The following is a 113669-nucleotide window of genomic DNA, read 5'->3' as shown; positions in this document are numbered from 1 at the left end:
ACCCAGGCGACGCTCACGGTGGTTCTTAGCCGGCGGACTGCTCGCGGGCAGCCTGGTCGTCGGGGTGGCCGGGTTCAACGGTGTCGCCGCCACGGCCGGCGACCGGGACTTTCCGGCGCTGGACCTGGCCGGAGTGCTGCGCGGGGACGACGCGAGCTCGGCACCCGGCGGCGCCGCGGGGCGCCCGGGTGAACCGTCCGGTGACGGCGCCGGCCGCCCCGACGGCCGCGAGGGGGACGGCCGCGACGGCGGCGGGCCCGACCGGCAGGGCGATCGCGGTGAGCCGGGCCGACAGCCCGCCGACGGGCCGGGGACCGGGCGGCACGAGGTGGTGTCGGTGCCGTGCGACGGGGCCAAGCTGATCGCCGCGCTCGTCCAGGCCAACGCCGAGGGTGGCGGGTCGCTGCGGCTCGCCGCGAAGTGCACCTACACGCTGAGCCAGGCGTTCCATCAGGCCGACGAGTACGACGGCGGGATCCGCGACGCCCGGGAGGCGGCCGACGCCGCGGAGACCCCGGGAGACGCCGAGGCCCCGAAGCACAAGCCGGAGGACGACAAGGCGGGCCTGCCGGTGATCTACCACGCGATCACCGTCGAGGGCGAGGGCGCCACCATCGCGCGGGACGTCCACGCCGAGGACTTCCGCTTCTTCACCGTGCGGGACGGGGGTGAGCTGACCCTGCGCAACCTCACCCTGCACAACGGGCGGTCCAAGATCGAGGGCGGCGCCGTCCACGTCGTGCACGGCGCGACGGCGGTCCTCGAGCACACCACCGTCACCCACAGCACCTCCCTCTCCGCCGAAGGCGGGGGCGGTGGGGTCTTCAACGACGGCAACATGGTCGTCCGGGACAGCACCTTCGTCGGCAACAGCGCGGCCGGCGCTGCGGGCAAGGGCGGAGGCCTGCTCAACGGAGGCGTGCTCACGCTGCGCGGCTCGCGCTTCCACCAGAACAGCGCCAACGCGTACGGCGGCGGGCTGGGCAACTACCGCGGTGCGGCCGAGGTCGAGACCAGCACCTTCGTGCAGAACAGCGCGGCGCAGGGCGGGGGACTGGCCAGCTTCTCGGCCCGGACCAAGGTCTTCGACACCAAGGTGCTCGGCAACTCCGCACAGGTCGGCGGCGGGCTCGCCAACTCCGACGCGGTGCTGGTGCTGCGCAAGATGACGATCCGGGACAACACCTCGACGGTCAACGGCGGCGGCATCTCCACGGTCAAGGGACTGCTACCGCTCGACGACAGCGTGGTGGCCGGGAACACCACCCACGGAGCCGGCGGCGGTATCTACGCCGACAAGTCCAACCTGCTCGTCCGGGGCAGCGACGTGACCGGCAACGAGGCGGTCGGCGCCGCGTCGAAGGGCGGCGGCATCCACGCCCTCGCCGGGCAGGTCTCCGTCTACACCAGCCGGATCACCTGGAACGCGGCGACGGTGGCGCCGGGTGGCGTCTTCGCCCACCACGCCCGGGCCCGCATCGACGACGAGAGCGTCATCGTCGAGAACGAACCGACCAACTGTGCGGGCAACACGCCAGCGGTGGCCCACTGCTTCCGCTGACGACACCGACCCGTCCACCGGGTCACCCCGGCCGCCCGCGCCCTCCGCGCCGCCGGGCGAGGCGGGTCGCGGGCACGCGATACAGGCAGGGCCTCCGGCCGACCCGTCAACCCAGCCTCCTAGGACGGGTTGAAGGTGGTGCGCCGTGCCACCTCTGCCGTACGTGACCTGCGCCTTGACGCGTACGCGACACGGCCCGCGCCCCTCACGGACGCGGGCCGGGATGCGGCGGGGATGTCCTACTTGGACGGCTGGGGGAGCTCGCAGTCGACCTTCGGGTTCGCCCCGATGTAGTTCAGCGGACCGGCGACGATGGTCACGAGGATGGTGCCGGCCTCCGCGCAGTTGGTGTCGTCGCCGCTGTAGTAGCCGCGCTGGCCGGCGGCGATCGCACCGATGATGAGCCAGATGACGACGATGACTCCGAGTATCGAACTGCCGCGCATCGCATGCCTCCCGAAGGGTTTGTGGTGGGTCGAGGTGCACGCGTTGTACCCAGTCGCGTCGAACGGCTAACGGTGCCACCGATCGGCGGACCGGCTCGGCCGTCCGGACCATCACCGGCGTCCGGGTGGTACCGGGACAGCTCGTCCGGTCGTACGACGTCGTGGTCGTCGGCTATCGGATCGAGGACCGACCTCGGGCGTCACCCGCGGGTGCGGACGTAGAACTGGCTACGGCAACCCGCCGAGGAGGAGCGCCATGGACGTCCGCACCCCGCACCTGCACATCGACCGCCCCGCGGATGTGGCGGCGGCGGCTCGCGCGCTGGCCGACGGCGCGGTCGTGGCGACCGCCTTCGCGAACTTCTACGCGATCGTCGCCCGCCCCGACGCGGACACCGTGCGACGGGTCAACCTGGCCAAGGGTCGGCCGGTGGACCAGGTGGGCAGCGTGAGCGCCGCCGCATACCGCATCCCGGCGCTGTTCGACTGGACGCGGATCTCGCCCCGGCTACCGGAGCGGCGGGTGCGTCAGCTGATGGACGCCCTCTACGCCGCCGGCCCGTTCGGCTTCCGGGGCCCGGCCGCGGACGGGCTGCCGGAGCACCTGACCCAGCACGACCGGGGCATCCGGACCGCGCAGGTCATCGCGCCCGGCACGGTCTGCCCGTCGAATGCCTTCCTCGCGCGGGCGGCCGCGGAGGCCGGCGTGGACCACCTCTACATCACCTCGGCGAACCGGTCGCGGCACCTCACCGGCGCGACGGAGGAGCCGGCGCACTGGAAAGCCGACGCCATTGCCGCCGAGTTCGCCCACCTGCCCGACCTGGTCGTGGTGGCGCACCGCGACGAGGCGGCGGCCCGTACCGCGTACCCGGCCTACCTGCCGACCTCGGTGACCCTGCTGTCGTTCCACCTGCCGGAGGGGGAGTGGGAGGAACCGCCGGTGCTCATCGTGGAACGGCACGGTTCGCTGCACGTCGACGAGGTCCGCAGGGCCGCGGCGCCGCTCGGGCTCCAGGTGCGTCTGGCGGCCGGCGCCCGCCAGCGGTTGCGGATCCGGGAGTACGCGGAGGCGCTGGTGTGACGCCTCGCCCGCTCGGGTGGGGCGGGTTCCCGGGCCCGACGTTGTCGGGACGCGGCGGTCGGGTCAGTGCGGTGGCGCGGGGGCCTCCGGCGGTCGGCCCCAACTGCGGTAGGCGTCGGCGACGGCGACGCCGGCCAGCACCAGCATGGCGAGGAGCCCGGTGAACATCGGGCGGACGTACAGGGTGGCCGGTGCGATGGTGAGCAGGACCAGCAGCCCGCCGAAACGGGAGGGCGACACGCGGCTGAACACCTCGTACTCGAACGCGGCGCGGCCGGCCAGGAACAGCGCCGGGCCGCCGAGGATGACCGCCGTCCACGCCGGCGGGGTGTGCGGCTCCACGTCGTGCAGCATCAGGTCGAAGCCGGCGGCGGTGGTCACCACCCCCGCGACCATCAGCAGATGGGTGTACGGGGCGGTGTTCAGGAACGTGCTGGGCGTCCGGGACGCGGCGATGGCGACGGGGAGCAGCTCCCCGGACTTGTGCACGTAGATCCGCCAGAGCAGCAGGGTGATGCTGAACGCCAACGCGAACGAGGCGATCTTCTCCGTCTCCAGGTCGGTCATGCTGAAGACGGTGCCGATGGTCAGCACGCAGTCGCCGAGCGCGATGATGAAGAACTGCTGGTAGCGCTCGGCGAGATGTTCGGCGTAGACGTTGCGCTGGGCGGTGGGCACCACGCCGAGGCCGGGGACCGGGTAGGCGAGCCGGAAGCCGCCGTAGTCGATGGCCAGGGCCACGGCCCAGCAGAGCAGCCGCGCCTCGTCGTGGACGAACCCGCCGATGATCCAGGGCACCGACGACACGGCGAACCAGATGAAGATCCGCATCGCCCGTCGGCGGGTCTGCGACTCGTGACGCACCAACGGCATCAGGAAGAGCCCCCGGCCGAGGTGGATCGCGACGTACGTGCCGGCGAAGAGCAGCCCGCGTCCCTCGAACGCCTCGGGGATCGCGGTGGTCATCAGCAGGGCGCCGAACATCACCGCGACGACCAGCATCTTGATCTGCGGACGTTCGGGGTCGTACATGTCGGTGACCAGGGTGGTGATGGCCCAGGTCCACCAGATGGCGGCGAGCATGACCAGCCCCTGGCCCGCCGTGTGCCAGTCCAGCCCGATCACCACATTGCGGGAGATGAGGGCGAGCGCGACCACGAAGACGAGGTCGAAGAAGAGTTCGAGCAGGGTCACCCGGCGCGGGGCGTCCGGGTCACGTACCGGCGCGCGCTGCGGCACGGGCTGCTCCTGGCTACCAGGTCGGCTCGGCGGGTGGTGGGTCTTCTCCAGGTCCGACCGTAACGACGCCGGCAGCGGGACGTGCCTGTTCTGCCATTTTCCTGGCCGCCCTGACCGGCTCCGTGCCGCCGTCCGCGGTCACCCGCGTGGCGACACGGAGCCGGGCTGGTCAGGCCGGGTCGGTGCCGCCCGTCGGCAGCGCCGACGTGACGTCGTCCGAGGCGCCGGCGAGCACCTTCGCCTGCTGCGGCCAGGTGGCCAGGCCGGGCGCGGCCCGCAGGCCGGCACCCCGGATGACCTCGCGCAGGCCCGCCTCGTCCAGTTCGGCGAGCTGGCGGTAGGTCCGGACCCCGGCCGCCTGCAGCGCCGCGGCCATCTTCGGGCCGACGCCCTGGATCCGGCGGAAGTCGTCCACCTCGACCGAGGCCGCCGCGACGGGGCGTACCGGCGGGGTGGCGACCGGGGGCCGCGGTGCCGGCGCGGCGACCGCGACCGGCTCCTCGGCCGCGACCGGCTCGACAGGCGCGACCGGTTCAACAGGCGTGGCCGGTTCGTCGTCCGAGACCGGCTTCTCGGCGGCGACCGGCTCGTCCGCCGCGACCGGCTCAACCGGCTCAACCGGCTCGACCGGCGTGACCGGCTCGACCGGCGTGACCGGCTCGACCGGCTTGTCCGCCGCGACCGGCTCAACCGGCTCGACCGGTTCGACCGGCTCGTCAACGGCGGCCGGCTCGGTCCGTTCAATCGGTTCGTCGGCGGCGGCCGGCTCGGTCCGCTCGGCGTCCGGCGCGGGTCGCGGCGCGACCACCGGGGCCGGCTCGGGGCCGTCGGTGAGCGCCATGTCCGCCGGGTCGACACCGGTCGCCGGAACCGGCGCGGCGTCGGTGTCCGTCGCACCCGGCCCGCTGACCGTGTCCACGGGCGGGTCGGCGACCGCGGTCGGTGCCGGATCGACGGTCGCCGGCGCCGGGTCGGCGTCGACGGTTGCGGCGGGCGCCGGAGTGGCCAGCACGGCGGTGCCGGCGACCTCACCGTCCACGCCGGATGGCCCGGTACGCGCGGTTCGCAGACCACGCAGCAGCCAACCGGCCGCCAGACCCAGGACCACGGCCAATATCACTATCAGCGAGTGCCCGAAGGACCACGCCACGGTAGACCTCCCTCTCACCTCGTCGGAAAAGTCGCGACAAAAACTCGCCGCAGCTTCGCATACGCACGACTGGTGCGACAGGCAGGACCGTCGCTGTGGGATAGGCGGTACCGGGGGTGCGCGGGGCGCGACGCACCGTGGTCGGGGAGGGGTGACGACGACGGCCCCGGCGCGCGCGGGCGCCGGGGCCGGACCTGGGGGCTCAGTCCTCCTCGCCCCGGTAGGTGTAGAAGTCGTCGACGAACTTGCGCCGCAGCGGAGGCACGCGGCTGGTGACGCCGAAGTAGCCGCGGGCGCCGAGCAGGGCGAGCCGGCCGACGACGGGTTTGTACATGCGGTCCTCGCCGTTGGTGCCGCTGCGGTTCAGTGAGTCGGCGACGCGGGCGAAGCCGTACGGCACCATCGCCGTCTCGTAGTCCGCGACCGCCTGGAGCAGCGTCTTGTCGCCGGCCGCGGCGAGGCGCAGCTGCCGGCAGAGCAGGGCCGCGTCGCGCAGGGCGGTGTTCGCCCCCACCCCGCGCCCCGGGGTCATGGTGTGGATGGCGTCGCCGAGCAGCGTGACCGTGCTGCTCTTCCACGGCGGCACCGGTTCGGAGGTGCTGACCCGGATGGGCAGCGCGCTGTCCGGGTCGCTGCGGGCGAACAGCTCGCGTAGGTGCGGGTGCCAGTTGCCGGTGAGGTCGAGGGCGACCTGCACCAGGTCCTCGCCGCGGCGCTGCATGACGTCGGGCGGGAACCGGCGGGCGGCGCTCCAGATGATGAGGTTGATGTTGTCGCGGGTCGGGTCCTGGGCGAGGCCGGGCCAGGTGGACAGGATCGCCGCGTCGGCCTCGGCGACGTCGGGTTTCAACCGGCCGTCGGCGTCCCACTTGAACTCCATGACGTGCAGGACGCCCATCATCCCGCCGACCCCGAAGATCAGCGAGATGCCCCGCTGGAGGCGTTCGGGCAGCAGCGAGCGGGTGTGCGCGGTGAGGGGGATGCGGGTGGCGATGTTGATGGTGCCGGCGTCCCGGGTCACCGCCTGCGGCAGGTACTGCCGTCGTACGGCGGAGTGGGTGCCGTCGGCCGCGACCAGCAGGTCGCCGGTGGCGCTGCTGCCGTCGGCGAAGTGCGCGGTGACGCTGCCGTCGTCGCGCTGGTCGTACCGGGTGAAGGTCTTTCCGAAGTGCACCACGTCGTCCATGTCGGTGAGCAGGACGTGGCGCAGGGTCATCCGGGCGACGGAGCGTTCGGTGTCGACCGGGTGGGTGTCGGGGCGCAGCTCGAACGACGCGGTCTGCCGCATCCGCTGGGTGATGACGTTGAACCAGCGGGGGGAGCGGGCGCAGGTGGCGAGGTAGGTGGCGAACAGCCGCGGCGGTAGGCACTCCCGCAGCGCCCGACTGCCGGTCGGGCCGATGCCGACCCGGTAGCCGAGCAGCCCGTCGGTCGAGGTGCGGTACCGCTCGTAGACGGCGACGCTGATCCCGGCCTGGCGCAGCCCGTGCGCCAGGCACAGGCCGCCGGTGCCGGCCCCGATGATCAGGACGTGCGGTGCTCTGGTGGACATGGCGGCCCTCAGCCCGCCGCCCGGGGTGCGGGCGCCGTGGCGGCGTCCCAGCGGTAGAAGCAGCCGGCGATCGCGTCGCGGGGTGAGCGCCAGGTCGGCAGGTAGGGCGAGGTGTGCGCGGAGAGCCGCTCGTTGACCTGCCGGTAGAGCGGGTGGTTGCGCGCCGCGCCGAGGGCCTCCGGGTCGATCTCGGCGGTCTCCATCACGTGGACGAAGACGTCGTGCAGGCAGTACAGGGACCGGTGGGTGACCCCGGTCAGGCCGGGCAGCTCGGTCGCGTCGGACTCGGCGAAGATCTGCGCCACCCGACCTTCCGCGCCGGGGACGATCCTGCTGACGATCAGTAGACGGCTCATCGGACCCCTTCCGCCGGTGGCTCCCCTGCGGGGACCACGGGACTGCTGTGCCGCCCACCGTGCCGGCCGGACTGTCACCTCGCCGTCACGCGTTGCGCCGCGACGGTGACGGCGGGCGGGCCGGTCCACCCGGGGCGCGACCGGGGTGTCCCGGGGCCCGGCGGGGGGTCGCGGTGGTCTCCCGGGTGGCCCGGCGGATCGGGGCGAGGGTCTCGTCGAGCAGGGCGCACATCGCGGGGGAGGGCTCCAGCCGCAGCTCGCGCAGGAGCAGGTCGCGGTAGACGTAGAAGGCGTGCACCGCCTCGAAGGCGTTGCCTTCGGCCAGGTGGATGCGCACCACCAGCCGGTGTGGGGTCTCGCGCAGCGGCTCGGCGGCCATCGCCTCCAGGGCGGCCTCCAGGGCCTCGCCGTGCCGACCCGCCGTCAGGTGCTGCCCGGCCACCTGTTCCAGCATGTGCAGGCGGAGCTGCCGCAGGCGTTCCCGCTCCAGCAGCACCCAGTCGTCGTACCAGCCGGGCAGTAGGTCGTGCCGGCCGGCGGCGAGTGCGCCGGCGGCCGCGCGGGGGTCGACGCCGTCGCGGACCCGGGCGGCCGTGCCGGTCAGCTCGTCGACGTCGAGCCACACCGTCGGGTCGAGCCGGACGGTGTCGGCGGTGACCTCGAGGGGGCAGCAGGGGTCCTGCCGCAGCCGCCACAGGGCGGTACGCAGCGACGACAGCGCCCGCTCCTCCGACACGTCCGGCCACAGCAGCCCGGCGAGCTGGCTGCGGGTGGCGCCGGGACGCAGCCCGATCAGCGCGATCACCCGTTGCAGGCCACGCGGCACCACCACCGGCGCGGTGCCGTGGAGCAACCGGAAGCCGCCGAGCAGGTGCAGGGAGACGTCGACGTCGGGTGTCGACATGAACGGATCAGCGGCCACGGCGGCACCCCCTGTGGAACGCTCGTCCCGACTGTCTGCGGTGTGGCCCCGGCGTTCGTGACACGCGCCGCCGACGACGCGGCACCGCGCCGCGGCCGCCGGGTTGGCCGGTCTGACCGCCACGAAGATTATCAATAGTGGTAACTCTCGGTCAACGGATCGCCGGCCATTGCGATTCCGGGCGGGTAACCATGAAGTGGGCTCTGAACTGCGAATAGTTGCGGATGTAATGATCTTAGGGTCAGTCGATCCATAGCCCGTACACAGCTTGCGTCAACGCAGCGTCACGACGGGTCGTCCCGCATGGACCCGTCCCGGTGACGCCCCCGTGACGGCGGTCGCCGCATCGTGGCCGCAGTCGTCCGGCTCGTCCGGCGCCGTCGTCGGGTGACGTCGGCCGCCGTGGGGGGAGGCCCGTCCATGGATCGATCGCTCATCATCGCGAAGGTGGTCCCGACCGCGGAGACGCAGGTCGCGGAGATCTTCGCGGAATCCGACGCCACGGAGCTGCCACACCTGGCCGGCGTCCGGCACCGGTCGCTCTACCGGCTGCACGACCTGTACGTGCACCTGCTGGAGACCGAGCTGGAGGGGCACACCGCGGTCGAGGCGGCCCGCGCTCACCCGGAGTTCGCCCGGGTCAGCGCCCGACTCGCGCCGTACGTCTCGCCGTACTCGCCGCAGTGGCGCGAGCCGCGCGACGCCCTGGCGCGCTGCTTCTACCGCTTCGACGCCCCCGCGTCGGTCGGGCGGCGGCCGTGACCGCCACCGCGCCGCGCGAGGAGCAGCTCTGGTCCCGCTGCGCGGGGTGCGCCACCCTGCTCTATCGCAAGCGGCTGCGGCGAAACCTGGACGTCTGCCCCGAGTGCGGGGTGCACGCCCGGCTCGGCGCCCCGGACCGGGTGCGGCAGCTCGTGGACCCGGGAACGTTCCGGCCGCTGCCCCACCGACCCGCTGACGTGGACCCCATCGACTTCGTCGACGTGGTGCCGTACCCGCACCGGCTCACCGCGGCCCGCGCCGGCACCGGGCTGGCCGAGGCCGTGCTCTGCGGCACCGCCACCCTCGGCGGTCACCCGGCCGCGCTCGCGGTGATGGACTTCCGCTTCCTGGGCGGGAGCCTCGGCTGCGCGGTCGGCGAGCTGATCACCTGCGCGGCCGAGCGCGCGCTGGACGACCGCGTACCGCTGATCCTCGTCACCGCCTCCGGCGGCGCGCGGATGCAGGAGGGCGTGCTGTCGCTGATGCAGATGGCGACGGTCAGCCAGGCCGTCGCGGCGCTGCGTGAGGCGGGGCTGCTCACCGTCAGCGTGCTCACCGACCCCACCTACGGAGGGGTGGCCGCGTCGTTCGCCACCAACACCGACGTGGTGGTCGCCGAGAGCGGCGCGCGGATGGGTTTCGCCGGCCCCCGGGTGATCCGGCAGGTCACCGGTCGGGCGCTGCCGGACGGCTTCCAGACCGCCGACTTCCTGCTGCGGCACGGCCAGGTCGACATGGTGGTGCCGCGTCGCGCGTTGCGGGGCCGGCTGGTGGCGCTGCTCGCCGCCGCGCGGGCCGCCCGCCCACCCGCCACGCGCCCGCCGGCGCCCCGCCGCCCGGCGGAGCCGCCGACCTCCGACCCGGTCCCGACGGCCACCGGCGACGGTGACCCGTGGGCGACCGTACGCCTGGCGCGGCACCCCGGCCGCCCGACCACTCTCGACTACCTGGAGTCCGCGTTCGACGGCTTCGTCGAGCTGCACGGCGACCGGCTCGGCGGCGACTGCCCCGCCGTCGTCGGTGGCCTCGCCCGCGTCGACGGCCGCCCGGTCATGGTCATCGGCCACCAGAAGGGCCACACCACCGCCGAACTGGTCGCCCGCAACTTCGGCATGGCCAGCCCCGCCGGGCACCGCAAGGCCCTGCGGCTGATGCGCCTCGCCGCGCGGCTCGGCCTGCCGGTGGTGACGCTGGTGGACACGCCGGGCGCCGACCCGGGCGTGGGCGCGGAGGAGCAGGGCCAGGCGGCGGCCATCGCCGAGAACATCCTCGCCCTCACCGTCCTGCCCACGCCGGTGATCGCGGTGGTCACCGGCGAGGGCGGCAGCGGCGGGGCGCTCGCCCTGGCCGTGGCGGACCGGGTGCTCATGCTGGAGCACGCCGTCTACTCCGTGATCAGCCCCGAGGGCTGCGCCGCGATCCTCTGGCCGGACCGGTCGGCGGCGCCGCAGGCGGCCCGGGCGCTGCGGTTGACCGCCCCGGACCTGCGCCGCCTCGGCGTCGTCGACGAGATCGTGCCGGAGCCCGCGGGCGCCGCGCACGTCGACCCGGAGGCGACGGCACGGGCGTTGGGCGACGTGGTCCGGGACAACCTGCTGCCGCTGCTCGACGTGCCGGCCGCGACGCTGGTGCGCCTGCGTCGGCAACGCTTCCGGCGCTTCGGCGCGGCCCGCGCCAGCCTCCGGGCGGGTGCCCGGTGACGCGCGGCCCGGCCCGTCCCGACGTGGCGCCGGCGCCCGCCGAACCGGCGGCCGACGGCGCGGACGGCACCGACGCGGTGCTCGCCGGGCTGCGCCGGCACGCCCGGCACCTGGTCGCCGAGCTGGCCGGGCCGGTCCGCCGGGTGCGGCTGCGCAGCGGCGAGACGGTGCTGGAGGTGGAGTGGCACGGCGCTGTCGCGCTGCCCCCGGCGGCGCCGACCACGGTCGCCGAGCCGCCGGCCGCGCCCCGCCCGGCGCCGCCACCGGCCACCGACGAGCCGGACCCGGACCCGCACGCCACGGTCCGCGCGCCGATCGTCGGCACCTTCTACCGGGCACCGGAGCCGGGCGCCGCCCCGTACGTCGCCGTCGGCGACCTGGTCCGGCCCGGCCAGGTGGTCGGGATCGTCGAGGCGATGAAGCTGATGAACGAGGTGACCGCCGACCGGGGCGGACGGGTCGCCGCCGTGCTGACCGAGGACGGGCAGCCGGTGGAGTACGACCAGCCGCTGCTCGCGCTGGATCCGGCCTGAGGGCGGTGCGGGATGTTCGACAAGGTACTGATCGCCAACCGGGGTGAGATCGCCCTGCGGGTGCTGCGCGCCTGCCGCGAACTCGGGATCCGTACGGCCGTGGTCTACTCCGCCGCGGACGCCGAGTCGGCCGCGGTGCGCCTCGCCGACCAGGCCGTCCGGATCGGGCCGGCGGCCAGCCGCCGCAGCTACCTCAACGCCGCCGCCATCGTCGAGGCGGCCCGCCAGGTCGGTGCCCAGGCGGTGCACCCCGGCTACGGGTTCCTCTCCGAGGACGCGGACTTCGCCGAGATCTGCGCCGAGAACGGGTTGACCTTCATCGGCCCGCCCCCGGAGGTGATGGCCGCGCTGGCCGACAAGTCCTCGGCCCGGGCCCTGATGAGCCGTGCCGGGCTGCCGCTGCCCGCGGGCAGCGTCCAGCCGGTGGCCACCGTGGACGCGGCCGTCGAGGTGGCCGCCGGGATCGGCTACCCGGTGATCGTCAAGGCGGCGGCCGGGGGCGGCGGGCGCGGCATGACCGTCGTGTGGGCCCCGGCCGACCTGCCCCGCGCGTACGCGAAGACCCGCGCCGCCGCCCTGGCCGCCTTCGGCGACGACCGGGTGTACGTCGAGCGGTACCTGACCGACGCCCGGCACGTCGAGGTGCAGGTGCTCTGCGACGCGCACGGCAACGGAGTGCACCTGGGCACCCGGGACTGCTCGGTGCAGCGGCGCCACCAGAAGTTGGTGGAGGAGGCGCCCGCGCCGGCGCTCTCCGCCGCCACCCTGGACACGATCGCCGAGACCGCGCTGCGCGGCGCCCTGGCGGTCGGGTTCACCGGTGCGGGCACCCTGGAGTTCCTGGTCGACGCCGAGGAACGGTTCCACTTCCTGGAGATCAACTGTCGGATCCAGGTGGAGCATCCGGTCACCGAGATGATCACCGGGATCGACCTGGTGCACGAGCAGCTGCACATCGCCGCCGGGGCGCCGCTGCGCTGGCGCCAGGACGAGATCCGTCCGCACGGGGTGGCGGTGGAGTGTCGGGTCAACGTGGAGGACCCGGACCGCGGTTTCGCGCCCACCCCCGGCCGGTTGGAGCGGTTCGTGCCGCCCGGCGGCCCGTTCACCCGGGTGGACACCCACGGCCGCCCCGGCTACGTGGTCGGCCCGCACTACGACTCGCTGTTGGCCAAGGTGGTCGTCTGGGCGCCGGACCGCGAGCTGGCACTCAACCGGCTCGAACGTGCCCTCGACGAGTTCGAGATCGGCGGGCCGGGCGTGCGGACGACGATCCCGTTCGTCCGGCGCGTCCTCGACGACGCCGCGTTCCGCAAGGGCCGCTACACCACCGGCCTGGTCGACCGGCTGCTCGCCGTCGACCTGTCACCCGATCCGGCCGCACCCACCCCGGCCCCACCGGAGCAGGCCGCACCGTCGGCCCCGCCGGGACAGGCCGCACCGGACCAGGCCGCACCGCCCGCCGCGCCGGAGCAGGACGCACCGTCGGCGCCGCCGGGACAGGCCGCCGCACCTCGACCACCGGCCGCGCCGGTGACCGCCACCCGTCCGCCGGCCCCGGCCGGATCGTCCGCATGACCCAGGAGGACCGATGACCGTCACCCGAGGCCACCCGCTGACCACCGAGATCACCGACATCCTCGTGGCCCACTGCGGACTCGACGCCGAGGCCGCCGCCAACGCCCCCGCCGCGTCCCTGGAGGAGCTCGGCCTGGACTCGCTCGCGCTGCTCGAACTCTCCGCGGTCGTCGCCGACCGCTACCGGGTGCAGATACCCGAGCAGGCCGCGCAGCTGAGCATCCCGGCCGTCGCCGACCTCGTCGCCCGCGGCTCCGAACAACCGGGACACACCGAGAACAGCATCGTCATCGACGCGCCGCTGCCACTGGTCTGGGAGATCACCAACGACGTGGCGAACTGGACGGAGCTGTTCACCGAGTACGCCGTGGTGGAGATCCTGCACCGGGAGGGCGACACGGTCCGGTTCCGCCTCACCATGTACCCGGACGAGAACGGGGTGTCGTGGAGCTGGGTCAGCGAGCGCACCGCCGACCCGGCGACCCGGCAGGTGCACGCGCGCCGGGTGGAGACCGGGCCGTTCGAGTACATGCGGATCCACTGGTGGTACGCCGCCGAGGCGGAGGGCACCCGGATGACCTGGGTGCAGGACTTCGCGATGAAGCCGACCGCCCCGGTGGACAACGCCGCCATGACCGATCGGATCAACGCCAACAGCGCCGTGCAGCTCGCTGTCATCAAGGAGCGGATCGAGCGGCGGTTGCGCACCGGCGAGATCGCGGTCGTGGGTGGAGCGGGGGTCGGCGATGAATGAGCGCCTCCTGGGCCTGGTCGCCGCGCGGGACGTGCCGGCGGACCGCCGCCGTGGCGGGGAGCTGCGGGTGCTGCTCGGCCCGCGTACCGTCGGCGCCACCTCCGGCTTCCTCGGCGTGGCCGCCCTCCAGCCGGGGGAACGCATCGCCGAGCACTACCACCCCTACAGCGAGGAGTTCCTCTACGTCGCGCGGGGCGCCATCACGGTGGACCTGGACGACGAGCCGGTGCCGCTGGACGCCGGCGAGGCGCTGTTCGTGCCGCTGAACGTCCGTCACCGGCTGCGCAACACCGGCGACGAGCCGGCCGAGGTCGTCTTCCACCTGGGGCCCCTCGCGCCCCGACCGGAACTCGGCCACGTCGACACGGAGCTGGCCGAGCAGGGGAGCTCGTCATGAGTGGGCGCCGCACGGTGGTGACCGGGATCGGCGTGGTCGCCCCCGGCGGCGTCACCCGGGACCGGTTCTGGAAGTCGATCACCGAGGGGCGGACGGCCACCCGGCGGATCACCTTCTTCGACCCGTCGCCGTTCCGGTCCCGGATCGCCGCCGAGTGCGACTTCGACCCGGTCGCCGCCGGTCTCACCGAGGTCGACCGGCGCCGCTGCGACCGGTACGTGCAGTTCGCCCTCGCCTGCGCCGACGAGGCGGTCGCCGACGCCGGCCTGGCGCTCACCGACGCCGAGCGGGACCGGGCTGGGGTGGTGCTCGGCACCGCGGTGGGCGGCACCATGGCGTTGGAGCAGCAGTACGTCGAGGTCAGCGACTCCGGCCGGCGCTGGCTGGTCGACCCGGCCCGCGGCGGCCCGTACCTCTACCAGGCCCTTGTGCCGAGCAGCCTCGCCGCGGACGTCGCCTGCCGGCACGGGCTGCACGGCCCGGCCCAGGTCGTCTCCACCGGCTGCACCTCCGGCATCGACGCCATCGGCTACGCCCACCAGCTCATCGCCGACGGGGAGGCGGACGTCGTTCTCGCCGGGGCCGCCGACTCGCCGATCTCGCCGGTCACCGTCGCGTCCTTCGACGCGATCAAGGCGACCAGCCCGGACAACGACGACCCCGCGCACGCCTCCCGACCGTTCGACGCCGACCGGCACGGCTTCGTCCTCGCCGAGGGCGCGGCGGTGCTGGTGCTGGAAGAGGCCGGGCACGCCCGCCGGCGGGGCGCGCACGTCTACTGCGAGATCGCCGGGTACGCCAACCACAGCAACGGCTACCACATGACCGGGCTGCGGCCGGACGGGGTGGAGATGGCGCTGGCCATCAGCGCGGCGATGCGGCAGGCCCGGATCGCCCCGGAGGACGTGTCGTACATCAGCGCCCACGGCTCCGGCACCCGGCAGAACGACCGGCACGAGACCGCAGCGTTCAAGCGGGCGCTGGGCGACGCCGCGTACCGGGTGCCGGTCAGCTCCATCAAGTCGATGGTGGGGCACTCGCTGGGCGCGATCGGTTCGATCGAGATGGCGGCCTGCGCGCTGGCGATCGAGTTCGGGGTGGTGCCGCCGACGGCCAACTGGTCCACCCGCGATCCGGAGTGCGACCTGGACTACGTGCCGAACGAGGCGCGGGAGCTGCCGGTCGACACGGCCCTCTCGGTGGGCAGCGGCTTCGGCGGCTTCCAGTCCGCGATGATCTTCCGTCGGCTCGCCGGGGCGGTCGCCGCGTGACCGCGCGGGCGGTGGTCACCGGCATCGGGGTGGTCGCGCCGAGCGGGATCGGCGTCGACGCGCACTGGCGTACGGTGCTGACCGGCACCCGCCGGACGGGCCCGATCACCCTGTTCGACCCGGCCGGCTACCCGACCCGCCTCGCCGGGGAGGTGCCCGGCTTCGACTCCGGCGGATGGGCCCAGAGCCGCCAGCTCGTGCAGACCGACCGGTGGACCCACCTGGGGTTCGCGGCCACCCGGCTGGCGCTGGCCGACGCCGGGCTGCCGGAGCGGGCCACCGACCCGTACGAATACGCGGTCACCCTCGCCAGCTCCTCCGGCGGCAACCTGTTCGGCCAGCGGGAGCTGCAGCGGCTGTGGGGCGGCCCGTCGCGCACGGTCGGGGCGTACCAGTCGATCGCCTGGTTCTACGCCGCCAGCGTCGGGCAGCTCAGCATCCACCACCAGCTGAAGGGCCCGTGCGGGGTGCTGGTCAGCGAGGCGGCCGGCGGCCTGGACAGCCTCGCGCACGCCGTCCGGTCGGTACGCCGGGGCACCCCCGTGGTGATCGCCGGCGGCACCGAGTGCCCGCTGAGCCCGTACGCCCTGGCCTGCCAGCTGCGCTCCGGTCTGCTCAGCGACGTCGCCGACCCGGAGCGGGCCTACCGCCCGTTCGACACCGGGGCCAGCGGCTACCTGCCGGCCGAGGGCGGCGCGGTCTTCGTGGTGGAGGAGCTGGGGCACGCGCTGGCGCGGGGCGCCCGGGTCTACGGCGAGCTGACCGGCTGGGCGGCCACCCACGACGCCGCCCACACCGGTCCGGACAGCGCGGGCGACCCCACCCAGTACGCCCGGGCGATGCGGCTGGCCCTGGAGCGGGCCGGCGTCGGGCCGGACGCGGTCGACGTGGTGCTGCCCGACGCGCTGGGCGTGGCCCGCTACGACCGGAGCGAGGCGACGGCGCTGCGCTCGGTGTTCGGCGACCGACCGCCACCGGTGAGCACCGCCAAGCCGCTGACCGGGCGCGCCCACCAGGGCGGCTCCGCCCTGGACGTGGCGACGGCGCTGCTCGCCTTCCGCCACGACACCCTGCCCGCCTCGGCGGGACCGGACGAGGTGGCCGACGGCTGCGAGCTGGACTTCCTGCGCGAGCACCGGCGGCCGCGCAGCCGGGTGGCGCTGATCTGCGCCCGGGGCTTCGACGGGTTCAACAGCGCGCTGGTGCTGCGCGGGGCGGCACCGTCGAGGGAGGACGACGATGACTGACGGACAGCGGGCGCGGGTGGTGTTCCTGGTTCGGGTGCCGACCGAGCGGACGGCGGCGTTCCTGGCCGCGTACGAGGCGATCCGGCACCTGGTCGCCGGCGGGGTGCCGGGGCATCTGGTGGACCAGGTGTGCCGGTCCTCGGCCGACCCGGAGCAGTGGCTCATCACCAGCGAGTGGGCGACGCTGGCGGACTTCGAGGCGTGGGAGCGCAGCGCGGAGCACCGGGACCTGGTCCGGCCGATGCGGGAGTGCTTCACCGACGCCCGGTCGCTGCGCTTCCACATCCACGCGCAGACCCCGACGCCGGTCTGACCCGCTCAGCCCAGGGCCACCTCGGCCAGGTAGACGCAGGTGCGTCCCTCGTGGCTGGAGTAGTAGCTGACCCACAGCACGTCGTCGTGCCAGACCAGCCCCGGGTAGCTGGTGTCCCCGCCGGAGGGCAGGGCGACCAGTTCGGTCAACTCGCCCCGCTCGGCGTCGAGCGCGCAGATCGCCGTGCGGACCGGGCCGTCGTGCAGCCGTACGCCGGCCAGCAGGCGACCGTCCGGCAGCCGCAGCAGGGCCGGCCCGCCCACCTGGACACCCAGGTCGGTCCAGTGCCAGTCCCGGTACGGCGGGCGGGCCCGGCCCAGTTGCGCGGTGGCCGTGTCCCGGTCCCGGCGCAGCAGGCACAGCGCGGTCCCGTCCGGCTCGAACACCAGGCCCGACTCGTTCGGGTAGCCGTCGCTGAACAGCGTCTCCACCACGGGGTGCAGGTCGAGCCCGTCGCCGCTGCGGTAGAGCCGCAGGAAGCGCGGCTCCCGGGTGGCGTAGCCGAGCCCGTACATCGCGCCGTCGCGCCAACCGGCCCGCCACACCCAGACGTGCGGCTCGCCGACCGGTGTCGGGTCGCCCCAGCGGTGCCCGTCCCGGGAGAGCCAGGTGAGCGTCCGGAACTCCTTGGTGGTCTCGCCGGTCGCGGCGGCGGCGAACAGTTGCAGGCGACCGTCCGGACGGGACACGAAGTGCGGGTCCCGCAGGTCGCTGCCCGCGCGGTGCAGCTGCGCCGCGGAGGTCCAGGAGCGCCCGTCGGGGGAGGCGAGGATGCGGAGCACGCCGTCGCCGGAGACGTGCGTAGTGCCCTCGCGGAAGGCGCAGAACCAGGTGTCGCCGTGCCGCACCAGGTCGGTGAAGGCGCTGTGCGGTGCCGTGTCGCCGATCCGGCGCACCGCCGTGACGTGGGCTGGGGTGGTGCGGCTGGTCGGTGGCGGCGTCATGCGGGGCGGCCTCCTGCGGCGTCCGGTCCGGCGGACAACGCTAGGGGCTTCGGCGTACGCCCGGGCGACCCGGCGGCGAACGGCCGGCGAACAAGCGGGGTGGCCGGCGGGTCCCCTACTCCGTGCCCTGCGCCCGGTGCGCGGCGGCGAGCCGCTTCGGCGCCCGGTCGTACCACGCCTCGACCACCAGCTCGGTCAGCTCGGGCAGCGCGATCCGGTCCAGCCGCACCAGCACCGCCGGGTAGCCGTCGAAGTGGGGCGTGGTGAAGTAGACGTCCGGAGCGTCGGCGAGCAGGGCCTCCTTGGCGCCGAGGTCGGGCACCCGGGCGCCGAGGATCGGCCCGTCCGGCGCATCGTCACCGAGCGCGGCCAGGTCGGCCCTGCGCAGCGGCCGCTCCCAGACGAACGGCTTGTCGCGCACCCGCCAGGCCGGCAGGCCGTCGTACGACCCGCGCTCGGTCGTCTCCGGCAGGCTCGCGACGATCCGACGGACGTCCTCCCAGCTGGCCATCCTCCGAGGGTACGGCCGGACGGGCTCAGCCGGCGGCCCACCGTTCGGCCAGCACCTCGTCGAGGGCGTGTCGCGCTCCGGCCGCCTTGGCCCGGTCCGGGTCGTCCAGGCTGATCAGCGCCTTCCACAGTGCCCACCCGCGCCCTCGGGCCCAGGTCGCCGGGTCGATCGCCAGCGTCTCCCGGAACGCCGCGCGGCTTCTCCCGTGCAGCAGGGTCCACGCGATGACCACGTCGCACGCCGGGTCGCCGACCCCGCAACAGCCGAAGTCGATGACGGCGGCCAGCCGACCGTCGCGGACCAGCAGGTTGCCGACCGCCACGTCACCGTGGAACCAGACCGGCGGGCCGGCCCACGCGGCGGCCAGGGCGGCGGCCCAGATCGCGGTCACCGCGTCGGCCGGGACCCGGTCACCGAGCCGGTCGAGGGCGCGGCGGACGTCCCCGTCGTACGTGGCCAGGGGCGCCCCGCGCCAGGCGCTGTGCGCGGCCGCGGCCGGTCCACCGGTCGGGTCGACGGCCTGCAGCGCGGCGAGGAAGCCGGCGAGGTCGACCGCGAACCCGGTCAGGTCGGCGATCCGGTCCGGGGCCGCGACCTCCCCGTCGATCCAGCGGTGGACCGACCAGGGGAACGGGTAGTCGTCGTCCGGCTCACCCTGGGCGAGGGGAGTGGGCACCGGCAGCGGCAGGTGCGGCGCGAGCACCGGCAGCCACCGCTGCTCCTTGGCGACCTGCGGCGCGTACCCCTCGGCGCTGGGCAGGCGCACGGTCATCGCGTCGCCGAGGTGGAAGGTGCGATTGTCCCAGCCGCCGTGCCGGACGGGTCGGACCGGCAGCCGCGCCCAGCGCGGGAACTGGGCCGCGACGAGCCGACGCACCAGCGCGACGTCGATCCGATCGGCGATCGCGATCTCGTCTCCCACGCGCCCGAGCCTGCTCCGGGTCGCACCGCGCGGGCAATCGGTTTACCGCCGTCAGGGCGATTGACGGCCCGACGGGGCGGCGGCAGACTTCCTGGCTCCGAGCCTGCCCAGGAGGTGCCGCGCAGTGGCCGAGCCGATCGCGACCGACCTGCCGGCCGGTGCGCCGCCGGTGTGCCTGGCCGACTTCGCCGAGCGGGCCCGCGCGGTCCTCCCCGAGCCGGTGTGGGACTACGTCGCCGGGGGCAGCGGCGGCGAGGTCACCCTCACCGCCAACCGGCGCGCCCTCGACCGGGTGGCGGTGCTGCCGCGCGTGCTGCGGGGCGTGGAGGTGCCGGACCTGACGACGCCGCTGCTGGGCCGCCGGTACGCGATGCCGGTGGGTGTGGCCCCGATCGCGTACCAGCGGCTGGTGCATCCCGACGGGGAGTTGGCGTTGGCGGCGGCGGCCGGTGCGGCGGGCGTCCCCTACGTGGCCAGCACGTTGGGCAGCGTGCCGATCGAGCAGGTGGCGGCGACCGGGGCGGAGGTCTGGTTCCAGCTCTACTGGCTGCGGGACCGGGAGCTGGTGCGGGACCTGCTGGCCCGGGTGCGGGACGCGGGCTGTCGAGCGTTGGTGGTCACCGTGGACGTGCCGGTGCTGGGTCGGCGCTTCCGGGACCTGCGCAACGCGTTCCGGCTGCCGCCCGGGGTGACCGCCGCGAACCTGCCCAACGGCCGGCACGACCTGGCCCACGGCGGCAGCCCCGGCGTGTCCCCGGTCCCGGCCCGATCCGGGGCGGACTTCGCCCCGGCGCTGCGCTGGGCCGACCTGGCCTGGCTGCGCGAGCAGATCGACCTGCCCCTGGTGGTGAAGGGTGTGCTCGACCCCCGGGACGCGCGGGACGCGGTGCGGGCCGGCGCGGACGCGGTGGTGGTCTCCAACCACGGCGGCCGGCAGCTCGACGGGGCGCCGGCCAGCGTCACCATGCTGCCGGAGGTGGTGGAGGCCGTCGGTGACCGGTGTGAGGTGTTCCTGGACAGCGGGGTCCGCAGCGGCACCGACGTGCTGCGGGCGTTGGCGCTCGGCGCCACCGGCGTGCTGGTGGGTCGACCGCTGCTCTGGGCTCTCGCCGTGGGCGGCCGGCCCGGCGCCGAGACCGCGCTGGGTCTGCTCGCCGGTGAGCTGCGTGACGCGCTGGCCCTGGCCGGCTGCGCCGACCCGGCCGCCGCCCGGGAGCTGCGTACCGTCCCGGTGGGCTGACGCCGAGCGGTCTCATGAGGTTGACACATCGCGTTCACCGCGTGGCAAAGCGCGACCGCCGCCGTTTCGGTGTCCTGGATGGACGGTCATAATGGGCCCCATGGTTGCCTGGGAGTACGCCTTGCTCGTCCGCCGCTATCAGGGACAGGGCCGCAATTTCCACGTCTCGTTCGTCTGGTACGGGCCCGACGGGTCCCGCACCGACATCACGGCGTACGGGGACACCGCCGTCGCCCACCTCAACCGGGTCGGCCGCGACGGGTGGGAGCTGGTCTCGGCGGCGGAGGACGTGAACAACGTGCAGGGCAGCACCGAGGTGCACCGCTACCACCTCAAGCGTCCCCTGACCCGCCCCTGACCCCCCGCTCCGGCCCCCGGCCCTCGCCGGGCCCGCCGGAAACCGGTGATCAAGAGGTTCGCGTCACGGCACGGCCGGAATCTGACGCGAACCTCTTGATCAACAGGGTTGTGCGGGGTCAGGTCAGGTCGACCATCGGGTAGAGCGGGAAGCCGGTCAGCAGCTCGGCCGCCTGGCGGGCCACCTTGTCGGCGACGGCCGGGTCGAGCACGTACTTGGCCTTCGACGGAGTGCCGTCGGCGTTGGCGCCGGCGCTGGTCTGGCTCAGCACGGTGTGGATCAGCTCGGCGGTCTGGTCCATCTCGGCGGTGCCCAGCCCACGCGTGGTGAGCGCGGGGGTGCCGATGCGGATGCCGGAGGTGTACCACGCGCCGTTCGGGTCCTGCGGCACCGAGTTGCGGTTGGTGACGATGCCCGAGTCCAGCAGCGCCTGCTCGGCCTGCCGGCCGGTCAGCCCGTACGACGTGACGTCGATGATCGCCAGGTGGTTGTCGGTGCCGCCGGTGACCAGGGTGGCGCCCCGGCGCAGCAGCCCCTCGGCCAGCGCCTGCGCGTTGGCGACGATCCGCTGGGCATAGTCGGCGAAGTCCGGGCGGCGCGCCTCGGCCAGCGCCACCGCCTTCGCGGCCATCACGTGCGGCAGCGGGCCGCCGAGCACCATCGGGCAGCCCCGGTCGACCTGCTCGGCCAACTCCGGCTGGCAGAGCACCATGCCGCCACGCGGACCCCGCAGCGACTTGTGGGTGGTCGTGGTGACGATGTGCGCGTGCGGCACCGGGTCGAAGTCGCCGGTGAACACCTTGCCGGCGACCAGCCCGGCGAAGTGCGCCATGTCCACCATGAAGGTGGCGCCGACCGAGTCGGCGATCTCCCGCATGATCCGGAAGTTGACCTTCCGCGGGTACGCGGAGTAGCCGGCCACCAGGATCAGCGGCTTGAACTCCCGCGCCGCCTCGGCGACCTTGTCGTAGTCGATCAGCCCGGTGGCCGGGTCGGTGCCATAGCTGCGCTGGTCGAACATCTTGCCGGAGATGTTCGGACGGAAGCCGTGGGTGAGGTGGCCGCCGGCGTCCAGCGACATGCCGAGCATCCGCTGGTTGCCCAGCTCCCGGCGCAACGCGAACCAGTCCGCCTCGGTGAGGTCGTTGACCTGGCGGGCCTGCGCCTTCTTCAGCGCCGGGGCCTCCACCCGGTCGGCCAGGATCGCCCAGAACGCCACCAGGTTGGCGTCGATGCCGGAGTGCGGCTGCACGTACGCGTGCGGGGCGCCGAACAGCTCACGGGCGTGCTCGGCGGCGAGCGCCTCGACGGTGTCCACGTTCTGGCAGCCGGCGTAGAAGCGCCGACCGACGGTGCCCTCGGCGTACTTGTCACTGAACCAGTTGCCCATCGCCAGCAGCGTGGCGGGGGAGGCGTAGTTCTCGCTGGCGATCAGCTTGAGCGACTCGCGCTGGTCGGCGAGCTCCGCACCGATGGCGTCGGCCACCCGGGGCTCGACGGCGCGGATCACTTCGAGCGCGCTGCGGAAGGCGGTGGATTCGGCGTTCGGCGACGACATGCGAGACCTCCTACTGACGTACGGAAGGCCCAGGCGCTCGGCAGACGTCCTCATGACGGGGCCGCTCCCCGATGGTTCTCCATCCCCACGCGCCAGTCACGGCCCGCTGACGATCCTACCGGTAGCGGACCCCGGCACCCGGGTCGACCTCGACCGCCGGGCCGGGACGGGGTCGGCGGGCCCACCCCGACGCCCACCGAGGGCCCGACAACCGCGAGGGGCCCGGCGATACGCCGGGCCCCTCGCGGTTGGGTGGCGCGGTCAGGCGGTCACCGCGTCCAGGGCCTTCTGGACGGCCTTCGCGTCGGTCGGCTTGCGCGGGGCCTCCGCACGCAGCGCGATCATCCGCTCACCGATCTCCTGGAGCTGCTTGCGGCCGAGCGCGTCCCGCACCTTCGGGAACCACTCCTGCTCCTCCTCCTCGACGTGGTGCAGCACGTTCTCGATCAGCACCGTCGTCTTGGCGTTGAAGTGCTCGTCCTCGGCGTCCATCGCGAACAGCTCCGCGCAGAGCACGTCCGCCACGTGGTGCTCCTCGTACGACTCGAGGATGTCGTCCTCCAGGTCCGGCAGGAGCCGGCGGACCTCCGGGTACATCACCTCGTTCTCCAGGTAGGTGTGCACCGTGAGGGCCTCCACGATCTCGCCCACCAGCTTCTGCCGCCGGCTCGCCGGCCCCTCCTCGGCCTCCTGGAAGGCCTTGAACAGGCGGCGCATCTCCTTGTGGTCCTCTTTCAGCAGGACGATGGCATCGGTCGACACGGGCTGACCTCCTCGGTTGTGGCTCGGGGTGATCGTCTCCCTACCCCGGCGGTGAACAGGGGAAACAGCTGTCCCTCGAAAGAGGAGGGGCCCGGCGCCGACGCGCCGGGCCCCTCCGGGGGTCGTGCCGGGTGCTACTTCACCACGTTGTAGGCGCTCACCATGCCCGCGCCGTAGAACCCGTTACGGGCGCCACCGGCACAGGTGGCGTCGTAGGCGTGCGGTCCGTCGGGGTGCAGCGGCGCCGGGTTGTAGACGCCCTCGGGGCAGGCCTTCGCCACCGCGGTGCTCTGCAGGAACGCGGCCAGTTGGCCGGGGTTCATGCCCGGGTGGGCGGAGAGCGCCAGGGCCGCGACGCCGGTGGCGTGCGGGCCGGACATCGAGGTGCCCTGCTTGTAGCCCCACCCGTTGGTGCGGGTGGTGGTGTTGAAGGTCGTCGACAGGATCTGGTCGGTGGTGGTCCCGCTGACCCCCCGGGTGCGGAACCGGCTGTCGCCGCCCGGGGCCGTCACCTCGACCACACCCTGCCCGTACGAGGAGTAGTAGCTCTTCTCCCCGGTCGGGCCCACCGCCGAGACGGTCAGCACGCCCGGCGCCTCGGCCGGGAGGTCGAGGCAGGCGCTGTTGACCTCGCGCACCTCCGGGGTGCCGTTGTTGGGGCTGCCGGCGTCGACGCTCTTGTGCTGGAGGTCGACGTTGGAGTTGCCGGCGGAGGCCACGTTCAGCACGCCCTTGCTCGCCGAGTAGCGGATGGCCCGCTGCACGGCCTGCCACACCGGACGCTGGCGTGCGTCGTTGCGGCAGTTGAACTCCCACGGGTCGATGTAGTAGCTGTTGTTGGTCAGCTGCATCCCGTGCTCGGCGGCCCAGACGAACCCGCAGACCGCAGCCTCCGGGAAGATGTAGCCCTCGTCGTTGACGACCTTCACGGCGGCGACCTTCACGCCGGGGGCGACGCCGGTGACGCCGACGCCGTTGACGGCGGCGGCGATGGTGCCGGCGACGTGCGTGCCGTGGTCCGAGGTGGTGGGGTTCCAGGCCGCCTCGGTGGTGTCGACGACACCGCCGACGCAGGACGTGCTCTTGTCCTTGGCGATCTGGCCGGCCAGGTCGGGGTGGCTGCTGGAGATGCCGCTGTCCAGCACGCCCACCAGCACGTCGGGGCTGCCTGCGTTGACGGCGTGCGCCTGGGGGACGCCGATCATCGACATGTCCCACTGCTGGGCGAACAGCGGCTCACCCGTCGGGTCGGCCGTGGCGGTCACGGCGTCGGCGGCCGCGACCTCGATGGTCTCACCCTCGTCCAGGGCGCTGCCCAGGCCGGTGGTGGCGGCGACCGAGTCGACCCCGGCACCGGCGACCGCCGTGGCGAACGCCGGATTGGTCGAGCGGACCACGAGGACGCCGATCTGGTCGTAGCGGGCGACCACCGTGCCGTCGGCGGCGGCCACCCGGGCCGCCGCCCGGTCCGTCTTCCCGCCCTGCGGGGCGAGGACGAGGAACGTGGTCTCCGGACCGGCGGCCGAGGCCGCCGGCGCCAGCCCGCCGGTCACGGCGAGGCCGATGCCGAGCGTCAGCGCTGACGCCGCGGCGAGTGTCTTGCGACGGATCACCTTCACACAGACTCCCAGGGCTGTTCCCCGCCGGGCGTGCGCACCCCGAGGGTGCTCCCGGCGGGAGGCGGACGGGGCGCCGCCTCCGCCCGGAACAGCGCGGTCGGTCGATGCCGCGTTACACCCAGCTGCCCTGCCCGGCCGACGAGTGTCAGACCGTGGCGATGGTGTGCGGAATCTCGTCGAGCAGCTCGCGGGCCAGGAACCCGATCCGGCCGTACTGGGGGACCAGCCGCTGGCCGCTCACCGCGTGCGCGAACGCCGCCCAGCAGGCCGCCTGCGCCGGCTGCGCCCCACGGGAGAGCAGCCCGGCGAGCAGACCGCAGCGCACGTCACCACTGCCCGACGTGCCGAGCCCGGCGTCGCCGCTCTCCTCCCGCCAGCTTCCGCCGTCGGGGGAGGCGACGTGCCCGAACAGCGAGACGACGGCGTCGTACCGGTCGGCCAGCTCGGCCGCCTCGGCGTCCAGGTCCTCGCCCACGTCCCGGCCGAGCAGGTGCCGCGCCTCGGTGAGGTTGGGGGTGAGCACCACCGGACGGCCCGCGCCGGCCAGCAGGCCCGGCTCGTGGCTGAGCGCACCCAGCGCGTACGCGTCGAGCACCAGCGCGGTGTCCGACGCCGCCGCGTCGCGTACCACGTGCAGCAGCCGCAGCGTCTCGTCGATGTCGTTGAGCCCCGGACCGACGGCCACCACGTCGGCGGCGGCGACGAGGTCGCAGAGCCGGTCGCCGGAGCGGCCGGCGACCGCGCCGTCGCTGGTCTCGGGCAGCCCCACCACCAGCGCCTCGGGCACCTGGATGCTCAGCGCGGCGGCGGTGGACTCGGCGGCGGCCAGCTGGAGCACCCCGGCCCCGGCGCGCAGCGCGGCGACCCCGGCCAGCAGCACCGCCCCCGGCGTGAAGCGCGACCCGCCGACCACCAGCACGGTGCCCCGAGCCTCCTTGCCGCCCGACGGCACGGGCAGCGCCCAGTCGCGCAGCAGGGCCGGAGTGATCACCTTGGTGTCAGACCGGTTCGGCATGGACCTCGTCCTCCCGGGTCGGCCGGGCACCCTGCCGGTGCAGGTGACCGACGTCGTTGAACACGTCGAGGGTCAGCCGGCCGGCGTCGTCGGCGGACCAGCCGGTGATCGAGCAGTTCGCGATCACGTGCTGCCGGGTGAGGGCCATCAGCTGCTCCTCGGTCAACCCCTCCACCAGGTAGCGGAGCATGAACACGAGCGCGTCGTGGCCGAAGAGCAGCACCCGCTCGCCCTCGTGGTCGCGGCGCAGGTCGCCGAGGAGCGCGCGTAGCCGCAGCGCGACGTCGGTCCAGGCCTCACCGCCGGGCGGCCGGTAGTAGAACTTGCCGAGCCGGGACCGCCGCGCCGCCTCGTCCGGGAAGCGCGCGCGTACCCCGTGCGGCGTCAGCCCGTCCAGGATGCCCAGCTCCCGGTCGCGCAGCCGCTCGTCCCGGCTGACCGGGACGCCGGTGCCGTCGAGGGCCAGCTCGGCGGTGCGCACCGCCCGCAGGTACGGCGAGACCACCGCGACGTCGGGACGTCGATGCGGTGGCAACCCGGCGAGCCACCGCCCGGTGGCTCGGGCTTGCTCCTCCCCGGTGGGGGAGAGGGGCACGTCGGCGTCCCGGTGGGTGAGGCCGATCAACTCGGCGCCGGTGGACTCGGCGTGGGCCGCGGCCACGTTCGCCGTGCTCTCGCCGTGCCGGACGATCCAGAGCGTCGCCAGTTCCGCCATGCGCGAACCCCTACCCGGGCGCCGCGCCGGATAACCGCCGCCCGCGGGCGGCGGCTTCGGCGGCGGGCGGTGCGGGCGTGAAGCCGGAGAGGCCGGGTAAGCGTCGGGTCCACGAGCCGATCAGGGGAGGTACGCCGTGGCGAGCATGACCAAGGAGCAGATGAGCCCGGTCAGGGACAAGAACTACGACCTCATCAGGACGCTGCAGATGTCGTTGGAGCACATCCACCGGATGCAGACGTACATCGACGACGCGGAGCAGCGCGGGGACAGCGAGCTGGCCGACTGGTTCCGCAAGATCCAGGACAACAACCGCAAGGCGGGTGACCAGGGCAAGCAGATGTTGATGGCCCGCATGCAGCAGGAGAAGCGCTGACCGACGAGGTCGTCGGCCGGGCGGACCAGGCGGTCACGCCCGGCCGTCTGGCGTCCGCGCCCGAGGCCCGTACCGACGGCGGACAGTCGTCCCCCTGCGTGGCGGCGGACGGGTGACCCACCCGGCACGGTCGCGCGTCGTACCCTCGGGGGCGTGGCGGGCGCTGCCGAGGAGATCCAGGTCGGGGAGCGGGTGGTCCGCGTCTCCAGCCCCGACAAGCCCTACTTCCCCGAGCGCGGGCTGACCAAGCTCGACGTCGTCCGCTACTTCCTGGCCGTCGGCGACGGCATCCTGCGGGCTCTACGGGACCGGCCGACGATGCTGGAGCGCTGGCCGCGCGGGGTCTTCGAGGGCGCGAAGATCGGCACCCGGCAGGACAACCGGGGTGACGCCTTCTACCAGAAGCGGCTCCCGGCCGGGGCGCCCGACTGGGTGCGCACCGCCCACATCACGTTCCCCAGCGGGCGTACGGCCGACGAGGTCGCGCCCAGCGAGCTGGCGGTGGTGATCTGGGCGGCCAACCTGGGCACCCTGCGCTTCCACCCGTGGCCGGTCTCCGCGGCCGACGTGGAGCGCCCCGACCAGCTGCGCATCGACCTCGACCCGATGCCCGGCGTCGACTTCGCCCAGGTGGTGCCGGTGGCCCACGAGGTGCGCGCCTTCCTGGGCGAGCTGGGCCTGACCGGCTACCCGAAGACCACCGGCGGTCGGGGGCTGCACATCTACCTGTCCATCGAGCCGCGCTGGGGCTTCGGCGACTGCCGTCGGGCGGTGCTGGCACTGGGCCGCGAGATGCAGCGCCGTCTGCCGGACCTGGTCACCACCACCTGGTGGCGCGAGCAGCGGGACCGGCCGGTCTTCGTGGACTACAACCAGATGTCCCGGGACCACACGATGGCCTCGGCGTACTCCATCCGGCCGACGCCGCGCGCGCTGGTCTCCGCGCCGCTGGACTGGGCCGAGCTGGACGCGGCCCGCCCGGAGGACTTCGACGTGCTCTCGATGCCCGCCCGGTTCGCCGAGCGCGGCGACCCGCACGCCGGCCTGGACGAGCGGCGCTTCTCCCTGGAGCCGCTGCTGGAGCTGGCCGACCGGGACGGGCTGGAGGCACCGCCCGAGCGGTGAGCCGTCCCGGGGCCGCGTCACGGCGCGCGGGCCGGGTCACGCCCAGGGGGTGCGGGTGCCGTCGAACTCCTCGAAGACCAGCCACGTGCGGGTCGACAGCACCCCGGGGATGCCCTGGATCCGGCCCAGCACGACGTCCCGCAGGGCCGCGTTGTCCGGGGCCCGGACCAGCGCCAGGACGTCGTGCTCGCCGCCGAGCAGCGCGGCGTGCTCGATGTAGGGGACGCCGGCAAGCTCCGCCGACACCTCCCGCCAGGTGTTCTGCTGGATGGTCAGCGCGATGTACGCCGACGTGCCCAGCCCGGCCGGCTCCGGCGCGACCTGTGCCCGGAACCCGGTGATCACGCCGTCGCGCAGCAGCCGCTCCACCCGGGCGTACGCGTTGGTGCGGGAGATGTGGATCCGCTCGGCGAGGGTGCGCACCGAGGTGCGGCCGTCCCGGACCAGTTCGTCGAGGATCCGCCGGTCGACCTCGTCCAAGGGGCGGACCGTTCGTCCCGTCCCGCCCTCCGGCGTCGCTTCCGGGCCGGTCTCCTGGCTCACTGAAGCCCCTCCTGAGTGCCATTGGTCCCACGTTTACGGTGGATCTTGAGCAAAACATCCGACACGCAGGAGCATAGGGCCACCACACGTCCAGGAGGTCCCCGCCGTGACGACCACACCCCAGGCGGTCCGCAGGGCATCCACGCGCACCCGCCGGTCCGCCGCCACCCCCGCCGACCCGGCGCGTCCGCTGCTGCCCGGCGCGGAGCCGGTGCGCCTGCTCGACCCGAGCGGCACGCCGCTGCCCGCCCGCACCGACTACCCCGAGCCGCCCGCCGACGCCCTGCGCGAGATGTACCGCCGGATGGTTGTCGGCCGCCGGTTCGACGCCCAGTCCACCGCCCTCACCAAGCAGGGCCGGCTGGCCGTCTACCCGTCCGCCCGCGGCCAGGAGGCCTGCCAGGTCGGCGCGATGCTCGCCGTACGCGACAGCGACTGGGTCTTCCCGACCTATCGGGAGTCGATGGCGCTGGTCTCCCGGGGCCTCGACCCGGTCGAGGTGCTGACCCTGCTGCGCGGCGACTGGCACTGCGGGTACGACCCGGCCGCCCGGCACACCGCGCCGCAGTGCACCCCCCTCGCCACCCAGTGCGTGCACGCCGCCGGACTGGCCTACGGCGAGGCGTACCAGGGGCGCGACACCGTGGCGCTGGCCTTCATCGGTGACGGCGCGACCAGCGAGGGCGACTTCCACGAGGGGATCAACTTCGCGGCGGTGTTCAAGGCGCCGGTGGTCTACTTCGTGCAGAACAACCGGTACGCGATCAGCGTGCCGCTGTCCCGGCAGACCGCCGCCCCGTCCCTGGCGTACAAGGGCGTCGGCTACGGCGTACCCAGCGAGCAGGTCGACGGCAACGACCCCGTCGCCGTGCTGGCCGTGCTCACCCGCGCGGTCGAGCACGCCCGGGCCGGTAACGGGCCGTTCCTGGTGGAGGCGCACACCTACCGGATGGAGCCGCACACCAACGCCGACGACGCCACCCGCTACCGCGACGGCTCCGAGGTCGACGCCTGGCGGGACCGGGACCCGATCAGCCGGCTGGAGACCTACCTGCGGACGCGGGGTGAGCTGGACGACGACGCGGTCGCCGCGATCGCGGCGGAGGCCGAGCAGTACGCGGCGGCGCTGCGCGAGCGGATGAACGCCCAACCCACGGTGGATCCGCTCAGCCTCTTCGACCACGTCTACGCGACGCCGACGCCGCAGCTCGTGGAGCAGCGCGAACAGGTCCGCGCCGAGCTGGCAGCGGCCGAGCAGGAGGGGGACGCCTGATGGCCACCACCATGGCGAAGGCGCTCAACACGGCGCTCGCCGACGCGATGGCCGAGGACGATCGGGTCGTCGTCTTCGGTGAGGACGTCGGCGCGCTCGGCGGCGTCTTCCGCATCACCGACGGCCTGCAGGCCCGGTTTGGGGACAAGCGCTGCTTCGACACCCCGCTCGCCGAGGCCGGCATCGTCGGCTTCGCGGTCGGCTTGGCCATGTCCGGGCTGCGGCCGGTGGTCGAGATGCAGTTCGACGCGTTCGCGTACCCGGCGTTCGAGCAGATCGCCTCGCACGTCGCGAAGCTGCGCAACCGCACCCGCGGCGCGCTCAGCGTGCCGATCGTCATTCGGGTCCCCTACGCCGGCGGCATCGGCGGCGTCGAGCACCACTGCGACTCCAGCGAGGCGTACTACGCGCACACCCCCGGCCTGAAGGTCGTCACCCCGGCGACCGTCGCCGACGCGTACTCGCTGCTGCGGGAGGCGATCGCCGACCCGGACCCGGTGGTCTTCATGGAGCCGAAGAAGCTCTACTTCTCCAGCGCCGACGCGGAGCTGCCGGCGCGGGCCGAACCGTTCGGCCGCGCGGTCGTCCGCCGCCCGGGCCGCGACGCCACCCTCGTCGCGTACGGGCCGGCGGTGCCGGTCGCGATGGAGGCCGCCGAGGCCGCCCGCGAGGAGGGCTGGGACCTCGAGGTGGTGGACGTCCGCACCATCGTGCCGTTCGACGACGAGACGATCACCGCCTCGGTGCGCCGGACCGGCCGGTGCGTGGTGATCCAGGAGGCGCCCGGCTTCGCCGGCGTCGGCGCCGAGATCGCCGCCCGGGTGCAGGAACGCTGCTTCCACGCCCTGCACGCCCCGGTGCTGCGGGTCGCCGGGCTGGACATCCCCTACCCGGCGCCGATGCTGGAGCACACGCACCTGCCCGGCGTCGACCGGGTGCTCGACGCGGTCGCCCGGCTCCAGTGGGACGACCAGCCCGACGCCCGGTGGATCGCCACGCCCCAGGGCAGCGCGGCATGAGCGGGCGCAGCGAGCGAATCATGAGGTGCCGGGCGGTCGAGCCTCGTGCCGACGCCGACCGGAGGGAGGTGTCGGCATGAGCGAACAAGTCTTTCTGCTGCCCGACCTCGGTGAGGGGCTCACCGAGGCGGAGATCGTCGAGTGGCGGGTCGCGGTCGGCGACGTGGTGACCGTGGACCAGACCGTGGTCGAGGTCGAGACGGCCAAGGCGGTCGTCGACGTGCCATGCCCGTACGCCGGACGGGTCGTGGCGCTGCACGGCGCGGCCGGCGAGGTGCGCCCGGTCGGCCAGCCGCTGATCACCGTCGCGGCGCTGGACGGCGATGCGGCCTCCGACGGCGGCGGCGCCCCGGAGCCCGCCGGGCACGCCACCTACCGCGAGGAGGAGCGCGCCGGGTCGGGCAACGTGCTGATCGGCTACGGCACCGGGCACGCTCCGGGACGGCGACGCCGCCGTCCCCGGCTCGCGGTGGTCCCCGAGCCGGTCGTCGCGTCCGCGCCGGTGGCCGTCGCCCCGGCGCGCGCGGGCACCCCCGAGTCGGTCGGCCGCAACGGTGCGGCCCCGCTGGTGATCTCGCCGATCGTCCGGCGGCTGGCCCGGGAACACGGCCTGGACCTGGCGACCCTCACCGGCAGCGGCCCCGGCGGCGTCGTCCGGCGGGCGGACGTGGAGGCGGCCGTGGCCACCGCCACCTCGGCCCCGCTGGCCGCCGTGCCGGCGCGGCCGGACGGGCCCGCCCCGACCGGGGAGGACCTGGTCGTGCCGCTGACCGGCATCCGCAAGGCGATCGCGGACAAGCTCTCCCGCAGCCGGCGCGAGATCCCCGAGGTCACCATCTGGGTCGACGTGGACGCCACCGGCCTGCTGGAGACCCGGGCCGTGATCAACGCCGCCCGACCGGAGCAGCCGGTCAGCATCCTGGCCCTGCTCGCCCGGATCTGCCTGTCCGGGCTGCGCCGCTACCCGCAGCTCAACGCGCGGGTGGACACCGAGGGCCAGCGGATCATCCAGTCCGCCGGCGTGCACCTGGGGATCGCCGCGCAGACCGACCGGGGCCTGGTCGTTCCGGTGCTGCGTGACGCGCAGCGGCTCACCACCGCCGACCTCGCCGCCGCCCTGGCCGAGACCACCGCGGCCGCGCGGTCCGGCACCCTGGCGCCGGCCCGGCTCACCGGGGGCACGTTCACGCTGAACAACTACGGCGTGTTCGGCGTCGACGGCTCCACCCCGATCATCAACCACCCGGAGGCGGCGCTGCTCGGGGTGGGCCGGATCGTGGACAAGCCGTGGGTGGTCGACGGGCAACTCGCGGTCCGCAAGGTGACCCAGCTCAGCCTCACCTTCGACCACCGGGTCTGCGACGGTGGGGTGGCCGGGGGCTTCCTGCGGCACGTCGCCGACTGCGTCGAGCAGCCGGCGTTGCTGATCGCCGCCGTCTGACCGCTGAGGCCCGGCGGCGGCCCGGAGAACCGGGCCGCCGCCGGGGGCGATCAGTTGGTGCCGCCGCCCGGCCGCAGCACCACCGTGGCGGTGGCGGTCTGCGGGGGTACGCCGGGCTCGGTCGGCGCGTCGGTGTACTCCGCCACGAACACCCCGGTCAGGTTGTCGGCGCCGCCGTGGCCGCCGTCGATGAACGTGGTGATCGTGCCGCTGCACCCGGACGCGGTCGACAGCGGGTGCCCGTGCTCGTCGTGGCCGAGGATGTAGGTCACCGTGACCCGCGAGCAGTCCACCGGCAGGTCGTCAACGACGTTCACCTGGAACGCGACCGTCTGCCCGAACTCGAACGGCTGGCCCTCCACCGGCGTGACGAACTCGATGGTCGGCGCCCGCGGCCCCACCAGCAGCGGCAGGGTCGCCGAGGCGGACCGCCCGGTGCTGTCGGTGACCTTCACCGTCGGGTTGTACGCGCCGTTCGCCTGATAGGTCCACGTCGGGTTCGGCGCGGTCGAGTCGACCGAGCCGTCGGCGTCGAAGTCCCAGGCGTAGCGCAGACGGTCACCGTCCGGGTCGACCGTGCCCTCGCTGGAGAACCGCACGGTCAGCGGGGCCTGCCCGGCGGTCGGCTCGGCGCTGATGGCCGGGATCGGCGTCCGGTTGCCCCGCACGAAGTCGATCCGGGACAGCTGGGCGTCCGGGTTCTCCGCGAAGTACCCGTCGCCGTACTCCAGCACGTACAGTGCGCCGTCCGGGCCGAACTCCAGGTCCATCGGGTTGTCGACCACCAGCGACGGCACCACGGGGCGGATGTCGCTCACCTCGCCACGCTTGTCGAGGCGGAACTCCTTGATGTAGTCGCGGGTCCACTCGTAGAACAGCGGCACCCCGTCGTAGTAGGCGGGCCACTTGGTCCGGGAGGTGTTGCGCCCGTCGTAGTCGTACGCCGGGCCGCCCATCGGGCCGATGCCGCCGGTGCCGAGCTGCGGGAACTCCCCGGACGCGGCGGACGGGTACCACACCTGCGGCGCCTCGACCGGCGGCAGGCGGCGCTGGCCGGTGTTGTGCGGCGAGTCGTTCACCGGCCGCTTGCAGTCGAAGTACGCGCCGGGCGTGCCGGTGGCGAAGTCGTAGTCGCGGTACGGCAGGTTCGGGGTGGCGCAGTACGGCCAGCCGTAGTTGGCCGGCTTGTCGATCAGCATCCACCGCCCGTGCCCGGCCGGGCCCCGGTCCGGGTTCGCCGACCCGGCGTCGGGGGAGTAGTCAGCCAGGTAGACGTCGTCGGTGCGCCGGTCGACGGCGAACCGGAACGCGTTGCGCAGGCCCATCGCGTAGATCTCGGGACGGGTCTTCGGCGTGCCCGGCTTGAACAGGTTGCCCGCCGGCACCGTGTAACCGCCGCCCGGCTTCACCTTGATCCGCAGCAGCTTGCCGCGCAGGTCGTTCGTGTTGCCGGAGGTGCGCTGGGCGTCGAACGCCGGGTTGCGGTCGGCCCGCTCGTCGATCGGCGTGTAGCCGTCGGAGAAGAACGGGTTGGTGTCGTCACCGGTCGACAGGTAGAGGTTGCCCTTGCTGTCGAACTCGATCTGACCGCCGACGTGGCAGCAGATGCCCCGGTCCACCGGGACGTCGATGATCCGCTGCTCGGTGGCCAGGTTGAGCTTCATGCCCTCCAGCTTGAACCGGGACAGCCGCAGGGCGCCCCGGAAGCGCTGCCAGTCCGCCTCGGTGCCGACCAGCGGCGCGTCACCCTCGTTGACGTCCGGCGTGGCCGGGTCGTCGACGGGGGTGTTCATGGGCGGCGAGTAGTAGAGGTAGACCCACTTGTTGCGGGAGAAGTCCGGGTCGATGGCGATCCCCTGCAGGCCCTCCTCGTCGTGCTCGTAGACGGGCACGTCGGCGGCGAGGGTGTTCAGCCCGGTACGCGGGTCGTGGATGCGTACCTCGCCGGTGCGGGCGGTGTGCAGCACCCGCAGGTCCGGCAGGACGGCGAGACTCATCGGCTCGCCGGGGTAGTCGTTGAGTGTCACCTTCTGGAAGCTGGAATCCGGCGGTGCGGCCGTCGGCGCGGGCGCCGCCGCGACCGGGGAGGTCGGTGCGGTGAGCCCGGCGGTGACCAACGCCAGGGCGGACAGGAGTGCGGTCCTCTTCTTCAAGGTGGTCCCCCGAGAGTCGTGTCAGTAGCGGAGCGACGCGAGGTAGTCGAAACCGACGCGGGCGGTGTCCAGGGCGTCGGCCGGTGAGCGCGGCGGAGTGCCGGCGTCGTCGCGCTCCACGATGTACTCCTCGATGCCGGCCTCCCGCTCGTGGGCGAAGATGCGGCCGAAGTCGATGAGCCCGTCGCCGAGGTCGGCGAAGCTGGCGTTGGTGTCCATGTCCTTGACGTGGACCTGACGGATCCGACCCCGGTGGGCGCGGATGATGTCGACCGGGTCCTGCGCGCCGCGCCAGGTCCAGAACAGGTCGAGCTCGAAGTGGACCAGCCGGGGATCGGTCTCGCCGGTGAGGATGTCGAAACCGGTCTGCCCGTTGGTCAGCGGCACGAATTCGAGCTGGTGGTTGTGGTAGCCGAACTCCAGTCCGGCCCGTTCCGCCAGCCGGCCGGCCCGGTTGAGGTCGCGGGCGAGGGCCCGGTAGACCTGCGGGTCACGGATCGGTTGCCCGGCCGAGTCGAGCCCGAACCAGGGGTGCACGATCTTGCGGCAGCCCACGGTGTTGGCGTCGGCGAGGGCCTGCTCCCAGGTGGCGGCGTCGAAGGGCTGCGGGATTCCGGTGTGACCCGACGTCGCACGCAGGCCGGCCTGGTCGAGGGCGGCGCGGAACTCGGCCGCCGTCCGGCCGACGAAGCCGGCGTGCTCGACCCGCCGGTAACCGAAGCGCCGCAGTGCGGCGAGGGTGCCGGGCAGGTCGGCGGCGAGCTGGTCGCGAAGGGTGTAGAGCTGGATGCTGATCCGGTCGATCGGCACCCGCCGACGGCCGCCGGCGGGCCCCCCGCCGCCGTGGCTCTCGCCGCCGTGGCCTCCGCCGGGGGCGGCGGAGGCGGCCTCGGCGCCGAACAGGCCAGCGGCCCCGACGGCGGCGGCCGAGACGGTCGCGGCGCGGAGCAACCCGCGCCGGCTGACCGGCTCGGCTGGCTCCGGCCGCCCTGTGCTCTGCTCCATGGTGGTGTTCCCTCCCTGCCGGACGTGGCGATCCGGCGGTTCCGGGTCGTCCGCTGTCGAGCCGGGGCGCGCCGGACCGGCCGAAGACGGGCTCCGGCGGGACGGTCGTGGTCGGCGTGCGGATGCGGCACGGGCCCAGGGGTGGGACGCGGCGCGAAGGCGGGCAGCGGATCGACCGATGGGCAACTTTCTATCTGGATCGTCAACTTACCCTTGGTGCCGGTCGAAGGCAAAGGTTCGCCGCACCCAGCAGAACTTTCGCTGCCCCAGACAAAAGTCGGCCCCATCCGGCCCCACCCCGCCCGCCTGCTCCGCGCCGCCCCCGCCCCGCCCCGCCCCGGCCCGATGATCAAGAGCTCTGCGTCACCCGCGGGCGGGTCGGCCGGACGGGGCCAAAGGGCTCGGGGTGGCCCGGCCGGGGGTGGACCGGACGAGGGTGCCGTGTCGGGGCGTCCGACCGCCGGTAGCGGCGATCCGGGCCCAGGACGGTCGGGCGCTCACCATTGCCGGCTATTCGGCGCAGCCCGGGAAAATGGTGACCACAAATGCTGCGGCCTTTATTCGGGAATTGACCGACCCACCGTGCCGGAACTGGAGAGAATCTGTCGGAGGGAAAGCGGAAAAACGGGGGGCGCATCATGAAGTTGGGACGGCGTCTGACGCTGTTGGGGGTGACCGTCGTGGCCGCTCCGCTGATCCTGGTCGGTTGCACCGCCGATCGGGGCCACGAGGGCAAGAACGGCGCGGGGAAGGCCGCCCCGCCGGAGTTGACCGTCACACCCGGTGACCAGGCGAAGGACGTGCCGATCAGCGCCGAGGTGGGCACGAAGGTCGCCGGCGGGCGGGTAACCGGCGTCCGGATCGTGGACGACAAGGGCAAGGAGGTCAAGGCGGAGCCGCGCGAGGACGGATCGTCCTGGGTGCCGATCAGTCCGCTGCAGCCGAAGCGGACGTACACGGCCGAGGTCACCGCGACCGGCGATTCGGGCAGGACCACCACGCGCAAGACGACCTTCACCACCCTGCCGAAATCCACCAAACCGGCAGTCACCAGCACACTGTATTTCGCCGGTAATCGGACGTACGGCACGGCCATGCCGGTAACGGTGGCGTTCGACCCGCCCATTCCGAAAGAGGCCAGGGCGGATGTGCAGCGTCGGTTGTTCGTGAAGACGAATCCGGCACAGCCGGGGGTCTGGTCCTGGGTGGCCGACGGGAGTCAGGTCTATTACCGCGCGCCCGATTTCTGGAAACCGGGCACCACGATCAGCGTCCGGGCGGGCCTGACCGGGCTGCCCATCGGCAAGGAACTCGTCGGCGACCAGGACCGCACCGCCACCTCGAAGATCGGCCGGCAGGTGTCGCTGGAGATCGACAACGCGACCAAGCAGATGTCGGTGCTGCGCGACGGCAAGCTGGTCCGCAAGATCCCGGTCAGTCTCGGCAAGCCGAGCACGCCGACCTCCAGCGGCAAGATGGTGATCATGGAGAAGTTCCAGTTCACCACCTTCGACACCACGGGTTCGGCCGACCCGTACGTGGTGGACGTCGAGGACGCGCAGCGACTCACCTGGGGCGGCGAGTTCATCCACGGCGCGCCGTGGTCGGAGGGGGATCAGGGCAGCACCAACGTCTCGCACGGCTGTACCAACGTCTCCGCGTCCGCGGCGGACTGGCTCATGAACATCACGCAGGTCGGTGACCTCGTCACGGTCAAGGGCACGGAGGTGCCGCTGACCGAGGGCAACGGCTGGACGGCCTGGAACGTCGACTGGGACCAGTACGTCAAGGGCAGCGCCCTGCCGGTGCCGGCCGGGCTCGGCCCGGCGCCGACCCACCCGAACCACCCGGGCGCGGTCGCCGGCGGCTCGCCGGCCCCGCAGCCCTCGGTCAGCGGCGGCTGACCCCGATCGGGGAACCACACCGGGCCGGTCCGCGTCACGCGGGCCGGCCCGGACCGTCGTACGGCCGGCGGAGAGTGGACGCTCAGGTCAGCGGGGTGCGCGCCACACCGGGACCGACCAGGCTGCCGAGCCAGAGGTCGTCGCCGTGCTGGCGTACCCCGGTGATCATCCAGTAGTCGCCGCGCGGGCCGTGCAGGGTGCGGCGGACCGTGCCGGCGTCGTCGACCAGCGCGACCAGCCCGTAGCGGCGGGGCTGCGGCTGCCACGCGTCGGGCAGCAGCGCGGCGATCTGCCGCAGCCGCGGGTGGGGCAACAACCGCTCCGCGACCGGTACGCGTGGGCTCGGCAGCGCGATCCAGTACGTGCCGTCGCCCACCGCGGAGAGGTTGTCCGGGTATGCGGGCAGGTCGGCCAGGACCCGCACCTCACCGCCGGGCAGCGCGACCCGCAGCAGGCGGTGCGTGGTCGTCTCCACCAGCATCAACGCGGACTCGTCCGGGGTCAGGGCGATCCCGTTCGGGAAGTAGAGCCCGTCCGTGACGACCTCGGCGCGTCGGCGGCCCGGCCGGTACGCGAGCACCCGTCCGTTCGGCCGGTGCTCCAGCAGGTCCCGCTTCCAGTGCGACACCGGGAACCGGTCCGACGAGTCGGTGAAGAAGATCGTGCCGTCCCGGGCGACGGCCGCGTTGTTCGCCAGGTGCACCGGCGGCGCGGTGCCGGTCAGTTCGCGGACGACGCCGTCGGGTGTGACCCGCAGCAGCCCCCGGTACGCGTCGCAGACGACGAGACCGCCGCCGGACGGGTCGACCTCGATACCGAGCGGTCGACCGCCGGTCTCGGCCAGCAGCCGGGGACGGGTGCCCGGGGGCGCGTCGGCGGGCCACCACCAGAGCCGTCCGTCCTCGTCCCCGCTGACCACCCGGCCGGACGGGTCGACGACAACGTCCTCAGGACCGACCGCGCCGTCGGGCAGCGGAAGCAGGTCGACGTGGTCCAGCCGCCGGTCGGTGGGCGCCCACGGGCCGACCAGCGGGGGCGGCACGGTGGCCGGTTCGCGCACCGGTCGGATCAGGCGGGGCGGTCGGGGACGGGGAACGACCATCCGCACATTCTCGCCCGCCGATGCCCGTGGTCGACCCTCGGCGCGCCGGCCGCCGTCGGCGCCGTCCGGGTCGGTGGCGCGGAACCGGGCGGCGTGCCCGGCAGGGTCGGTGTGGCCCGGCGCACCCACCCCGACCTGCGCCCCGAGGGAGACTCGGGGTGTCTCGGGGTACGCCCCTGGACGTACCCGGAATCACTCCCGCGAGCGGTGAAAGTGTCGGTGGTGGCGGCTAGATTCGGGGTCATGGAGAAGCGGGGCGACAAGTTCCACGTGCAGGTCAGCATGGATGAGCACGGCGTCGATGTGCGCCCGTTCGGCGAGATCGACTGCGCGACCGTGGGCGCGTTCCGCTCGGCCCTGTGGGCCGTGCCCTCCCGCCCGGTGCTGCGGCTGCACCTCTCCGGCGTGCAGCTGCTCGCCGCCGCCGGGGTGCGCGCGCTGGTCGCCGCGCACCTGCGGATCCGCGCCCAGGGTGGCGAGATGCTTCTGGTCGACCCCGACCCGATGGTCACCGAGGTCCTGCGGGTCTCCGGCCTGCACCGTTTCGTCCCCGTCGTCACGTCGGCCGCGCTGCCGCAGCCCGCGCAGCCGATGGTGCTGGCCGCCTGACCGGCCGCGCCGCCGGGTCCGGGCCGTCGGGTGCCGGGCGCGCGCGGCGGGGGGCCGTCGGGAACGGGACCGCCGACCACCGGTCGACGGCCCCGTGCCGGGTCAGACGGCTCCGTGCCGGGTCAGCGGACCCCGAGCAGGTCCACCACGAAGATCAGGGTCTCGCCCGGTCGGATGACGCCGGCCGCGCCGCGCTCGCCGTAGCCGAGGTGCGGCGGGATGACCAGGCGGCGCCGACCGCCGACCCGCATGCCGACGACACCCCGGTCCCACCCGGCGATGACCTGCCCGCCGCCCAGCGGGAACTCGAAGGGCTCGTTCCGGTTCCAGGAGGAGTCGAACTCCCGCCCGGTGGAGTGCCCGACGCCCACGTAGTGCACCGTGGCGAGCTGCCCCGGCTGGGCCTCCGGGCCCTCGCCGACGGTGAGGTCCTCGATCACGAGGTCGACGGGCGGCTCGCCCTCGATGGGGGTGACCTCCGGCTTGCCCGAACGGGCACCTGCTGCCTGGTTCATCCGGAAAACTCCTGCCGTGCTGGGTGATGTGTCCGGTCAGCACCGATACTGCCGGATCGTGGGCCGCCGATACCCGGCAGGCCCGGGAAATCCGCCCGCCGCGTCGTCCGGCTGCCGGGAACCGGCCACTCGGTGGTGGTTCCGCGCTCGGCGCGCCACTACTGTCTGGTGTCAACCGGCCACCCACCGCCGATCACCGTCCTCAGTGGCCGGAGTCGATCCCGTGAGCGCGCGATGGGGAGGGCTACGTGGTCGCTGGGAATGGGCCGATCATCGAGGGATACTCCGACCCGCGGCTTGCCGGCCGGGGCGGTTTCAGCACCGTCTACCGCGCCCGGCAGGACCGCCTCGGGCGGGACGTCGCGATCAAGGTCCTGCACGTCGACCTGTCCCACCCGCAGGCCCGTGACCAGTTCCTCAGCGAGTGCGCGGCGGCCGGGCGGATGGCGAACCACCCCAACATCGTGACGGTCTACGACTCGGGCGTGACGGCGGCCGGCGAGCCGTACCTGGTCATGGAGTACTGCGAGCAGGGCAGTCTCGCCGACTGGCTGCGCCGCGACACGCTCGACGCCGCCCGGGCACTGTCCATCCTGGTCAAGCTCTGCGGCGCCCTCGCCACCGCGCACCGGGCGGGCATTCTGCACCGCGACATCAAACCCGAGAACGTGCTCTTCACCGACTACGGCGAGCCGGCGCTGGCCGACTTCGGCATCGCCGCCCTGACCAGCGGCGCGCACCGGTCCTTCACGGTCGCCGCCCTCACTCCGCACCACGCCGCCCCCGAGGTCCTCGACGGGGGAGCGCCCTCCGAGTCCTCCGACGTGTACTCGCTGGCCAGCACCGCCTTCCAGCTCCTCGCCGGCCGGCCGCCGTTCCAGCGCGGCCGTGACGAAGGGCTGCTGTCGTACTTCGGCCGGGTGGTGCGCGACCCCGCCCCGCCCCTGGCCCGGCCCGGTGATCCGGACGGGCTCACGGAGGTCATCGCCCGAGGGCTGGCGAAGACCCCCGCCGAGCGGTACGCCACGGCCGAGGCGTTCGGCCAGGACCTGCGGAGGCTGCAGCGGACGGCCGGTGTCGCCGAGACGCCCATGATCGTGGGGGCGACCGCCGTCGACGTGGCCCCGACGGGGCTGTCGCCCGGACTGCCGGCCGCCGTCAACGGGTTCGGCGCGCCGCTCGTGCACGAGGACGACAGCGTCACGGTGGACCTGCCGCAGAGCCGACCGTCGCCGCCACCCACCCGGTCGGCGCAGCCGGCTCGGGCGCCCAGGGGCCGCCCCGCGCCGGTGCTCGCCGGCCTCGCCGTCCTGCTGATGCTCTGCGGGGTGGGCGGGTTCGTCGGCTACCGGCAGCTCTCCGGCGACGGCCCGGCCACCCGGCAGGTCGCCGACGGCCGACCGGCCGCGACCCCCTCCGACGCCGTCAGCCCCGCCGCCGAGCCGACGGCCGCAGACGCCGCGACGCTCGCCGCGACGCCGGACGCGCCGTCGGGGACCGCCGAGGCGCCCGCCGGCTCCGCGCCGGCCCCGGCGCAGGGAGGGTCGACGCGGAAACCGCCGCCACCCGGCGGCGGGCCCGCAGCCGGCAGCCGCGACCCGCAGCCGTACGTGGAGTACCTGCGGGTCGTCAAGCAGCCCAACTGTCCCAGCGGGGTGGGCGTGCCCAACCCGTTCCCGGGAAACCCGGCGGTCATCGAGTGGAAGGTCGCCGGTGGGGCGACCGGTTCCGTCCTGTCCGTCGACGGCGCCGGCCAGTACGGCGAGTACGGGGTGACCGGCACCGAGACGCTCAGCTTCCCGTGCGGTGACTGGAGGGCGGGGGAGCGGGCCGCCCACCGCTACACCGTCACCACCCGGGGCGGCGGTCCGCCCACGTCGAAGAGCATCACGGTCACCGCCCGCGTCAACTGACCGGCGGCGCGGGCGGCCCCGTCACTTCCGGGTCCGTCGAGCCGGCCAGGCGCGCGAGCAGGTCCCGCTCGGCCTCGACGAACCGTGGGTCGGACTCGCACGGCCGGTGTCCCTGGATCGGCGGGGGCACGCTGTCGCCCGGCGGTGCCACCACGTCGACGGGGTCGCGCAGACGACGATCCACCCACAGTTCGGGGCGGTCGGTGTCGCCCGGCTCCGGCGGGTGACCGGTGAACACCCAGCCGCCGACCGGGTCGGTGTCGCGCCACAGGTTCACCCACCGCCAGCCGACCCGGTCACCGATGTCGCGCAGCACCTCGTCGTCGACGTACGCGGGGAAGAGCCGCGCGTAGAGCCGGCGCAGCGGTGACCCGTGGGTGAGCAGGGCGACCCGCCCGCTGACGTGGGGCGGCAACTGGAGCACCGTCGCGGCGACGAGGACCGACCCGTGGCTGTGCCCGGTGAGCAGTACCGCGTTGCCGGCCCCGACCAGGTACGTGACGCGCCGGGTCAGCTCCGGCACGGCCCGTTCCGCGTAGCAGGGCGGCGCGAACGGGTGGGCGGCCCGGGGCCAGAACGTGCCCAGGTCCCACAGGATGCCGACGTGCCGCCGGAACTCCATCGTGCGGTGGGCGAAGACACCGCCGAGGAGCAGGCCGACGATGATCCCCGCGATCACCCAACTGCCGCACGCGATGGCGAACGTGATGACGCCGGCGGGCACCCGCGCGAACCGCTCCACGATGTCGCCGGGCATGAGGTCGAGCATGCCGAGCGTGGTGGTCGCCGTGGTCGCTCCGGCGAGGAGGGCGAAGACCGCGCCCAGCGGGATCACCTTCTCGGTGAACCGGGCGCGGGCCACGGCCCTGCGGACCTGACGCAGCCGGGGCTCCGCTCCCCGTGGCGGGTCCGGATGGTCGCGTCCGACGATCGCCGCCGCCGCCCGGTACCGGGCGCGGCGGGAGGCCAGGACGACCAGAGCCGCCACGACCAGCGTGATCAGCAGCGTGCGGAAGAAGCCGAAGATCGTCCAGGTGTACGCCCGCGGTGGTCCGGTGGCGATGCCCTCCCCGGTCGGCACGTCGCGGTCGAGGAAGTCCGCCGTCCGGTAGACCAGTTCGGCGGAGAACGCCCCCGCCACGGTGATCGCCGCGGCCGCCACGGCGAGCGCGCCCATCCCGAGGAACGGTGGCGGGCCCGGGCGCCTGTCCCGGCGTCGGAGCAACGCGACTCCCAGGGCGGCCAGCAGGGCCGTCTGCGTGACGAACAGCCCGGTGAGGATCGCGTCGTAGCCGGGCAGGCCGCCCGCCTGCGGCCAGTCCGACGGGCTGGCGAGGACGTGGACCGTCACCACGACGGTCAGGACGACCGCGGTTGTCCGCAGCGCACGGGTGAGCCGGTCGAGCCGCCGGTGGGTGGCGGCCCGGTCGATGAGCGGGGGTGTACAGAGCAGCAGCGCGCACGCGGCCAGGAGCGCACCGGTGACGACGAGCAGCGCCACCGTGTCGGCCGAGCGCCCGGCGGAGAGCCGGGCCGCGAGCAGGGTGAGGTCGAGGGTGGCGAACGCCGCCGCGACGTGGAGGGAGCGCAGCCGGCCCACGAGCGGCTCGGCGTCCCATTGGCCGACCGCGGCGAGCCGGCTGCCGGAGACCTCCGCCTCCGGGGGCCGGAACGCTTCGAACACCCGGCCCGGCCGGCTGCTGACCCACCAGATCCCCCCGATCGCGGCGGCGGGGATCAGGGCGAGCACTCCCAGCCGGATCCCGACCGGCGGCCCGTCGAGCCAGGACAGCCAGCTGCGTCCGGCCAGGCAGTGCGGTGTCGTCGGGCAGCTCCACGCGACCAGGTCCAGCGCGACTCCGGCGACGGCGAGCACGTACAGCGCGGTGAGGGTGAGCGCGAGCAGCCGGCACAGGGACCGGACGGTCGCGGCGGAGCCGGGATTCGCGGGAAGCATCCAGATCGCGACGTTGACCAGCATGAACGGTAGGAGGAACACCAGCGACAGGGTCCGGGCCACGGTACCGGAGGGCAGGTCGCCCCAGCGGTACGCCTCCAGCGTCACCCGCCCGTCCGCGTCCCCACCGCCGGGCCGGTCGCGGCGGCGGTAGAACCCGCCGCTGCGGTCGCCCGCGACCTGGTCGACCGGCGGCAGGCCCAGCATCTCGGGGGTGCCCCCGATGGAGGCCCCGTGCACCCGTAGCTCCACCAGGTCAGAGGGCGGGCGCGCGGTCATCCACCGATCATCTGCCAGAGCAGGAAAGCGTTCAGCAAGATGACGAGAGCGGCGGCGAGGATCGCGGCGGCGGTGGTCAGCGGATGGTTGACGAGGTTGCCCATCAGGTCCCGGTGGCGGGTGAACGCGACCACCGGGATGAGCGCGAACGGGATGCCGAAGCTGAGGACGACCTGGGAGAGCACCAGCGCGCGGGTCGGGTCCAGGCCGATCGCGAGGATGGCCAGGGCGGGTTCGTGGCGAAGTTGCCGGGGTCGACGTACGCGACGGCGGCCACGAACGCGGGCCCGAGCAGGATCAGCCGCCCCCGTACCCGGCCCCGGGCGCGGGCGATCTGTAGTGGTGACGCGGTGGGCGCGGTCAGATCCTTGGTGACCACTCAACACCTCCCGGCAGCGGCATGGAGAACGTGTCGTTCTCCTTGCCGGGCCGGGTGGCCCTCGGGTGCCAGGCTGCGGCCCGGCGGGGCCACGCGACCGGGTGCCGGTCCCGGCCCGCGTACCGCCGAGCGGCTCGCGGTGGCCGGGCCGCTCCCGTGAGGTCTGCGGCTCAGGCGGTCGCGGCGGCGTCGTCCGGTCCGCCGAGCCAGGCGCGGATGCCGGCCAGCGCGGTCGGCCCGTAGTCCTCGTCGACGTCGTGGGCGAGGTCGGCGATGGTGATCTCCCGGAGGGCGGCGCGCCAGGCGGCGTCGGCTCCGGCCATCGCCCGGGCGACGGGGCACGGCCGGGTGCACGCCTCCGCCGGACTGGCCAGGGGGCCGCGCTGGCGGATCTCGGTGCACACGAACGTGGGCTGGGCGCCGTCGACGGCGACGACGACGTCGAGCACGGTGATCTGCTCGGGGGACCTGGTCAGCACGTAGCCGCCCGCCTTGCCCTGGACGGACGTCACCAGGCCGGCCCGGGAGAGCGCCTGCAACTGCTTCGCGAGGTAGCTGCCGGAGACGTCGTGCAGCTCCGCGAGCCGGGCGGCCGGCACGGGCTCCGTCGCCGTGGTCAACACCACGCAGCAGTGCAGCGCCCACTCGACTCCACCGGACAGCTTCACACGACCCCCCTCTTGACTCGGACAGAGACTATCCGACTAATGTCTCGGACAGAACTTGTCCGAGTTTGAGGCGACGTCCTCGACGGAAGCAGCCGTGCCCTCCGGCGCGGCGTGGAAAGGTGAAGCCATGAAGGTCACAGTCATCGGGGGTACCGGACTGATCGGCTCGCAGGTGGTCCGGAAGTTGACCGAAGCCGGGCACGAGGCGGTGCCCGCGGCGCCGTCGACCGGCGTCGACCTGATCTCGGGTGCGGGTCTGGACGAGGCGCTGGCCGGCGCGGAGGTCGTCGTCAACGTGGCGAACTCGCCGACCTTCGACGAGGCGTCGCTGGACTTCTTCCGCACCACCATGACCAACCTGCTGGCGGCGGGGGAGCGGGCCGGCGTCGGCCACCAGGTGGTCCTCTCGATCGTCGGCGTCGACCAGGTGCCGCAGCTCGACTACTACCGGGCGAAGACGCTCCAGGAGGAGCTGCTCCGGCAGGGCCCGACCCCGTACTCGATCGTGCGGGCCACGCAGTTCTTCGAGTTCGTCGACGCGATCATGTCCTGGACGTCCGACGACAGCGCGGTTCGCCTGCCGGACACCCCCGTACAGCCGATGGCCGCCGCGGACGTCGTCGACGCGGTCGTCGACGTCGCCACCGGCGCCCCGCTGAACGGCATCCGCAACGTCGCCGGGCCGGAGGCGTTCGCCCTCGCCGAGCTGGGCCGGATCACCCTGGCCGCGCAGCACGACGACCGCCCGGTGATCGTCGACGACGGCGCCGGCATGTTCGCGGTCGTCACCGGCGACGTGCTCGTCGCGGGCCCGGACACGCACCTGGCGCCCACCCGGTACCAGGACTGGCTCCGGTCCGCCCGCTGACAACGTCTCCCGCGTCGCCAGCCTCGGCTATCTCGGCATGCTCGCGGGCCCCGCCGCCATCGGCGGGCTCACCCACGTCATGCCGATCCACCTGACCTTCCTGCTTCCGCTGGCGCTCTGCGTGATCGCCGCGGTCGCCGCCCCACTGGCGGGTACGTCGCGTCGGTCGCGTACCGCCGCGCCGTGGGCCGCCGACGAGCTCACCAGGGCCGGTTGACGGCTCGCCGCCGCCGGGCGGAGGGGATCGTCAGCGGGAGAATTCGCGGGGCCGGACGGCGGTGCGGGTGGCGAGGGCCGGCGCGGGCCGGTCCGGATCGGCCACCGTCGCCTTGTCCAGGTAGGGGTCGTCGTCGTGCCGGGGGCGGAGGCTGCGGGGGACGACGGTGTCCACCCCGGTGCCGATGGTCTCCGCCGGCCGGTACCGGACGGTGGCCGCGGAGGCGTTCGAGCAGAGGACGATGCCGGGTCGCCACGAGCCGTCGCGGCGGACCCACACCCGGGCCCCCTCGCAGAGGACGTCGGGTGGCGTGGCGCCGGTCGGGGTGGCCTGGCTCTGGCTTGACGGCGCGGACATCGTCACCCTCCGTTCCGATGGGGTCGGGTCTCCCCATCTGTTGAAGCTGGGCATGGACGAGCATGGCAGCGCGATTGGGCCCGTGCAAGATTTCACGACGACAAGATGTCGCGGCGACGTCGTGCGTTGGGGCGATTCTCGGTTACCCTACGTGGGCGTAACCGGCGTGCGGGAGGACACGTCCGGAGTGTAGGGAGTGGACTGTGGCCTCTGAACTGCTAAGAACGACCACTCTCACTGCCTGTCCTCCCGGTCGTCAGTTACACATGGTGACTGAGTCGTCCGTGGCTGTGTGGGGCGAAATTCGATCGGAGATCGGCCCGCGTACGCCGTCCACAGAGGAGCAAGTGGTGCCTGACAACAAGGGGTGGATCATGTCCAGCAGGTCGACGGGCAACGGGGGCAGTTGCGTCGAGGCCCGCCGACACGAGGACCTGATCGAGGTGCGCAACAGCAAGAGCCCCGCGGCAGGCGTGGTGCGGTTCACCGCCGAGGAGTGGGACTCGTTCCTCTACGGCGCGAAGCGGGGAGAGTTCGACCAACTGCTCAAGTAGGACCCGCCCGCCGCCGCACCGGACCGCACCCGGCCCGGACGGCGGAGGACGCAGCGGAGCCCGCCGGCGCACGACGCCGGCGGGCTCTCTCGTACCGGACGGCCGCCGGTGGCTCACCGGCGGCCGTCGGCGATCGGACCGCTGTCGCCTACGGCACGCGTCCGACCGCGGCCAGGCCGGAGCTCTGCTTCGGGTCGGCCGTGAAGTACTGCGGGTCGTCCGGGGCGGGCCGCCACTGCGGCAGCCACACCAGACCCGGCTCGACCAGGTCGAGGCCGGCGAAGAACCGCTCCAGCTGTGACCGGCTCCGCAGCCCGAGCGGCGTCGCGGTCCGCTGCCGGTAGATCTCGTGGGCGACGTCGAGGTCGTCCTGCGGACGCTCGCCCTCGTCGGCCGTGGCGTGCGACATCACGAGGTAGCTGCCGGGCGCCAGCGCCGCGCGCAGTCGGCCCACCGCGTCGTACGCCACCTCGTCGTCGGGGACGAAGTGCAGGACCGCCGCGAGGATCAGGGCGACCGGCCGGTCGAAGTCGATCAGGGCGCGGACCTGCGGGTGCGACAGGATCGACTGCGGGTCGCGGAGGTCGCCGCGGATCGCGTCGGCGTGCGCGTTGCCGTCGAGCAGCTCCAGGCTCTCGGCCACCGCCACCGGGTCGAGGTCCACGTAGACCACCCGGGCGTCGGGCGCGACCTGCTGGACGATCTCGTGGACATTGCCCTCGGTGGGGATGCCCGAGCCGATGTCCAGGAACTGCCGCACCCCGGACTCGGCCAGGTGGCGGACGGCGCGACGAAGGAACGCCCGGTTTGTCTGCGCCAGCTTCGGGCCCAGCGGAAGGACCTGCATCATCTTCTCGGCGGCCTCCCGGTCGGCCGGGAAGTTGTAGGTGCCGCCGAGATAGTAGTCGTAGATCCTGGCCGCGGTCGCCGGCTTCGCTTCGCCGCCGCCGTTGGTCGTACCAGCCATGAAGTTCCTTCCGTGTGGGTCGTGCGGGCGCACCGAGCCGGCTCTCAGGTGCCGGCCGTCCAGGGGTGGTGCAGGGGGACGGACGCGTCGTAGGTCAGCTGGAAGATCCGCCGGTACTCGTCGATCTCGTGCGGTTCCTCCAGGTAGACCGCACCGACGTGCGATTCGAGGTAGACCGTGTCCGGGTCGTCCGGGTCGTCGAAGTCCAGGATGCGGAAGGCGCCGGCCATCGCGGCGTGCGCGCCGACCGAGAACGGCAGCACCCTGATCTCGGCGGCGCCGCTGTCGGCGATGTCGTGCAGATGCTCCAACTGCGCCTCCAGCGCGGCCTTGCCGCCGACCGGTCGCACCAGCGCGTTCTCGCCGAGAACGAACACCAGCCGGGGGGCCGGCGTCCGCGTGAACAGCGCCTTCTGCCGCTGCATCCGCAACGTCACGTGCCGCCGCGCGGTCTCGTCGTCGGCCGCCCGCTCGGCCGCGAACACCCCCAGCGCGTACGACTCGATCTGCAGCTCGCCCGGGATGATCTCCCCGTAGTAGGTCTGGATCTGCGAGGCGCTGGCCTCCAGGCCGACGTAGAGCTTGAACCAGTCGGGGAGCACCGGGTTGGTGTCCCACCACTCTTCCTGCGAGGTGCCCAACGCCAGCTCGGCCAAGCCGTCCGTGACGCTCTGGTCGACGCCGTAGAGCCAGCACAGCGCCCGAACGTTCGCCGGCGTCACCGGGACCTTGCCGGTCTCGATCCGGTGCAGCGTCGGCTCGGAGATGCCCAGTCGCGCCTCGGCCACCTCACGCCGGGTCTTGCCGTTCGCCACCCGCAGCCGCGTCAGCCGCCGCCCGAGGGTCCGGCGCACCACGCGCTGGCCTGTGATCGGCATACCCCACCCCCACCCAATACGCCGTCCACTTGAGACGTCGGACACCATACCGTCGATGCGATCTCTCGGGTACACCCCGTAGCGCGCCGATCCGACGCCCCCCACCAGCGGTGGTCGGGAAGAGACCGCTCGGCGGTAACGCCCGCGAGCCGTCCGGCGGCGACCGCCGCGGTCGCGCGCCCGTGGGGTGCGTCAGACCGGGTGCCCGCGCGGTCGCCGACGACCCCGCGACCCACCCGGTCCGCGTCACCCCGGCCGGTGTCCGGCGCGGTCGTCACGCCGGGGCGGCCCCGGGTCGCCAGATCCAGTCGGTCCGGTCGTACTGGCGGGTGAGCCCGGCGCGCGCCATGTTGTTCAGGGACGGGTTGGCGCCCTCCACGTCGGGCCGGGCGACCTCAGTGACCAGCCAGCGGGCTCCGGCCGCGGCGGCGAACTCGGCCCGGGCGGCGATCAGCGCGGCCTGCACGCCGCGCCGGCGGTGGCTCGCGCGGGTCGCGGCGGAATTGAGGTGGGCGGCGTCCCCGTGCACGATCACGGCGCCGACGGCGATCATCTCGTCGCCGTCCCATCCGGCGTACGCCTGGAAGCCGTCGGCCCGCGCGGCCGCGGCCAGAATTGCCGCGAGGTGCTCGTTCGGGGCGTCGAAGAACTCCCAGGTCCGGGTCGCCCACTCGTCGACCTGACGGTCGTCGACCGGGCCGACGCGGAGGTCGGTGGTGGCCGGCTTGACGTCGTCGACCTCGCCCACGAGCCGGACGATCGTGCTGCCCGGGGTCAGGCCGTGTCGGGCGCTGATGTCGGCCCAGTCGGCGGGGAGACGGTCCGGGGCGATCTGGATGTGGGCCAGCGGGCTTCCGTTGCGCCGATAGACGTCGATGACCTCGGTGATCAACGCGTCGGTGACCGGCTCGGTGAGACCGAGCCCGACGGCCTTGTTGAAGAAGCCGCCCAGCGGGTCGTTGCTCATCGACAGCACGGTTCCGCCGCCCACCCGGTCGACCGTGGCTCCGAGCGCCCGGCGGGCGGACTCGGGGCCGGCCAGGCCGAGCTGGTACATCACCTCGGCTTCGAGGAGTTCGGCGAGCCGGGTGGTGTCGGTTGCTGGTGCCACGGGTGCCTCCGAGGTAGCGGGTGTTCTCCGTCAATTGCAGGACGTCGTGGAAGCCGCAGTGGTTCGGGGACGCGGCGGTGACCGTCAGCACACGGCCCGCCGCACGCAGCGGCTTCGCGCTGCCGTGACCTGCCCGACTTCCGACTGACGGCCGCTCCGTAGAGTGATCACCAGGGCTACGATGAGCGGGTCATGTTGCTGCGGGTGCTCGGCCCCTTCGAGGCCGAGAGCGACGGAGGCGATGCGGTCGTCCTCGGCGGCCCGCGCCAGCGCGCCGTGCTCGCGATGCTCCTCCTGGCCCGCGGCGAGGTCGTCTCCGTGGACCGGCTGGTCGAGCAGCTCTGGCAGGGCGAGGCGCCACCACGGGCCCTCGCGTCCCTCCAGGCGTACGTGTCGAACCTGCGCCGCCTCCTGGAGCCGGACCGGGAACCCCGGGCGCCCGCCCGACTGCTGGTCACCGCGCCACCCGGTTACGCCGTCCGGCTGCCCGACGGCGCGGTCGACGCCTGGCGGTTCGAGACGCTGCTCGCCGAGGCCCGCGCGGCGCGGGCCGACGACCCCGAGCGCGCCCGGCACCTCCTGGACACCGCGCTGGGCCTGTGGCGCGGGCCCGCGTACGCCGAGTTCGCCGAGCAGCCGTGGGCCCAGCCGGAGGTGAACCGGCTGGAGGAGCTGCGGTTCGTGGCCCGGGAACTGCTGCTCGACGTGCGCCTGGGCGTGGGGGACGCCGCCGGGGCGGTCGCCGAGGCCGAAGCCATGACGAGGCAGTTTCCGCTGCGCGAGGAGAGTTGGCGGCTGCTGGCGCTGGCGCTCTGGCGCACCGGCCGGCAGGGCGACGCCCTCGCGGCGCTGCGCCGGGCCCGCACCGTCCTGGTCGAGGAGCTGGGCCTCGATCCCGGTCCGGCGCTGGTCGCGCTGGAGGCCGCGATCCTGCATCAACGGCACGACGTGCTGCTGCCGGCGCCCCCGCCACCGGGAGCGCGGGTCGCCGCCCGGCCGTCGGCCCCCAGCCCCGGCCCGCCGGCGCCGGTCGAACCCGACGAGGTGTTCGTGGGGCGGGACGCCGAGCTGGCGCTCCTGCGGCGCACCGCCGCCTCGGCCGCGGTCGACGGACCGCGGGTCGCGGTGGTCTCCGGTGAGGCCGGCGCCGGCAAGACAAGCCTGCTCGCCCACCTGCGCCGGGAACTCGTCTCGGCGGGCTGGACGGCCCTGGCCGGCCGCTGCCCCGAGGTCGAGGGCGCCCCACCGGCCTGGGCGTGGGTCGAGGTGCTGCGGCAACTCGCCGCAACGGCGCCACCCGGGGATCTCGCGCCGGCGCTGGCCCCGCTGCTGGACGACACGGGCCGGGACCCCGCCGGGGACGTCACCGCCGGCCGGTTCCGGCTGCACCGCGCCGTCGCCGCCTGGCTGTGTGCCGCCGCGGCCGAGCGTCCGCTCGCCGTCCTCCTCGACGACCTGCACGCCGCCGACAGCGAGACGCTGCTGCTGCTGACCACCGCCGTCGAACTGACCGACGCCGCCGTCCTGTTCGTGGTGGCGCTGCGGCCCGGCGACAACCGGGAACGGCTCGCCGCGACCATGGCGGCCCTGGCCCGCCGGTCACCCGAGCGGCTGCACCTGGGCGGCCTGACCGAGCCCGACGTCGAACGGCTGGTCGACAGCGTCGCCCGCACCCGCGTGGACCCCGACACCGTCGCCGCCCTCACCGTGCGCACCGGCGGCAACCCGTTCTACCTGCGGGAGTCGGCCCGGCTGCTCGCCGCCGAAGGCGCGCTGGTCGCCACGTCCGAGGTGCCCGAGGGCGTACGCGACGTCCTGCGCCGACGTCTGTCCCGGCTGCCGGAGAACGCGGTCACGCTGCTGCGCCTCGCCGCCGTCGCCGGGCGGGAGGCGGACGTGGCGATCCTCGTGGCGGCGGCCGACGGCGACGAGGGCGCCGTCCTCGACGCTCTCGACGTGGGGATCGTCGCCGGGCTGCTCACCGAGCCGGCGCCGGGGCGGGTGCGGTTCCCGCACGACCTGGTCCGCGACACGATCTACACCGATCTCTCCCACCTGCGCCGGGCGCGCCTGCACGCCCGGGTGGCCGACGCGACCCGCGCGCTGCGCCCCGACGACCACTCCGCCCTGGCCCACCACTACGCCCGCGCGGCCTCGCCGGACACCGCCCGGCTCGCCGTCGACTACGCGGTCCGCGCCGCGGAGCTGGCCGAGCGGCGGTATGCCCACGACGTCGCCGCCGACCTGCTCACCCACGCCCTGGCGACCGCCGACACGGTCGCCGGGGATCGGGCCGCGCTGCGGATCGACCTGCTGGGCCGGCTTCTGCGCGCCCAGGCCCGCGCCGGCGCCCTGGCCGCGGCCCGGGACACCCGTGACCGGGCGGTCGACCACGCCGTGGAGGTGGGTCGCGACGAGCTGCTCATCGCGGCGTTCACGGCCTGGACCGTGCCCACCCCGTGGGCGATCCGCGCGTACGGCGTGGTGGACCACCGGATCGTGGACCTGCTGACGCGGCTGCTGCGTCGGCGCGACCTGACCCCGGTGGACCGGTGCCGGCTGCTGGAGGCGCTCAGCGGTGAACTGGACGGCGAGGCGGACCCCCGGGGCTTCGAGGCCGGCCGGGAGGCGTTGGCGATCTCGCGGGAGCTGGCCGACCCCGAGCTACGCGCGCTCGGACTCGCCGCCCGACTGCGGACGATGCGGCACGACCGGGAGGCGGCGCATCGCCGCGAGCTGGCCCGGGAATTGGGTGAGCTCGCCTACGAGCACGGACTGCCGACCTACGACTGGCTGGCCGAGCAGGTGCTCTGCCAGACGTCCGCCGCGCTCAACGAGCCGCGCGCGGTACGCGCCAGCGTCGCCCGACAGGAGACGCTGGCCGCGGCGTACCAGCTCAACGACGCGCTGGTGATCGCGCTCGGCGCTCGGGGCGCGCTGGCGCACGTCTGTGGTGACTTCGGGACGGCCCAGCGGCGCTACGACGAGTCCGCCGACCTCCTGCGGCGACAGGGGTCCCTGCACGCGGATGCCTTCCACTACTTCGCCACCGCGAGCCTGCTGATCAGTCAGGGCCGACTGGCCGAGCACCTGGAACCGACGCGGCGCGCGCGGACGGTGTTCGGCCCGATCATCGATGACCTGCTGGCGCTCGCCCTGATCGAGAACGGTCGCGTCGAGGAGGCGCGGACGATACCCGTCGGCACGTACCCGCACCGGCCGGACTACTTCCAGTCGGCCCTTCTCACGGTGCGGGCGATGACCCTCGTGGCGCTGGACCGTGTCGACCTGACCCAGCCGGTGGTCGACGCCCTGCTCCCGGTCCGCGAACAGCTCGCCGGCTTCTCCAGCAGCACCATCGCGATGCGGCCGGTCGCCCTTACCCTCGGCGAGCTGTTCCGCCTGCGGGGCGACACCGACGAGGCGGCACGGCACTTCGCGCTCGCCGTGGACGTGGCCCGGCGGTGGGGCTCGCCGCACTGGCTGGCCGAGGCGCGGGCCGCGCTCGCCCGCTGACGGGCGACCGGGGCCGGCGCCAAGTGCGCTTCAAGTCGGCCACTAGTGGCCCCGGGCACGCTGGGAATCGCGTGCCAGGCGCACCCCGTGCGCGGGTGGCGCGCGATGTGTCCGAGTCCTCGAAAGGTCACCGTGAACCGGAACCACAACGAACCCATGGCCGATGTCCGCGACATGTACATGGCGCATGCGGCCATGCGCCGGGAGTTCGGGTTGCTCCCGCAGCTCGTCCGGGACGTCGCGCCGGGCGACACCCGGCGCGCGGAGGTGGTCGGCGCGCACGCCGACCTCATGTGCCTCATCCTGCACACCCACCACGAGGGTGAGGACCTGCTGCTGTGGCCGCGGCTGCGGGAGCGGGGCGGCGCGGAGGCCGAAGCGATCGTCCCCACGATGGAGGCGCAGCACCACGCGATCGAGGCGGCGCACGCCCAGGTCGTCGCCCTGCTGCCCGCGTTCCGGGCCACGGCCCGCGGTGGCGAGGCCCTCGCGGAGGCCCTGGACGCCCTCCGCGCCGCGCTGATCGAGCACATGGACCTGGAGGAGCGGGAGATCCTGCCGCTGGCCGAGAAGCACGTCACCGCCGCCGAGTGGAAGGGGCTGGGGGAGCACGGTATGCGCCACGCCCCGAAGAAGATCCTGCCCCTGGTCTTCGGTATCGCCATGTACGAGGGGGACCCGGAGGTCGTCAAGGCGGTGCTCGCCGAGGCCCCCGGACCCGCCCGGCTGATCATGCCGATCCTCGCGCCCCGCCTCTACGCCTCGCACGCCAGGCGCGTTCACGGCACCGCGACACCGCCTCGCGGGACCGCGCTGACCCGCTGAGCGGCGGTGACGGCGTGGCCGGCCCCGACGGGGCCGGCCACGCCGGGTCGGCGGCGGTCAGTCCACCACCGGGGGTGCGGTCCGGGCCGCCTCCTTCAGCGCGGCGGATGCGGCGGCGTACGGGTTGTGGGTGTAGGTGCGGGCCAGGCCCGCCGGAACCGTGAAGTACTCGACGGCGAGCTTCGCCGGGTCGCTGGCCAACTCGCCGCGGGCCGGCAGGTCGTTGCCGTCGTCCCAGCCCCACGGGGCGTTGGCCGAGTTGGTCGAGCAGCTCCAGGTGCCCGAGCCGCAGTCGCCGGAGGTGTCACCCGCGAACGTGCCCAGCCCGGCGAACAGGCTCGTGTTCGCCCGCTGCGCCCAGAGCCCGTCGGCGGCGAAGATGTCGATCAGCGAGTACCGGACGTCCCGGTCGTTGCCGCTGCTCGGGGTCTCGGCGACCGTCGACGGGTAGTAGACGATCCCGTCGCCGTTGATCGTGTACTGCGGGTACGCCTTCAGGCCGTGCCCCTGTGCCTCCTGAGCGGTCACCGGGTGGGTGAACGAATCGTGCGGCGACGACTGGAACTGCAGGGTGCCGTCGACGGTCTCCCGGCCGCTCGTCCATGTGCTACCCGCCGGCGTGTACGAGTAGAAGTCGCTGTGCGCGACCGTCACGGCCCCGCGCAGGACACCGTAGGTCGAGCCGTCGCGCTCGACGGCCAGCAGGACTCCTTCGCCGTCGTTCTCGTGCTCGGTCTCGAAGAAGGGGTGGTCGGTCCAGTCCCGGGGGTGGAAGAAGAGGTACGTGATGTACCAGTGGGTGCTGGTCTCCACGACGGAGTAGTAGGCGTGCGCGGCGAGGGAGGTGCCGGCCTGGCCGGTCCGATCCCAGTTGTTGCGCCCGTTCAGGTCGCCGTCGAAGTCGACCTTGGCGATGTAGTCCGACTGGCCGCCCAGCGAGTGGGCTCCGGTCGCGTCGACGTCCTGGTAGTGGATGGGAGCCCAGCGGAGGGCGAGGTCGGCCCGGCTGACGGCGGCCGTCGCCGCCGTCGGCGCCACGAGCTGTGCTGCCGCCAACGTCACCGCGGCACCCGCCGCGGTGAGCGCCCTCGCGATCCGGGACCGACGGATGCTGCTTCTGTCGCGCATGTCGTGCTCCTGCGTCCGATGTGACAGATCACAATGGATGCTCACGGCTCCGGACGCCCGGCACGTGTCCACCCGGCGACGTGGAGATTGATGCTCTTCGACGGTGTGGAACGGGCGTCCGGCCCAGCGGCCCGTCGCCCGCCCGTGGAGGGGACGGGCGGGGACGGGCCGGTGGCCGCGATGGCTACCAGGTGGTGAGCCCGAGGCTCATCGTCTTCGTCAGCGTGGCGTTGTCGTCGTCGCCGTCCAGTGACCAGGCCATCGCCCCGGCCAGGCCGGCCCGCCGGATGTAGAGCATCTTCTGGAGCACGACGGCCGGGTCGTCGTACGTCCAGAAGGTCGTGCCGTCGAAGAGCCAGGCGTGCCCGGCGCGCAGGTCACGGTGGACGGTGTAGCCGGCGGCGGGCAGGGTCTTGAGCTTCTTGTAGTCCTCGTACCCGGCCGCGTGCGTGGCCGGAGCGGGCCCGGCGACCGGGCGGAACAGGCCGTTGCCGCCACCGGTGACACCGGTCCAGCCCTGCCCGTAGTAGGGGATGCCGAGGACGAGCTTGTCGCGCGGCGCGCCCCGGTCCAGCCAACCGTCGATCGCCACCTCGACGGAGAAGTCGGGGGAGTCGGGGGCACCCGCCGGCACCCGCAGCGCCGACTGCTGGTTGGTCCGCGTGTCCCAGCTGCCGTGGAAGTCGTAGCCCTGCACGGTGGCGAAGTCCAGGTACTTGAAGATCTTGCGGCCCTCGAACCCGGCGTCCATGGCGGCCGGGTTGGCCGGCAGGAACGCGGTCAGCGGGTGGTGCTCGCGGGTCGTGCGCCCGTACGCGTCGAGCTGCTTGCGGAACTCCGCGAGCAGCTTGGTGAAGTTCTCCCGGTCCTCGGTGCGGACGACGTTGCCCGGCTCGCCCGGCCAGTTCGGCCACTCCCAGTCCAGGTCGATGCCGTCGAAGACGCCGGCTCCGGAGCCGGGGCCGCCGCTGCCGCCGTCGAGGTTCGGGAGATTGCCCTTGAGATAGAGGTCGATGCAGGAGGCGACGAACGCCTTGCGGGAGGCGTCCGTGCGGGCCGCGTTGGAGAAGTACGTCGACCAGCTCCAGCCGCCCAGCGAGATCATCACCTTCAGGCCGGGGTGCTCGGCCTTGAGCTTCGCCAGTTGGCCGAAGTTGCCGTTCAGCGGTTCGCCCCACGCGTCGGCGACGCCGTCGACGCTCTCCTCCGCCGGCACCGGTCGCTGGTAGTCGGCCCAGGCGTCCCCCTCGCCGGGCCCGCCGTCCACGTAGCAGCGGCCGTCCTCGCTGACGTTGCCGAAGGCGTAGTTGATGTGGGTGAGGCGGCTCGCCGCCCCGGAGGTGTCCAGCTTCTTGACCGGGAAGGCCCGGCCGTAGATGCCCCACTGGGTGAAGTAGCCGACCCGGTGGTAGCCGGCGCGGCGCTCCGACCTGTCGTGCGCGCTGGCGGCGGCCGGCGGGGCCGCAGTGACCAGCAGGGTTGTCAGGGCCACGAGGGCGGTGAGACGGCGGTGGCGGAATGGTCGCATCGGCACTCCCACGGCGGAGGGGGCGGATTAGTTAAGAGACCTTTCTGATCGATGAAGTTAAGCCGCTCACATTCCACGGTCAAGGGGCGGCGGGTCAGGCCGGTGGGTCGGCGACGATCCGCGCGATCGTGCGCCGGCCCACCGCGCACATGACGGGGTTGGTCCGCCGGTAGTACCAGACCAGGCCCATCGCCTGCGCGAGGGCCCACGCCCGGCCGCGTTCCCACTCCAGGTCGTCGCAGCCGAGCCGCCGCCGCAACGCCTGGCGGGGACCGGCTTCGAGCAGGTGCCAGGCGCTGATGAGGTCCAGGGCGGGGTCGGCCGGACCCGCCCCACCCACGTCGAGCACCCCCGCCAGTCGTCCGTCCCGGACGAGGACGTTGCCCGGGATGAGGTCGCCGTGCGTCATCCGGTCCGGCGCCGCGCCTCGCGGCAGCTCCCGCATGCGCGCCCAGAACCCGCGCAGCAGCGGGACGTCCAGCAGCCCCTCGCTCTCCCGGAAGCAGGTGTGCATCCACTCGTCGTGTGCGGGCAGCTCACCCCCGCGGCCCCGGCCCGCGAACGTGCGCCCCTCGGTGTCGATCGCGCGGACGCCGACGATGAACTCGGCCAGGTCGTGTGCGAAGGGGACCGAGTCGCCCGGGTCCTCGTCGGTGGCGACGGCACCGGGAAGCCAGGTCTGCACGGACCACGGCAGGGGGTAACCGGCGCCGGGCTCGCCGACGGCGACGGGCTCCGGGGTGGGGAACCGGGTCCGGCCCCGCAGCTTCCGGGCGGCGTCCGCCTCGGACTCCAGCCAGCGGCGCACCGCCGCCACGTCCTGCCCCTGCAGCGGGAACCGCGCGGCGAACCGGTCACCGATCCGGAAGACGGCGTAGACCGTGCTGTGCGCGCCGACCCGCTGGACCGGCAGGTCCCCCCAGGTCGGGAACTGCTCGTCCACCAGCCGCCGGACCGTTGTGGCGTCGATGCCGAGCTGGTCCGGGTGCATCGGGTCCGGCGGCGTGCCGTCGTCCGACGACAGATCCTGATCTTGTGGCGTCACGGCTCCATTGCACGGCACCGGCAACCCGTCGCCAACCGATATAGCGCGCCGTCGGCCAGGAGTCGAGGCGGAAAATGCGGGCGAGATGAACGCGGAATGTCCGCCGAGCGTCCAGAAATGGAAGCCGTCCGAGCAGGACCGAGTACCGGCGGATGCCTCGTACGCAGGCGTTTCGCCGGACCGTCGGTAAAGAGTCACCGAATTTCGCGCCGCCTTACGCACTCCATGTTTGATCCGGCGTTCACGTGCCATCCGCGCCGCTGCCTCTAGCCTTTCCGCGTCCCACCGCACACCTCGGGGAGTTCCGTGAGTCAGGCAATCGACGGTCGTCCGACCGTGCTGGACAACGATGTCTGGGCCGTTGTCGCCGAACGGGCGCGGCGCCTTCCGTCGGCGGTCGCACTGGTGGAGAAATCCCGCGCCCTGACGTACGCGGAACTCGTGGAACAGGTCGACGCCCTCGCCGGCGACCTCGTCGGCGAGGGCGTGCGCGACGGCGACCTGGTGGGGGTACGTCTGCCCCGGGGCCTCCCCGCGGTCGTCGCGATCCTCGCGGTCCTGCGCACCGGCGCCGGCTACGTGCCGCTGGACCCGACCTATCCGGCGCGGCGGATCGAGGCGATGCTCGCCGACACGCGCCCCCGGGCGGTCATCGACGAGACCGGGATCTCGACGGTCTCACCCGCCGGCTCCGGGCAGACCGCCTCGGACACCGCGTACGTCATCTTCACCTCCGGGTCCACCGGCCGCCCCAAGGGCGTGCTGATCCCACGGTCGGCGCTGCACCACTTCTGCCACACCGCAGCCAGCCGCTACGAGCTGAGCGGCCAGGACCGGATGCTGCAGTTCGCCTCGCTGAGCTTCGACGCCAGCGTCGAGGAGCTCTTCGCGCCGCTGATCAGCGGCGCGACGGTCGTGCTGCGCGACGACGACATGATCAGCCGTCCGGACCTGTTCCTCGACCGGTGCGCCGCCCTCGGCATCACCGTCCTCGACCTGCCCACCGCCTACTGGCACGAGGTGGTGGCCGCCCTCGCGCGAGGCGAGGCCACCCTGCCGACGACGCTCCGGCTGGTGATCATCGGAGGCGAGGCGGCCCGGCCCGACCGGGTGCGCGACTGGCAGGCGGTGGCCGGCACCTCGGTGCGACTGCTCAACACCTACGGCCCCACCGAGACCACCGTGGTCGCCACCGTCGCCGACCTGACCCGGTGGACCGGCGAGGCCGTGCCGATCGGCCACCCGCTGCCCGGCGTTACCTGCCGGATCGTCGACCCGTCCGGCGCGGAGACCGACGTCGGGGAGCTGCTGATCGGCGGCGCCGGGGTCGCGACCGGCTACCTGGACCGACCCGAACTCACCGCCGAGCGGTTCCGCCCCGGACCGGACGGCCGGCCCGAGTACCGCACCGGCGACCGGGTCCGGCGCGCACCCGAGGGCGGCCTCGAATTCCTCGGCCGGCTGGACGACCAGGTGAAGGTCCGTGGCTTCCGCGTGGAACTCGGCGAGGTCGAAGCGGCGCTGCGGGAGCACGCCGGCGTCACCGACGCCGTGGTGCTGCTCGACGACCGGAACTCCCGCCTCCTCGGTCACGTCGTCGCCGACGAGACGGTCGACCTCGGGGCGGTCCGGGCGAGCCTCGGCGAGCGGCTGCCGTCCTATCTGGTCCCGTCCGCGCTGACGCGGCACCCGTCGTTCCCCCGGACCCCGCAGGGCAAGATCGACCGGGCCGCCCTGGCCGCCGCCGTCCCCGACGCGCCGCCGCCGTCGACCGGGCTGACGCCGCCGCAGGCGGAGGTCGCCGCAATGTGGCGCACCCTGCTCGGCGTCGCCGACGTACGCGCCGACGACGACTTCGTCACCCTCGGCGGCACGTCGCTCGACGCCGTGCGGCTGATCGGCGCGCTGCGGCGCCGCAGCGTGGACCTCACGCTCAGCCAGCTGTACGCGGCACCCACCCTCACCGCGGTCGCCGCCCTGCTGCCCGCCGGGCCCACCGTGGACGGCGACCCCGGTCACCGGGACGACCGGACCGGCGAGCGGCAGGGCGACCCGGTCGTCCGGGCCGCCGAACCGGCCTGGTTCGACGGGGAGTCGGCGGCGTTGACCCCGCTGCAACGCGACTTCTGGGTGGCCGAGCAGGTGTGCGCCGACCTGCCCGCGCACACCCTGGGCCTGCGGTTCCGGTGGGGCGGCCGGGCGGACCTGCCCGCACTGACCCGCGGTCTGCGCGAGTTGGTCCGCCGGCACCCGCTGCTGCGCGCCCGCTTCCCCGACGACAACGACGAACCGCGTCTGGTCATCGACACCGACGGGGAGATCCCGCTCGTCGAGGGGGCGCTCCCCGACGTCGAGAAGATCGACCTCGCCGGCGGCCCGCCGGCCCGGGCCGTCCTGATCCGCGCCGACGGCGACGACGAACTCGTCCTGCTCGTCCATCACCTCGTCTTCGACGGCTGGTCCGGTACGGTCGTCGGCACCGAACTGGCCGCGCTCTACCGGGCTGCCCTGGACCAGCCGGACGGCGATCTCAGCGCCGCCGCCGGGCTGCCCGAGCCGCCCGCCGTGCCCGACCTGGCCGCCCGGTACGCCGCGGCGAAGGCCGACCCGACGCTCGTCGCGTACTGGCGCGGTCGCTTCGACGGCGCCGACCTCGACCTCGACCTGCCGGCGGACCGGCCGCGGCCGGTCGCCCGATCGTTCGCCTCCGCCCGCCTGCGCCGCCCGCTCGACCCGGCGCTGCTGCGGCGACTCACCGAGTGCGGCCGGACGCGGCGGGCCAGCCTCTTCATGGTGGTCCTCGCCGGCCTGCAGGCGGTGCTGAGCCGCTACACCGGGCGCACGGACGTGACGGTCCTGTCGCCGGTCGCCGGCCGGACCAGCCCCGAGCTGGAAGGCGTCGTCGGCCCGCTGCTGAACATCCTCCCGCTGCGCGGCGACGTCGCCGGGGACCCCACCTTCGCCGACCTGCTCGACCGGGTACGCGACAGCGTCCTCGCCGACCTGGACCACCAGGACCTCGCCCTGCCCGACCTGGTCGACGCCCTGCGACGCCCCGGCTCCGGCAACCGCAACCGGCTCAGCCCGGTCCTGCTCACCGTCCACAACGTGCCGTCGACCGACGACCCCGCCGTGCGGTACGCGGGGGAGCTGCCGCCCGCCGCGACCCTGGTCGACCTCTCCGTCAGCCTGGACTTCCCGGTCGACGGCCCGGTGCTGAGCGTCGACTACGCCACCGAACTGTTCGAGCCGGCCCGGATCGCGGCGCTCCTCGACCACCTGCTCACGCTGCTCGACGCCGCCGTCACCGACCCGCGGCGAACGGTCAGCCGGCTGCCGCTGCTCACCGCCGACGAGGAGCGACGGATCCTGCACATCTGGAACGACAGCGCCGTCCCGCTGCCCGCCGTGACCACGCTGCACCAGCTCTTCGAGCGCGTGGTCGCCGCGGCCCCCGACGCGCCCGCGCTGACCTTCCGCGACACCACGATCAGCTACGGCGAGCTCAACGCCCGAGCCAACCGGGTGGCCCGGCGGCTGCGCGCCGAGGGCGTACGGCGCGGCGACCGGGTGGCGATCTGCCTGGACCGGGGCATCGACCTGTTCGTCGCCATGTGGGCGGTGCTCAAGGCCGGCGGCGCGTACGTCCCGCTCGACCCGGCGTACCCGTCGGACCGGCTGAGCTACATGCGCGAGGACAGCCGGGCCGTGGCCCTCGTCGACGACGCGTACCTGCGCGGCCCGCTCCCGCCGGAGCGTGACGACCTGCCACCGGTCAACACCGGCAGCGACCCCGCGTACGTCATCTACACCTCCGGATCCTCCGGTCGCGCCAAGGGCGTCGTCGTCGACCACGCCAACCTGGTCCACGCCGTGGCGATGTGGCAGCACGCCTACCACCTGGAACCCGGGTGGACCTACCAGCAGGCGGCCAGCTTCTCCTTCGACATGTTCGTCGGTGAGACGCTGCGCGCCCTCTGCACCGGGGGCCGGCTGGTCGTCGTGCCGCGGGAGACCCTCCTCGACCCGGCCGACCTGTACGCGCTCATGCGCGCCGAGCGGGTCCAGTGCACCGAGCTGGTGCCGGCGGTGCTGCGCACCCTGCTCGGACACGTCGACCGGACCGGGCAGAGCCTCGACTTCGTGCGCCTGCTCATCGGCGGCGGGGAGAAGTGGCACGTGCGGGAGTACGAGCTGGCCCGACGCCTGGTCGGGCCCGCCAACCGGGTCGTCAACGCGTACGGGGTCACCGAGGTCACCGTCGACAACGTCTACTTCGACGCCCCGGTGGACCACCTCGCCGACGAGGCGCCCTTGCCGATCGGTCGACCCTTCCCGAACAACCGGGTCTACGTGCTCGACGCGCACCGCCGGCCGGTTCCGCCCGGGGTCGTCGGCGAGCTGTACCTCGGTGGGCGCGGCGTGGCCCCCGGCTACCACGACCGTCCCGAGCTGACCGCGGACCGGTTCGTGCCCGACCCGTGGGCACCCGGGCCGGACGCCCGCATGTACCGCACCGGCGACTCGGCCCGCTACCACCTCGACGGCACCGTCGACTTCCTCGGCCGCCTCGATGACCAGGTCAAGGTCAACGGCTACCGGGTGGAGCTCGGTGAGGTCGAGGCGGCCCTCGGCGCGCTGCCCGACGTGCTGGCGTGTGCGGCGGCCGTGCACGCGCTGCCGTCCGGCGTGGCCCAGCTCGTCGGCTATGTCGTGCCCCGGCCGAGTGCCACAGTGGACGAGACGCTGATCCGCGACGCGCTGGCCACCACCCTGCCCGTGCACATGGTCCCGGCCCGCCTGGTCACCCTGGACGCGCTGCCGCTGACCCCGAACGGCAAGCTCGACCGGCGCCGGCTTCCGGCGCCCGTCGCCGCCGCCGAGCACGCCGGCACAGCCCCGCGTACGCCCCTGGAACGCGCGATCGCCGACGCGTGGTCCGAGGCGCTGGGCCTCGACACGGTCGGCGTCGAAGACAGCTTCTTCGCCCTCGGTGGCGACTCGTTCGCCGCGCTGAAGGTCATCCGGCGCATCGAACCCGCGCCGACCCTGCTCGACCTCTACCAGCACCCGACCGTACGACGGCTCGCGGCGCTGCTGCAGGACCGGGACCCGGCGGCCGGCGCCGACCGTCGGCTGCTGTACCGGCTGACCCCGGCGGAGGCCGACCCGTCCACCGGGGGCGTGACCGTCGTCGCCGTGCCGTACTCCGGGGGCAGCGCGATCGCCTACCAGCCGCTCGCCGCGGCCCTCCCGCTCAACTGGGCGTTGCAGGCCGTCGAGCTGCCCGGCCACGACCAGTCCCGTGCCGACGAGAACCTGCTGCCCGCCACCACGGTGGCCGAACTCGTCCTGACGGAGCTGCGGGAGATCGACGGGCCGGTCCTGCTGTACGGCCACTGCCTCGGCGTCGCGGTGACCGTCGAGATCGCCCGTCGGGCGGAGGAGGCGGGGCTGCCCCTGGTCGGCGTGGCCCTGGGCGCCGGCTTCCCGACGGCGCGCCTGCCCGGACGCTTCTTCGACTGGTTCTACCGCCTGGTACCGACCGACCGGTTCACCTCGGACCGCGAGTACCTCGCCTACCTGCGGGGGCGCGGCGGCTTCACCGACGTGGACGACCCCGCGCAGGAGGCGTTCGTCCTGCGCAACGTCCGCCACGACGCCCGCGACGCCGAGGAGTACTTCACCGCGGCCTTCCAGCAGCCGTCCGCGCCCCTGCGCGCGCCGCTGCTCGCCGTCGTGGGCGCCCGCGACCGGGTCACCGAGCACTATCAGGAACGACACCAGGAGTGGCGGCACTTCGCGGACGACGTGGCGCTGGCCGTCCTGCCCCGCGCGGGGCACTTCTTCGTCAAGAGCCACGCCGAGCCGCTCGCCCGCACGCTGGTGTCGTTCGTCGAGGGCCGCGCGCCGACCCCGGACGGTCCCGCGGTCGGCGTCGACACCCCGGCCGCCCCGGACGTCTCCGCGGTCGGCGTCGACTCGGGCGGCCCGTCGGGCCGGCCGCCGTCGCCCCCCGCCGCCCGTGCCGCCGACCGGCCACGGACGCAGCGGCCGGCGCAGCCGAGCCTGGCGCGGTTCGCGCTGGTCGCGATCGGCCAGTTCCTGTCGATGATCGGCAGCGGCCTCAGCACGCTGGTGCTGAGCATCTGGGTCTTCCAGCAGACCGGGTCGATCACCGACTTCGCGATGGTCAGCGCGGTCGGCCTGCTGCCCGGCATCCTCGTCGGGCCGCTCGCCGGCGCCATCGCCGACCGGTGGAACCGACGTACCGTGATGCTCGTCAGCGACGGCGTCTCGGCGGCGGCCATGGGCGCGCTCGCCGTCGTCGTGTTCACCGGCGGGCTGCAGCTCTGGCAGGTCTACCTCGCGGCGTCGGTGACGTCGCTGGCCGGGGCCTTCCAGCGACCCGCCTACCTCGCGGCGGTCGCCCAGCTCGTCCCGAAGCGGTACCTCGGACACGCCAACGGCATCACCCAGCTCGGCGTCAGCGTCGGGCTGGTGTTCGCGCCCATGCTCGGCGCCGGCTTGGTGGGCCTGATCGGCGTGTCCGGTGTGCTCGTCATCGACATGGTCACCTTCGCCGTCGGCGTGCTCACCCTGCTGGCGGTCCGCTTCCCGGACCTGATGTTTCACCGCCGCGAGGAGACGTTCCGCACCGAGCTCACCGCCGGCTGGCGGTACATCGCCCGGCGGCCCGGCCTCCGTGCCGCGCTGCGGTTCTTCGTCGTCGACCACGCCTTCTACACGCTCGGCTTCGCCGTCATCACCCCGATGCTGCTGATCGAGCAGACCCCCGCCGTGCTCGGCCTCGCCCTGGGCGCCAGCGGTCTCGGCGGGCTCGCCGGCAGCCTCACCATGGGCCTCTGGGGCGGCACCACCCGGCGCGCCAACGGGCTCATCATCTTCATGGGCGTCGGCAGCCTCGCCATGGCCGTGGTGGGGATCGGCAACGCGCCGGCCCTCGTGATCGCCGGGATGTTCCTACTCACCTTCGGCGAGTCCCTGGCCGAGGGCCACTGGATCGCCCTGGTGCAGACCAAGGTCGGCTTCGAGCTCCAGGGCCGGGTTCTGTCGATCTTCATCACGGTGATGATGCTGACGATGCCGATCGGCTACCTGGTCGTCGGACCGCTGGCCGAACACCATGTGCGCCCCCTGCTGGAGCCCGACGGCGTCCTCGCCGGCACCGTCGGCCCGATCCTCGGCACCGGGCCCGGGCGCGGCCTCGCCCTGCTCGTCGTCGTCAGCGGCCTGCTCCAGCTCGCCTGGGCCGTCCGCGGCTGGTTCACCCCCCGCCTGCGACTGCTCGAAGACCACCTGCCCGACTCCGTCCCGCCCGCGGAGATCGGCTCCCGCGACGACCTCCAGCGCGAAGCCGACGCGCTGCTCACCCGATAGGAATCCCGTGTCCGTAGAACTGCTGTCCGAGGCGCCCGTCGACGCGTATGGAACGCCGCTCATCGACGCCGGGGAGCTCGTGCCCGGCGCCCGCGTGCTGGTCAAGGACGAGACCCGCTACGCGTCCGGCAGCCACAAGGAACCGGCCGCCCGGGCGGTCGTGCGGCGTGCCGCGGCCGACGGCCACCGGCGGGTCGTCATCGCCACCTGCGGAAACTACGGCAGGGCGATGGCGATGGCCACCGCCGCCGCAGGCATGGCCTGCACCGTGGTGCTCCCCACCGGCTGGAGTGACGGCGGTGCCTTCATGCGCGCGGCCGGCGCCGACGTGCACCTCGTGCCCGGCACCTACGAGGACGCCGTCGACGAGTCCCGCCGGCTGGCCCGCGAGGAGGGTTCGGTCGACGGGAACGTCGACGGGCCGTACGTGGACGCCGTGCTCGCCGGCCACGGCGTCGTCGCGCACGCCCTGCACCGGGCACTCGCCGAACCTCCCGCGGCGCTGTGGATCCCGGTCGGCAACGGCACGACCGTCATCGCCGTGCACCGGCAGTTGGCGGCGCTCGGCTGGTCGGTGCCGATCCACGGCGTCGGCTCCGCCGCCAACAACCCGCTCGTCACGAGCTGGCCCGGTCCGTACCGCATGCTGCCGCCCGACGGCGTGGTCACCACCGACCACAACCAGCCGCTGGTCAACTGGCACGCCCTCCAGGGCCCGGAGGCGATGGCGGCGATCGCCGACAGCGGTGGGTTCGTGCACGGCGTCGACGACGACCAGCTGTGCGACGCGCGGGCCCGCCTGGCCCGGCACGGCGCCCACCCCACCGCCGCCGGCGCGGTCGCGCTCGCCGGACTGCTGCAGCACGCCCGCACCACCGCATTGGACGGAACCCACGTCGTGCTGCTCAGCGGTCGTTGAGCAGCCCTCGAACCACGGAGACACCCCGAATGACGACCGCGGCACCCCCCACGCTGCTGTTCGCCCGCGCCCGTACCTCCGCCACCGACGAGCGGGTCTTCCTCGCCAAGCTGGCCCTGCTGGCCGTCCTCACCGGGCTCGGCGCCGCGCTCGCGCTGCGTCCCGAGCCCGTCGCGGCCGTCGCCGGTGTCGTCCTGCTGGCCGCGATGTTCACCCACGCCGTCGAGCTGCAACACCAGGCCCTGCACCACTCAGCCTTCCGGGCGGCGTGGCCGCACCGGCTGGTCGGGGTGCCCCTCGGCCTGCCGCTGATGGTCGTCTACACCCACTACCGGGTGCGGCACCTGCAACACCACCGCTACCTCGGCACCCCGCAGGACACCGAGTTCTTCGGCTTCGACACCCGGGCGCCCCTGACCCGGGGAGCGCTGCTGCGCGGCCTGCTCGACTACGGGCGGCTGGGCGTTGTCGGCCGCGACATCGTCCGCGCCGCGACCGGGCGGTGGCGGTACGAGTTCGGCACTGTCAGCGACATCATGCGCCGCCGGATCATCACCGAGCACCTGTTCCTCGGCGCGGTGCTCCTGCTCGTCGTCGGGCTGGCCGTCAGCGGCCATCACGAGACGGTGCTGCGGCTGTGGCTGCTGCCGCTGGTCCTGGCCGTGCCGATGCACTTCCTGGTCGAGCTGCCCGAGCACATCCTCTGCGACACCGACAGCACCGACGTGCTCCGCAACACCCGCTCGATCCGGGGCAGTTGGTTCAGCACGTGGTTCACCAACGGCAACAACCTGCACGTCGAGCACCACGCGGCGATGAACGTGCCGATCAACCAGTTGCCGGCCCGGCACCCGGAGACCCGTCGGTACGCCGTGCACGTCGAGGAGACGTACGTCGACTTCTACCGCCGACTGTGGCGCGCGGTACGCCGCTGAGCGGGCCGACGCCGGTCGCCACGCTGGGAGAACGCCGACCCGTCCACCACCCGACGACCACCCCGCGGGGTCGGCGCCACCCGGGGCGGGCAGGATGGCGGCATGACTGAGGCTGCTCCATCCCTTCCCAGGCGGGTCGTCGTCACCGGGGCCACCGGCAAGCTCGGTCGCGTGGTGGTCGCGCACCTGCGCGAGCGGGGCGTCGAGGTGCTGGCGGTGGACCGGGTCGGCGGGCGTGACCCCCGCGACGTCGCGGGCGAGTTCCTGCTCGTCGACCTGACCGACTACGGCCAGGTGGTCGAGGCGTTCACGGGCGGCACCGACGAGCACGGCGGCAGGGTCGACGCCGTCGTGCACCTGGCCGCGGTGCCGGCGCCGGGCCTGATGAGCAACGCGAGCACGTTCGCCAACAACTCCGCGGCGACGTACAACGTGTTCGCCGCGGCCCGGGCCGCGGGGATCAAGCGGGTGGTGTGGGCGTCCAGCGAGACCGTGCTCGGGCTGCCGTTCGACACCCCGCCGCCGTACGCGCCGGTGGACGAGGAGTACGCGCCGCGACCGGAGTCGACGTACTCGTTGAACAAGGCGCTCGAGGAGGAGATGGCGCGGCACTTCTGCCGCTGGGATTCCGACCTGGTCATGGTGGGTCTGCGGTTCTCCAACGTGATGGAGGTCGCGGACTACGCGGCGTTCCCGTCCTTCGACGCCGACCCGGCGCTGCGCCGCTGGAACCTGTGGGGATACATCGACGCCCGTGACGGCGCCCAGGCGGTCGAGCGGGCCCTGGTCCACGACGTGCCGGGCGCCGACGTCTTCGTCATCGCCAACGCCGACACGGTGATGAGCCGGTCCAGCGCCAGCCTGATGGCCGAGGTCTACCCGGGTGTGCCGATCCGCAAGGAACTCGGCGAGCACGAGACCCTGCTCAGCATCGACAAGGCCCGGCGGGTGCTGGGCTACGAACCCCGACACTCGTGGCGTGACCACGTGGACGGCGCGGCCTCACCCCGGCGGGCCTGATCCGTCGGCTGCCACCGCCGACCGGGGCGCGGGTCAGCGGGCGAGGGCGTCCCGCACCGCCGGGTCCTGCGCCGAGCGGACCGCCGGTGGGCGGCCGCTGACCACGTCCCACGCCGCCTTGCCGCTGGCCAGGTAGTCGCGGATGGACTTCTCGACCAGCAGGGCGGGCCCGCAGTCGCCGCAGCGGGCGGTCACCCCGTCGGCCTCCACCCCGAGCTGCCGGCAGAGCGTGACCGCCCGGGACACGTGGTAGGACTGGGTGACGACCAGCGCGCGCCGCACCCCGTACACCTGCCGGGCGCGGGCGCAGCTGTCGTAGGTGTCCAGGCCGAACGGGTCGGCGACGATGCGCGCCGGGTCGACACCGAGCCGGGTCAGGTACGCGGCCATCACCGCCGGTTCGTCACCGGACGCGCCGCCCCCGTCGCCGGACACGAGGACCACCCGGGCCCGGCCCTGGCGGACCAGCTCGGCGGCGGTCTCCAGACGCCCGGCGAGCCGTTCGCCCGGTTGACGCCGGTCCTGCGCCACCTCGGTGCCGAGCACGAGCACGACGTCGGCGGTCGGCGCGTCGGCCTCCTCGTGCAGGTGTCCGCGCGCGGCGATGGTCGTCCAGAGCCAGGGGACGCTGCTGAGCAGCAGCAGGACCACGCCCAGCGCGGCGACCCGGACGAGACGTCGCCGCCGCCGCGGCGGCCGGTCGGGGGAGGTCGCCTCGGTCACGCGGGGCCCCCGCCGACGATCTTGACCGCCACCGTCCGGCTCCTTCCGCCGCCCCGCCGCAGGAGAGCCAGCGTAGCGGGGCCGTCCGTCGCCCCCGTCCACATGGGGGATGGCGCGGCCGTTACCGGGTGGTAACGATGTGGCATGGATTCGGCGCTGACCCTCATCGGCCTGCCCATCGCTCTCGGCATCATCATGCTCGGTCTCGGCCTCGGACTGACCACCGCGGACTTCCGGCAGGTGGCCCAGCATCCGAGGGCCGCGCTCATCGCGCTGGTGTGCCAGATGCTGCTGCTGCCCGCGATCTGCTTCGCCCTGGTGCTCGCCTTCGACCTGGCACCGGAGCTGGCCGTGGGCATGATGCTGCTGGCGGCCTCGCCCGGAGGCACCACCGCCAACCTCTACAGTCACCTGTTCGGTGGGCACGTCGCGCTGAACATCACCCTCACCGCCGTCAACTCGGTGCTGGCCGTGTTCACCCTGCCGATCGTGGTGAACCTGTCCGCGTCGCACTTTTTGGGCGGCGGCCGGAGCATCGGCCTGCAGTTCGACAAGGTGCTCCAGGTGTTCGCCATCGTGCTCATCCCCGTCGCGATCGGCATGCTGCTGCGGGCCCGACTGCCGCGCCTCGCCGAACGCCTGCACCGGCCGGTGCGGATCCTGTCCGTCGTCGTGCTCGTGGCGGTGGTCGCCGGCGCCGTGCTCGGCGAGCGCGAGAACATCGCCGACTACTTCGTCTCGGTCGGCCTGGCCGTGCTGGCGTTCAACCTGGTGAGCCTCGCGATCGGGTACGGCGTACCCCGCGCCGCCGGCGTCGATCGGCGTGCCGCCACGGCGGCCGGTTTCGAGATCGGCATCCACAACAGCACCCTCGCCATCACGATCGCGCTCAGCCCGGCGCTGCTCGACAACACCCGGATGGCGATCCCGGGGGCCGTCTACGGCATCGTCATGTTCTTCACCGCGGCGGCCTTCGGCTACCTGGTCACCCGGCTCGGCACCCGGCCGGCCACCGTCGTGGACGAGTCCGCCCCCGCCTGAGCCGGCGTGACGGCGACGCTCGCGCGGGGCGCGGCCGGGGGCGTCCGGTCGGCCGCCTCGCCGCCGCCGTCGGCGCGGTCGGCGTCTCCCTACCCGAGGTCGACGACCACGTTCGCGGCGGCGACGCCGACCTCGCCGTCGTACTCGGCGCGGGCCGCGGCCCGCGCGGCGGCGTGCGCTGTCCCCGGCAGCACATGGGTCAGCAGCAGACGTCCCGCCCCGGCCGCTGCGGCCTGTCGGCCCGCCTCCCGTGCGCTCGACTGGAAGCCGACCGAGTCCTCCGGCACGTCGTGCAGGTAGCTCGCCTCGGCGACCAGCAGGTCGGCCGCCCGGGCGAGGTCGACGACGTCGGGGCTGGGGCCGCTGTCCCCGGTGTAGGCGAGGACCCGGCCGCCCACCGAGAGTCGTACGCCGGCGTTCGGCACCCAGTGCGGCAGCAGCCGGGTGTGCGCGTGGAACGGGCCGATGTCGAGGTCGTCGCCGGGGGTGAACTCGCGCAGTGCGTACGCGGCGTCCAGCATGCCCGGGCGGTCCAGCGCCAGCACGGCGTCCAGGGCGCCCGGTGGCGCGTACACGGGTAGGGGAGGGGGCGGGTCGTCGCGGAGGGTACGGGCCCGCAGCAGCGGGTTGAGGTCGGCGCAGTGGTCGGGGTGCCCGTGGCTGACGAACACGGCGTCGACCTGGTCGGCGGTGAGGTGTTCCAGGAGCCGGGGGAACACGGCGTAGCCGAGGTCGACGAGCAGCCGGAAGCCGTCGTGTTCGACCAGGTAGCCGCTGCACGCCTGGCCTGCCTCGGGCCAGGCCCCGCACCCACCGAGAACGGTGATCCGCATCCTCGCGACTGTACCGGCCGACCGGTAACCCGCGAGCCGCTTCGCGTCGCCGACGGCCGGCGCGCGTTCACGGCCGGTCGACGGCCCGCCACGCCGCGGTGAGCAGCGCCGCGTCCACGGCGTCGACCAGGTCGGGTGCGCCGAGGGCCAGGGCCGCGTCGAGCAGAGCGGCGCCGGCGGTGCGCCACGGGTCCAGCAGCACCTCGTCCTCCTCGTCGTCCTCCGTCTCGACGGTGAACGCGGCCGAGCCGGCGCACCGCCGCGCGCTGTCGACCACGCACGTCCAGAGCGCGACGAGGCCGAAGCCGATCGGCGAACCGCCCGGACCGGCGCCCGGGATCGCGAGCACACCGCTGTGGTCGTGGTCCTCGTAGGCCGCGCCGTCGGCCTGTCCGCGCAACCAGCGCTGCCAGGCGCGGCTGTAGGCGTCGTCGGCGGCCGGTGGGCGCGCGGCGGCCAGCGCGTGGGCGGCCGGTTCGGTGAGCAGCCGGGCGTGCTCCAGGACCTCGACGACCGCGTCGCCGTGCGGACCGTACAGCACCCCGGGCCGCAGTTCCTCCAGCACGTCCACGGCGAACGCGCGCGTGTAGCTCGCGTCGGCGGCCAGGTTCCGCGCGGCCCGGGCCAGGGCGTCCCGTTCCTCGTCGCTTCCGGGCGGGACGCTCCGGACGCGGAACAGCCGGCCGGGCCAGCGCCCCGCGAGGACGCGGTCCAGCCGGTGGTCGACCACGATCCACGGGGGATCCCAGGACGGTATCCGGACCCGTTCGCCTGCTCTGGCGTCCGCCATCGGTCCGGGCCGGTCCGCCACGACGTACACGAAACCCTCGACCACCACGGACGGCACCATAGCGCCCCGCGCGGCGGCGCGCGGGTTCCCTCGGGCTCATCTACGCCCGATGTATATACGCGAGGTATACACCCGGGGTACGGTGTCGGGCATGAGCGTCCCCATGACCCTTCTCGGCCTGCTCGAACGCGAGCCCAGCCACGGCTACGACCTGAAGCGCGACTACGACTCCTTCTTCAACCGAGGCAAGCCGCTGCCGTTCGGCCAGGTCTACGCGACCCTCGGCCGGCTGACCCGCGACGGCAAGATCGTGATCGGGGACGTCGAGCCCGGCGTGGGTCCCGACCGGAAGCGCTACGTCATCACCGAGCTCGGGGCGACCGAGTTCGAGTCGTGGCTGACCGAGCCCGTCGAGGCCGAGCCCAACCTGCAGACCGTGCTGTTCACCAAGGTCGTGCTGGCACTCATGCTCGACCGCCCGGCCGAGACCTACCTGGACACGCAGCGCGCCACCCACCTGCGGCGGATGACCGAGCTCACCGAGATCCGGCGCACCGGCAACCTCGTGGACACCATGCTCGCCGACCACGGCCTGTTCCACCTGGAGGCCGACCTGCACTGGATCGACACCACGGTCGCCCGGTTGGACGCCCTCCGAGAGATGGTGCGTCGGTGACCGGCGTCGAGGCCCGCGACGTCGCCCTGTCCTTCGGCGAGACGCCGGCCCTGCGCGGTGCGAACGTGTCGGTGGCCCCGGGCGAGATCGTCGCGGTCATGGGCCCGAGCGGCTCCGGCAAGTCCACCCTGCTGCACTGCCTGGCCGGGATCCTCGTCCCTGACAGCGGCGAGATCCACTTCGACGGTCGGCGCATCGACACGCTGAGCGAGACCCGGCGCAGCGCCCTGCGCCGCGACCACTTCGGGTTCGTCTTCCAGTTCGGGCAACTCGTGCCCGAGCTGACCGTGGAGGAGAACGTGGCGCTGCCGCTGCTGCTCGGCGGCGTCCGGCGGGCCGCCGCGCTCCGGGAGGCCCAACCGTGGTTCGACCGGCTCGGCCTCGCCGGCTTGCAGGGGCGGCGCTCCGGTGAGCTGTCCGGCGGGCAGGCTCAGCGGGTCGCGCTGGCCCGGGGCCTGGTCGCCCGGCCGGGCGTCCTGTTCGCCGACGAGCCGACCGGCGCACTCGACTCGCTCACCGGCGAGCAGGTCATGGACCTGCTCGTCACGGCGGCCCGGGAGCAGGGCACCACCGTCGTGCTCGTCACCCACGACGCCCGCGTCGCCGCCTACGCCGACCGCCAGGTCATCGTCCGCGACGGCACGGTGAACGCGCTGGTGCGCGCATGATCCGGTTCGCCCTGCGGTTGACCCTCTCCGGCGGCCGGGAGGCCGCCACCCGGCTCCTCGTCATCGCCACCGCGGTGGCGCTCGGCGTCGGCATGCTCCTCGCGACGCTCGCCGGCATGAACGCGGTCGACGCGCAGAACCAGCGCTACGGCTGGCTGAACACGGCCGCCGCCCCGGCCTCACCGGACCCGTCCGCCGACGGGTTGTGGTGGATGATCCGCGAGGACTTCCACAGTGGCCGGCCGATCGGGCGGGTCGAGGTCGGATCGTCTGGACCGGACGCGCCCGTCCCGCCCGGCATCCCGCGTCTGCCCGGGCCGGGGGAGTTCTACGTCTCGCCGGCCCTGGCCGACCTGCTGCGGGCCGCGCCCGCCGCCGAGCTCGGCGACCGGTTCCCCGGGCGCGAGGTCGGCACGATCGGTCCGGCCGCCCTGCCGTCCCCCGACTCCCTACTGATCGTCATCGGCCGCACCCCGGCCGACCTGGAACGGCTGGGCGCCCAGCGGGTCAGCCAGATCATGACGACCTCGCCGAGCGACTGCCGCAGCGGCTGCTACGTCGGGATCAATCGCGACGGCATGGCCCTCGTGCTCTCCGTCGTCGCCGTCGCGCTGCTCTTCCCGGTGCTCGTCTTCATCGGCACCGCGACGCGGCTGGCCGCCACCCGTCGGGAGCAGCGCTTCGCGGCCATGCGGCTGATCGGCGCCACACCACGGCAGATCACCGTCATCTCGGCGGTCGAGTCGACCGTGGCGGCGGCGGCCGGCACCCTGGCCGGGTTCGGCGTGTTCCTCGCCGTCCGGCCCGGCCTCGCCGCGATCCCGTTCACTGGCGAGCGGTTCTTCACCGCCGACCTGTCGCTCACCCTCGCCGACGTGCTGCTCGTGGCGGTCGGCATCCCGCTCGGCGCCGTCGTCGCGTCCTGGCTGGCCCTGCGGCGGGTGCAGATCTCACCGCTGGGTGTCAGCCGGCGGGTCACCCCGAAGCCGCCACGCGCCTGGCGGCTGGTCCCGCTCGTCGTCGGGGTCGCCGAGCTGACCTACTTCGTCGGCCGGCGACCGCCCACGACCAACGGCCAGCTCACCGCGTACCTCTCCGGGTTCCTGCTCATCCTCGTCGGGCTGTTGCTGGCCGGGCCGTGGCTGACCATGGTCACCGCGCGGCTGCTCGCCGCCCGGGCCGGTCGCCCGGCCACCCTCATCGCCGCACGACGCCTGTCGGACAACCCGCGGGCGGGGTTCCGCTCGGTCAGCGGACTGATCGTGGCGCTCTTCGTGACCAGCGTGGCGACCGGCACGATCACCACCTACATCGCCAACCGGGGGGAGCCGCCCACCGACTCGGTGGCCGCCACGTCGCTGTCGAAGTGGTTCCGGCCCGAGGACGGCCCGCCGCCGACGGCCGCGCAGATTCCCGCCGCGCTCGCGACGGTTCCCGGCGTCCGCAGCGTCACTCTGGTGCACCGCAACCCGGACCCGCACGGGTGGCAGGGCGTGATCACCTGCGCGGAGCTGGACCGCCTCCAGGTCTACGGCAGCTGCCCGCCGGGGGCGCGGGTGGCGAGCGTGACCGACGACCTCGTCGGCATGCGCGCGTTCGACCTCACCACCGACACGTACGTGTGGGAGGCCGCCGATCTCGACCCGGCCGACATCGACCGGCAGCCGATCCTGTCGGTGGTCGTCGACACCACCGACCGCGCCGCGTTCGAGCGGGCCCGGACGATCCTGGTCGACGCGTTCCCGACCGGCCGATTCCCGGCCAGCACCGCCGAGTGGGCGTCGAGCTCCGCGCGAGTGTTCACCCAGTTCCAGCAACTGGCCAACGTGGTCACGCTGGCCAGCCTGCCGATCGCCGGGTGCAGCCTGGCGATGAGCGTGGCCGGTGGGCTCAGCGACCGACGCCGGCCGTTCAGCCTGCTGCGGCTCACCGGCGTGCGGCTACGCACCCTGCGCCGCGTGGTCGCGCTGGAGACCGTCGCGCCGCTGCTGCTCGTGGCGGCGGTGGCGATCGCGATGGGATTCCTCGCCGCGCACCTGTTCCTGCGGGCGCAACTGGGCTACCCGCTGCTGGCTCCCGGCCCGTCCTACTACCTCCTGGTCGCCGGCGGGCTGCTGGCGTCGCTGGGCATCGTCGCCTCGACGCTGCCGCTGCTGCGCCGGGTCACCGGGCCGGAGTCGGCGCGCAACGAGTAGGTCGTCCTCCGGCACGCGGGCCGAGCCGGCGTCACAGGTCCGCGCAGCCGGCCTCGTCCGGCAGCAGCGGCCGGGGCGTGACCTGCCACAGCCGGTCGCCGTCGCGCCAGGGCGTGGCGGCGCCGGCGGTGGCCGCCTCCCGCCGCACGGCGTCGAGGTCGGCGCCGCGCAGCACCAGGCAGGTCGAGCCGGCCGACGTGCCGCCGAGGGGCTCGCCGGTCAACGCCGGCAACGGCCAGGGCCGGGCCGGCTGCGGAGAGTCGACCGGCGTCGCGATGACCGCGACCGCGGTCGGCTCGTAGGGCACCGGCGGGCCGTCGGCGTAGCCGGCCAGCGCCGTCCGCAGCCGGGCGAGCGCCGGGTCGGCCCGGTCGACGGTGACGGCCCGCGGCCCGGTGGCCGTGCCGACGACCACCCGCGTGACGGGTCCGTCGGGATCACCGCCCGCCGCCCCGTCCGGCAGCGCGACCGCGCGGCGGAGCAGGTCGCGTACGTCCTCGCGGGGCACCCGGTCCTCCCGCAGCTGGGGCCAGTGGTCGGCGGGGCCCACGGGCACGCTGATCAGCCGCCCGTCGCCGAAGAGCGAGAAGCTCGGCGGCAGGGCCGCGGTCCCGCCGGGCGGGAGCAGGCCGGGCAGGTCGGTCAGCCGCAGCACCAGCGCGTCGGCCCCGGCCGGCGGCTCCGGCCCGTCGTCCCTCGGGCCGGCGCAGCCGACGACCGCCGCCAGCCCGACCAGCACGGCCAGCCGGGCCGCTCTCCCGCCTCGGTGCATGTCGCCTCCCACGTCGGACGTACCTCCGTCGGACGCCGGGGCGGCGCCACTGGTTCCGCCCGAACCGGGACGGATGGTGAGGACCGGGCCGGCCGGGCCTCGACGCGCGCTCGGACACGGCCGCGGGCGCGCGGCGGTCCGGAGGCGCCGTGGTGGGCGCCCCCGGACCGGTCGTGCCGCGGACTCCGGTCGTCAGGACCGGGTGAGGGTGTAGTTGCCCGAGCCCGACTTGTTGATCACCACGACGCCGTACCAGGCGGAGCGGACCGGGGTGACGGTGACCGTCTCGGTCGCCCCGGCGCCGCCGCTCGTGGCGGACGCCACCGCACCGGACCGGGTGCGGATCCAGGTCGCCGCGTTGGCCGGGTCGCTGTCCAGGACGAACAGCTCGGCGTCCTGCCCGACGTTCGTGGCCGCCACCGAGATGGTGACCGGCACCCCGGCGGTCAGGTACGCGTCCCGCACGGTGACCACGTTGTTCGTGCCCATCGTGACCGTGCTGGCGCCGGCGTTCAGCACCGCCGAGCCCTGCGCCAGCTCGACCCGGTAACCACCTCCGCCGGACCAGTTGGTCACCCGCGGGTAGTAGTCACCCAGCGCCCGTCGGTTGGAGTCCACCGCGACGAAGTCCACGGCCGTGCCGCCCCACGCGCTGCCGGACAGGTAGGCGCCCTGCGCGCGGTCGTCGTAGAGCTGCAGGTCGAGGTCGCCCGAGTTGGGCTTGAGCGCCACGACCGACCAGTACGGCGACGACGTCGAGTAGCCGAAGTTGTGCGGCGGCGTCGGGGTCGGCCGGGTCAGCGGGGCGTAGTTGCCCAGCGGGTCCCGGAACTGGTAGTCGATGGTGTTCTGGTAGACCGAGGCGCGGGCGCCGGAGTCGGCCACGTTGAAGCCGTCGGCGGCCCGGTCGTTCCAGAAGGCCGCGAAGGTCGCCGAGTTGTGCAGGCGGGACGTGGTCCAGATGTTGAACGGGCCCTCGCCGTACCGGTCCCAGGTGCCCTCGTTGGCCGAGTCGGTGATGTCGATCAGCGCGGCGGCGACCCGGCCCTCGGTGGTGTCACCCTCGCCCCAGCCGTTGCCCCAGGTCGCGTTCTCCAGGTTCAGTGACGCACCGCTCGGCCAGCGGAAGAACGGGTCGTTGTAGACGGTCGCCGGGAACCACTCCGCCCAGCCCTCGGTCCAGGCGCAGCCCGCCGAGCTGGCGCCGGTGACGCTGTGCGGGTTGCAGTTCGGCGCGGACGGGTAGTTGTCGTTGTACAGGTCGTCCATCACCGCGTGGCCGATCTCGTGCACCACCGTCGTCGGCGCGTTCGGGTCGTCGGCGGCCAGGTGGACCTGGTTGCTGCCCAGGTTGTAGTAGGTGCCGTCGGTCGAGTCCGGCGCCCAGTTGATGACCACCTGGCGGCAGCTCGCGTCGTCCTGGTCCCAGCACAGGTTGTTCGGCTTCGGCACCCACAGCCAGGCGTCGTTGGCCGAGTCGTACGCGTGCAGGCCGCGCTGCAACGCCCCGTCGGCGGCGGTGAGCGAGCCCAGGTTCAGCGTGCTGCCGGTGGGCACGTCGTTGGTCGTGCCGGTGGTGAACGTCAGCGGGTTCCCGCCGCGCTGCACCCGCCACAGGTTGTTCGACGTGACGAAGCGGACGTAGATGTCGGCGTTGCCGCTGTCCGGGAAGCTCTCGGACTTCGAGTCGAAGCAGATGTCGTAGTTACCGGCGCCGTCGGTCACCCCGGTGGCGAGCAGGGAGTCGCCGAACACGTCGTCGTCCCACACCTGCACCTGCATGTTCATCTGGTTGTGCCAGCCGCCGTTCTGGTCCTGGAAGCTCCAGTTGCCGGCGACCCGCGTGTCACACGCCGCCTGCGGACCGACCACGGACAGCCCCTTGGCCTTCGCCTCCGCGCGGGCCTCGCCGGCCACGTTCTGCGCGCCGACGCTCTTCGGCGTCTGCCCCGCCGACCGTGGCACCCGGGACGAGGTGGGCACGCGCGCGGTGGTGTTGTCCCCCGCGGCGGCCGCGTGCCCGAGCCGGGACAGCCCGGCCTTCTCGCCGATGGTCAGGAAGACGTCGTCCTGGCCGGCCTGGACGTCCGCGCCGTAGGGTGCGGTCGCGCGCGCCTGGATCTGCACCGGGCCGGGCTTGACCGCACGCACCACACCGGTGAACGCGACGTCCTCGCCGGCGCGCAGGGCGCGGGTCGTCCGGGCGACGGACACCGTGCCGGCCCGCTCCGGCTGGACGCTGCGCTGTGTCTGGACACCCAGCTCACCGGGCGCGCGCACCCACTCCATCTCGGCGGGCAGGGTGACGCTGATGTCGCTCGGCCCGATCTTGCCCTGGCCGCGTACGGTGACCCGCAGCGTGGCGGTCTCACCCACGGCGGGCGTGCGGTCGAGCTTGGCCTCGACGCCCAGGCAGCTCACGGCCTCGTCCTTCGGGCTCTTGCCCGCCGACGGGCGCAGCCCGCACGTCTCGCCCCGGGCGAGCTGGTAGGCGGGCGTGGTGCGAGCCTTGGCGGCCTCGCCCGGCTCCGCCGCGTACGCCGGCGTGGCGCCCCCCGCGAGTGCCACCACGAGGCCCGTGAGAACGGCGACCGCCGATCTCGTGGGCCCGGTGGCCTTCGTAACGAACATTGATGTTCCTCCCCCCAATGTCGGGTCATTCCTTTCGACCCTCGTGTGGATCGGGCCGCGATTCGGGCCCCGGGGAGAGCATCCGTATTCCGCGTCGTTCGACAAAGCCTTTGACCGGTTGGCGACAGGCGCGGTCGGGTGTATTCGAGCTCGCCGGAAGGACGCCCGCGGGCAGGTCGTCGCGGTTCCGTCGGGCCAGGTCGTGGCGGGTGGTGACGGCTAGCCGACGCGGCGGCGGGATTGTCGTTTCCTGGACACGTATGCGTCGACTTCACGGCAGCCGTCGCGTGACGTTTCGGCCGAGCGCCGACCGCGTATTAGACGGCGGAATTCCTGTCAATTCCCGGTCGCGGGAAATGCGCGTCAAGGCAATGCGACGACGGCCGGTGTTCACCCTGCCCGGAGCTGTCGCCGGATGGTTACCGGGGCGAGTCGTTCTCCCATTCCCGGGCGCCGGGGCGTTCGATCCGGTGGGGCGCGCCGCGGACGAGGTCGTCGTGGACACGCCAACGGGCGGCGGTGAGGGACTGACGCGCCACCTCGTCGCCGCGTTCGACGCGCTCGCGCAGCCGCCGCAGGGCGATGCGCCGGTTGAGGGCGTACTGCCGCTCGGTGTCGACCACGACGACGAGCCCGGACGGCCGGTGCGTGGCCCGCACCGCCGTGCTGGCCTTGTTCCGGTGCTGACCGCCCGGCCCGCCCGTGCGGCAGGCGACGACGTCCACGTCCTCGTCGCGGAAGGCCGTGACGGGGGAGTCCACCTGACACCGGCGGGCGACGACGTACCAGTTCTTCCGGCCCGTGCCTGCCCGGTACGGGCTGGGCGCCTGCCAGCACAGGGTGCCGGACCACGCGTCGGCGAACCGGTCGGCGTCGCCGCCGCGGAGCAGCAGCAACACCGACCGGTAGGTGCCGGCCCGGTCGCCGGGGACCGACTCGACCCGGTCGACGCTCACCCCCCGCCGACGGGCATCGGTCTCCAGCCGGCGCAGCAGCCGCGCCACCGCCCAGGCGCACTCCCGCGGTCCGCGTCCCGCGGACAGGAACAGGTGGACGCTCACCGGCGACTCCGCCCGCGACGGTCGTCCCGGCGCTGCGGGCGGGCCGCGGACCCGACGTCGGGGGTCTTGTAGGTCACGAGGGGGACGGTGGTGGCCACCGGCGTCGCCAACCCGTGGCTCTCCAGGTCGGCGACCACCTGCTCGATGCGTTTGTAGGCCGTGGGCGCCTCCTCGAACAGCAGTTGGCGGTCGCCGCACACCACCACCGAACCCACCGGCGTGCGGCGCAGCTCCTCGACGGTGTGCTTGGCCCGACCCCGGCGCAGGGCGTCGGCGCGGGACATCTTGCGGCCCGCGCCGTGCGCCACCGAGTGGTTGGCGTCGGGGCCGGCATGGCCCGTCACCAGATAGGACGGGGTGCCCCGGGTGCCGGCGACGAGCACGTCACGGCCGTCGCCGGGGGCCGCCCCCTTACGGTGCAGGTAGGTCCCGTCCCGAACCTCCACCAGGTTGTGGCACTCGTCGACGATCGGCTCGGCGGGCTCGAACCCCAGCGCGTACGCGACCCGGGCCGCCAACAGTCGCCGGTTGAGCGCACCCCACCGGACGGCGTCGTCGTGCCGAGCCAGGTAGGCGGCCGGGTCGGGGGCGGGACCGGCCCCGTGGACCTCGGTGTGCGCCCGCAGGATCCGCTCACCCAGCCCACGGGAGCCGCTGTGGACGATGAGCACCAGGTCGCCGACGTCCAACCCGAGGCGGCGCGCGTGCTCCGCGGCGAAGACCGTCCCGACCCGCGACAACTCGACGAAGTGGTTGCCGCGGCCGACGGTGCCGAGCCCGTCGAGGTGACCCGCCGGCACGTCACCCGTCAGCACCGACCAGGCCGGGTCGTCGGCGTCCCGCACCGGGTCCAGCGGGCTATCCAGATCGGGGAACCGGCCGGCGAGCTTCTCGGGGACCGCCCGGCGCAGCCGCACCGGGAACACGGCGATGCCGCACCCGATGTCGGAGCCCACCAGGAACGGGTACAGCACGGTCGACGACATGGCTGCCCCGATGGGCGCGCCCTTGCCCGGATGCAGGTCCGGCATGGCGGCGACGTGGACCATCCCGTCGAGCGCGGCCACCTGACGGCACTGCGCGAGGGCGTCGGACTCGATCCAACTGGTGGGGGAGGCGAACACGGTGAGGGTGGCCGGCGTGGACTCACGCCGAAGGGAAGGTACGGACACAGACGCTCGCATTTCGCGGAGAGGGAGGGACGGACGGCGCGACGGCCCCGCGCGGTGGCGGTGGCTCGGTCGCGATACGGGGGTGGCGATCCGTCAGAACGTCATGGCCCCACCTTCCCGGAGCCCCGGCCCGACGGCAACCGACTTTTCGCCGCCGGTGGCACCTCGACGGGCCCTCCGCTCGCGGAGGACGTCGCCGGGATCGGCGGCGGTCACACGCCGGCGCTGCCTCGGCGGGTTCGGCGGCCGTCGCCCGCCGGTGGTAGAAAGGCACGGTGGCGTCGCCGAACGTGGACCTGACGGGCAGCGTCCGTGCCCTGGTCGAGGAAGCCCTGCCGGTCCTCTTGCCCGGAGCGCGCCTCGCGCCCGACAGCGACGAGATCATCGTCCCGGTGCCCGGCGGTCGGGCCCGGGTCTCGCTGGTCCCGCTGCTCCGCCAGTGCGCCGACCGGCCCCGCCCGGCGTGGCCGGAGCTGCTGGCCGACTGGGTCGCCGCGATCCGCCGCCAGCTGCCCGACGAGGTCTCCCCTCAGCTCGGGCCGACCGACGTCGCGCAGCTGCGGCTGCGGCTGACCCCGGAGGCGGCGACCGCCGAGGCCGACGACTACCTCGCGATGCCGTTCGGCGGGCACTTCACCGCCGTGGTGGTGGTCAACCGGCCCGACCGGCTGGACCGGCTGACCGTCGCCCAGGCCGCCGCGCTGGGCGTCGACCCGACCGAGCTGGTCCGGCTCGCCGTCCGACAGACCGTGCAGCGGGAACTGGCCGACCTCGACGTCCGCGACCACACGCTGCCCAACGGGGCGTCGGTCCGGCTGCTCGCCGCCGACGGCAACCCCTTCGTCACGACCACGCTCATGTCGCTCAGGCGTTTCCTGCCGGCCGCCGGCACCGACGCCGGCTCCCACGCCGCCGGCTCCGGTGTCGTCGCCGACCACGGCGCGTTGGTCGCCGCGCCCCGCTACAGCGCGGTCATGCTGCACCGGGTGGACGCCCGGGTGCTCGACACCGCGGTGGCGATCGACCGGGTGGCCCGGTCGATGTTCGTCGCCGCCTCCGACCCGTGCACCGACCGGCTCTTCTGGTGGTACGGCAACGAGTTCCACCCGGTACGCGTCGTGCCGGGGGAGGCCGGTGGCCCCGCCCAGGTGCGCGTGCCCGAGGCCTTGGCGGCGGTGGTGGCGCGGCTCGGCGGGTGACCGCCGTGACGGGCTCCGCGGGCGGACCCTAGGGGGTGGTCACCGCGTCGAGCTTCTGCGCGGCGAGCGCCTGGTCACGCTGGTCGGTCAGGAACCGCAGCGCCGCGTCGCGTTCGCCCTCGTGCCACGCGGCGACCAGGCGCTCGTAGAACGCCGCCTGGTCGGTCGACTGTCGGGCGCCCTTGCCGGAGCTCTCGGCGGCCCGCCCGTGGGACAGGTCGGCGAGCTGCCGGGCCGGGTCCACGGGTGAGGCGCTGCCGGTGACCACCCGCCAGCCCGGCACCTGGTGCCAGTGCGTGCGTCGCTTCGCCGGCACCTGGGCGTAGTCGCGCTCGGCGACGTCGGCGAGCCGCTCCGCCGGCCAACCGTCGAGCTTCGACAGGCCGGTGTCGAGCACGAACCGCCGGGTCTGGTCGGCGGCCTCGTCGGCGAGGAGGTCCACCGTGCGGGGACCCGACCGGACCTCGTCCATCCGGACGCCGTACGTCATGATCCAGCTGGTGAACGGCGCCACGAGGGGCTGCACCGCCGCGGAGAGCCAGCCCTGCGGCCGGGTGGGGGAGCCGGAGTAGCCGATCCAGGCCAGGGCCCAGTCGACGGGCTCCCGCGCCAGCACCGTGCCGAGGCCGCTCCCGCGAAGGGACCACTCGCCCGGCAGGTCGGGCCGCAGCTCGGTCAGGATCTGCCGCCACCGCCGTGCCTTGTCAGCAGACGACATGGGAACCTTTCGCAGCGTACGGGGCCGAGGGCCCGGTCAGTCTATCCACCCAGCGGCCGCTGGGTCGGGCGGATCTCCGTCGGCGGCTCGGGCAGGTCGAGCCCGTCGGTGACCTTCTTCGACCACCAGTTCTCGATGCCGGTCTTCAGGCCGGTCTTGAGGTCGTACGCGTGCGCGACCTCCCAGTCCAGCTCGTCGGTGACCGGGTCCTTGACCTGCCGCTCAAGGATGACGTCCGGCCGGAAGTCCTGGTCCTTCACCCGTGGGGTCTCCACGCCCTGGCTGTCGTAGCCGACCTCGGTACGCAGTCGGAAGCCGGTGTCCTCGGGCAGCAACGTGTCCGCCTCGGAGTCGATCGAGTTGGCGAAGTGGCGGTGCGCCTCCGTGCCCAGGGCCGTGCGCTCCACGATGGTGTCCGCCACGTCCTCGGGGTAGCCCTTCGCGATGAGCTCCTCGCGCTGGCGCTGGTAGCCCTCCCGTTGCAGCAGCGTGTCCTTGTTCTGGTCGACGTAGTCCCACGACTCGTCGGCCATCTCCTGCAGTTGGTCGGCGATGTGCCGGCGCGCGTTCTTGATCTCCTCGAGGGTCTGCGGGTCCTTCTTGTCCAGCGTGGGGTCGTTCTGCGGGGGTCGGGTCTCGGCGTCGCCACCCTGGCCGTCGCCGGACCTGCCGTCGCGGGTGCCCGCCCCGCCGGGACGCCCGTCCGCCGCGGCTTCGGCGACGGCCCGGTGGGTCTCGGCGATGGTGGTGGACCGGCCGTTGTTCCGGCCCCGCTGGCGGGGGACCCCGGTGCCGTCGCCGTCGCCGCCGTCCCCACCGTCGCCGTGCGGTCCCTTGGGTTTGGCCACGTCCCCCTCCGCTCAGCCGTTGATGAGCTTGGCGAGGTTGGTCAAGCTGGTCACGAGCGAGGAGGTGTAGCTCAGGATCCGGCCGGCCCACTTGACCACGGCTGCGACGATCTGCGCCGCGATCACCGGAATGGTGACCACGAAGATCGCCTCGACCGCCCAGACGACCACGCGGGCGACCAGGTCCGCGATGAGGTCACGGACGATGTCGCGGGTGAAGGCGACGAGGTTGCCGGCGGCCTCGGTGGCCGCGGCCATGGCGACGGCCGCGACGCCGAGACCGGCGATGGCGTCGACGTTGTTCACCATCAGCGACTGGTACGCCTCAGCGGCTCGCCCCTGCCAGTCGGGCAGGTCACCGGCCAGGTGCGTCTGCAGGTCGGTCGCCATCCCTTGCAGGTGGGCGGCCATGTTGTCCCAGGTGGCGGCGTGTGCGGCGACGACATCGGGCATGCCGGTCAGCCAGTCGAGCATCTCGCGCAGCGGCTCGAAGTATTCCATCGCCCAGCCGAGGCCGTTGGCCAGCAGCGCGCTGAACGGGTCCATCACCGTCGCTACGACGTCCAACCCGAAGGCCGCACCGGCGAGCAGGTCGTCCACCCAACCCTCGCTGCGGATCGCGTCCACGACCCCTTCGGCGCCGTCGGCCAGCGACGAGCCGGTCCACACCTCACGGGTGGAACGGACATCGGCGACCAGTGATTCGTCGGTCATGCGCCTCCCCCCGGTAGCGCGGAACCAGCGGAACCTCGACCGCCTCCCAGGGAACCCCGCGAGCGGCGTCGATTGTAGAACACGCATTCACGTACGTGGGCGCCGCGGCCGCCGCCGGCGGCGGCGCACGCGGAAATTCGCTGGCGGTGGCTCGTTAGGGTCACCCTCATGCGTCGATTGATCCCTGTCCTCTGTGTCGCCCTCGCCGCCGGCCTCGTCGCCGGCTGCGGCACCACGTCCCGGGAGAGCGGAGGGGCCTCGTCCGCGTCCGCGACGTCCGTGCCCGATCCCGTCACCACCGTCCGGCAGGGCATGGACCGCAGCCTCGCCGGCACCCTCACCATGGACGCCTCGGTGAAAGCCGGCAATCAGGTGATCACCCTGAGTGGGGAGATGGACCCCGCCGCCCGGGTGCTCCTCGTCACCGGCGACGTGTCCGAGCCGGTCGAGGCTCGGCTGATCGGCGATACCGCGTACATCAAGATGGACTCGCTCGACGGCGACAAGCCGTGGATGAAGCTGGATCTGACGAAGCTGCCGCCGGGCAGTTCCCTGCGGCAGTCCTTCGACTTCACGTCCCAGACGGGCATCGTGGGTGGCATCGTCTCCGCCGAGGCGACGGGGCAGGGCCGGTACCGGGGGATCGCCGACCTGGGCAAGGCGGCCGAGGCGGCGAGCACCGAAGCCGGCATGCGGCAGGGCATCGAGTCGTCCGCGAAGCTGGCGAAGGACCCCTCGGCCATTCCGTTCGAGGCCGTGGTCGACGCGGAGGGTCGGCTGACCGCGCTGTCGTACACGATCGCCACCAAGACCCTCGGGGACATCGTCACGGAGATGACGATGAGCGGCTTCGGCGAGCCGGTCCGGGTCAGCCCGCCGCCGGCCGACGACACCGAGGAGCCCGACGAGGCGATGTACGCGTTCTTCTGACCGGCGGTTCCTGCCTGAGTTCATGCGGTGGCTGGCCCGTGCCGCGGGCGCGGACCAGCCACCGCATCGATCGAAACAGATTGGGAACGTGGTACGGCGCGCAGCCGTAACGAACTCCTTACAGACTCGGCGTCCCACAAGATCCTGAGGGGGACGTCAATGAACCAGCATGAGCAGCCCTGGGTCAGTCGACGCGGATTCCTGCGGGCCGTCGGGGTGAGCGGCGGCGCCGGTGCGATGCTCGCCACGATGGGCGCGCTGGGGTTGGCGCCCACGGCCGCCGCGGCGGCTCCGCCCTTCCGGGCCCCGACCCGCTCCGACTTCTCTCTCACCGGCCGTTCCGGCGCCCGGGTCGTCATCCTCGGTGGCGGCGTCGCCGGCCTGGCGGTGGCGTACGAGTTGGGCAAGGCCGGCTACGACTGCACGGTGCTGGAGGCTCGGGCGCGCGCCGGTGGGCGGAACCTGACGATCCGGGGTGGGTCCGTCGAGACCGACCTGGACGGCCACATGCAACGGGCGGGGTTCTCCGACGGGGTCTACCTGAACGCGGGTCCCGGCCGGATCGCCCAGTGGATGGTCACGATGGACTACTGCCGTGAACTGGGTGTGCCCGTCGAGGTCTTCACCAACGCCAACGCCGACGCGCTCATCTACAACGAGTCGGCGGGGATGTCCGCCCCGGTGCGTTATCGCACGGCCAAGGCCGACGTCTACGGCTACGTGTCGGAGTTGCTGGCCAAGGCCACCGACCAGGGCGCGCTGGACGGTCGGCTCACCGCCACCGACAAGGAGCGGCTGCTGAGCTTTCTGCAGGGCTTCGGCGCGATCGGGGGGCGGACCGCCGGGTGGGCGTACGCGGGGACGACGCGGCGCGGCTTCGCCAGCTATCCGGGGGCGGGCAACGACGCGGGGGAGCCGTTGGGCGCCCTGCCCGCCCTGTCGGACGTCTTCGCGAGCAACGTCGGGCGCTACTTCTCCTTCGAGCTCGGCTACGACCAGGCGATGCTGATGTTCCAGCCCGTCGGGGGGATGGACCAGATCCCGATGGCGCTCGCCCGCGCGGTCGGGCAGCACCGCATCCGGCTGAGGGCCGAGGTCACCGACGTCACCGACCGAGGGCGCGAGGTGGAGGTGACGTATCGGCAGGGTGGCCGGGAGCGGCTGGTCCGGGCCGACTACTGCGTCGCCACGTTGCCGCCGCACCTGATGGCCCGGGTGCCGCACAACCTCGGCGGTGACGTGACCGCCGCACTGCGCGGCTTCGGGGTCAGCGCGGCCGGCAAGATCGGCTTGGAGTACCACAGCCGGTGGTGGGAGACGGACCAGCGCATCTACGGCGGCATCACCGAGACGGACCTGGACCTGGCGCACGTCTGGTATCCGTCGTACGGCTACCACGGGCGGCGGGGGCTCATCGTCGGCTACTACAACACCGGCGCCAACGCCCGGGCGTACAGCGCGCTGCCCCCCGCGCAGCGGCAGGAGCGGGCGGTCACCCAGGGGGTGAAGATCCATGGTCCGAAGTACCGCAGCGAGTTGGTGACGTCGTACTCGCAGGCCTGGGACCGGACCCGCTACCTGGAGGGCGCCTGGACCTCGCCGCCGTGGGGGTCGGCCGGCTACGACCTCCTGCTGCGCCCGGCCGGGCGGGTCTACTTCGCCGGTGACTGGCTCAGCCACGAGGTGGCCTGGCAGCACGGCGCCTTCGTGTCGGCGCGCACGGTGGTGACCGCGCTGCACCAGCGGGTGATGGCGGGCTGATCCGGCGCGTCCGCCGGGCCCGGCCGCGAACCCGCGTCGGGTCGGCGGGCGGCATACCGCCGGTGGTACGACCCAGAGCGTATGGCTATTTATCCACAGGCATCAATATGCTGACCGCATTCGTGAATCAGGTGCGCTCACGAGGCGTACCGGCCTGATGCGGAGGAACGTATGGTTCGCTGGCGCACCCTCACCGGCCTGTTGGCCGCCGCCCTGGCCGCGGTGACCGCGGGCAGCCTCACCCTCACGGTGCCGGCCGCCGCCGCGGACGGCGGCACCATGACGCCGTACGTCGTGGGCGGCACCCGCGCCGCCCAGGGTGAGTTCCCGTTCATGGTCCGGCTCTCCATGGGCTGCGGCGGGTCCCTCTACAGCCCCCGGCTCGTGCTCACCGCCGCCCACTGCGTCGGTGCCACCGGCAACAACACCAGCATCACGGCGACCCTCGGCGTGGTCGACCTCCAGTCGTCGAGCCGGATCAGCATCCGATCGAACTACGTCTACCGGGCCCCCGGCTACAACGGCAACGGCAAGGACTGGGCGCTGATCCGGCTGGCGACTCCCGTCACCAACCTGAGCACGCTGAAGATCGCCAACACGACCGCGTACGACAACGGCACCTTCACCGTCGCCGGCTGGGGAGCGGCCCGCGAGGGCGGCCCGCAGCAGCGGTACCTGCTCAAGGCCACCGTGCCGTTCGTCAGCGACGCCACCTGCGACGCCAACTACGGCGGGGACGTGATCCCCGCCGAGGAGATCTGCGCCGGCTACACCAGCGGCGGTGTCGACACCTGCCAGGGCGACTCGGGTGGCCCGATGTTCCGCCGTGACGCCAACAACGCCTGGATTCAGGTCGGCATCGTCAGCTGGGGCTACGGCTGCGCCCGCCCCAACTACCCGGGCGTCTACACCCAGGTCAGCTACTTCGCCTCGGCGATCGCCTCCGCCGCCGCCAGCCTCGGCGGCTGACCGTACGACCGCACGGGCGGCCCGGCTGGTCACCAGCCGGGCCGTCCTCGCGCGACGGGTCCGGGCGGGCCGCCGAACGCCGGCCGATGGTCCTCGACCCCGGCCCGCTGACGCCCTGGCTGCCCGACGCCACCTGAGCACGCGCGTCGGCCGGTCGCCGTCCGGCCGGTCGCGGCCCGCGGGTCAGGCGGTCCCCGCCAGGCCGCGCAGGCCCACCAGGCCGTCCACGGCGACGCGGCCCAGCTCCCGGCCGGAGGCGACGTCGCGCCAGCTCACCGCGCCCGGCTGGCCGACGTACAGGCGGGCGCCGTCGGGGCTGAGCAGCAGACCGGTGACGCGTTCGCGCATCGACCACTCGCCGACCACCCGCAGGCCGGCGACATCGACCGTACGCACGGTCGGGCCGGCGCCGAGGAAGAGGCGCGTGCCGTCGGTGGCCGCGTACGCGACGCCGGCGCCGGCCGCCACGGTGGCCGTGCGGAGCACGGTGAGCTGCTCGGTGGAGATCTCCGCGACGGTGCCGGAGGCCACGTCGGCGACGAAGAGGCCGCGCCCGTCCGGGCCGACGGCGATGGCGTGGCAGCTCGCCGGCCCGGCGCCGAACGGGTGCGGCAGGTCGACGCAGTACGCCCACCGGTCACCGAGGTGCAGCGTGTGGACGAACGCGTGGACGTTGCCCGGCCGTCCACTGACCAGGTCCCGGGTGTGCCGGTGGTCGGCCTGGTGGGTGTAGAGCGTGTACAGGGTGCTCCGGTCCGGCGCGAGCACGGCCTGGCGTCCGTCGCCGCGCATCTCCTCCTCGGCGCCGGGCGGGACGGCCGACTTGGCGCGGGTCTGGAGCGGGCCGGGCGTGCCGGTGGCGAGGTCCACGACGCGGACCCGGTACCGGTCCGGCCGTGCCGGTGGCAGCCAGTCGATGACGAACAGCCCGGTGCCGTCCCGGGTGAACGCCTCCGGCACGACGTTGCCCGGCAACCGCAGCCGGTGGCGTACGCCGCCGAGGTCGGCGACGAGGACCGGGGTGGCCGTCCGCCCCGGTGGGCGTCCCTCGGTCACGCCGACCGCGTCCGGGGTGAGCGCCACCAGCAGACCGTTGGCCGAGACGGCCTGCGGCGCCCACCGGCCCGGCAGCGTGACCCGCGGCGACGCCCCGCCGGTGGCCGCGTCGACCCGGAACAACGCCGTGTCGGCGGCGCCCGGTTCCGTGCCGTAGATCATCCGCCCGTCGGCGGTGGCGAGCGAGTGGGGCAGCGCCAGCCGCTCGCCGCCGCGCAGCACGCCCAGCCCGTCGGTCAGCTCCACGAGCAGCGGATCGGGCACGGCCACGGCACGGGCGCCGCTCGGTCGCCCCCCGGTGTCACAGCCGGCCAGCGCCGCGGCGCCGCCGCCGGCCAGCACGGTCAGGATGGTGCGCCGCGAGAGCACGGTCCTCGTCATCATGTCCGGGTGACACCGCCAGCACCGCCGAGGTTCCGTCGGGCGGCCAGTGGAACCCGGCGGCCGCGGGCGGTGTCATGAGGGTGATCCCACCGGAGGTTCCACTGGACGACGACGAGTTCGTCACCCGCGCCCAGGCCGGTGACCGGGAGGCGTACGACGTCCTGGTCGCCCGACACACCGCGTCCGCGTACCGGACGGCGGTGCTGCTCGGCGCGGGCCCGGACGCGGAGGACGTCATCCAGGAGGCGTTCGTGAAGGGCTACCGCAACCTCGCCCGCTACCGGGCCGAGTCGTCCTTCCGCGCCTGGCTGCTCGCGATCGTGGCGAACGAGACCCGCAACCTGCACCGCTCGCGGGACCGCCGCGACGGGCTGGTCCTGCGGGCCGCCGCCGCAGATCCGCACGCGGAGGTCACCGGCGACGGCGCGGTCGGCGCGGTGCTGGCCGCCGAGCGCCGAGCCCTGCTGGTGGACGCGCTGCGCCGGCTGCCGGTGAAGGACCGCGAGGTGATCGTGTGCCGCTTCTTCCTCGACCTCAGCGAGGACGAGACGGTGGCGATGCTGGGGTGGCCCCGGGGCACGGTGAAGTCGCGGACGTCCCGGGCGCTGGCGAAGCTGCGGGGCCTGCTCGACCGCCAGGAGGTCCATCATGGATGACCTGGAGCGGGAGCTACGGGACCTGTCGACGTGGTTGGAGACACCGGATCCGCCCGACGTCATCGCCCGCGTACGCGAGCGGATCGCCGCGCCACCACGGCGACGCCGCCGGTGGCGCTACTACCTAGCCGCCGCCCTCGTCGCGCTGGGGGTCGCGGTGCTGCCGCCGGGTCGGGCCGCGCTCGCCGACGCGGTGGCGGGCCTGCTGCGCTTCGCGGGCGTCACGATCGCGGTCTCGCCCACGTCACCGCCGCCCCCCGGTACGCCCGCTCCGCTGCCGTCGCAGCTCGCGGTCGACCTGAACGAGGCGGCGCGGAAGGTGCGCTTCCCCGTCCGCGTCCCGACCCGGCTGGGTCCACCCGAGCGGGTCCTCGTGGCCGACCCCGACCCGGTGGGCTCCTACCGGGTCGCCACGCTGCTCTACCGCGGCGGGGCGTTGCGGGTCGACGCGTTCGACGGTCACCTCGACCCGGTCTTCCAGAAGCAGGCCAGCGGGCCGGGGGTCGAGTGGGTGCAGGTCGACGGCGGCTTCGCCGTCTGGGTCGCCGGCCCGCACACCGTCACCTACGTCGACCCCACCGGCGAGGTACGCGTCGAGACCGCGCGGCTCGCCGCGTCGACCCTGATCTGGTCGCGCGCCGACGTCACCTATCGGATCGAGGGTGACCTCACCCAGGCCGAGGCGATCGAGATCGCCGGCTCGCTGCGGTGACCGGAGTCAGGGGTTCGGTGCCGGCCGTCGGGCATGATCAGCGGCGCACGCGACGCGAGCACTCACCGTCGTGGTCGGCGGGCAGAAGACAGCGCCTCCCACCCGGCATGCGCAGGTCGCAGAAGACCCGATGACGCAGGAACTGCTGGTCCTCCTCGGAGACCGTCATCTCGCCGGGATCCATCATGGGCAGCACCGTGATCCAGCGACCGACCACGCGGGCCAGGCGTTGCGCCGCGCGGAGACCGGCGGCGACCAGCGGAAGATGGATCACGAAGCGTTCAGGCATGGTTCGTACCCCTGCCGGTGCCGGCATTGCTCACGGGTGCTCATCTCGACCTCCCCGGTGCCCGCGGGATGCTGAATCCGCTCCGCGAGCCGAGCTGACCGATCGCGCCGGTCGGCGGCGGAACCGGGGGCGCCCGGCCGGTGTCCTCATGGTTGACGGGCACCGGTGGAGCGACGGGGGCGAGGGCGCGATGAGATCGTGGAGCAGGGTCGTGCTGGGTGCGGTGATCCTGGTGGCGGGGTGCACCGGGCCGGGCGCGCAGACCTCGCCGGTCGGCGCCCCGACCGGCACGGTCCCCGCCGCCCGGGCGGGCGGCGGCGCCGGCTGTGGCTCGCCGATCGCGACGGATGCGCTGCCCGACTGGGCGGACGCGGGTTTCCGCGGCGACGCGCGGGTCCCGCACGTCTTCGGTGCGGGGGGCGAGATCGTCGCGGTGCTGTTCGGCAACCCGCTGCGGGTGACCCGGACGGACGGCTCGACCAACAAGATCCTCTGGGTCGCCCGTACCGAGTCCACGCCTGAGGACGCGACGGCGTCGACCGACCTGACGATCACGGCGACGCTCGACGGCGTCGGCACTCGGGTGATCCGCCAGGTCGCGGGCGGCCCCGGCCCGTCGACCGTGGACCTGCCACAGGCGGGGTGCTGGCACCTTGACCTGCGGTGGAGCGGGGGTCAGGACACGATGGACCTCGTCTACGGCGAACGCTAGACCGGGCACGGCGGTCCGGGCGGTTCGTCCGGGCCGTCGGGTGAGGGCGGTCGGCGGCGGTCGCGTGGAGGCATTCACGGAGGTCTTGCGCCCATCATCGTATACAACATACGCTCCCCGAATCGCCCACTCGAGGAGCTCCCCATGACGTACCTCTCCTTCAGTGACATGACCATCCGCCGGCCTCGGCCCCTGCGGGCCGCGGCGGTGGCGGCCCTTTTGTGCACCGTCGCCGCGTGCTCACCGGTGTCCGACAGCGAGGGCGGCAGCCCGTCCGGCGGAAACCAGTCCGCCGGTCAGGACTCGTTCGGTTCGCCGGCGGACCCGTCCGCCGTGAAGGACGGCGGCCAGCTGGTCATCGCCCTCTCCGCGGAGCCCGACGCCCTCGACCCGACCCTGTCGCGAAGCCTCTACTCGCGCTACGTGTTCCAGGCCATGTGCCAGAAGCTCTACGACGTCGACGAGAAGGCGCAGGTCGTGCCGCAGTTGGCGACCGCCCTCCCGACCGTCAGCGGTGACGGGAAGACGGTGACCATCCCGCTGCGTCAGGACGCGAAGTTCGCGGACGGCACGGCGTTCGACGCCGCCGCGGTGAAGACCACGATCGAGCGGCACCTCACCAACGCCCGGTCGGCGCGCAAGAGCGAGCTCGGCCCCGTCGAGGCCGTCGACACGCCCGACGCGCACACCGTGGTCATCCGCCTGAAGCAGCCCTTCGCGCCCCTGGTCGGCGCACTCGCCGACCGCGCCGGCATGATCCTGAGCCCGAAGGCGGTGCAGAGCCTGGGCGACGACTTCGCCAGCGCCCCGGTCTGCGTCGGTCCGTTCAAGTTCGCCAAGCGGGTGCCCCAGAACTCCATCGACGTCGTGAAGGACCCCAACTTCTACGACGCGAGCAAGGTCCACCTGGACGGCATCTCGTGGCGGATCCTCACCGACGCGAGCATCCGCGCCGCCAACCTGCGCTCCGGCGATGCCCAGGTCGCCGACAGCGTCTCCACGCAGGACGTCGCCTCGCTGCAGCAGGACTCCGCGCTGACCGTGCTCCAGTCGCAGTCCCTCGGCTACCAGGGCCTCACCTTCAACATCGGCAACGTCGACGGCGTCGGCACCACCCCCAAGCCGATCAACCGTCCGATCGCCCAGAACGCCAAGGTCCGCCAGGCCTTCGAGCACGCGATCGACCGCAAGGCCCTCGTCCAGGCGGTCTTCAACGGGATCCCGGCGGTCGCCTGCTCGCCGATCTCACCCGGGAGCCCGTTCTCGACCCCCGAGGCGCAGGCGTGCCCGGCGCACGATCCCGCCAAGGCCAAGCAGCTGCTCGCTGAGGCCGGCGTGCAGACCCCGTACCAGGTGACCATGCTCGCCTCGAACACGCCGGACACGCTGCGGCTCGCCCAGGCGTTGCAGGCCATGGTGAAGGACGGTGGATTCGACCTCAAGATCAACCCGGTGGAGTACTCGTCGCTCCTCGACGAGCAGGACCGCGGCAACTTCGAACTGCTGCAACTGGGGTGGAGTGGGCGTATCGACCCGGACGCCAACATCACCAACTTCGTCGGCACGGGCGGCAGCCAGAACGTCTCCGGCTACAGCAACGCCCAGCTCGACGCCGCGCTGACCCAGGCCCGCCAGTCCAACGACCTTGAGGAGCGCAAGAAGCTCTACGGGCAGGCGGTGACGATCCTCCAGCAGGACGACGCGCTGATCTACCTCTACCGGCAGCGGAACCTGACGGCCTTCTCCAACAAGATCCAGGGCCTGCAGGTCTTCCCGGACGGCGTGATCCGCGCGGCCTTCGCCGGATTCACCAAGTAGGTCCTCGTGCTCCGATACCTGCTCACGCGCGCCTGGCAGTCGGCGTTGACCCTGCTGCTGTCGACGGTCGTGGTGTTCCTCGGCGTGCGGGCGCTGCCCGGGGACCCGGCCCTCGCCCTCGCGGGCGAGGACCGGTCCCCGGAGGCGCTGGCCGCCATCCGACACCACTACGGACTGGACCAGCCGCTGCCCCTGCAGTTCGCCCAGTACCTGGAACGCATGGCGCAGGGCGACTTCGGTGAGTCGATCCGCACCGGGATCCCGGTCTCCTCGATGCTCACCACCGCCCTGCCCGTGACGGTCGAGCTCGCCGTCCTGGCGATCCTCATCGCCGCGGTGCTGGGGGTCGGCGCCGGGGTGCTCGCGGCGGTCCGTCGCGGACACCCGGCGGAGTGGCTGGCCAACGGGCTGGCCCTGGTGGGCCTGTCGGTGCCGCACTTCTGGCTGGGCCTGCTCGCGATCCTCTACCTCTCCGTGGCGGCGGGACTCTTCCCGGCGTCCGGGTTCGTGCCGATCCTCGACGACCCGGTCGACAACCTGCACCACATCGTCCTGCCGGCCGTCATCCTCGGCACCGGGCTCGCCGCCATCATCATGCGGCAGACCCGCTCCGCGATGCTGGACTCGCTCTCCTCCGACTACGTGCGGACGGCGAAGGCGAAGGGGCTGCGGCCGCGGGCCGTGGTCACCCGGCACGCCCTGCGCAACAGCCTCATCGTGGTGGTGACGATCGTCGGCCTGCAACTCGGCGGCCTGATCTCCGGGGCGGTCGTCACCGAACAGATCTTCGGGCTCCCCGGCTTCGGCAAGATGACCATCGACGCCGTGTTCCAGCGGGACTACCCGGTGATCCAGGCGGTCGTTCTGCTCACCGCGACCGCGTACATCGTCATCAACTTCCTCGTCGACCTGCTCTACTCGGTCATCGATCCGCGGATCCGCGTGACGGGAGATCCGGCATGACCGTCCTCAGCGTGCCGATGGCGGACGCGGCCCCGGCCACGGTCACCCGACGCACCCGGGTCCTGCGCCGCCTGCGCCGCAACCCGCTCGCCATGATCAGCTTCGTGGTCCTCGCGCTCGTCGCCGTCGTGGCCCTGCTCTCGCCCTGGATCGCCCCCTACTCGGTCGAGCAGACCGACTTCGCCCACACGTTCTCGCCGCCGGGCACCCCCGGTCACCTGCTCGGCACCGACGACCTCGGCCGTGACGTGCTGTCCCGCATCATGTTGGGCGCCCGCGCGTCCCTGCAGGTCGGGCTCCTGGCCGTGGCCACGTCCCTGATCATCGGCGTGCCGCTCGGCCTCGCCGCCGGCTACTTCCGGGCCTGGGACGCGGTGATCTCCCGGTTCACCGACCTGCTGCTCGCGTTCCCGTTCCTGATCATGGCCGTCGGGCTGGCCGCCATCCGGGGTGCCAGCCTCGGCAACGCCGCCGTCGCCATCGGCATCGCCCAGATCCCCGGCGTGATCCGGGTCGTACGCTCGGACACGCTGCGGCTCAAGTCGCTCGACTTCGTCGCGGCGGCCGTCGTGGACGGCGCCGGCGACCTGTGGGTGCTCGCCCGGCACATCCTGCCCAACGCCACCTCCGTGATCCTGGTGCAGGCCACGGTCGCGATCCCCGCCGCGATCCTGGGCGAGGCGGTGCTGTCGTTCCTCGGCCTCGGCATCCAGCCCCCGGCGCCCAGCCTGGGCACCATGCTGGCCACCGCCCAGCAGTTCGCCGCCCGCGCCCCCTGGGCGGCGGTCCTCCCCGGCGTGGTGATCATGGGCCTGGCGCTGGCGTTCAACGTGTTCGGCGACGCGCTGCGGGACGCCCTCGACCCGAAGGGAGACCGATGATGACCACCGTCGAGGCGGCCGGGACGCCCGCCACCGCGGTCGCCGCGCCCGTCCTTCAGGTACGCGACCTCTCGGTGTCGTTCACCACCGAGGGCGGCACCGTCTCGGCGGTCGACCGGGTGAACCTGGACCTCGCCCCCGGCGAGATCGTCGGGATGGTGGGGGAGTCGGGGTGCGGCAAGAGCGTCACCGCGATGAGCATCGCCGGCCTCCTGCCCGACAGCGCCCGCGTCAGCGGCTCGGTGCGGCTGCGGGGCACGGAGCTGGTCGGAGCCCGGGAGGCGGTGCTGCGCCGCGTCCGGGGCAAGGAGATCGCCTACATCTTCCAGGAGCCGATGACCTCGCTGAACCCGGTGCTCACGGTGGGCCGACAGATCGGCGAGGTGCTGCAGGTCCACGAGCGGATGTCCCGACGGGCCGCCCGGGCGCGCGCCGTGGAACTGCTCGCCCTCGTGGGCATCCCGTCGCCCGCGGCCCGCGTCGACAACTACCCGCACCAGCTCTCCGGCGGCATGCGTCAACGCGTGATGATCGCGATGGCGGTGGCGTGCGGACCGAAGGTGCTCGTGGCCGACGAACCCACCACGGCCCTGGACGTGACCGTGCAGGCCGGCATCCTCCAGGTGCTGCGCGACATGCGGGACCGGCTGGGCACCACCATCCTCATCATCACCCACGACCTGGGCGTGATCGCCGACATCGCGGACCGCGTCCTGGTCATGTACGCCGGGCGGGTCGCCGAGCAGGCGCCGGTCACCGACCTGTTCGCGCATCCCCGCCACCGGTACACGGCCGGCCTGCTGTCCGCGTCCCCGACCCCGGGCCGGCACGCCGGCACCGACCGTCTGTCGGAGATCCCCGGTCTCGTCCCCGTCCTGTCCACCCAGCCCGACGCGTGCACGTTCGCGGACCGCTGCCCGGCGGCCGACGAGCGGTGCCGCGAGGCCGCGCCGCCGCTGGAACCGGTCCGCCCACCCGGGGCCGCAGCCGCCGCGACCGACCACCTCGCGGCCTGCTGGCACCCCTGCCCCACGCCCCGGACCCAGCCGGAGGAGACGAGCGCATGACGACCGAGCCCCACGCCCTCGACCTCGAGGACCTGGTGATGCACTTCGGGCCGGTACGCGCCGTCGACGGCGTGTCCCTGGCCATCCCGAAGGGTCGGGTCACCGCCCTGGTGGGGGAGAGCGGCTCCGGCAAGTCGACCGTCGGTCGCTGCGTCGTGCGGTTGGTGGAGCCGACCGAGGGCGTGGTCCGCATCGCCGGAGCCGACGTCACGCACCTGTCCCGTCGGCGGCTGCGCCGCCACCGCGGCGCGGTGTCCATCGTCTTCCAGGATCCCGCCGCCTCCCTCGACCCGCGCATGCTGGTGGGTGAGGTCGTCGCCGAACCGCTGCGGCTGTCCGGCCGCCGCCTCGGGCGCCGGGAACGGGACGCGCGGGTCGCCCGGGAACTCGAACGGGTGGGCCTGCGCGCCGAGGTGGCCCGTCGCTACCCGCACGAACTCTCCGGCGGGCAGCGACAGCGGGTCAGCATCGCCCGGGCCCTGATCTCCGAGCCCATGCTGCTGATCGCCGACGAGCCCACCAGCGCCCTCGACGTGTCGGTGCAGGCGTCGGTGCTGAACCTCCTCGCCGACCTGCAACGGGACATCGGCTTCGCCTGCCTGTTCATCACCCACGACCTGTCCGCCGTCGAGTACCTGGCCGACGACATCGCCGTCATGTACCTCGGTCAGCTCGTCGAGAAGGGTCCACGGGAGCAGATCTTCGCCCGCCCGGCCCACCCCTACACGCAGGCGCTGCTGGCGGCCGCGCCGGTTGCCGACCCGGTGCGTCAACGACGACGCCTGCCGGTGCTGCTCGGTGACGACCTTCCGTCGGCGTTGGACCCGCCGTCCGGCTGTCGCTTTCGGACCCGGTGCCCCCTCGCCTTCGACCGGTGCGCCACGGAGGTGCCGGCGCAGGTGCCGTTCGGCGCCGGAATGGCCGCCTGCCACCTGGTCCGACCCGACGGCGCCCGGCCCGACGTGCGGGCCGCCGACACGAGTGAGGTGTTGTCATGACGTTCACCACCAGGCCCACCCTCCAAGGCACCTTCGGCATGGTGTCCTCCACCCACTGGCTGGCGAGCCAGGCCGCGATGGGGATCCTCGAACGCGGTGGGAACGCCTTCGACGCCGCGGTCACCGCCGGGTTCGTCCTGCACGTCGTCGAACCGCACCTCAACGGGCCCGGCGGCGAGGTGCCGGCCATCGTGGCGACCGCCGACGACCCCACCCCGAAGGTGCTCTGCGGGCAGGGTCCGGCGCCGGCGGGCGCCACCATCGCGCACTTCCGGTCGCTGGGCATGGACCTCGTCCCCGGCTCCGGCCCGCTCGCCGCGGCCGTGCCCGGCGCCGTCGACGCCTGGCTGCTGCTGCTGCGCGACCACGGCACGCTGCGCGTCGAGGACGTCCTGGAACCGGCGATCGGGTACGCCGCCGCCGGACACCCGCTCGTCGCCCGGGTCGGCGAGACCGTGGCGGCCGTACGGGGGCTGTTCGAGGAGGACTGGCACACCTCGGCGCAGTTGTGGCTGCGTGCCGGCCGCCCGCCCGCCGCCGGTGAGCTGTTCACCAACCCGGCGTACGCCCGCACGCTCCAGGAGCTGGTGAAGGCCGGGCAGGCGGCCGGCACCGACCGCCAGGCGCAGATCGAGGCCGTCCGTCGCACGTGGAGCCAGGGCTTCGTCGCCGAGGCGATCGACCGGTTCAGCCGACAGCCGTTCCGGGACTCCAGCGGGCGGGCGCACCCCGGCCTCGTCACCGGCGCGGACCTCGCCGACTACTCCGCGACCTGGGAGGAGCCGGTCACCCTCGACTGGCACGGCTACTCGGTGGCGAAGACCGGCTTCTGGGGCCAGGGCCCGGTGCTGCTGCAGAGCCTCGCGGTCCTCGACGCGCTCGACGACCCGCGCGCCTACGACACGTCCACCGCGTACGGCATCCACCTCCAGGCGGAGGCGCTCAAGCTCGCCTTCGCCGACCGGGAGGCCTGGTACGGCGACAGCGCCGAGGTGCCCGCCAAGACCCTGATGTCCCGCGAGTACGCCCGCGAGCGGGCCGCCCTGCTGCACGACCGGGCGTCGACGGGGCTGCGACCGGGCCGGCCCGACGGCGCCGACCCGCTCCTGCCCGACCACGTCCGGCGGGGGCCGGGACGGTCCGGCGAACGGGTGGACGCCACGACGGGGGAGCCGACGGTGACCCGGGACGGCGTGACCCGCGGCGACACCTGCCACGTCGACGTGGTCGACCGCTGGGGCAATATGATCTCGGCGACGCCGAGCGGTGGCTGGCTGCAGAGCTCACCGACCATCCCGGAGCTCGGCTTCCCCCTCGGCAGCCGGCTGCAGATGTTCTGGTTGCAGGAGGGGCTGGCCTCGTCGCTCGCCCCCGGGCGCCGGCCGCGCACCACGTTGAGCCCGACGATGGTGCACCGCGACGGCGAGCCGCTGCTGGCGTGCGGCACCCCGGGCGGCGACCAGCAGGACCAGTGGCAGCTGCCGTTCCTGCTGCGCCACCTGGTCGGCGGCCACTCTCTCCAGGAGGCCATCGACGCGCCCGCCTGGCACAGCGCGAGCCCGCCGGCGTCGTTCTACCCCCGCGACAGCGAGCCGGGGGTCCTGGTCGTCGAGGACCGGGTCGGCGAGGACGTGCTGGCGGGTTTGCGGGCGTACGGGCATGAGGTGCGCGCGTCGGCGCCGTGGAGCCTGGGCCGGCTCTGCGCCGTCACCCGGGACCCGCGAACCGGGGTGCTGGCGGCCGGGGCGAACCCGCGGGGCATGCAGGGCTACGCGTGCGGCCGATGACGGTCAGCCGGCGCCGTAGCCGCCCTCGGCGTTCTCGTAGGCGGCCGCGGACGCCGCGTCGAGGTGGGCCAGGGCCGCCCGCTCGGCACGCTCGCCGTCGCCGGACTCGATGGCGTCGACCAGTTGGATGTGTTCGGCCCACGAGTGCGGAGCCCGCTCGGCGGCGCCCAGCCGGAAGACCCACTGCACATGGAGGTACAGTGCCTTGGCGATCGACGACAGCCAGGGGTTGCCGCTGATCTGGAGGATCCGCAGGTGCAGGGCGCTGTTCAGCTCGGCGACCCGGCGCAGGTCCTGCCGTTCCGTCGCGGCGCGGCCCTCGTCCAGCAGGGCCCGCAGACCGGCCACGTCCGCGGCCGTCGCCCGCTCCGCCGCCAGCCGGGCGGCCAGCGCCTCCAGCCGCTCGCGTACGGCGAACATGTCCCCGATGGTCCCGCTGCTGGGAGAGGCGACGACCGCTCCGCGCCGGGGCAGGATCACCACGAAACCCTCCGCCTCGGCCACCCGCAGTGCCTCGCGGACGGGGTTGCGGGACACCCCGAAGTCCTCGGCCAGCCGGTCCTCGGTCAGCCGCTCGCCGGGGCGGTAGTCGCCGTCGATGATGGCGGTCCGCAGGGCGGCGAGGACCTGGTCGCGTAGCGGCAGGTGTTGAGCGCCGAGCTTGTGCCGCAGGTCTTCAGCCAACCTGATCGCCTTCCCGTGACCCCGTCCCGACGGAGTGTATACGAAGAACAATCTTGGAAGGATGGCCGACAGTGCCGAGAACAGCGCCGAACGTCATCGGCCGGTCCGTCGAGACGAGCGCCGACCACCACCTGTCCGGACGACGGCACACCCTCGTCGTCGTCCTCACGTTCCTGACCGGCTCCGCCGACGCCATCGGCTTCCTCGCCCTGGGTGGCGCCTTCTCCAGCGTCATGACGGGGAACATGGTGCTGCTCGGGCTCTCGGCCGGCCGGGGCGACGCGGAGCTCGCCCTGACCTCCGGCTGCGCCATCGCCAGCTTCGTCCTCGGTGTCCTCGCCGGCGCCCGGCTCGCCGGCCGGCCGGAACCGGACGATCCCGTCTGGCCCCGACGGGTCACCTGGGCGCTGCTGCTGGAGCTGCTGGTGTTCCTCGTCTTCCTGGTCCTCTGGGAGGTCACCCTGCAGGACCGGGGGGAGCGCGCCGACCTGGCCCTGCTGATGCTGTCGGCCACGGCGCTGGGCGTGCAGAGTAGCGCCGTCCAACGGTTCGGGGTCCCCGGCCTGTCGTCCACGTATTTGACCGGCACCCTCACCAGCCTGATCGCCGGAGTCGCCGTACGCCGTCCCTGGCGCGGCCTGCGGCCCCACGCCCACGTCCTGGTCGCGCTGATGACCGGTGCCGCGGTCGGCGCGCTGGTCGCGCGGCACCTGCCGGCGTGGTCGCCGGTGCTGCTGATCGGGCCGCTGCTGCTCGTCGTCGCGGTCGCCTGGCCCATGACGGGCAAGCGGCCCGGCGCGGCGCCGGAGGGGCGGTAGGCGTCGCCGCACCACGACGGCCGTCGCGGTGTTGACGGGCGTCGGCGCGGCGGCGGACTACCCTGGCTCCCGTGGATCAAGAAGACCGGATCGCCCTGTTCCTCGACTACGAGAACCTCGCGCTGGGTTTCCGTGACCACCACGGCGGCGTGCCGTTCGACTTCCGCCCCATCGCCGACGCGCTCGCCGAGCGGGGGAGGGTGGTCGTGCGCCGCGCGTACGCGGACTGGTCGTACTTCGACGAGGACCGGCGGATGCTCACCCGCAACCACGTCGAGCTCATCGAGATCCCGCAGCGCATGGGTGCCTCCCGTAAGAACGCGGCCGACATCAAGATGGCCGTCGACGCCGTGGAGCTGGCCTTCGAGCGGGACTACATCTCGACGTTCGTGATCTGCACCGGGGACAGCGACTTCACCCCCCTGGTCCACAAGCTCCGCGAGCTGAACAAGCGTGTCGTCGGCGTCGGGGTGGAGAAGTCCACCTCCGCGCTGCTCCCGCCCGCCTGCGACGAGTTCCTCTTCTACGACCGGCTGGAGGGCGTCGAGATCCCGCCCGCCCGGTCCCGCCGGGCGCGTCCCGCCCGCCAACCCGGCGCCGACACCGCGCCGGCCGAGGTCTCGCCGCACGAGGCTCCGCAGGCCGGGACCCCGCGGCACGAGGCTCCGCCGCGCGAGGCGGAGCCCGAGGCGCAGGCCGCCGAGGAGGCGGCACGCGACGTCGACCGGCTCGCCGCCCTGGTGGCCCAGACCGTCGCCGGCCTGCAGGGCGGTGCCGGTGGCGAGGTGACCGCCTCCCGGCTGAAGCGGACGCTGCTGCGCAAGGACCCGACCTTCACCGAGTCCGACTACGGCTTCCGTACCTTCGGGGAGCTGCTGCGGCACCTGGCCGGGACCAACGTGGTCGAGCTGGCCGAGGGCCCGGCCAAGGGCGACCCCGAGGTCTCGCTGCCCGAACACGGTGACCGGGAGGTCGCCTTCGGGCTGCTCCGGTCGGTGGTCGTCGACATCACCGGCGGCGACGGTGCGGTGGCGCTGTCCGGCCTGAAGGACCAGCTGCGCCGGGCGCGTCCCGACTTCAGCGAGCAGAAGCTGGGCTACCGCAGCTTCCTGCAGTTCTGCAAGGCCGCCGCCACCGCCGGTGCGGTGCGGCTGCGGTGGAGTCCGGAGGCCGACGACTATCTCGTCACCCCGCAGAGCGGCTGAGACGCCGCGGCCGCCCGGTCGGCTGCGAGCGCCGCGGTCACCCGGCCGGGGAGTGCCGGGTGACCACGCCCTCGCGCCCGGCGCGTCCGACGCGCGGGTCAGCGGCGGTCAGCGTTCGAGCGCCGGGTCGCCGGCCAGCAGGTCGGCGAGCGCGGCGACCCCGCGCTGGTCGGCGAAGGCGATCAGCGTGTCGTCGCCGCGCAGGACGAAGTCCGGGGTCGGCGCGGCGATGACCTGCTCGCCGCGGACGACGGCCACGATGGAGGCGCCGGTGCGGGTACGCGCCCGCGTGTCACCGATCGTCCGACCCGCGTACGGGGAAAGGGCCGGCAGGCGCACGCGGACGGCCGCGACGCCGTCGACCTGACGCTCCAGCTCGGCCACGTGGTCCACGGTGACCGGACGGTCCAGCGCGTCGGCGACCCAGCGCGCCTCGTGCGGTTCGAGGACGACGGTGGCGATCGCCCGCTCGGTGTCCTCGGGGTCGTAGACGACGAGGTCACGCCGGCCGGTGAAGTGACACACCACGCCGAGGCGATGCCCGGCGCGGGTGGTGGTGGCCCACCCGACGCCGACCCCGGGCAACGCGGTCCGTTCCATCATCATCGTCACCCTCCCGTCGACGGTGTTCCGCGACCTGCCTCCAGGATGGGTCGGCGCGCGGGTGTCCCGCATCGGTGCCGGCACCCATTCGCCGTGTCTCCGGGGTCGCCGACCGGCCGGAAATGGGGGTCCGCCCCGATGCCGTCCGGCCCGCGACGCGGAAGTCTGGGGGTGCGGGGGCTCCGGTTCGGGGCCCCCGACCAGCCTGCGCGGGGCCGCGGGCACCGTTAGACAGGACGGGCGGAACGCGTCGGGAGGGAGGCCGTCACCATGTCGCTGTCGCTGTTCTGGCGGATCTTCCTGCTCAACGCCGCGGTGCTCGTCCTCGCGACGGTCCTGCTGCTGCTCGGTCCGGTGACCGTGTCGGCGCCGGTCGTGCTGACCGAGGTGGTGGTGCTGACCGTCGGTCTCGCGGCGATGCTGGTGGCCAACGCGCTGCTGCTGCGCGTCGGCCTGGCGCCGCTGCAACGGCTGACCCGCACGATGCGCACGATCGACCTGCTGCGTCCCGGGCACCGGCTGGCGGTCACCGGCCAGTCCGGCATCGCCGACCTGATCCGTACCTTCAACGCGATGCTCGACCGGTTGGAGGCCGAGCGGGCCACCAGTGCGGCGCGGGCGCTGTCCGCGCAGGAGGCCGAGCGGCGGCGCATCGCCCGGGAACTGCACGACGAGATCGGCCAGACGCTGACCGCCGTGCTGCTGGACCTCAAGCGCGTGGCCGATCGGGCACCGGAGCCGATGCGCGACGAGCTGCACCAGGTCCAGGAGAGCACCCGTAACAGCCTCGACGAGATCCGCCGGATCGCCCGTCGGCTGCGCCCCGGCGTCCTCGACGAGCTGGGCCTGGCCAGCGCGCTCAAGGCGCTCACGACCGAGTACCGCACCGCCGGGCTGGCCGTGCACCGCGACATCGCGGCGGACCTGCCCGACCTCGACGACCAGGTCGAGCTTGTCCTCTACCGGACGGCGCAGGAGGGGCTGACCAACGTCGTCCGGCACTCGGGGGCGCGCAACGCCCACCTGGTGCTGCGCCGGGCCGGCGGGGGCATCGAGCTGCGGGTCCGGGACGACGGCCGCGGGCTCCTGGCCACGCCCGAGGGCGCCGGCATCCGCGGCATGCGGGAGCGCGCCCTGCTCATCGGCGCCGACCTCAGCATCGGGCCGGGTGCGACCGGCGGCACCGACGTGTGTCTGCGGGTGCCGCTGCGAGAGGGGACGACCTGACCATGGCCGAGCCCACCCGCATCCTCCTCGCCGACGACCACGGTCTGGTCCGCCGTGGGGTCCGTCTGATCCTCGACGGTGAGCCCGACCTGACCGTCGTCGCCGAGGCGGCCGACGGGGCCGAGGCCGTCGAGCTGGCCCGTGCCACCTCCCCGGACCTGGCGATCCTCGACATCGCGATGCCCCGGATGACCGGTCTGCAGGCCGCCCGGCAGATGTCGCGAGCCCTGCCCGACCTGCGGATCCTGATGCTGACCATGTACGACAACGAGGCGTACTTCTTCGAGGCCCTCCGGGTCGGCGCCGCCGGGTACGTGCTCAAGTCGGTGGCCGACCGCGACCTGATCGACGCCTGCCGGGCGGCGATGCGGGACGAGCCGTTCCTCTACCCGGGCACCGTCACCACGCTCGTCCGCGACTATCTGGAGCGTGGCGTCAACCCGGACACGGTCGCCGCGCGGCGGATCACCGAGCGCGAGGAGGAGGTCCTCAAGCTGGTGGCCGAGGGACACAGCAGCAAGGACATCGCGGATCTGCTGTTCCTCAGCGTCAAGACCGTCGAGCGGCACCGCTCCAACATCCTGCAGAAGCTCGGGCTGCGCGACCGGCTCGAACTCACCCGCTACGCCATCCGGGCCGGTCTGATCGAGCCCTAGGGTCGGTGCCGTGGGACGGCACCGACCCTGCGTCCGGGGTCAGGCCGCCGCGCCGCCCCGGGCGGCCGTCACCACCTTGCCCCGCTCCGATTCGGGGAAGCGGTCGAGCATCGCCCGCAGCTCGTCGGCGCTGACGTTGGCGCCGAACGACTCGCTGCCCGGTTCGAGGCGTACGCCCTCGGCGAGCGGGCCGGCCACGACGGGGTCGAACCCGAGGGCGTCCACCAACGCGGAGACCGTCGCGACGTCGTCGGGGTCGTCCCCGGCGACCGCGATGGCCTTGCGGCCGGCGGCGCCGGCCAGCCGGGCCTCCTCCTCCAGGTCGTGGTAGCCCATGTGGTTGAACGCCTTCACCACCCGCGAGTCGGGCAGGAACGCCTGGACGGTCTCGCTGGAGGACGTACGCGGGTCGGTCAGGTCGTCGCGGATGCCGTCGACCTCCCACCAGTAGTTCATCGCGTCGACGACGAGCTTGCCGCGCAGCGCCTGAACCGGGATGGTGCGGTACTTGCCCAGCGGGAGGGCGAGCACGACGATGTCGGCGGCGGCCACGGCGTCCTCGGCGGTGGTGGCGACCGCTCCGGGCGTGAGCACCTCGATGGTGAGGGCGATCTTCGCCGGGTCGCCGGAACCGGCGACGAGCACCCGGTGGCCGGCGGCCAGGGCGAGCCGGGTGAGCACGGTGCCCACCTTGCCGGCACCGAGGACACCGATGGTCTGAGGCCTGTCGTTCATGTCTTCCTTCCGCGTTGCGGCGACGGGTCGGCCGGCCGGTTGGTCAGCCGGCCAGGATGTCACGGACCAGCGGGATCACCCGGCTGCCGTACAGCTCGACCGCCCGCATGCGGGCGCTCACCGGCTGGGCTCCCGCGGTGTAGATGAGGTCGAACCGGCCGACACCGAGAGCGCGGATGGCGCGCGCGATCCGCCGGGCGACGGTCTCCGGGGAGCCGATGTAGAGCGAGCCGTGCTCCACCTCGGAGTCGAACTCCTCGCGGCGGATCCGCGGCCAGCCGCGCAGCGCGCCGATGCGGTCCCGCATCACCCGGTAGTACGGCCAGTACAGCTCCTTGGCCTGCTCGTCGGTGTCGGCCACGAAGCCCGGCGAGTGCATGCCGACCGGGTGCGCGGTCGTGCCGAGCTGCTCGGCCGCCCGACGGTAGAGGTCGATGTAGGGCGCGAAGCGGTCCGGCGCGCCGCCGATGATGGCGAGCATGAGCGGCAGGTTGTAGCGGGCGGTGCGGACGACCGACTGCGGCGACCCGCCGACGCCGACCCAGGTGCGCAGTCGCCCGGATTCCGTCTTGGGGAAGACGTCGGCGTCCTTGAGCGGGGCGCGCAGGTTGCCGCTCCAGGTGACCGGCTCCTCGTCCAGCAGCTTGACGAACAGCTCGATCTTCTCTTCGAACAGCGCGTCGTAGTCCGCGAGGTCGTAGCCGAACAGCGGGAACGACTCGGTGAACGAGCCGCGCCCGAGGATGACCTCGGCCCGGCCGTGCGACAGCGCGTCCACGGTGGCGAAGCGTTGGAAGACGCGGACCGGGTCGTCGGAGCTCAGCACCGTCACCCCGGACGCCAGCCGGATCCGTTCGGTGCGGCTGGCGATGCCGGCCAGCACCGTCTCGGGCGTGGAGATCGAGTATTCGGGTCGGTGGTGCTCGCCGAGGGCGATGACGTCGACGCCGAGCTGGTCGGCCAGCACGGCCTCCTCGACGACCTGCCGGATCGCCGCCGCGTGCGACAGCGGCCGGCCGGCGTCGTCCTCCGGCACGTCGCCGAAGGTGTCGAGACCGAACTCGAGGTCAGACATGGGTGGGCTCCTTCGCCAGTAGCTCCCGGACCCGCGGGGCCACCTCGCTGCCGAGCAGCTCGATGGTGCGCGCGCGGGCCTGTCGGGGCAGGTGCATGATGTCGTATTTCAGGTCGAAGCGGCTCAACCGCAGATCGCGGGCCACCGCGGCGATCTTGCGCGCCACCGTCTCGGGTGATCCGACGAACAGCGCGCCGGTGTCGATTTCCGCCTGGAAGCGTGCGCGGTCCGGTTTGTAGAAGCCGCGCTCGGCGGCGAGCTGGGCCACGACGGGCTGCCAGTGCCGCCACCACGTCTCCACCGCCTCCTTGTCGGTCTCGGCGACGAGTCCGAGAGAGTGCTGCCCGATCGGCTGCGCGGTATGCCCGAACTGGTCGAGTGCCTGCTGGTAGAGCTCGACGTGACCGGCGAACCGCTGCGGCCGGCCGCCGATGATCGCGAGCATGAGCGGCAGCCCGTAGCGGGCGGCGCGGATCACCGAGTTCGGGCTTCCGCCGACGCCGATCCAGGTCGGGATCCCACCGGGCCGCATCCGCGGGTGCAGCCGCTGGTCGACCAGCGGGGCGCGTACGGTGCCGGACCAGGTGACCGATTCCTCCCGCTGGAGCCGGACGAACAGGTCGAGCTTCTCCTCGAACAACCGCTCGTAGTCGGCCAGGTCGTAACCGAACAGGGGGAACGACTCGGTAGCCGACGCCCGTCCGAGCACCAACTGCGCGCGGCCGTTCGACACCGCGTCGAGGGTCGCGAACTCGTGGTAGAGGCGTACCGGGTCGTTGGTGCTGAGCACCGTGACCGAGGTGCCGAGGCCGATCCGTTCGGTCGCGGTCGCGGCGGCGGCGAGCAGCACCGGGGTGGCCGAGTCGTTGTGCCCGTCCCGGTAGTGCTCGCCGACGCTGAACACGTCCAGCCCGACGGACTCGGCGAGCCGCGCCTCGTCGACCAGGAGGCGCACCGTCTCGGCGTCGCTCAGGACGCGGTCGCCGTCGGTGGCCACCTCCCCGAACGAGTTCAGCCCCAGCTGGAAGTCGTGTGCTGTCATCGTCTCCTCCTCCTGTCCGCTCCCCCTGGTGGTGGTGCTCACCGCGGCGGAGACCTGCCGATTGACATGTCAAACATGGTAGCTTGAGATTGACATGTCAATTGGGAGGGCATGATGACGAGGGCCACACCCGGGAACGGGCGCAGCCGCCAGCTGCCGACCGCCGAGGAGCTGCGGGTCTGGCGGGACTTCATCGAGACGACCGAGGTCCTCCGGTCCCGCATCGCGTCCCGCCTGCAGAGCGAGTCCGCCCTCTCCCCGGGCGACTACGCGGTCCTGCTCGCCCTCACCGAGGCGCAGGGCCACGGCATGCGCTCGTCCGAGCTCGCGGCGCACATCGGCTGGGAGCGCAGCAGGCTCTCCCACCACCTGGGGCGGATGGAGCGGCGCGGGCTGATCAGTCGCCAGGAGTGCGCCACCGATCCGCGCGGCGCCGAGATCCTGCTCACCCCGGCCGGCGCCGAAGCCTTCCAGCGGTCCACGGTCCCGCACCTGCGCGCGATCCGGGAGCTCTTCGTCAACGCGCTCACACCGGACCAACTCGCCGCGGCGGGTGAGATCGCGGCGGCGCTGCGCGGCAACCTGGCCCCACCGCAGCGGCCGGCCTGAGCGCCCGCCGCCCCGCGTCCGCCTCGGCGGACGGGGGCGGTCAGCGCACGGCGACCAGCCGAAACCGCTCCAGCACCGCCAGGGTGTCGTCGTCCACGGTGAAGTCCCGGTCGCCCAGCCAGCCCCGGTAGTCCGCGCCGTGCCAGTACGCCTCGTGCCCGGCCCGCCAGGCGGCCACCGAGTCGTCCCCCTCGCCCTCGTCCACCGCGTGCCGCAGATCGACGTCACCCAGCCGGCAGACCCGCACCTCGGTCAGCTCGATCACCGCGACCCGGCGACCGGCGGAGTCGACCACCGCCGCCCGGTGGCCCACGACGGGAAGCGGCTCACCGTCGATCTCGTAGTCCTGCAGCAGACCGGTCGTGGTGGTCTTCGTCCCGTCGAGCACCGCGGCCACCAACCGGTCCCGCAGCGGACCGGGAAAGGCGAACTCGAACGCGGGCAGATCGTCGATCATCGGGGGAGGATAGCGGGGGGCTCCGTCACGAGCGGGTCAGGTCGGCCGGCGGGCCCGGACGCGACTCGGGGTCACCGACGAGAGCCGCCGGCGCCCGCATGCGCCACGCGTCGGTGACGAGCTCCTCCAGACGGACCGCGTCGACCCGATCCAACCGGAGCATGACCAGCGGCAAGCCGTCGTAGGCGGGGGTGGTGAAGAACAACTCGGGCTCACCGAGCAGCAGCGCCTGCTTCTCCGCCTCGTCGCCGACGTACAGCACTGCCACGTCGGTGCGGATGACCCGTGGGCGGCCGGGACGGCGTTCCGGGTAGGACCAGACGAAACCCTTGTCGGCGACCCGGAAGTCGAAGCCGTCGCTGTCGATCTCGACGACGTGCGGCAGGGCCAGCGCCAGCCGTCGGACGTCGTCGGCGTCAGCCATCGAGGTCCCCTCCACTCGGATCTCGCACCCATACAGACTAGACCGCGCGCCCACGGTCGACGGCGATCGACCGCCGCCGGCTGTTTGCCGGCGCGACGGCAGGGTAGGGGGTTGGTCGTGACCAACCCTGAGCAGAACGGGCAGCAGGAGCGAGCTCTCGAGACCGGCGAGGTCCACCAGGACGCCGAGGGCCGCCGGACCGGCGATCCGCGCGCCGGGGCCGCGCACGCGGACAGCGAGGCCGACCGCAACGCCGAGCACCTGGCGCGCGGCGAGGTCGGCCCGGGCGTTCCGGAGCGGTGACCGACGCCCGGGGTACGCGTCCCGCGGCCCGGTCCCGCCGGACCTGCCCCGCTCACCCCCGCACCGGGGCGCCCTCTCCTCGGTCGCCGGTCAGGATGACGAGTTGCCGCGTGGCCCGGGTCATCGCGACGTAGCGGTCGACCGCCCCTTCGACGCCGTCGCCGAACGACTCCGGGTCGACGAGCACGACCAGGTCGAACTCGAGCCCCTTCGACAGCTCCGGGGCCAGCGACCGCACCCGGGCGCTCCCCCGGAAGGTGGGGTCACCGATGACGCAGGCGATGCCCTCGGCGTGTGCGGCGAGCCAGTCGTCGAGGATCGCACCGAGCTCCGACGTCGATCCGTGCACGACCGGGAGACCGGCGTCGCGGACGGACGTCGGCACGTTGGCGTCCGGGAGCACCGCGCGGATGACCGGCTCGGCCTGCGCCATCACCTCCGCCGGCGTCCGGTAGTTGACGCGCAGCGCGGCCAGGTTGATCCGGTCCAGCCCCACCCGCTCCAACCGCTCCCGCCACGACTCGGTGAACCCGTGCCGGGCCTGCGCGCGGTCCCCGACGATGGTGAGGCTGCGCGACGGGCACCGGGACAGCACCATCTGCCACTCCGCGTCGGTCAGCTCCTGCGCCTCGTCGACCACGATGTGCGCGAACGGGCCGGCGAGCAGGTCCGGGTCGTCGCCGGTGAGCGCCGACTCGTCGACCAGCGCGTCCCGCATGTCCTGGCCGACCAGCATCGGCAGCACCCCCTCCCCGTCGTCGTACGTGTGGGCCGCGAGCAGGTCGTCGACGACCCGGGCCATGCGTTCGCGCTGGTCGGCGACGGCCGCAGCCTGCCGGCGTCGACGTCGGGACGCCTCCGGGTCACCCAGCCGCCGCCGAGCCGCGTCCAGCAGCGGCAGGTCGGACACCGTCCAGGCGTGCGGGTCGGCGCGCTGCAACGTCCGGACCTCGTCCGGGCCGAGCCAGGGCGCGCACCGGCGCAGGTACGCGGGGACCGACCACAGGTCACCGACCACGTCGGCCGCCTCCAGCAGCGGCCACGCCCGGTTGAAGGCCGTGAGCAACGCGCGGTTGCGCGGCAGCGACCGCCGGAGAACGTCCTCCGGCGCGTCACCGTCGTGCCGGTCGACCAAGATCGTCAGCAGCTCCTCCCAGATCCGGTCCCGCGCCTCGTTGTGCGGCGTGCCCGGATCGGGCGCCTCGAACGCCTCGGCCCAGTCGTCGGCGGTCAGCCGGATCTCCGCCCAGTCGGTCTCCACGGTCAGTTCCGTGGTCGGTGGCTCCTCGTAGAACCGGACCGCCGCCTCGATCACCGCCACCAGGTCCGCCGACGACTTCAGCCGGGCCACCTCCGGATCGGCCTCGACCCCCGCCGTGGCCCCCTCCGCGACCAGGTCCCGCAGGGTGCAGATCTGCACGCTCTCCTCGCCGAGGCTGGGCAGGACGTCGCCGACGTACGCCAGGTAGGGCTGGTGCGGGCCGACGACCAACACGCCGCCGCGGCGGTGACGCAGGCGCGGGTCGGCGTACAGGAGGTAGGCGGTGCGGTGCAAGGCGACCACGGTCTTGCCCGTACCGGGACCGCCGTCGACCACGAGCGCGCCGTCGGAGCCCGCGCGGATGATGGCGTCCTGGTCGGCCTGGATCGTGCCGAGGACGTCGCGCATCCGCCCCGAGCGGCTGCCACCCAGGCTCGCGATGAAGGCGGACTGGTCGTCGAGCGCCGCGTGCCCCGCCAACCCGTCCGGGGTGAACACCTCGTCCCAGTAGTCGCTGATCCGGCCGAGGGTCCAGCGGTACCGGCGCCGGCTGGCCAGTCCCATCGGGTTGGCGTGCGTCGCCGCGAAGAACGGCTCGGCCGCGGGGGAGCGCCAGTCGAGCAGCAGCCGACGCCCCGCGCCGTCGGTGAGCCCACGCCGCCCGACGTACACCGGCTCGCCGCCGTCCGCGCCGACCATGCGCCCGAGGCACAGGTCCACGCCGAAGCGGCGCAGGCCGCGCCGCTGCGTGCTGAGCCGGCGGATCTCCGCGTCCCGGTCCGACGCCGCCCGGCCCTTGCCCCCGGGTGCCCTGCGCGCCGCGTCGAGACGGTCGGCCAGGTCGGTGTCGAGCCGGTCGAGGGCCCCCGCGAGCGCCGCGAAGTACCGCTCGTCGGCGGCGATCAGATCCGCGTCGGCCTTGGGGGAGAGGTGCTCGGGAAGGTCGAACACGCTGGTGGTCCGGGTGTTCACGGGTTGTCCCCCATTTCCGCAGGTGCTTGCCTCGGTCGGCGATTCTGCGCCCTGACCTGGGTCTTGCGGCAAGCCCCCGGGTGGGGTATAGCTTGAAAATGGAGGGGGCGCCGTCGCCTGCGATGGCGGTGCTCCGGCCGCGCGGCGAGCAGTTTCTCCGCCGACTCCACGTGTTGATCTCATCGAGACCCCGCCCGCTCCCTCCGTGATCTGCGACAACACCCCGGTCGGCCCCCGCGCGACCGTGTCGGTGCGGCACCGGACGGCGAATGGTTGCCGAACGCAACCAGACACGCCATCTGCCGTCCACCCGGCGTCGGTAGCTTCCCGACGCCAGTCATCACGAAGCACCGCACAAGGGGTGGAACATGAGCACGGTGGACCGTCGCACCTTCCTCAAGATGGTGGGAGCGCCCGCGGTGGGCGCGGCACTTCCGGCGAGCCTCGACAAGGCCCTCGCCATCCCGGCCAACAACAAGACCGGCTCCATCAGGGACGTCGAGCACGTCATCATCCTCATGCAGGAGAACCGTTCGTTCGACCACTACTTCGGCACCCTGCGGGGCGTACGCGGTTTCGGCGACCCGCATCCGGTGACCCTGCCGTCCGGAAAGGACGTCTGGCACCAGCCCGACGGCGACGGTGAGCTGCTGCCGTTCCGGCCCGAGGTGAAGGACCTCGGCCAGACCTTCCTGCCGGACCCGCCGCACGGCTGGAACGACGGGCACGCCGCCTGGAACGAGGGCCGCTTCGACCAGTGGGTGCCCAACAAGGGCGTCACCGCGATGACCTACCACACCCGCCAGGACCTCGCCTACCACTACGCGCTCGCCGACGCGTTCACGGTCTGCGACAGCTACCACTGCTCGCTGATGGGGCCGACCGACCCGAACCGCTACCACATGTGGAGCGGCTGGGTCGGCAACGACGGCAAGGGCGGCGGCCCGGTCATCACCAACGCCGAGGCCGGCTACGACTGGTCGACCTACCCGGAGCGGCTGGAGCGCAACGGCGTCTCCTGGAAGATCTACCAGGACGTCGGCAACGGCCTCGACGCCGCCGGCTCCTGGGGCTGGACCAACGACCCGTACATCGGCAACTACGGCGACAACTCGCTGCTCTACTTCCACCAGTACCAGAACGCGAAGCCCGGCACCCCGCTCGCCGACAAGGCCAAGACCGGCACCGAGGTCCGCACCCAGGGCCGCGACCCGGAGGCGCTGCTCGCCGACTTCCGAGCCGACGTCGAGGCGGGACGTCTGCCGCAGGTCTCCTGGATCACCGCGCCCGAGGCGTACACCGAGCACCCGAACTGGGAGCCCGCCTTCGGCTCCTGGTACATCTCGCAGGTCATCGACATCCTCGCCGCCAACCCGGAGGTGTGGAGCAGGATGGCGCTGTTCATCACGTACGACGAGGAGGGCGGCTTCTTCGACCACGTCGTCCCGCCGACCCCGCCGCAGAACCGCGAGCAGGGTCTGTCGACCGTCCCGACCACCAACGAGATCTTCCCCGGCGACGCCGCCCACCCCGCCGGGCCGTACGGGCTCGGGATCCGGGTGCCGATGATCATCGTGTCGCCGTGGACGCGCGGCGGCTGGGTCAACTCCGAGGTGTTCGACCACACCTCGCTGATCAAGTTCCTGGAGACGCGGTTCGGCGCGGGCCGGCCCGACCTCGTCGAGTCCAACATCACCCCGTGGCGGCGGGCCGTCGTCGGAGACCTCACCAGCGCCTTCGACTTCCGGACCCCGAACCGGGACCGGAACGTCAGGCTGCCGGACACCGACGACTTCAAGCCCGCGGACCTGGTCCGGCACCCCGACGAGGTGCCGGTCCCGCCGGCGGACCAGCGGCTGCCGAAGCAGGAGCCGGGTGTACGCCCGGCGCGGGCCCTGCCGTACACCCTGCACGTCACCGGCCGGGCCGCAGACGACGGCTTCCGCATCGACTTCCGCAACACCGGCGCGGCCGGCGCGGTCTTCCAGGTGCGCCAGGCCGGCAGCGACGACGCCCCGCGCACCTACACCGTCGAGCCGGGCCGGCAGCTGAGCGACACCTGGCCGGGGCAGTCCGGGCACGACCTGTCCGTGCACGGCCCGAACGGTTTCTTCCGCCGGTTCGCCGGCGGTCGGCACGCCGCCGACCTGGAGATCACCCCGTCCTACGAGGAGCACGGCTACCAGCTCGTCCTCGACATCGTCAACCACGGGTCGAAGCGGGTCGAGGTGAGCGTCCGCGACGGCTACCATGGCCGCCCCGTCACGCTGTCGCTGCGGCCCGGTGCCACCGAGCGGGCGAAGTGGACGCTGGAGCGCACCCACGGCTGGTACGACCTGACGGTCACCGTCGTCGGTGACCCCGGCTTCGCGTACCGCTACGCCGGCCACGTCGAGAACGGCAAGGACAGCATCAGCGACCCGGCGCTCGGCGGGCTCGTCTAGGGCGTGTCTCCTGGATCTTGGGTGCAGATTCGGCTATCCACGTCTGTCGTGAGTGGGCGGTTTGAACTGACCGAGGTCGAGTACGCGCGGA

The 113669-nt window shown here is 73.5% G+C and carries 102 protein-coding genes, 1 pseudogene and 1 riboswitch (1 of these 104 running past the window's edge); of the genes and pseudogenes, 54 read left to right on the top strand and 49 right to left on the bottom strand.

Going from position 1 to position 113669, the window contains the following annotated elements; genetic code table 11:
* Positions 1-1561 carry the 3' portion of a hypothetical protein gene (locus tag ACIBTV_RS23715; protein ID WP_396708154.1) on the top strand. 35 nt of this gene lie to the left of the window's left edge, so 1561 of the gene's 1596 nt are visible here — the last part of the coding sequence; its start codon lies off the left edge, out of view; its stop codon occupies positions 1559-1561.
* Positions 1562-1800: 239 nt separating this feature from the next.
* On the opposite strand, the gene ACIBTV_RS23710 is transcribed toward ACIBTV_RS23715, so the two are convergent.
* Entirely contained in the window at positions 1801-2007 is a 207-nt protein-coding gene (locus ACIBTV_RS23710; RefSeq protein ID WP_396708152.1) for a hypothetical protein, read from the bottom strand.
* Positions 2008-2263: 256 nt separating this feature from the next.
* On the opposite strand from ACIBTV_RS23710, the gene ACIBTV_RS23705 reads away from it, so the two are divergent.
* The gene (locus tag ACIBTV_RS23705) at positions 2264-3091 is read left to right on the top strand and encodes a hypothetical protein (protein WP_396708150.1); all 828 of its coding nucleotides are present in this window, start codon (positions 2264-2266) and stop codon (positions 3089-3091) included.
* 63 nt (positions 3092-3154) lie between these two features.
* Here the strand turns inward: ACIBTV_RS23705 and ACIBTV_RS23700 are convergent, their stop codons facing one another.
* From ACIBTV_RS23700 to ACIBTV_RS23680, 5 genes are all read right to left on the bottom strand, one after another.
* Positions 3155-4330 (bottom strand): low temperature requirement protein A, encoded by a 1176-nt coding sequence (locus ACIBTV_RS23700; protein WP_396708149.1) that lies wholly within the window; start codon positions 4328-4330, stop codon positions 3155-3157.
* A 169-nt stretch (positions 4331-4499) separates the two neighbouring features.
* Entirely contained in the window at positions 4500-5480 is a 981-nt protein-coding gene (locus ACIBTV_RS23695; RefSeq protein ID WP_396708147.1) for a hypothetical protein, read from the bottom strand.
* Between the two features lie 202 nt (positions 5481-5682).
* Positions 5683-7032: an FAD-dependent oxidoreductase gene (locus ACIBTV_RS23690; protein WP_396708145.1), complete on the bottom strand. Its 1350-nt coding sequence runs from the start codon at positions 7030-7032 to the stop codon at positions 5683-5685.
* 8 nt (positions 7033-7040) lie between these two features.
* Positions 7041-7388, bottom strand: a complete 348-nt coding sequence (locus ACIBTV_RS23685) for a TcmI family type II polyketide cyclase (protein WP_396708143.1) — start codon at positions 7386-7388, stop codon at positions 7041-7043.
* Between the two features lie 85 nt (positions 7389-7473).
* Positions 7474-8310 (bottom strand): BTAD domain-containing putative transcriptional regulator, encoded by an 837-nt coding sequence (locus ACIBTV_RS23680; protein ID WP_396708141.1) that lies wholly within the window; start codon positions 8308-8310, stop codon positions 7474-7476.
* A 420-nt stretch (positions 8311-8730) separates the two neighbouring features.
* On the opposite strand from ACIBTV_RS23680, the gene ACIBTV_RS23675 reads away from it, so the two are divergent.
* Genes ACIBTV_RS23675 through ACIBTV_RS23635 form a run of 9 tightly spaced genes read left to right on the top strand, consistent with a single transcriptional unit; the run spans position 8731 to position 16865 of the window.
* Positions 8731-9072 carry a TcmI family type II polyketide cyclase gene (locus ACIBTV_RS23675; RefSeq protein WP_396708139.1) on the top strand — a complete coding sequence of 114 codons (342 nt, stop codon included), beginning with the start codon at positions 8731-8733 and terminating at the stop codon, positions 9070-9072.
* Entirely contained in the window at positions 9069-10772 is a 1704-nt protein-coding gene (locus ACIBTV_RS23670) for an acetyl-CoA carboxylase carboxyltransferase subunit alpha (protein WP_396708137.1), read from the top strand. Before ACIBTV_RS23675 ends, ACIBTV_RS23670 begins: the two co-directional genes overlap by 4 nt.
* Positions 10769-11305: an acetyl-CoA carboxylase biotin carboxyl carrier protein gene (accB, locus tag ACIBTV_RS23665; RefSeq protein ID WP_396708136.1), complete on the top strand. Its 537-nt coding sequence runs from the start codon at positions 10769-10771 to the stop codon at positions 11303-11305. Before ACIBTV_RS23670 ends, accB begins: the two co-directional genes overlap by 4 nt.
* Before the next feature lie 12 nt (positions 11306-11317).
* Complete coding sequence (locus ACIBTV_RS23660) at positions 11318-12883, top strand: acetyl/propionyl/methylcrotonyl-CoA carboxylase subunit alpha (protein ID WP_396708134.1); 1566 nt, start codon at positions 11318-11320, stop codon at positions 12881-12883.
* A 13-nt stretch (positions 12884-12896) separates the two neighbouring features.
* Positions 12897-13637, top strand: coding sequence for an SRPBCC family protein (locus ACIBTV_RS23655; RefSeq protein ID WP_396708132.1), 741 nt, complete (start codon positions 12897-12899; stop codon positions 13635-13637).
* Positions 13630-14034, top strand: a complete 405-nt coding sequence (locus tag ACIBTV_RS23650; RefSeq protein WP_396708130.1) for a cupin domain-containing protein — start codon at positions 13630-13632, stop codon at positions 14032-14034. The genes ACIBTV_RS23655 and ACIBTV_RS23650 overlap by 8 nt, the downstream gene beginning before the upstream one ends.
* The gene (locus ACIBTV_RS23645; RefSeq protein WP_396708128.1) at positions 14031-15305 is read left to right on the top strand and encodes a beta-ketoacyl-[acyl-carrier-protein] synthase family protein; all 1275 of its coding nucleotides are present in this window, start codon (positions 14031-14033) and stop codon (positions 15303-15305) included. The genes ACIBTV_RS23650 and ACIBTV_RS23645 overlap by 4 nt, the downstream gene beginning before the upstream one ends.
* The gene (locus tag ACIBTV_RS23640; protein ID WP_396708126.1) at positions 15302-16552 is read left to right on the top strand and encodes a beta-ketoacyl synthase N-terminal-like domain-containing protein; all 1251 of its coding nucleotides are present in this window, start codon (positions 15302-15304) and stop codon (positions 16550-16552) included. The genes ACIBTV_RS23645 and ACIBTV_RS23640 overlap by 4 nt, the downstream gene beginning before the upstream one ends.
* Positions 16545-16865, top strand: a complete 321-nt coding sequence (locus ACIBTV_RS23635) for an antibiotic biosynthesis monooxygenase (RefSeq protein ID WP_091589009.1) — start codon at positions 16545-16547, stop codon at positions 16863-16865. Before ACIBTV_RS23640 ends, ACIBTV_RS23635 begins: the two co-directional genes overlap by 8 nt.
* A gap of 5 nt (positions 16866-16870) precedes the next feature.
* On the opposite strand, the gene ACIBTV_RS23630 is transcribed toward ACIBTV_RS23635, so the two are convergent.
* The 3 genes from ACIBTV_RS23630 to ACIBTV_RS23620 form a co-directional block, all read right to left on the bottom strand.
* On the bottom strand, positions 16871-17809 hold the full coding sequence (locus ACIBTV_RS23630; protein WP_396708124.1) for an exo-alpha-sialidase: 939 nt from the start codon (positions 17807-17809) through the stop codon (positions 16871-16873).
* A gap of 115 nt (positions 17810-17924) precedes the next feature.
* Positions 17925-18320, bottom strand: a complete 396-nt coding sequence (locus ACIBTV_RS23625; RefSeq protein ID WP_396708123.1) for an MmcQ/YjbR family DNA-binding protein — start codon at positions 18318-18320, stop codon at positions 17925-17927.
* Between the two features lie 25 nt (positions 18321-18345).
* Positions 18346-19242: an aminoglycoside phosphotransferase family protein gene (locus tag ACIBTV_RS23620; RefSeq protein WP_396708121.1), complete on the bottom strand. Its 897-nt coding sequence runs from the start codon at positions 19240-19242 to the stop codon at positions 18346-18348.
* A gap of 124 nt (positions 19243-19366) precedes the next feature.
* Here ACIBTV_RS23620 and ACIBTV_RS23615 point away from each other — a divergent pair, with 124 nt between their 5' ends.
* Both ACIBTV_RS23615 and ACIBTV_RS23610 read left to right on the top strand, forming a co-directional pair.
* Positions 19367-20482 carry an alpha-hydroxy acid oxidase gene (locus tag ACIBTV_RS23615; protein WP_396708119.1) on the top strand — a complete coding sequence of 372 codons (1116 nt, stop codon included), beginning with the start codon at positions 19367-19369 and terminating at the stop codon, positions 20480-20482.
* Positions 20483-20573: 91 nt separating this feature from the next.
* On the top strand, positions 20574-20840 hold the full coding sequence (locus tag ACIBTV_RS23610; RefSeq protein ID WP_396708117.1) for a hypothetical protein: 267 nt from the start codon (positions 20574-20576) through the stop codon (positions 20838-20840).
* 118 nt (positions 20841-20958) lie between these two features.
* Here the strand turns inward: ACIBTV_RS23610 and ACIBTV_RS23605 are convergent, their stop codons facing one another.
* The 5 genes from ACIBTV_RS23605 to ACIBTV_RS23585 form a co-directional block, all read right to left on the bottom strand.
* Positions 20959-22398, bottom strand: a complete 1440-nt coding sequence (locus tag ACIBTV_RS23605) for a glycine hydroxymethyltransferase (protein WP_396708115.1) — start codon at positions 22396-22398, stop codon at positions 20959-20961.
* Positions 22399-22418: 20 nt separating this feature from the next.
* Positions 22419-22508, bottom strand: a riboswitch (ZMP/ZTP riboswitch).
* Positions 22509-22659: 151 nt separating this feature from the next.
* Positions 22660-23160: a hemerythrin domain-containing protein gene (locus ACIBTV_RS23600; RefSeq protein WP_396708114.1), complete on the bottom strand. Its 501-nt coding sequence runs from the start codon at positions 23158-23160 to the stop codon at positions 22660-22662.
* Between the two features lie 134 nt (positions 23161-23294).
* On the bottom strand, positions 23295-24779 hold the full coding sequence (locus tag ACIBTV_RS23595) for a S8 family peptidase (RefSeq protein ID WP_396708112.1): 1485 nt from the start codon (positions 24777-24779) through the stop codon (positions 23295-23297).
* 145 nt (positions 24780-24924) lie between these two features.
* Positions 24925-25794 (bottom strand): NAD(P)H-hydrate dehydratase, encoded by an 870-nt coding sequence (locus tag ACIBTV_RS23590; protein ID WP_396708110.1) that lies wholly within the window; start codon positions 25792-25794, stop codon positions 24925-24927.
* Positions 25778-26509, bottom strand: a complete 732-nt coding sequence (locus ACIBTV_RS23585; protein ID WP_396708108.1) for a histidine phosphatase family protein — start codon at positions 26507-26509, stop codon at positions 25778-25780. The genes ACIBTV_RS23590 and ACIBTV_RS23585 overlap by 17 nt, the downstream gene beginning before the upstream one ends.
* 145 nt (positions 26510-26654) lie before the next feature.
* Here ACIBTV_RS23585 and ACIBTV_RS23580 point away from each other — a divergent pair, with 145 nt between their 5' ends.
* Together ACIBTV_RS23580 and ACIBTV_RS23575 are read left to right on the top strand one after the other, a co-directional pair.
* Entirely contained in the window at positions 26655-26885 is a 231-nt protein-coding gene (locus ACIBTV_RS23580; protein WP_396708250.1) for a hypothetical protein, read from the top strand.
* Positions 26886-27038: 153 nt separating this feature from the next.
* On the top strand, positions 27039-28010 hold the full coding sequence (locus ACIBTV_RS23575; protein WP_396708106.1) for a DNA polymerase domain-containing protein: 972 nt from the start codon (positions 27039-27041) through the stop codon (positions 28008-28010).
* A 36-nt stretch (positions 28011-28046) separates the two neighbouring features.
* On the opposite strand, the gene ACIBTV_RS23570 is transcribed toward ACIBTV_RS23575, so the two are convergent.
* The gene (locus tag ACIBTV_RS23570) at positions 28047-28553 is read right to left on the bottom strand and encodes an Lrp/AsnC family transcriptional regulator (protein ID WP_396708104.1); all 507 of its coding nucleotides are present in this window, start codon (positions 28551-28553) and stop codon (positions 28047-28049) included.
* A gap of 73 nt (positions 28554-28626) precedes the next feature.
* On the opposite strand from ACIBTV_RS23570, the gene pdhA reads away from it, so the two are divergent.
* From pdhA to ACIBTV_RS23555, 3 genes are all read left to right on the top strand, one after another.
* Positions 28627-29826 carry a pyruvate dehydrogenase (acetyl-transferring) E1 component subunit alpha gene (pdhA, locus tag ACIBTV_RS23565; protein WP_396708248.1) on the top strand — a complete coding sequence of 400 codons (1200 nt, stop codon included), beginning with the start codon at positions 28627-28629 and terminating at the stop codon, positions 29824-29826.
* Entirely contained in the window at positions 29823-30845 is a 1023-nt protein-coding gene (locus tag ACIBTV_RS23560; RefSeq protein ID WP_396708246.1) for an alpha-ketoacid dehydrogenase subunit beta, read from the top strand. Before pdhA ends, ACIBTV_RS23560 begins: the two co-directional genes overlap by 4 nt.
* Before the next feature lie 76 nt (positions 30846-30921).
* A complete protein-coding gene (locus ACIBTV_RS23555) occupies positions 30922-32286 on the top strand; it encodes a dihydrolipoamide acetyltransferase family protein (RefSeq protein ID WP_396708102.1) in 1365 nt (454 codons plus the stop codon).
* 50 nt (positions 32287-32336) lie between these two features.
* Here the strand turns inward: ACIBTV_RS23555 and ACIBTV_RS23550 are convergent, their stop codons facing one another.
* Both ACIBTV_RS23550 and ACIBTV_RS23545 read right to left on the bottom strand, forming a co-directional pair.
* Positions 32337-34439, bottom strand: coding sequence for a PQQ-dependent sugar dehydrogenase (locus ACIBTV_RS23550; protein WP_396708101.1), 2103 nt, complete (start codon positions 34437-34439; stop codon positions 32337-32339).
* Between the two features lie 21 nt (positions 34440-34460).
* Positions 34461-35444 (bottom strand): sugar phosphate isomerase/epimerase family protein, encoded by a 984-nt coding sequence (locus ACIBTV_RS23545; RefSeq protein WP_396708099.1) that lies wholly within the window; start codon positions 35442-35444, stop codon positions 34461-34463.
* Between the two features lie 638 nt (positions 35445-36082).
* On the opposite strand from ACIBTV_RS23545, the gene ACIBTV_RS23540 reads away from it, so the two are divergent.
* On the top strand, positions 36083-37348 hold the full coding sequence (locus ACIBTV_RS23540) for an Ig-like domain-containing protein (RefSeq protein WP_396708097.1): 1266 nt from the start codon (positions 36083-36085) through the stop codon (positions 37346-37348).
* Positions 37349-37430: 82 nt separating this feature from the next.
* On the opposite strand, the gene ACIBTV_RS23535 is transcribed toward ACIBTV_RS23540, so the two are convergent.
* The gene (locus tag ACIBTV_RS23535; RefSeq protein WP_396708095.1) at positions 37431-38450 is read right to left on the bottom strand and encodes an SMP-30/gluconolactonase/LRE family protein; all 1020 of its coding nucleotides are present in this window, start codon (positions 38448-38450) and stop codon (positions 37431-37433) included.
* Between the two features lie 243 nt (positions 38451-38693).
* On the opposite strand from ACIBTV_RS23535, the gene ACIBTV_RS23530 reads away from it, so the two are divergent.
* Positions 38694-39059, top strand: coding sequence for an STAS domain-containing protein (locus ACIBTV_RS23530; protein WP_396708093.1), 366 nt, complete (start codon positions 38694-38696; stop codon positions 39057-39059).
* A gap of 122 nt (positions 39060-39181) precedes the next feature.
* On the opposite strand, the gene ACIBTV_RS23525 is transcribed toward ACIBTV_RS23530, so the two are convergent.
* A complete protein-coding gene (locus tag ACIBTV_RS23525; RefSeq protein ID WP_396708092.1) occupies positions 39182-39574 on the bottom strand; it encodes an FKBP-type peptidyl-prolyl cis-trans isomerase in 393 nt (130 codons plus the stop codon).
* A 248-nt stretch (positions 39575-39822) separates the two neighbouring features.
* On the opposite strand from ACIBTV_RS23525, the gene ACIBTV_RS23520 reads away from it, so the two are divergent.
* Positions 39823-41487: a serine/threonine-protein kinase gene (locus ACIBTV_RS23520; protein ID WP_396708090.1), complete on the top strand. Its 1665-nt coding sequence runs from the start codon at positions 39823-39825 to the stop codon at positions 41485-41487.
* Here ACIBTV_RS23520 and ACIBTV_RS23515 read toward each other — a convergent pair.
* The 3 genes from ACIBTV_RS23515 to ACIBTV_RS23505 form a co-directional block, all read right to left on the bottom strand.
* Positions 41480-43723, bottom strand: a complete 2244-nt coding sequence (locus tag ACIBTV_RS23515; protein WP_396708088.1) for a hypothetical protein — start codon at positions 43721-43723, stop codon at positions 41480-41482. The genes ACIBTV_RS23520 and ACIBTV_RS23515 overlap by 8 nt on opposite strands.
* Positions 43720-44109 (bottom strand): divalent metal cation transporter, encoded by a 390-nt coding sequence (locus ACIBTV_RS23510; protein ID WP_396708086.1) that lies wholly within the window; start codon positions 44107-44109, stop codon positions 43720-43722. Before ACIBTV_RS23510 ends, ACIBTV_RS23515 begins: the two co-directional genes overlap by 4 nt.
* 163 nt (positions 44110-44272) lie before the next feature.
* Positions 44273-44770 (bottom strand): RrF2 family transcriptional regulator, encoded by a 498-nt coding sequence (locus tag ACIBTV_RS23505; protein WP_396708084.1) that lies wholly within the window; start codon positions 44768-44770, stop codon positions 44273-44275.
* A 127-nt stretch (positions 44771-44897) separates the two neighbouring features.
* Here ACIBTV_RS23505 and ACIBTV_RS23500 point away from each other — a divergent pair, with 127 nt between their 5' ends.
* Positions 44898-45638: an SDR family oxidoreductase gene (locus ACIBTV_RS23500; RefSeq protein ID WP_396708082.1), complete on the top strand. Its 741-nt coding sequence runs from the start codon at positions 44898-44900 to the stop codon at positions 45636-45638.
* 1 nt (position 45639) lies between these two features.
* Positions 45640-45855, top strand: a pseudogene (locus ACIBTV_RS23495) (hypothetical protein); the annotation flags it as partial.
* 30 nt (positions 45856-45885) lie between these two features.
* Here the strand turns inward: ACIBTV_RS23495 and ACIBTV_RS23490 are convergent.
* Positions 45886-46212, bottom strand: a complete 327-nt coding sequence (locus ACIBTV_RS23490; protein WP_396708080.1) for a hypothetical protein — start codon at positions 46210-46212, stop codon at positions 45886-45888.
* 350 nt (positions 46213-46562) lie between these two features.
* Between ACIBTV_RS23490 and ACIBTV_RS23485 the strand changes: the two genes are divergently transcribed.
* Complete coding sequence (locus tag ACIBTV_RS23485; RefSeq protein ID WP_396708078.1) at positions 46563-46766, top strand: DUF397 domain-containing protein; 204 nt, start codon at positions 46563-46565, stop codon at positions 46764-46766.
* A gap of 148 nt (positions 46767-46914) precedes the next feature.
* On the opposite strand, the gene ACIBTV_RS23480 is transcribed toward ACIBTV_RS23485, so the two are convergent.
* The 3 genes from ACIBTV_RS23480 to ACIBTV_RS23470 form a co-directional block, all read right to left on the bottom strand.
* On the bottom strand, positions 46915-47733 hold the full coding sequence (locus ACIBTV_RS23480; protein ID WP_396708076.1) for an SAM-dependent methyltransferase: 819 nt from the start codon (positions 47731-47733) through the stop codon (positions 46915-46917).
* A 44-nt stretch (positions 47734-47777) separates the two neighbouring features.
* Entirely contained in the window at positions 47778-48611 is an 834-nt protein-coding gene (locus tag ACIBTV_RS23475) for a helix-turn-helix domain-containing protein (RefSeq protein WP_396708074.1), read from the bottom strand.
* Positions 48612-48885: 274 nt separating this feature from the next.
* Positions 48886-49722 carry a GNAT family N-acetyltransferase gene (locus ACIBTV_RS23470; RefSeq protein ID WP_396708072.1) on the bottom strand — a complete coding sequence of 279 codons (837 nt, stop codon included), beginning with the start codon at positions 49720-49722 and terminating at the stop codon, positions 48886-48888.
* Positions 49723-49914: 192 nt separating this feature from the next.
* On the opposite strand from ACIBTV_RS23470, the gene ACIBTV_RS23465 reads away from it, so the two are divergent.
* Complete coding sequence (locus ACIBTV_RS23465) at positions 49915-53238, top strand: BTAD domain-containing putative transcriptional regulator (protein ID WP_396708070.1); 3324 nt, start codon at positions 49915-49917, stop codon at positions 53236-53238.
* Positions 53239-53394: 156 nt separating this feature from the next.
* Positions 53395-54063: a hemerythrin domain-containing protein gene (locus ACIBTV_RS23460; protein WP_396708068.1), complete on the top strand. Its 669-nt coding sequence runs from the start codon at positions 53395-53397 to the stop codon at positions 54061-54063.
* Positions 54064-54120: 57 nt separating this feature from the next.
* Here ACIBTV_RS23460 and ACIBTV_RS23455 read toward each other — a convergent pair whose 3' ends face one another.
* The 3 genes from ACIBTV_RS23455 to ACIBTV_RS23445 form a co-directional block, all read right to left on the bottom strand.
* On the bottom strand, positions 54121-55191 hold the full coding sequence (locus ACIBTV_RS23455; RefSeq protein WP_396708066.1) for a hypothetical protein: 1071 nt from the start codon (positions 55189-55191) through the stop codon (positions 54121-54123).
* Between the two features lie 184 nt (positions 55192-55375).
* The gene (locus ACIBTV_RS23450) at positions 55376-56719 is read right to left on the bottom strand and encodes a glycoside hydrolase family 18 protein (RefSeq protein WP_396708064.1); all 1344 of its coding nucleotides are present in this window, start codon (positions 56717-56719) and stop codon (positions 55376-55378) included.
* A gap of 94 nt (positions 56720-56813) precedes the next feature.
* The gene (locus ACIBTV_RS23445; RefSeq protein ID WP_396708063.1) at positions 56814-57764 is read right to left on the bottom strand and encodes an aminoglycoside phosphotransferase family protein; all 951 of its coding nucleotides are present in this window, start codon (positions 57762-57764) and stop codon (positions 56814-56816) included.
* A gap of 306 nt (positions 57765-58070) precedes the next feature.
* On the opposite strand from ACIBTV_RS23445, the gene ACIBTV_RS23440 reads away from it, so the two are divergent.
* The 4 genes from ACIBTV_RS23440 to ACIBTV_RS23425 all read left to right on the top strand — a co-directional run bounded on the left by ACIBTV_RS23440 (position 58071) and on the right by ACIBTV_RS23425 (position 68039).
* Entirely contained in the window at positions 58071-65165 is a 7095-nt protein-coding gene (locus tag ACIBTV_RS23440; protein WP_396708062.1) for an amino acid adenylation domain-containing protein, read from the top strand.
* Positions 65166-65172: 7 nt separating this feature from the next.
* Positions 65173-66084, top strand: coding sequence for a pyridoxal-phosphate dependent enzyme (locus ACIBTV_RS23435; protein WP_396708060.1), 912 nt, complete (start codon positions 65173-65175; stop codon positions 66082-66084).
* 29 nt (positions 66085-66113) lie between these two features.
* On the top strand, positions 66114-67019 hold the full coding sequence (locus ACIBTV_RS23430) for a fatty acid desaturase family protein (protein ID WP_396708058.1): 906 nt from the start codon (positions 66114-66116) through the stop codon (positions 67017-67019).
* A 102-nt stretch (positions 67020-67121) separates the two neighbouring features.
* Positions 67122-68039 (top strand): NAD-dependent epimerase/dehydratase family protein, encoded by a 918-nt coding sequence (locus ACIBTV_RS23425; RefSeq protein ID WP_396708056.1) that lies wholly within the window; start codon positions 67122-67124, stop codon positions 68037-68039.
* Positions 68040-68072: 33 nt separating this feature from the next.
* Here ACIBTV_RS23425 and ACIBTV_RS23420 read toward each other — a convergent pair whose 3' ends face one another.
* A complete protein-coding gene (locus tag ACIBTV_RS23420) occupies positions 68073-68762 on the bottom strand; it encodes a vancomycin high temperature exclusion protein (protein WP_396708054.1) in 690 nt (229 codons plus the stop codon).
* Positions 68763-68906: 144 nt separating this feature from the next.
* On the opposite strand from ACIBTV_RS23420, the gene ACIBTV_RS23415 reads away from it, so the two are divergent.
* Positions 68907-69803 (top strand): bile acid:sodium symporter family protein, encoded by an 897-nt coding sequence (locus ACIBTV_RS23415; protein ID WP_396708052.1) that lies wholly within the window; start codon positions 68907-68909, stop codon positions 69801-69803.
* Positions 69804-69892: 89 nt separating this feature from the next.
* Here ACIBTV_RS23415 and ACIBTV_RS23410 read toward each other — a convergent pair whose 3' ends face one another.
* Together ACIBTV_RS23410 and ACIBTV_RS23405 are read right to left on the bottom strand one after the other, a co-directional pair.
* Positions 69893-70636: an MBL fold metallo-hydrolase gene (locus tag ACIBTV_RS23410; protein ID WP_396708051.1), complete on the bottom strand. Its 744-nt coding sequence runs from the start codon at positions 70634-70636 to the stop codon at positions 69893-69895.
* A 67-nt stretch (positions 70637-70703) separates the two neighbouring features.
* Positions 70704-71474: a hypothetical protein gene (locus ACIBTV_RS23405; protein WP_396708050.1), complete on the bottom strand. Its 771-nt coding sequence runs from the start codon at positions 71472-71474 to the stop codon at positions 70704-70706.
* Between the two features lie 103 nt (positions 71475-71577).
* Here ACIBTV_RS23405 and ACIBTV_RS23400 point away from each other — a divergent pair, with 103 nt between their 5' ends.
* From ACIBTV_RS23400 to ACIBTV_RS23390, 3 genes are read left to right on the top strand one after another with little or no spacing between them, the layout of a single operon-like run.
* Complete coding sequence (locus ACIBTV_RS23400; RefSeq protein ID WP_091598146.1) at positions 71578-72102, top strand: PadR family transcriptional regulator; 525 nt, start codon at positions 71578-71580, stop codon at positions 72100-72102.
* Complete coding sequence (locus ACIBTV_RS23395) at positions 72099-72770, top strand: ABC transporter ATP-binding protein (protein WP_396708049.1); 672 nt, start codon at positions 72099-72101, stop codon at positions 72768-72770. Before ACIBTV_RS23400 ends, ACIBTV_RS23395 begins: the two co-directional genes overlap by 4 nt.
* Positions 72767-74965 (top strand): FtsX-like permease family protein, encoded by a 2199-nt coding sequence (locus ACIBTV_RS23390; protein ID WP_396708047.1) that lies wholly within the window; start codon positions 72767-72769, stop codon positions 74963-74965. Before ACIBTV_RS23395 ends, ACIBTV_RS23390 begins: the two co-directional genes overlap by 4 nt.
* A gap of 31 nt (positions 74966-74996) precedes the next feature.
* Here ACIBTV_RS23390 and ACIBTV_RS23385 read toward each other — a convergent pair whose 3' ends face one another.
* The 4 genes from ACIBTV_RS23385 to ACIBTV_RS23370 form a co-directional block, all read right to left on the bottom strand.
* Positions 74997-75737: a hypothetical protein gene (locus ACIBTV_RS23385; protein ID WP_396708045.1), complete on the bottom strand. Its 741-nt coding sequence runs from the start codon at positions 75735-75737 to the stop codon at positions 74997-74999.
* Between the two features lie 192 nt (positions 75738-75929).
* Positions 75930-78368: a hypothetical protein gene (locus ACIBTV_RS23380; protein ID WP_396708043.1), complete on the bottom strand. Its 2439-nt coding sequence runs from the start codon at positions 78366-78368 to the stop codon at positions 75930-75932.
* Positions 78369-78787: 419 nt separating this feature from the next.
* Positions 78788-79429 carry a peptide chain release factor H gene (prfH, locus tag ACIBTV_RS23375; protein WP_396708041.1) on the bottom strand — a complete coding sequence of 214 codons (642 nt, stop codon included), beginning with the start codon at positions 79427-79429 and terminating at the stop codon, positions 78788-78790.
* Positions 79426-80601, bottom strand: coding sequence for an RNA ligase RtcB family protein (locus tag ACIBTV_RS23370; protein WP_396708039.1), 1176 nt, complete (start codon positions 80599-80601; stop codon positions 79426-79428). Before ACIBTV_RS23370 ends, prfH begins: the two co-directional genes overlap by 4 nt.
* A gap of 275 nt (positions 80602-80876) precedes the next feature.
* Here ACIBTV_RS23370 and ACIBTV_RS23365 point away from each other — a divergent pair, with 275 nt between their 5' ends.
* Positions 80877-81800 (top strand): hypothetical protein, encoded by a 924-nt coding sequence (locus tag ACIBTV_RS23365; RefSeq protein WP_396708037.1) that lies wholly within the window; start codon positions 80877-80879, stop codon positions 81798-81800.
* A 28-nt stretch (positions 81801-81828) separates the two neighbouring features.
* Here ACIBTV_RS23365 and ACIBTV_RS23360 read toward each other — a convergent pair whose 3' ends face one another.
* Genes ACIBTV_RS23360 through ACIBTV_RS23350 form a run of 3 tightly spaced genes read right to left on the bottom strand, consistent with a single transcriptional unit; the run spans position 81829 to position 84080 of the window.
* Positions 81829-82518 (bottom strand): hypothetical protein, encoded by a 690-nt coding sequence (locus ACIBTV_RS23360; RefSeq protein WP_396708035.1) that lies wholly within the window; start codon positions 82516-82518, stop codon positions 81829-81831.
* Between the two features lie 41 nt (positions 82519-82559).
* Positions 82560-83366 carry a hypothetical protein gene (locus tag ACIBTV_RS23355; protein ID WP_396708033.1) on the bottom strand — a complete coding sequence of 269 codons (807 nt, stop codon included), beginning with the start codon at positions 83364-83366 and terminating at the stop codon, positions 82560-82562.
* A gap of 12 nt (positions 83367-83378) precedes the next feature.
* Complete coding sequence (locus ACIBTV_RS23350) at positions 83379-84080, bottom strand: WXG100 family type VII secretion target (protein WP_396708031.1); 702 nt, start codon at positions 84078-84080, stop codon at positions 83379-83381.
* A 168-nt stretch (positions 84081-84248) separates the two neighbouring features.
* On the opposite strand from ACIBTV_RS23350, the gene ACIBTV_RS23345 reads away from it, so the two are divergent.
* The 3 genes from ACIBTV_RS23345 to ACIBTV_RS23335 all read left to right on the top strand — a co-directional run bounded on the left by ACIBTV_RS23345 (position 84249) and on the right by ACIBTV_RS23335 (position 87740).
* Positions 84249-85010 carry a hypothetical protein gene (locus ACIBTV_RS23345; protein ID WP_396708029.1) on the top strand — a complete coding sequence of 254 codons (762 nt, stop codon included), beginning with the start codon at positions 84249-84251 and terminating at the stop codon, positions 85008-85010.
* A 159-nt stretch (positions 85011-85169) separates the two neighbouring features.
* Positions 85170-86771 carry a flavin monoamine oxidase family protein gene (locus ACIBTV_RS23340; protein WP_396708027.1) on the top strand — a complete coding sequence of 534 codons (1602 nt, stop codon included), beginning with the start codon at positions 85170-85172 and terminating at the stop codon, positions 86769-86771.
* Positions 86772-86942: 171 nt separating this feature from the next.
* Positions 86943-87740, top strand: coding sequence for a S1 family peptidase (locus ACIBTV_RS23335; protein ID WP_396708025.1), 798 nt, complete (start codon positions 86943-86945; stop codon positions 87738-87740).
* Between the two features lie 183 nt (positions 87741-87923).
* Here ACIBTV_RS23335 and ACIBTV_RS23330 read toward each other — a convergent pair whose 3' ends face one another.
* The gene (locus ACIBTV_RS23330; RefSeq protein WP_396708023.1) at positions 87924-89180 is read right to left on the bottom strand and encodes a YncE family protein; all 1257 of its coding nucleotides are present in this window, start codon (positions 89178-89180) and stop codon (positions 87924-87926) included.
* A 74-nt stretch (positions 89181-89254) separates the two neighbouring features.
* Between ACIBTV_RS23330 and ACIBTV_RS23325 the strand changes: the two genes are divergently transcribed.
* Together ACIBTV_RS23325 and ACIBTV_RS23320 are read left to right on the top strand one after the other, a co-directional pair.
* Positions 89255-89836 (top strand): RNA polymerase sigma factor, encoded by a 582-nt coding sequence (locus tag ACIBTV_RS23325; RefSeq protein ID WP_396708021.1) that lies wholly within the window; start codon positions 89255-89257, stop codon positions 89834-89836.
* Entirely contained in the window at positions 89829-90548 is a 720-nt protein-coding gene (locus ACIBTV_RS23320) for a DUF3040 domain-containing protein (protein WP_396708020.1), read from the top strand. The genes ACIBTV_RS23325 and ACIBTV_RS23320 overlap by 8 nt, the downstream gene beginning before the upstream one ends.
* Before the next feature lie 37 nt (positions 90549-90585).
* Here the strand turns inward: ACIBTV_RS23320 and ACIBTV_RS23315 are convergent, their stop codons facing one another.
* On the bottom strand, positions 90586-90837 hold the full coding sequence (locus tag ACIBTV_RS23315; protein WP_396708018.1) for a hypothetical protein: 252 nt from the start codon (positions 90835-90837) through the stop codon (positions 90586-90588).
* A 211-nt stretch (positions 90838-91048) separates the two neighbouring features.
* Here ACIBTV_RS23315 and ACIBTV_RS23310 point away from each other — a divergent pair, with 211 nt between their 5' ends.
* The 7 genes from ACIBTV_RS23310 (at position 91049) to ACIBTV_RS23280 (ending at position 99063) form a co-directional block, all read left to right on the top strand.
* Positions 91049-91549, top strand: coding sequence for a hypothetical protein (locus ACIBTV_RS23310; RefSeq protein ID WP_396708017.1), 501 nt, complete (start codon positions 91049-91051; stop codon positions 91547-91549).
* Between the two features lie 144 nt (positions 91550-91693).
* The gene (locus ACIBTV_RS23305; RefSeq protein WP_396708015.1) at positions 91694-93367 is read left to right on the top strand and encodes an ABC transporter substrate-binding protein; all 1674 of its coding nucleotides are present in this window, start codon (positions 91694-91696) and stop codon (positions 93365-93367) included.
* Positions 93368-93373: 6 nt separating this feature from the next.
* Positions 93374-94330, top strand: a complete 957-nt coding sequence (locus ACIBTV_RS23300; protein ID WP_396708013.1) for an ABC transporter permease — start codon at positions 93374-93376, stop codon at positions 94328-94330.
* Positions 94327-95211 carry an ABC transporter permease gene (locus ACIBTV_RS23295; protein WP_396708011.1) on the top strand — a complete coding sequence of 295 codons (885 nt, stop codon included), beginning with the start codon at positions 94327-94329 and terminating at the stop codon, positions 95209-95211. The genes ACIBTV_RS23300 and ACIBTV_RS23295 overlap by 4 nt, the downstream gene beginning before the upstream one ends.
* Complete coding sequence (locus ACIBTV_RS23290) at positions 95211-96278, top strand: ABC transporter ATP-binding protein (RefSeq protein WP_396708009.1); 1068 nt, start codon at positions 95211-95213, stop codon at positions 96276-96278. The genes ACIBTV_RS23295 and ACIBTV_RS23290 overlap by 1 nt, the downstream gene beginning before the upstream one ends.
* Complete coding sequence (locus ACIBTV_RS23285) at positions 96275-97276, top strand: ABC transporter ATP-binding protein (RefSeq protein ID WP_396708007.1); 1002 nt, start codon at positions 96275-96277, stop codon at positions 97274-97276. Before ACIBTV_RS23290 ends, ACIBTV_RS23285 begins: the two co-directional genes overlap by 4 nt.
* Entirely contained in the window at positions 97273-99063 is a 1791-nt protein-coding gene (locus ACIBTV_RS23280; protein WP_396708005.1) for a gamma-glutamyltransferase family protein, read from the top strand. Before ACIBTV_RS23285 ends, ACIBTV_RS23280 begins: the two co-directional genes overlap by 4 nt.
* A 3-nt stretch (positions 99064-99066) precedes the next feature.
* On the opposite strand, the gene ACIBTV_RS23275 is transcribed toward ACIBTV_RS23280, so the two are convergent.
* Positions 99067-99747: a GntR family transcriptional regulator gene (locus tag ACIBTV_RS23275; RefSeq protein WP_396708003.1), complete on the bottom strand. Its 681-nt coding sequence runs from the start codon at positions 99745-99747 to the stop codon at positions 99067-99069.
* A gap of 71 nt (positions 99748-99818) precedes the next feature.
* Between ACIBTV_RS23275 and ACIBTV_RS23270 the strand changes: the two genes are divergently transcribed.
* Together ACIBTV_RS23270 and ACIBTV_RS23265 are read left to right on the top strand one after the other, a co-directional pair.
* Positions 99819-100565: a YoaK family protein gene (locus ACIBTV_RS23270; protein ID WP_396708001.1), complete on the top strand. Its 747-nt coding sequence runs from the start codon at positions 99819-99821 to the stop codon at positions 100563-100565.
* Positions 100566-100636: 71 nt separating this feature from the next.
* Positions 100637-101770 carry an NYN domain-containing protein gene (locus tag ACIBTV_RS23265; RefSeq protein ID WP_396707999.1) on the top strand — a complete coding sequence of 378 codons (1134 nt, stop codon included), beginning with the start codon at positions 100637-100639 and terminating at the stop codon, positions 101768-101770.
* Between the two features lie 108 nt (positions 101771-101878).
* On the opposite strand, the gene ACIBTV_RS23260 is transcribed toward ACIBTV_RS23265, so the two are convergent.
* The gene (locus ACIBTV_RS23260) at positions 101879-102373 is read right to left on the bottom strand and encodes a cation:proton antiporter regulatory subunit (protein ID WP_396707997.1); all 495 of its coding nucleotides are present in this window, start codon (positions 102371-102373) and stop codon (positions 101879-101881) included.
* A gap of 270 nt (positions 102374-102643) precedes the next feature.
* Between ACIBTV_RS23260 and ACIBTV_RS23255 the strand changes: the two genes are divergently transcribed.
* Both ACIBTV_RS23255 and ACIBTV_RS23250 read left to right on the top strand, forming a co-directional pair.
* Positions 102644-103600: a sensor histidine kinase gene (locus ACIBTV_RS23255; protein WP_396707995.1), complete on the top strand. Its 957-nt coding sequence runs from the start codon at positions 102644-102646 to the stop codon at positions 103598-103600.
* 2 nt (positions 103601-103602) lie between these two features.
* Positions 103603-104256, top strand: coding sequence for a response regulator (locus ACIBTV_RS23250; RefSeq protein ID WP_396707993.1), 654 nt, complete (start codon positions 103603-103605; stop codon positions 104254-104256).
* A gap of 39 nt (positions 104257-104295) precedes the next feature.
* Here ACIBTV_RS23250 and ACIBTV_RS23245 read toward each other — a convergent pair whose 3' ends face one another.
* From ACIBTV_RS23245 to ACIBTV_RS23235, 3 genes are read right to left on the bottom strand one after another with little or no spacing between them, the layout of a single operon-like run.
* Entirely contained in the window at positions 104296-104991 is a 696-nt protein-coding gene (locus ACIBTV_RS23245) for an NADPH-dependent F420 reductase (protein ID WP_396707991.1), read from the bottom strand.
* Between the two features lie 43 nt (positions 104992-105034).
* Positions 105035-106066, bottom strand: coding sequence for an LLM class flavin-dependent oxidoreductase (locus ACIBTV_RS23240; protein WP_396707989.1), 1032 nt, complete (start codon positions 106064-106066; stop codon positions 105035-105037).
* Entirely contained in the window at positions 106059-107108 is a 1050-nt protein-coding gene (locus ACIBTV_RS23235; protein ID WP_396707987.1) for an LLM class flavin-dependent oxidoreductase, read from the bottom strand. Before ACIBTV_RS23235 ends, ACIBTV_RS23240 begins: the two co-directional genes overlap by 8 nt.
* A gap of 114 nt (positions 107109-107222) precedes the next feature.
* On the opposite strand from ACIBTV_RS23235, the gene ACIBTV_RS23230 reads away from it, so the two are divergent.
* Positions 107223-107717 carry a MarR family winged helix-turn-helix transcriptional regulator gene (locus tag ACIBTV_RS23230; RefSeq protein WP_396707985.1) on the top strand — a complete coding sequence of 165 codons (495 nt, stop codon included), beginning with the start codon at positions 107223-107225 and terminating at the stop codon, positions 107715-107717.
* Between the two features lie 40 nt (positions 107718-107757).
* On the opposite strand, the gene ACIBTV_RS23225 is transcribed toward ACIBTV_RS23230, so the two are convergent.
* Positions 107758-108174, bottom strand: a complete 417-nt coding sequence (locus ACIBTV_RS23225) for an ASCH domain-containing protein (protein ID WP_396707984.1) — start codon at positions 108172-108174, stop codon at positions 107758-107760.
* A gap of 25 nt (positions 108175-108199) precedes the next feature.
* Complete coding sequence (locus ACIBTV_RS23220) at positions 108200-108598, bottom strand: MmcQ/YjbR family DNA-binding protein (protein ID WP_396707982.1); 399 nt, start codon at positions 108596-108598, stop codon at positions 108200-108202.
* A gap of 117 nt (positions 108599-108715) precedes the next feature.
* On the opposite strand from ACIBTV_RS23220, the gene ACIBTV_RS23215 reads away from it, so the two are divergent.
* Complete coding sequence (locus ACIBTV_RS23215) at positions 108716-108901, top strand: ribonuclease (RefSeq protein ID WP_396707981.1); 186 nt, start codon at positions 108716-108718, stop codon at positions 108899-108901.
* Positions 108902-108953: 52 nt separating this feature from the next.
* Here ACIBTV_RS23215 and helR read toward each other — a convergent pair whose 3' ends face one another.
* Positions 108954-111134, bottom strand: coding sequence for an RNA polymerase recycling motor ATPase HelR (helR, locus tag ACIBTV_RS23210; RefSeq protein WP_396707979.1), 2181 nt, complete (start codon positions 111132-111134; stop codon positions 108954-108956).
* Between the two features lie 368 nt (positions 111135-111502).
* On the opposite strand from helR, the gene ACIBTV_RS23205 reads away from it, so the two are divergent.
* Positions 111503-113578, top strand: a complete 2076-nt coding sequence (locus ACIBTV_RS23205; RefSeq protein ID WP_396707978.1) for a phosphocholine-specific phospholipase C — start codon at positions 111503-111505, stop codon at positions 113576-113578.
* Positions 113579-113669: the final 91 nt, after the last annotated feature.

The sequence above is a fragment of the Micromonospora sp. NPDC049366 genome (assembly GCF_044466625.1).
In the GTDB taxonomy this organism is placed as follows: Bacteria; Actinomycetota; Actinomycetes; order Mycobacteriales; family Micromonosporaceae; genus Micromonospora.
This window is presented reverse-complemented; position numbering and strand designations above follow the sequence as displayed.

Coding starts and splice junctions, on each gene's coding strand:
- ACIBTV_RS23425 (WP_396708056.1), top strand. CDS start 67,122: ATGACTGAGGCTGCTCCATCCCTTCCCAGGCGGGTCGTCGTCACCGGG.
- ACIBTV_RS23645 (WP_396708128.1), top strand. CDS start 14,031: ATGAGTGGGCGCCGCACGGTGGTGACCGGGATCGGCGTGGTCGCCCCC.
- ACIBTV_RS23705 (WP_396708150.1), top strand. CDS start 2,264: ATGGACGTCCGCACCCCGCACCTGCACATCGACCGCCCCGCGGATGTG.
- ACIBTV_RS23415 (WP_396708052.1), top strand. CDS start 68,907: ATGGATTCGGCGCTGACCCTCATCGGCCTGCCCATCGCTCTCGGCATC.
- ACIBTV_RS23225 (WP_396707984.1), bottom strand. CDS start 108,174: ATGATCGACGATCTGCCCGCGTTCGAGTTCGCCTTTCCCGGTCCGCTG.
- ACIBTV_RS23500 (WP_396708082.1), top strand. CDS start 44,898: ATGAAGGTCACAGTCATCGGGGGTACCGGACTGATCGGCTCGCAGGTG.
- ACIBTV_RS23390 (WP_396708047.1), top strand. CDS start 72,767: ATGATCCGGTTCGCCCTGCGGTTGACCCTCTCCGGCGGCCGGGAGGCC.
- ACIBTV_RS23655 (WP_396708132.1), top strand. CDS start 12,897: ATGACCGTCACCCGAGGCCACCCGCTGACCACCGAGATCACCGACATC.
- ACIBTV_RS23465 (WP_396708070.1), top strand. CDS start 49,915: ATGTTGCTGCGGGTGCTCGGCCCCTTCGAGGCCGAGAGCGACGGAGGC.
- ACIBTV_RS23475 (WP_396708074.1), bottom strand. CDS start 48,611: ATGCCGATCACAGGCCAGCGCGTGGTGCGCCGGACCCTCGGGCGGCGG.
- ACIBTV_RS23330 (WP_396708023.1), bottom strand. CDS start 89,180: ATGATGACGAGGACCGTGCTCTCGCGGCGCACCATCCTGACCGTGCTG.
- ACIBTV_RS23630 (WP_396708124.1), bottom strand. CDS start 17,809: ATGACGCCGCCACCGACCAGCCGCACCACCCCAGCCCACGTCACGGCG.
- ACIBTV_RS23360 (WP_396708035.1), bottom strand. CDS start 82,518: ATGTCGTCTGCTGACAAGGCACGGCGGTGGCGGCAGATCCTGACCGAG.
- ACIBTV_RS23625 (WP_396708123.1), bottom strand. CDS start 18,320: ATGGCCAGCTGGGAGGACGTCCGTCGGATCGTCGCGAGCCTGCCGGAG.
- ACIBTV_RS23455 (WP_396708066.1), bottom strand. CDS start 55,191: ATGCGCGACAGAAGCAGCATCCGTCGGTCCCGGATCGCGAGGGCGCTC.
- ACIBTV_RS23290 (WP_396708009.1), top strand. CDS start 95,211: ATGACCACCGTCGAGGCGGCCGGGACGCCCGCCACCGCGGTCGCCGCG.
- ACIBTV_RS23235 (WP_396707987.1), bottom strand. CDS start 107,108: ATGACAGCACACGACTTCCAGCTGGGGCTGAACTCGTTCGGGGAGGTG.
- ACIBTV_RS23385 (WP_396708045.1), bottom strand. CDS start 75,737: ATGCACCGAGGCGGGAGAGCGGCCCGGCTGGCCGTGCTGGTCGGGCTG.
- ACIBTV_RS23250 (WP_396707993.1), top strand. CDS start 103,603: ATGGCCGAGCCCACCCGCATCCTCCTCGCCGACGACCACGGTCTGGTC.
- ACIBTV_RS23350 (WP_396708031.1), bottom strand. CDS start 84,080: ATGACCGACGAATCACTGGTCGCCGATGTCCGTTCCACCCGTGAGGTG.
- ACIBTV_RS23710 (WP_396708152.1), bottom strand. CDS start 2,007: ATGCGCGGCAGTTCGATACTCGGAGTCATCGTCGTCATCTGGCTCATC.
- ACIBTV_RS23230 (WP_396707985.1), top strand. CDS start 107,223: ATGACGAGGGCCACACCCGGGAACGGGCGCAGCCGCCAGCTGCCGACC.
- ACIBTV_RS23540 (WP_396708097.1), top strand. CDS start 36,083: ATGAAGTTGGGACGGCGTCTGACGCTGTTGGGGGTGACCGTCGTGGCC.
- ACIBTV_RS23545 (WP_396708099.1), bottom strand. CDS start 35,444: ATGGAGCAGAGCACAGGGCGGCCGGAGCCAGCCGAGCCGGTCAGCCGG.
- ACIBTV_RS23530 (WP_396708093.1), top strand. CDS start 38,694: ATGGAGAAGCGGGGCGACAAGTTCCACGTGCAGGTCAGCATGGATGAG.
- ACIBTV_RS23260 (WP_396707997.1), bottom strand. CDS start 102,373: ATGATGGAACGGACCGCGTTGCCCGGGGTCGGCGTCGGGTGGGCCACC.
- ACIBTV_RS23585 (WP_396708108.1), bottom strand. CDS start 26,509: ATGGCGGAACTGGCGACGCTCTGGATCGTCCGGCACGGCGAGAGCACG.
- ACIBTV_RS23490 (WP_396708080.1), bottom strand. CDS start 46,212: ATGTCCGCGCCGTCAAGCCAGAGCCAGGCCACCCCGACCGGCGCCACG.
- ACIBTV_RS23335 (WP_396708025.1), top strand. CDS start 86,943: ATGGTTCGCTGGCGCACCCTCACCGGCCTGTTGGCCGCCGCCCTGGCC.
- ACIBTV_RS23605 (WP_396708115.1), bottom strand. CDS start 22,398: ATGTCGTCGCCGAACGCCGAATCCACCGCCTTCCGCAGCGCGCTCGAA.
- ACIBTV_RS23255 (WP_396707995.1), top strand. CDS start 102,644: ATGTCGCTGTCGCTGTTCTGGCGGATCTTCCTGCTCAACGCCGCGGTG.
- ACIBTV_RS23555 (WP_396708102.1), top strand. CDS start 30,922: ATGAGCGAACAAGTCTTTCTGCTGCCCGACCTCGGTGAGGGGCTCACC.
- ACIBTV_RS23285 (WP_396708007.1), top strand. CDS start 96,275: ATGACGACCGAGCCCCACGCCCTCGACCTCGAGGACCTGGTGATGCAC.
- ACIBTV_RS23690 (WP_396708145.1), bottom strand. CDS start 7,032: ATGTCCACCAGAGCACCGCACGTCCTGATCATCGGGGCCGGCACCGGC.
- ACIBTV_RS23580 (WP_396708250.1), top strand. CDS start 26,655: ATGACCAAGGAGCAGATGAGCCCGGTCAGGGACAAGAACTACGACCTC.
- ACIBTV_RS23325 (WP_396708021.1), top strand. CDS start 89,255: ATGAGGGTGATCCCACCGGAGGTTCCACTGGACGACGACGAGTTCGTC.
- ACIBTV_RS23320 (WP_396708020.1), top strand. CDS start 89,829: ATGGATGACCTGGAGCGGGAGCTACGGGACCTGTCGACGTGGTTGGAG.
- ACIBTV_RS23340 (WP_396708027.1), top strand. CDS start 85,170: ATGAACCAGCATGAGCAGCCCTGGGTCAGTCGACGCGGATTCCTGCGG.
- ACIBTV_RS23590 (WP_396708110.1), bottom strand. CDS start 25,794: ATGCCGAACCGGTCTGACACCAAGGTGATCACTCCGGCCCTGCTGCGC.
- ACIBTV_RS23525 (WP_396708092.1), bottom strand. CDS start 39,574: ATGAACCAGGCAGCAGGTGCCCGTTCGGGCAAGCCGGAGGTCACCCCC.
- ACIBTV_RS23305 (WP_396708015.1), top strand. CDS start 91,694: ATGACGTACCTCTCCTTCAGTGACATGACCATCCGCCGGCCTCGGCCC.
- ACIBTV_RS23610 (WP_396708117.1), top strand. CDS start 20,574: ATGGGCCCCATGGTTGCCTGGGAGTACGCCTTGCTCGTCCGCCGCTAT.
- ACIBTV_RS23480 (WP_396708076.1), bottom strand. CDS start 47,733: ATGGCTGGTACGACCAACGGCGGCGGCGAAGCGAAGCCGGCGACCGCG.
- ACIBTV_RS23450 (WP_396708064.1), bottom strand. CDS start 56,719: ATGCGACCATTCCGCCACCGCCGTCTCACCGCCCTCGTGGCCCTGACA.
- ACIBTV_RS23280 (WP_396708005.1), top strand. CDS start 97,273: ATGACGTTCACCACCAGGCCCACCCTCCAAGGCACCTTCGGCATGGTG.
- ACIBTV_RS23295 (WP_396708011.1), top strand. CDS start 94,327: ATGACCGTCCTCAGCGTGCCGATGGCGGACGCGGCCCCGGCCACGGTC.
- ACIBTV_RS23515 (WP_396708088.1), bottom strand. CDS start 43,723: ATGACCGCGCGCCCGCCCTCTGACCTGGTGGAGCTACGGGTGCACGGG.
- ACIBTV_RS23220 (WP_396707982.1), bottom strand. CDS start 108,598: ATGGCTGACGCCGACGACGTCCGACGGCTGGCGCTGGCCCTGCCGCAC.
- ACIBTV_RS23660 (WP_396708134.1), top strand. CDS start 11,318: ATGTTCGACAAGGTACTGATCGCCAACCGGGGTGAGATCGCCCTGCGG.
- ACIBTV_RS23345 (WP_396708029.1), top strand. CDS start 84,249: ATGCGTCGATTGATCCCTGTCCTCTGTGTCGCCCTCGCCGCCGGCCTC.
- ACIBTV_RS23380 (WP_396708043.1), bottom strand. CDS start 78,368: ATGTTCGTTACGAAGGCCACCGGGCCCACGAGATCGGCGGTCGCCGTT.
- ACIBTV_RS23675 (WP_396708139.1), top strand. CDS start 8,731: ATGGATCGATCGCTCATCATCGCGAAGGTGGTCCCGACCGCGGAGACG.
- ACIBTV_RS23400 (WP_091598146.1), top strand. CDS start 71,578: ATGAGCGTCCCCATGACCCTTCTCGGCCTGCTCGAACGCGAGCCCAGC.
- ACIBTV_RS23205 (WP_396707978.1), top strand. CDS start 111,503: ATGAGCACGGTGGACCGTCGCACCTTCCTCAAGATGGTGGGAGCGCCC.
- ACIBTV_RS23635 (WP_091589009.1), top strand. CDS start 16,545: ATGACTGACGGACAGCGGGCGCGGGTGGTGTTCCTGGTTCGGGTGCCG.
- ACIBTV_RS23650 (WP_396708130.1), top strand. CDS start 13,630: ATGAATGAGCGCCTCCTGGGCCTGGTCGCCGCGCGGGACGTGCCGGCG.
- ACIBTV_RS23685 (WP_396708143.1), bottom strand. CDS start 7,388: ATGAGCCGTCTACTGATCGTCAGCAGGATCGTCCCCGGCGCGGAAGGT.
- ACIBTV_RS23315 (WP_396708018.1), bottom strand. CDS start 90,837: ATGCCTGAACGCTTCGTGATCCATCTTCCGCTGGTCGCCGCCGGTCTC.
- ACIBTV_RS23460 (WP_396708068.1), top strand. CDS start 53,395: ATGGCCGATGTCCGCGACATGTACATGGCGCATGCGGCCATGCGCCGG.
- ACIBTV_RS23410 (WP_396708051.1), bottom strand. CDS start 70,636: ATGCGGATCACCGTTCTCGGTGGGTGCGGGGCCTGGCCCGAGGCAGGC.
- ACIBTV_RS23430 (WP_396708058.1), top strand. CDS start 66,114: ATGACGACCGCGGCACCCCCCACGCTGCTGTTCGCCCGCGCCCGTACC.
- ACIBTV_RS23245 (WP_396707991.1), bottom strand. CDS start 104,991: ATGAACGACAGGCCTCAGACCATCGGTGTCCTCGGTGCCGGCAAGGTG.
- ACIBTV_RS23240 (WP_396707989.1), bottom strand. CDS start 106,066: ATGTCTGACCTCGAGTTCGGTCTCGACACCTTCGGCGACGTGCCGGAG.
- ACIBTV_RS23535 (WP_396708095.1), bottom strand. CDS start 38,450: ATGGTCGTTCCCCGTCCCCGACCGCCCCGCCTGATCCGACCGGTGCGC.